Annotated in this window: 110 protein-coding genes and 9 pseudogenes (1 of these 119 running past the window's edge); 52 read left to right on the top strand and 67 right to left on the bottom strand. The window is 62.3% G+C overall.

Features of this window, described 5'->3' with window-relative positions; translation table 11 throughout:
* The 14 genes and pseudogenes from NLY44_RS32875 to NLY44_RS32825 all read left to right on the top strand — a co-directional run.
* Positions 1 to 250: hypothetical protein (locus tag NLY44_RS32875; protein ID WP_286456376.1), on the top strand; the 250-nt coding region annotated here is incomplete at its 5' end.
* A gap of 61 nt (positions 251 to 311) precedes the next feature.
* Positions 312 to 434, top strand: coding sequence for a hypothetical protein (locus NLY44_RS32870; protein ID WP_286456374.1), 123 nt, complete (start codon positions 312 to 314; stop codon positions 432 to 434).
* The gene (locus tag NLY44_RS33160) at positions 431 to 736 is read left to right on the top strand and encodes an Ig-like domain-containing protein (RefSeq protein WP_353654474.1); all 306 of its coding nucleotides are present in this window, start codon (positions 431 to 433) and stop codon (positions 734 to 736) included. The genes NLY44_RS32870 and NLY44_RS33160 overlap by 4 nt, the downstream gene beginning before the upstream one ends.
* On the top strand, positions 727 to 1,008 hold the full coding sequence (locus tag NLY44_RS32865; RefSeq protein ID WP_286456373.1) for a hypothetical protein: 282 nt from the start codon (positions 727 to 729) through the stop codon (positions 1,006 to 1,008). The genes NLY44_RS33160 and NLY44_RS32865 overlap by 10 nt, the downstream gene beginning before the upstream one ends.
* The gene (locus NLY44_RS32860; RefSeq protein WP_286456371.1) at positions 975 to 1,193 is read left to right on the top strand and encodes a hypothetical protein; all 219 of its coding nucleotides are present in this window, start codon (positions 975 to 977) and stop codon (positions 1,191 to 1,193) included. Before NLY44_RS32865 ends, NLY44_RS32860 begins: the two co-directional genes overlap by 34 nt.
* A gap of 35 nt (positions 1,194 to 1,228) precedes the next feature.
* On the top strand, positions 1,229 to 1,492 hold the full coding sequence (locus NLY44_RS32855; protein ID WP_286456369.1) for a hypothetical protein: 264 nt from the start codon (positions 1,229 to 1,231) through the stop codon (positions 1,490 to 1,492).
* Positions 1,493 to 1,974: 482 nt separating this feature from the next.
* Complete coding sequence (locus NLY44_RS32850) at positions 1,975 to 2,520, top strand: hypothetical protein (RefSeq protein WP_286456368.1); 546 nt, start codon at positions 1,975 to 1,977, stop codon at positions 2,518 to 2,520.
* 32 nt (positions 2,521 to 2,552) lie between these two features.
* A complete protein-coding gene (locus NLY44_RS32845) occupies positions 2,553 to 3,473 on the top strand; it encodes a cadherin-like domain-containing protein (protein ID WP_286456365.1) in 921 nt (306 codons plus the stop codon).
* A 285-nt stretch (positions 3,474 to 3,758) separates the two neighbouring features.
* Positions 3,759 to 4,226, top strand: coding sequence for a hypothetical protein (locus tag NLY44_RS32840; RefSeq protein ID WP_286456363.1), 468 nt, complete (start codon positions 3,759 to 3,761; stop codon positions 4,224 to 4,226).
* Positions 4,223 to 4,297: pseudogene (locus NLY44_RS33290) on the top strand (hypothetical protein); the annotation flags it as partial. The gene NLY44_RS32840 and the pseudogene NLY44_RS33290, both read left to right, overlap by 4 nt.
* Positions 4,298 to 4,519: 222 nt before the next feature.
* Positions 4,520 to 6,511: a beta strand repeat-containing protein gene (locus NLY44_RS32835; protein ID WP_286456361.1), complete on the top strand. Its 1,992-nt coding sequence runs from the start codon at positions 4,520 to 4,522 to the stop codon at positions 6,509 to 6,511.
* Positions 6,508 to 6,582 (top strand): annotated as a pseudogene (locus NLY44_RS33285) (hypothetical protein); the annotation flags it as partial. The gene NLY44_RS32835 and the pseudogene NLY44_RS33285, both read left to right, overlap by 4 nt.
* A gap of 222 nt (positions 6,583 to 6,804) precedes the next feature.
* Positions 6,805 to 10,569 (top strand): beta strand repeat-containing protein, encoded by a 3,765-nt coding sequence (locus NLY44_RS32830; protein WP_286456360.1) that lies wholly within the window; start codon positions 6,805 to 6,807, stop codon positions 10,567 to 10,569.
* Positions 10,570 to 10,595: 26 nt separating this feature from the next.
* Positions 10,596 to 10,964 carry a hypothetical protein gene (locus NLY44_RS32825; RefSeq protein WP_023673611.1) on the top strand — a complete coding sequence of 123 codons (369 nt, stop codon included), beginning with the start codon at positions 10,596 to 10,598 and terminating at the stop codon, positions 10,962 to 10,964.
* A 509-nt stretch (positions 10,965 to 11,473) separates the two neighbouring features.
* Here the strand turns inward: NLY44_RS32825 and NLY44_RS32820 are convergent.
* On the bottom strand, positions 11,474 to 11,905 hold the full coding sequence (locus tag NLY44_RS32820; protein WP_023673610.1) for a L,D-transpeptidase: 432 nt from the start codon (positions 11,903 to 11,905) through the stop codon (positions 11,474 to 11,476).
* A gap of 243 nt (positions 11,906 to 12,148) precedes the next feature.
* Positions 12,149 to 12,363 (bottom strand): annotated as a pseudogene (locus tag NLY44_RS32815) (ParB N-terminal domain-containing protein); the annotation flags it as partial.
* Between the two features lie 178 nt (positions 12,364 to 12,541).
* On the opposite strand from NLY44_RS32815, the gene NLY44_RS32810 reads away from it, so the two are divergent.
* Positions 12,542 to 12,694 carry a twin-arginine translocase TatA/TatE family subunit gene (locus NLY44_RS32810; RefSeq protein ID WP_023673608.1) on the top strand — a complete coding sequence of 51 codons (153 nt, stop codon included), beginning with the start codon at positions 12,542 to 12,544 and terminating at the stop codon, positions 12,692 to 12,694.
* Positions 12,695 to 12,874: 180 nt separating this feature from the next.
* Here the strand turns inward: NLY44_RS32810 and NLY44_RS32805 are convergent, their stop codons facing one another.
* Together NLY44_RS32805 and NLY44_RS32800 are read right to left on the bottom strand one after the other, a co-directional pair.
* Positions 12,875 to 13,096, bottom strand: a complete 222-nt coding sequence (locus NLY44_RS32805) for a hypothetical protein (protein WP_023673607.1) — start codon at positions 13,094 to 13,096, stop codon at positions 12,875 to 12,877.
* 79 nt (positions 13,097 to 13,175) lie between these two features.
* Positions 13,176 to 13,769, bottom strand: coding sequence for a CatB-related O-acetyltransferase (locus NLY44_RS32800; protein WP_023706702.1), 594 nt, complete (start codon positions 13,767 to 13,769; stop codon positions 13,176 to 13,178).
* An 82-nt stretch (positions 13,770 to 13,851) separates the two neighbouring features.
* Between NLY44_RS32800 and NLY44_RS32795 the strand changes: the two genes are divergently transcribed.
* The gene (locus NLY44_RS32795) at positions 13,852 to 14,214 is read left to right on the top strand and encodes a glycosyl hydrolase 108 family protein (RefSeq protein WP_245263832.1); all 363 of its coding nucleotides are present in this window, start codon (positions 13,852 to 13,854) and stop codon (positions 14,212 to 14,214) included.
* Here NLY44_RS32795 and NLY44_RS32790 read toward each other — a convergent pair.
* The 7 genes from NLY44_RS32790 to NLY44_RS32760 all read right to left on the bottom strand — a co-directional run bounded on the left by NLY44_RS32790 (position 14,169) and on the right by NLY44_RS32760 (position 21,497).
* Positions 14,169 to 15,230 (bottom strand): ABC transporter ATP-binding protein, encoded by a 1,062-nt coding sequence (locus NLY44_RS32790; protein WP_023706701.1) that lies wholly within the window; start codon positions 15,228 to 15,230, stop codon positions 14,169 to 14,171. The genes NLY44_RS32795 and NLY44_RS32790 overlap by 46 nt on opposite strands.
* Positions 15,223 to 16,893, bottom strand: a complete 1,671-nt coding sequence (locus NLY44_RS32785) for an ABC transporter permease (RefSeq protein WP_031202992.1) — start codon at positions 16,891 to 16,893, stop codon at positions 15,223 to 15,225. The genes NLY44_RS32790 and NLY44_RS32785 overlap by 8 nt, the downstream gene beginning before the upstream one ends.
* 120 nt (positions 16,894 to 17,013) lie before the next feature.
* Positions 17,014 to 18,117, bottom strand: coding sequence for an ABC transporter substrate-binding protein (locus NLY44_RS32780; protein ID WP_023805763.1), 1,104 nt, complete (start codon positions 18,115 to 18,117; stop codon positions 17,014 to 17,016).
* A gap of 213 nt (positions 18,118 to 18,330) precedes the next feature.
* Positions 18,331 to 18,798, bottom strand: a complete 468-nt coding sequence (locus tag NLY44_RS32775; protein ID WP_286456358.1) for an ABC transporter substrate-binding protein — start codon at positions 18,796 to 18,798, stop codon at positions 18,331 to 18,333.
* The gene (locus NLY44_RS32770) at positions 18,795 to 19,433 is read right to left on the bottom strand and encodes a hypothetical protein (RefSeq protein WP_286456357.1); all 639 of its coding nucleotides are present in this window, start codon (positions 19,431 to 19,433) and stop codon (positions 18,795 to 18,797) included. The genes NLY44_RS32775 and NLY44_RS32770 overlap by 4 nt, the downstream gene beginning before the upstream one ends.
* Positions 19,430 to 20,836 (bottom strand): sensor histidine kinase, encoded by a 1,407-nt coding sequence (locus NLY44_RS32765; protein ID WP_023706698.1) that lies wholly within the window; start codon positions 20,834 to 20,836, stop codon positions 19,430 to 19,432. Before NLY44_RS32765 ends, NLY44_RS32770 begins: the two co-directional genes overlap by 4 nt.
* A complete protein-coding gene (locus tag NLY44_RS32760; RefSeq protein WP_023673600.1) occupies positions 20,823 to 21,497 on the bottom strand; it encodes a response regulator transcription factor in 675 nt (224 codons plus the stop codon). Before NLY44_RS32760 ends, NLY44_RS32765 begins: the two co-directional genes overlap by 14 nt.
* 569 nt (positions 21,498 to 22,066) lie before the next feature.
* Here NLY44_RS32760 and NLY44_RS32755 point away from each other — a divergent pair.
* A complete protein-coding gene (locus tag NLY44_RS32755; protein WP_245263833.1) occupies positions 22,067 to 22,513 on the top strand; it encodes a hypothetical protein in 447 nt (148 codons plus the stop codon).
* Positions 22,510 to 22,782 (top strand): hypothetical protein, encoded by a 273-nt coding sequence (locus NLY44_RS32750; protein ID WP_023672590.1) that lies wholly within the window; start codon positions 22,510 to 22,512, stop codon positions 22,780 to 22,782. The genes NLY44_RS32755 and NLY44_RS32750 overlap by 4 nt, the downstream gene beginning before the upstream one ends.
* 110 nt (positions 22,783 to 22,892) lie before the next feature.
* On the opposite strand, the gene NLY44_RS32745 is transcribed toward NLY44_RS32750, so the two are convergent.
* The 3 genes and pseudogenes from NLY44_RS32745 to NLY44_RS33150 all read right to left on the bottom strand — a co-directional run.
* Positions 22,893 to 23,717, bottom strand: coding sequence for a tetratricopeptide repeat protein (locus NLY44_RS32745; protein ID WP_245263834.1), 825 nt, complete (start codon positions 23,715 to 23,717; stop codon positions 22,893 to 22,895).
* 46 nt (positions 23,718 to 23,763) lie between these two features.
* A complete protein-coding gene (locus NLY44_RS32740) occupies positions 23,764 to 24,297 on the bottom strand; it encodes an IclR family transcriptional regulator (RefSeq protein ID WP_286456356.1) in 534 nt (177 codons plus the stop codon).
* Positions 24,298 to 24,309: 12 nt separating this feature from the next.
* Positions 24,310 to 24,435 (bottom strand): annotated as a pseudogene (locus NLY44_RS33150) (helix-turn-helix domain-containing protein); the annotation flags it as partial.
* Positions 24,436 to 25,128: 693 nt separating this feature from the next.
* Between NLY44_RS33150 and NLY44_RS32735 the strand changes: the two are divergent.
* The 4 genes and pseudogenes from NLY44_RS32735 (at position 25,129) to NLY44_RS32720 (ending at position 29,229) form a co-directional block, all read left to right on the top strand.
* Positions 25,129 to 25,959 carry a universal stress protein gene (locus NLY44_RS32735; protein ID WP_023682867.1) on the top strand — a complete coding sequence of 277 codons (831 nt, stop codon included), beginning with the start codon at positions 25,129 to 25,131 and terminating at the stop codon, positions 25,957 to 25,959.
* Positions 25,960 to 26,661: 702 nt separating this feature from the next.
* Entirely contained in the window at positions 26,662 to 27,786 is a 1,125-nt protein-coding gene (locus NLY44_RS32730) for a DUF2333 family protein (protein WP_023807925.1), read from the top strand.
* Positions 27,787 to 28,014: 228 nt separating this feature from the next.
* Positions 28,015 to 28,272: pseudogene (locus tag NLY44_RS32725) on the top strand (CDP-diacylglycerol diphosphatase); the annotation flags it as partial.
* Positions 28,273 to 28,380: 108 nt separating this feature from the next.
* Positions 28,381 to 29,229 carry an undecaprenyl-diphosphate phosphatase gene (locus tag NLY44_RS32720; protein WP_023706691.1) on the top strand — a complete coding sequence of 283 codons (849 nt, stop codon included), beginning with the start codon at positions 28,381 to 28,383 and terminating at the stop codon, positions 29,227 to 29,229.
* A gap of 23 nt (positions 29,230 to 29,252) precedes the next feature.
* Here NLY44_RS32720 and tnpC read toward each other — a convergent pair.
* The 4 genes and pseudogenes from tnpC to NLY44_RS32700 all read right to left on the bottom strand — a co-directional run.
* Positions 29,253 to 30,124, bottom strand: a pseudogene (gene tnpC / locus NLY44_RS32715) (IS66 family transposase); the annotation flags it as partial.
* Between the two features lie 135 nt (positions 30,125 to 30,259).
* A pseudogene (gene tnpB / locus NLY44_RS32710) lies at positions 30,260 to 30,579 on the bottom strand (IS66 family insertion sequence element accessory protein TnpB).
* Between the two features lie 717 nt (positions 30,580 to 31,296).
* Positions 31,297 to 32,310, bottom strand: a complete 1,014-nt coding sequence (locus NLY44_RS32705) for an AI-2E family transporter (RefSeq protein ID WP_286456350.1) — start codon at positions 32,308 to 32,310, stop codon at positions 31,297 to 31,299.
* 277 nt (positions 32,311 to 32,587) lie between these two features.
* Positions 32,588 to 33,898, bottom strand: coding sequence for a hemolysin family protein (locus NLY44_RS32700; protein WP_023807118.1), 1,311 nt, complete (start codon positions 33,896 to 33,898; stop codon positions 32,588 to 32,590).
* A gap of 488 nt (positions 33,899 to 34,386) precedes the next feature.
* On the opposite strand from NLY44_RS32700, the gene NLY44_RS32695 reads away from it, so the two are divergent.
* Positions 34,387 to 35,343 carry a DUF1402 family protein gene (locus NLY44_RS32695; RefSeq protein ID WP_023672572.1) on the top strand — a complete coding sequence of 319 codons (957 nt, stop codon included), beginning with the start codon at positions 34,387 to 34,389 and terminating at the stop codon, positions 35,341 to 35,343.
* A 212-nt stretch (positions 35,344 to 35,555) separates the two neighbouring features.
* Here NLY44_RS32695 and NLY44_RS32690 read toward each other — a convergent pair whose 3' ends face one another.
* Positions 35,556 to 36,080 (bottom strand): OmpA family protein, encoded by a 525-nt coding sequence (locus tag NLY44_RS32690; protein ID WP_023682876.1) that lies wholly within the window; start codon positions 36,078 to 36,080, stop codon positions 35,556 to 35,558.
* 393 nt (positions 36,081 to 36,473) lie between these two features.
* On the opposite strand from NLY44_RS32690, the gene NLY44_RS32685 reads away from it, so the two are divergent.
* The 5 genes from NLY44_RS32685 (at position 36,474) to NLY44_RS32665 (ending at position 39,764) form a co-directional block, all read left to right on the top strand.
* Positions 36,474 to 36,989 carry a CorA family divalent cation transporter gene (locus NLY44_RS32685; protein ID WP_023807116.1) on the top strand — a complete coding sequence of 172 codons (516 nt, stop codon included), beginning with the start codon at positions 36,474 to 36,476 and terminating at the stop codon, positions 36,987 to 36,989.
* Between the two features lie 22 nt (positions 36,990 to 37,011).
* Entirely contained in the window at positions 37,012 to 37,539 is a 528-nt protein-coding gene (locus NLY44_RS32680; protein ID WP_023672568.1) for a DedA family protein, read from the top strand.
* 260 nt (positions 37,540 to 37,799) lie between these two features.
* A complete protein-coding gene (locus NLY44_RS32675) occupies positions 37,800 to 38,201 on the top strand; it encodes a hypothetical protein (protein WP_286456346.1) in 402 nt (133 codons plus the stop codon).
* A gap of 535 nt (positions 38,202 to 38,736) precedes the next feature.
* The gene (locus tag NLY44_RS32670) at positions 38,737 to 38,913 is read left to right on the top strand and encodes a hypothetical protein (protein WP_023706681.1); all 177 of its coding nucleotides are present in this window, start codon (positions 38,737 to 38,739) and stop codon (positions 38,911 to 38,913) included.
* 500 nt (positions 38,914 to 39,413) lie between these two features.
* Complete coding sequence (locus tag NLY44_RS32665) at positions 39,414 to 39,764, top strand: hypothetical protein (RefSeq protein ID WP_156941093.1); 351 nt, start codon at positions 39,414 to 39,416, stop codon at positions 39,762 to 39,764.
* Between the two features lie 184 nt (positions 39,765 to 39,948).
* Here the strand turns inward: NLY44_RS32665 and NLY44_RS32660 are convergent, their stop codons facing one another.
* The 4 genes from NLY44_RS32660 to NLY44_RS32645 form a co-directional block, all read right to left on the bottom strand.
* On the bottom strand, positions 39,949 to 40,257 hold the full coding sequence (locus NLY44_RS32660) for a hypothetical protein (protein WP_023807113.1): 309 nt from the start codon (positions 40,255 to 40,257) through the stop codon (positions 39,949 to 39,951).
* A gap of 1,231 nt (positions 40,258 to 41,488) precedes the next feature.
* Complete coding sequence (gene smc / locus NLY44_RS32655) at positions 41,489 to 44,947, bottom strand: chromosome segregation protein SMC (RefSeq protein WP_286456344.1); 3,459 nt, start codon at positions 44,945 to 44,947, stop codon at positions 41,489 to 41,491.
* 69 nt (positions 44,948 to 45,016) lie between these two features.
* Complete coding sequence (locus NLY44_RS32650; RefSeq protein WP_023692056.1) at positions 45,017 to 45,745, bottom strand: DsbA family protein; 729 nt, start codon at positions 45,743 to 45,745, stop codon at positions 45,017 to 45,019.
* Between the two features lie 167 nt (positions 45,746 to 45,912).
* Positions 45,913 to 46,419, bottom strand: coding sequence for a DUF721 domain-containing protein (locus NLY44_RS32645; protein ID WP_023687168.1), 507 nt, complete (start codon positions 46,417 to 46,419; stop codon positions 45,913 to 45,915).
* 50 nt (positions 46,420 to 46,469) lie between these two features.
* On the opposite strand from NLY44_RS32645, the gene mutY reads away from it, so the two are divergent.
* Both mutY and NLY44_RS32635 read left to right on the top strand, forming a co-directional pair.
* Positions 46,470 to 47,591: an A/G-specific adenine glycosylase gene (gene mutY, locus NLY44_RS32640; protein WP_023692057.1), complete on the top strand. Its 1,122-nt coding sequence runs from the start codon at positions 46,470 to 46,472 to the stop codon at positions 47,589 to 47,591.
* Positions 47,592 to 47,613: 22 nt separating this feature from the next.
* On the top strand, positions 47,614 to 48,225 hold the full coding sequence (locus tag NLY44_RS32635; RefSeq protein ID WP_023806722.1) for an HAD family hydrolase: 612 nt from the start codon (positions 47,614 to 47,616) through the stop codon (positions 48,223 to 48,225).
* Positions 48,226 to 48,273: 48 nt separating this feature from the next.
* Here the strand turns inward: NLY44_RS32635 and NLY44_RS32630 are convergent, their stop codons facing one another.
* Complete coding sequence (locus NLY44_RS32630) at positions 48,274 to 49,407, bottom strand: site-specific DNA-methyltransferase (protein WP_023716124.1); 1,134 nt, start codon at positions 49,405 to 49,407, stop codon at positions 48,274 to 48,276.
* 131 nt (positions 49,408 to 49,538) lie between these two features.
* Between NLY44_RS32630 and NLY44_RS32625 the strand changes: the two genes are divergently transcribed.
* Positions 49,539 to 50,144 (top strand): HAD hydrolase-like protein, encoded by a 606-nt coding sequence (locus NLY44_RS32625; protein ID WP_502882059.1) that lies wholly within the window; start codon positions 49,539 to 49,541, stop codon positions 50,142 to 50,144.
* A complete protein-coding gene (locus tag NLY44_RS32620) occupies positions 50,042 to 50,281 on the top strand; it encodes an HAD family hydrolase (RefSeq protein WP_286457898.1) in 240 nt (79 codons plus the stop codon). The genes NLY44_RS32625 and NLY44_RS32620 overlap by 103 nt, the downstream gene beginning before the upstream one ends.
* A 5-nt stretch (positions 50,282 to 50,286) precedes the next feature.
* Here the strand turns inward: NLY44_RS32620 and NLY44_RS32615 are convergent, their stop codons facing one another.
* The 7 genes and pseudogenes from NLY44_RS32615 to NLY44_RS32585 form a co-directional block, all read right to left on the bottom strand.
* Positions 50,287 to 50,718 (bottom strand): DUF1801 domain-containing protein, encoded by a 432-nt coding sequence (locus NLY44_RS32615; RefSeq protein WP_023806724.1) that lies wholly within the window; start codon positions 50,716 to 50,718, stop codon positions 50,287 to 50,289.
* A gap of 13 nt (positions 50,719 to 50,731) precedes the next feature.
* Positions 50,732 to 51,190, bottom strand: coding sequence for a DUF1801 domain-containing protein (locus NLY44_RS32610; protein ID WP_023806725.1), 459 nt, complete (start codon positions 51,188 to 51,190; stop codon positions 50,732 to 50,734).
* Positions 51,191 to 51,193: 3 nt separating this feature from the next.
* The gene (locus NLY44_RS32605) at positions 51,194 to 51,415 is read right to left on the bottom strand and encodes a hypothetical protein (protein WP_023668396.1); all 222 of its coding nucleotides are present in this window, start codon (positions 51,413 to 51,415) and stop codon (positions 51,194 to 51,196) included.
* A gap of 25 nt (positions 51,416 to 51,440) precedes the next feature.
* Positions 51,441 to 51,833 (bottom strand): VOC family protein, encoded by a 393-nt coding sequence (locus tag NLY44_RS32600; RefSeq protein WP_023806726.1) that lies wholly within the window; start codon positions 51,831 to 51,833, stop codon positions 51,441 to 51,443.
* A gap of 57 nt (positions 51,834 to 51,890) precedes the next feature.
* Positions 51,891 to 52,316 (bottom strand): SRPBCC family protein, encoded by a 426-nt coding sequence (locus tag NLY44_RS32595; RefSeq protein ID WP_023806727.1) that lies wholly within the window; start codon positions 52,314 to 52,316, stop codon positions 51,891 to 51,893.
* A pseudogene (locus tag NLY44_RS32590) lies at positions 52,313 to 52,635 on the bottom strand (ArsR/SmtB family transcription factor). Before NLY44_RS32590 ends, NLY44_RS32595 begins: the two are co-directional and overlap by 4 nt.
* A 199-nt stretch (positions 52,636 to 52,834) precedes the next feature.
* A complete protein-coding gene (locus NLY44_RS32585) occupies positions 52,835 to 53,566 on the bottom strand; it encodes a hypothetical protein (protein WP_023702000.1) in 732 nt (243 codons plus the stop codon).
* 128 nt (positions 53,567 to 53,694) lie between these two features.
* On the opposite strand from NLY44_RS32585, the gene thrC reads away from it, so the two are divergent.
* Genes thrC through NLY44_RS32565 form a run of 4 tightly spaced genes read left to right on the top strand, consistent with a single transcriptional unit; the run spans position 53,695 to position 59,902 of the window.
* A complete protein-coding gene (gene thrC / locus NLY44_RS32580) occupies positions 53,695 to 55,092 on the top strand; it encodes a threonine synthase (RefSeq protein WP_031356241.1) in 1,398 nt (465 codons plus the stop codon).
* Between the two features lie 14 nt (positions 55,093 to 55,106).
* Positions 55,107 to 56,399: a M16 family metallopeptidase gene (locus tag NLY44_RS32575; RefSeq protein ID WP_023668402.1), complete on the top strand. Its 1,293-nt coding sequence runs from the start codon at positions 55,107 to 55,109 to the stop codon at positions 56,397 to 56,399.
* Between the two features lie 14 nt (positions 56,400 to 56,413).
* Positions 56,414 to 57,010, top strand: a complete 597-nt coding sequence (locus NLY44_RS32570; protein ID WP_023668403.1) for a GNAT family N-acetyltransferase — start codon at positions 56,414 to 56,416, stop codon at positions 57,008 to 57,010.
* A gap of 3 nt (positions 57,011 to 57,013) precedes the next feature.
* Positions 57,014 to 59,902 (top strand): EAL domain-containing protein, encoded by a 2,889-nt coding sequence (locus NLY44_RS32565; RefSeq protein ID WP_023727477.1) that lies wholly within the window; start codon positions 57,014 to 57,016, stop codon positions 59,900 to 59,902.
* A 196-nt stretch (positions 59,903 to 60,098) separates the two neighbouring features.
* Here NLY44_RS32565 and NLY44_RS32560 read toward each other — a convergent pair whose 3' ends face one another.
* Positions 60,099 to 60,707 carry a YqgE/AlgH family protein gene (locus NLY44_RS32560; RefSeq protein ID WP_023668405.1) on the bottom strand — a complete coding sequence of 203 codons (609 nt, stop codon included), beginning with the start codon at positions 60,705 to 60,707 and terminating at the stop codon, positions 60,099 to 60,101.
* 215 nt (positions 60,708 to 60,922) lie between these two features.
* On the opposite strand from NLY44_RS32560, the gene NLY44_RS32555 reads away from it, so the two are divergent.
* From NLY44_RS32555 to NLY44_RS32545, 3 genes are all read left to right on the top strand, one after another.
* Positions 60,923 to 61,729, top strand: coding sequence for a protein-disulfide reductase DsbD domain-containing protein (locus NLY44_RS32555; protein ID WP_023706670.1), 807 nt, complete (start codon positions 60,923 to 60,925; stop codon positions 61,727 to 61,729).
* A gap of 111 nt (positions 61,730 to 61,840) precedes the next feature.
* Entirely contained in the window at positions 61,841 to 62,323 is a 483-nt protein-coding gene (locus NLY44_RS32550; RefSeq protein ID WP_023806731.1) for a peroxiredoxin, read from the top strand.
* Between the two features lie 87 nt (positions 62,324 to 62,410).
* Complete coding sequence (locus NLY44_RS32545; protein ID WP_023806732.1) at positions 62,411 to 62,890, top strand: DUF2938 domain-containing protein; 480 nt, start codon at positions 62,411 to 62,413, stop codon at positions 62,888 to 62,890.
* A gap of 72 nt (positions 62,891 to 62,962) precedes the next feature.
* On the opposite strand, the gene NLY44_RS32540 is transcribed toward NLY44_RS32545, so the two are convergent.
* From NLY44_RS32540 to coxB, 13 genes and pseudogenes are all read right to left on the bottom strand, one after another.
* Complete coding sequence (locus tag NLY44_RS32540) at positions 62,963 to 63,547, bottom strand: histidine phosphatase family protein (protein ID WP_023806733.1); 585 nt, start codon at positions 63,545 to 63,547, stop codon at positions 62,963 to 62,965.
* A 30-nt stretch (positions 63,548 to 63,577) separates the two neighbouring features.
* A complete protein-coding gene (rnhA, locus tag NLY44_RS32535) occupies positions 63,578 to 64,114 on the bottom strand; it encodes a ribonuclease HI (protein WP_023692070.1) in 537 nt (178 codons plus the stop codon).
* Entirely contained in the window at positions 64,111 to 65,073 is a 963-nt protein-coding gene (locus NLY44_RS32530) for a homoserine kinase (RefSeq protein WP_023806734.1), read from the bottom strand. Before NLY44_RS32530 ends, rnhA begins: the two co-directional genes overlap by 4 nt.
* A gap of 7 nt (positions 65,074 to 65,080) precedes the next feature.
* Positions 65,081 to 66,091, bottom strand: a complete 1,011-nt coding sequence (gene ispH / locus NLY44_RS32525; RefSeq protein WP_023806735.1) for a 4-hydroxy-3-methylbut-2-enyl diphosphate reductase — start codon at positions 66,089 to 66,091, stop codon at positions 65,081 to 65,083.
* A 162-nt stretch (positions 66,092 to 66,253) separates the two neighbouring features.
* Positions 66,254 to 67,009 (bottom strand): SURF1 family protein, encoded by a 756-nt coding sequence (locus NLY44_RS32520; RefSeq protein ID WP_023806736.1) that lies wholly within the window; start codon positions 67,007 to 67,009, stop codon positions 66,254 to 66,256.
* Positions 67,006 to 67,392: a DUF983 domain-containing protein gene (locus tag NLY44_RS32515; RefSeq protein WP_023806737.1), complete on the bottom strand. Its 387-nt coding sequence runs from the start codon at positions 67,390 to 67,392 to the stop codon at positions 67,006 to 67,008. The genes NLY44_RS32520 and NLY44_RS32515 overlap by 4 nt, the downstream gene beginning before the upstream one ends.
* Positions 67,393 to 67,405: 13 nt before the next feature.
* Positions 67,406 to 67,546: a L,D-transpeptidase family protein gene (locus NLY44_RS32510; protein WP_023806738.1), complete on the bottom strand. Its 141-nt coding sequence runs from the start codon at positions 67,544 to 67,546 to the stop codon at positions 67,406 to 67,408.
* A 76-nt stretch (positions 67,547 to 67,622) separates the two neighbouring features.
* Positions 67,623 to 68,504 carry a cytochrome c oxidase subunit 3 gene (locus NLY44_RS32505; RefSeq protein ID WP_023668416.1) on the bottom strand — a complete coding sequence of 294 codons (882 nt, stop codon included), beginning with the start codon at positions 68,502 to 68,504 and terminating at the stop codon, positions 67,623 to 67,625.
* 63 nt (positions 68,505 to 68,567) lie between these two features.
* Positions 68,568 to 69,131 (bottom strand): annotated as a pseudogene (locus NLY44_RS32500) (cytochrome c oxidase assembly protein); the annotation flags it as partial.
* A gap of 8 nt (positions 69,132 to 69,139) precedes the next feature.
* On the bottom strand, positions 69,140 to 69,295 hold the full coding sequence (locus NLY44_RS32495) for a cytochrome c oxidase system small membrane protein (RefSeq protein WP_023668418.1): 156 nt from the start codon (positions 69,293 to 69,295) through the stop codon (positions 69,140 to 69,142).
* Positions 69,292 to 70,236: a heme o synthase gene (locus NLY44_RS32490; protein ID WP_023668419.1), complete on the bottom strand. Its 945-nt coding sequence runs from the start codon at positions 70,234 to 70,236 to the stop codon at positions 69,292 to 69,294. Before NLY44_RS32490 ends, NLY44_RS32495 begins: the two co-directional genes overlap by 4 nt.
* A 71-nt stretch (positions 70,237 to 70,307) precedes the next feature.
* A complete protein-coding gene (gene ctaD, locus NLY44_RS32485) occupies positions 70,308 to 71,960 on the bottom strand; it encodes a cytochrome c oxidase subunit I (protein WP_023668420.1) in 1,653 nt (550 codons plus the stop codon).
* A gap of 38 nt (positions 71,961 to 71,998) precedes the next feature.
* Positions 71,999 to 72,895, bottom strand: coding sequence for a cytochrome c oxidase subunit II (gene coxB / locus NLY44_RS32480; protein ID WP_050485823.1), 897 nt, complete (start codon positions 72,893 to 72,895; stop codon positions 71,999 to 72,001).
* Between the two features lie 363 nt (positions 72,896 to 73,258).
* Between coxB and NLY44_RS32475 the strand changes: the two genes are divergently transcribed.
* The 5 genes from NLY44_RS32475 (at position 73,259) to NLY44_RS32455 (ending at position 76,541) form a co-directional block, all read left to right on the top strand.
* Positions 73,259 to 73,843: an invasion associated locus B family protein gene (locus NLY44_RS32475; protein ID WP_023668422.1), complete on the top strand. Its 585-nt coding sequence runs from the start codon at positions 73,259 to 73,261 to the stop codon at positions 73,841 to 73,843.
* A gap of 69 nt (positions 73,844 to 73,912) precedes the next feature.
* A complete protein-coding gene (locus tag NLY44_RS32470) occupies positions 73,913 to 74,110 on the top strand; it encodes a hypothetical protein (RefSeq protein WP_155923284.1) in 198 nt (65 codons plus the stop codon).
* Positions 74,107 to 75,810, top strand: coding sequence for a metalloprotease TldD (gene tldD / locus NLY44_RS32465; RefSeq protein WP_245263883.1), 1,704 nt, complete (start codon positions 74,107 to 74,109; stop codon positions 75,808 to 75,810). Before NLY44_RS32470 ends, tldD begins: the two co-directional genes overlap by 4 nt.
* 79 nt (positions 75,811 to 75,889) lie before the next feature.
* Positions 75,890 to 76,165, top strand: a complete 276-nt coding sequence (locus NLY44_RS32460; protein ID WP_081725433.1) for an AbrB/MazE/SpoVT family DNA-binding domain-containing protein — start codon at positions 75,890 to 75,892, stop codon at positions 76,163 to 76,165.
* Positions 76,152 to 76,541 (top strand): type II toxin-antitoxin system VapC family toxin, encoded by a 390-nt coding sequence (locus NLY44_RS32455; RefSeq protein WP_023687145.1) that lies wholly within the window; start codon positions 76,152 to 76,154, stop codon positions 76,539 to 76,541. Before NLY44_RS32460 ends, NLY44_RS32455 begins: the two co-directional genes overlap by 14 nt.
* Before the next feature lie 66 nt (positions 76,542 to 76,607).
* Here the strand turns inward: NLY44_RS32455 and NLY44_RS32450 are convergent, their stop codons facing one another.
* Together NLY44_RS32450 and NLY44_RS32445 are read right to left on the bottom strand one after the other, a co-directional pair.
* On the bottom strand, positions 76,608 to 77,843 hold the full coding sequence (locus tag NLY44_RS32450; protein WP_023668426.1) for a class I SAM-dependent RNA methyltransferase: 1,236 nt from the start codon (positions 77,841 to 77,843) through the stop codon (positions 76,608 to 76,610).
* Entirely contained in the window at positions 77,840 to 78,634 is a 795-nt protein-coding gene (locus NLY44_RS32445; RefSeq protein WP_023687144.1) for a TlyA family RNA methyltransferase, read from the bottom strand. Before NLY44_RS32445 ends, NLY44_RS32450 begins: the two co-directional genes overlap by 4 nt.
* A 146-nt stretch (positions 78,635 to 78,780) precedes the next feature.
* On the opposite strand from NLY44_RS32445, the gene NLY44_RS32440 reads away from it, so the two are divergent.
* Positions 78,781 to 79,182 carry a GFA family protein gene (locus NLY44_RS32440; protein WP_023687142.1) on the top strand — a complete coding sequence of 134 codons (402 nt, stop codon included), beginning with the start codon at positions 78,781 to 78,783 and terminating at the stop codon, positions 79,180 to 79,182.
* On the opposite strand, the gene NLY44_RS32435 is transcribed toward NLY44_RS32440, so the two are convergent.
* From NLY44_RS32435 to NLY44_RS32400, 8 genes are all read right to left on the bottom strand, one after another.
* Positions 79,179 to 79,463: a hypothetical protein gene (locus tag NLY44_RS32435; RefSeq protein ID WP_023668429.1), complete on the bottom strand. Its 285-nt coding sequence runs from the start codon at positions 79,461 to 79,463 to the stop codon at positions 79,179 to 79,181. The two genes, NLY44_RS32440 and NLY44_RS32435, sit on opposite strands and share 4 nt — an antisense overlap.
* A gap of 141 nt (positions 79,464 to 79,604) precedes the next feature.
* Positions 79,605 to 81,518 (bottom strand): 1-deoxy-D-xylulose-5-phosphate synthase, encoded by a 1,914-nt coding sequence (dxs, locus tag NLY44_RS32430; protein WP_023685414.1) that lies wholly within the window; start codon positions 81,516 to 81,518, stop codon positions 79,605 to 79,607.
* A gap of 100 nt (positions 81,519 to 81,618) precedes the next feature.
* Complete coding sequence (locus NLY44_RS32425; RefSeq protein ID WP_023687141.1) at positions 81,619 to 82,539, bottom strand: pirin family protein; 921 nt, start codon at positions 82,537 to 82,539, stop codon at positions 81,619 to 81,621.
* A 9-nt stretch (positions 82,540 to 82,548) separates the two neighbouring features.
* The gene (locus NLY44_RS32420) at positions 82,549 to 82,815 is read right to left on the bottom strand and encodes a DUF2277 domain-containing protein (protein WP_023668432.1); all 267 of its coding nucleotides are present in this window, start codon (positions 82,813 to 82,815) and stop codon (positions 82,549 to 82,551) included.
* 38 nt (positions 82,816 to 82,853) lie between these two features.
* Entirely contained in the window at positions 82,854 to 83,105 is a 252-nt protein-coding gene (locus tag NLY44_RS32415) for an exodeoxyribonuclease VII small subunit (protein WP_023668433.1), read from the bottom strand.
* A 3-nt stretch (positions 83,106 to 83,108) separates the two neighbouring features.
* Complete coding sequence (locus NLY44_RS32410; protein WP_023806741.1) at positions 83,109 to 84,035, bottom strand: histone deacetylase family protein; 927 nt, start codon at positions 84,033 to 84,035, stop codon at positions 83,109 to 83,111.
* A gap of 71 nt (positions 84,036 to 84,106) precedes the next feature.
* Positions 84,107 to 85,090 carry a hypothetical protein gene (locus tag NLY44_RS32405; protein WP_023687139.1) on the bottom strand — a complete coding sequence of 328 codons (984 nt, stop codon included), beginning with the start codon at positions 85,088 to 85,090 and terminating at the stop codon, positions 84,107 to 84,109.
* Positions 85,091 to 85,184: 94 nt separating this feature from the next.
* The gene (locus tag NLY44_RS32400; RefSeq protein WP_023687138.1) at positions 85,185 to 85,793 is read right to left on the bottom strand and encodes a TetR/AcrR family transcriptional regulator; all 609 of its coding nucleotides are present in this window, start codon (positions 85,791 to 85,793) and stop codon (positions 85,185 to 85,187) included.
* Between the two features lie 118 nt (positions 85,794 to 85,911).
* On the opposite strand from NLY44_RS32400, the gene NLY44_RS32395 reads away from it, so the two are divergent.
* On the top strand, positions 85,912 to 87,135 hold the full coding sequence (locus tag NLY44_RS32395; RefSeq protein ID WP_023687137.1) for an MFS transporter: 1,224 nt from the start codon (positions 85,912 to 85,914) through the stop codon (positions 87,133 to 87,135).
* Between the two features lie 329 nt (positions 87,136 to 87,464).
* Here NLY44_RS32395 and ribB read toward each other — a convergent pair whose 3' ends face one another.
* Positions 87,465 to 88,565 (bottom strand): 3,4-dihydroxy-2-butanone-4-phosphate synthase, encoded by a 1,101-nt coding sequence (gene ribB / locus NLY44_RS32390; protein WP_023732101.1) that lies wholly within the window; start codon positions 88,563 to 88,565, stop codon positions 87,465 to 87,467.
* A 74-nt stretch (positions 88,566 to 88,639) separates the two neighbouring features.
* Entirely contained in the window at positions 88,640 to 89,755 is a 1,116-nt protein-coding gene (gene aroC / locus NLY44_RS32385; RefSeq protein WP_023706652.1) for a chorismate synthase, read from the bottom strand.
* A gap of 183 nt (positions 89,756 to 89,938) precedes the next feature.
* Between aroC and NLY44_RS32380 the strand changes: the two genes are divergently transcribed.
* Positions 89,939 to 90,193 carry a DUF1344 domain-containing protein gene (locus NLY44_RS32380; protein WP_023685405.1) on the top strand — a complete coding sequence of 85 codons (255 nt, stop codon included), beginning with the start codon at positions 89,939 to 89,941 and terminating at the stop codon, positions 90,191 to 90,193.
* 84 nt (positions 90,194 to 90,277) lie between these two features.
* Here the strand turns inward: NLY44_RS32380 and NLY44_RS32375 are convergent, their stop codons facing one another.
* The 3 genes from NLY44_RS32375 to mddA all read right to left on the bottom strand — a co-directional run bounded on the left by NLY44_RS32375 (position 90,278) and on the right by mddA (position 92,687).
* Positions 90,278 to 90,865 (bottom strand): histidine phosphatase family protein, encoded by a 588-nt coding sequence (locus NLY44_RS32375; RefSeq protein ID WP_023685404.1) that lies wholly within the window; start codon positions 90,863 to 90,865, stop codon positions 90,278 to 90,280.
* Positions 90,866 to 90,911: 46 nt separating this feature from the next.
* Positions 90,912 to 91,733: an enoyl-ACP reductase FabI gene (gene fabI / locus NLY44_RS32370; protein ID WP_023687133.1), complete on the bottom strand. Its 822-nt coding sequence runs from the start codon at positions 91,731 to 91,733 to the stop codon at positions 90,912 to 90,914.
* A 219-nt stretch (positions 91,734 to 91,952) separates the two neighbouring features.
* Positions 91,953 to 92,687 carry a methanethiol S-methyltransferase gene (mddA, locus tag NLY44_RS32365; protein ID WP_023806743.1) on the bottom strand — a complete coding sequence of 245 codons (735 nt, stop codon included), beginning with the start codon at positions 92,685 to 92,687 and terminating at the stop codon, positions 91,953 to 91,955.
* A gap of 187 nt (positions 92,688 to 92,874) precedes the next feature.
* Here mddA and NLY44_RS32360 point away from each other — a divergent pair, with 187 nt between their 5' ends.
* Positions 92,875 to 93,510, top strand: coding sequence for a TetR/AcrR family transcriptional regulator (locus NLY44_RS32360; RefSeq protein ID WP_023806744.1), 636 nt, complete (start codon positions 92,875 to 92,877; stop codon positions 93,508 to 93,510).
* 19 nt (positions 93,511 to 93,529) lie between these two features.
* Here the strand turns inward: NLY44_RS32360 and NLY44_RS32355 are convergent, their stop codons facing one another.
* Complete coding sequence (locus NLY44_RS32355) at positions 93,530 to 94,459, bottom strand: DnaJ C-terminal domain-containing protein (RefSeq protein WP_023692090.1); 930 nt, start codon at positions 94,457 to 94,459, stop codon at positions 93,530 to 93,532.
* Between the two features lie 124 nt (positions 94,460 to 94,583).
* On the bottom strand, positions 94,584 to 95,045 hold the full coding sequence (locus tag NLY44_RS32350; RefSeq protein ID WP_023687129.1) for an RT0821/Lpp0805 family surface protein: 462 nt from the start codon (positions 95,043 to 95,045) through the stop codon (positions 94,584 to 94,586).
* Between the two features lie 28 nt (positions 95,046 to 95,073).
* Between NLY44_RS32350 and pdxH the strand changes: the two genes are divergently transcribed.
* Positions 95,074 to 95,703, top strand: a complete 630-nt coding sequence (gene pdxH, locus NLY44_RS32345; protein ID WP_084013080.1) for a pyridoxamine 5'-phosphate oxidase — start codon at positions 95,074 to 95,076, stop codon at positions 95,701 to 95,703.
* An 8-nt stretch (positions 95,704 to 95,711) separates the two neighbouring features.
* Here the strand turns inward: pdxH and NLY44_RS32340 are convergent, their stop codons facing one another.
* Both NLY44_RS32340 and NLY44_RS32335 read right to left on the bottom strand, forming a co-directional pair.
* A complete protein-coding gene (locus NLY44_RS32340) occupies positions 95,712 to 96,464 on the bottom strand; it encodes a crotonase/enoyl-CoA hydratase family protein (protein WP_023709883.1) in 753 nt (250 codons plus the stop codon).
* A gap of 31 nt (positions 96,465 to 96,495) precedes the next feature.
* Positions 96,496 to 98,265 (bottom strand): acyl-CoA dehydrogenase family protein, encoded by a 1,770-nt coding sequence (locus NLY44_RS32335; RefSeq protein WP_286456335.1) that lies wholly within the window; start codon positions 98,263 to 98,265, stop codon positions 96,496 to 96,498.
* A 448-nt stretch (positions 98,266 to 98,713) separates the two neighbouring features.
* On the opposite strand from NLY44_RS32335, the gene NLY44_RS32330 reads away from it, so the two are divergent.
* A complete protein-coding gene (locus tag NLY44_RS32330; protein ID WP_023806746.1) occupies positions 98,714 to 99,826 on the top strand; it encodes a glycoside hydrolase family 25 protein in 1,113 nt (370 codons plus the stop codon).
* Positions 99,827 to 99,829: 3 nt separating this feature from the next.
* Here the strand turns inward: NLY44_RS32330 and purD are convergent, their stop codons facing one another.
* Together purD and NLY44_RS32320 are read right to left on the bottom strand one after the other, a co-directional pair.
* Positions 99,830 to 101,116, bottom strand: coding sequence for a phosphoribosylamine--glycine ligase (gene purD, locus NLY44_RS32325; protein WP_023806747.1), 1,287 nt, complete (start codon positions 101,114 to 101,116; stop codon positions 99,830 to 99,832).
* A gap of 133 nt (positions 101,117 to 101,249) precedes the next feature.
* Positions 101,250 to 102,044, bottom strand: a complete 795-nt coding sequence (locus NLY44_RS32320; protein ID WP_023706642.1) for a phytanoyl-CoA dioxygenase family protein — start codon at positions 102,042 to 102,044, stop codon at positions 101,250 to 101,252.
* Positions 102,045 to 102,135: 91 nt separating this feature from the next.
* Here NLY44_RS32320 and NLY44_RS32315 point away from each other — a divergent pair, with 91 nt between their 5' ends.
* Together NLY44_RS32315 and ubiA are read left to right on the top strand one after the other, a co-directional pair.
* Complete coding sequence (locus NLY44_RS32315; protein ID WP_023702041.1) at positions 102,136 to 103,047, top strand: LysR family transcriptional regulator; 912 nt, start codon at positions 102,136 to 102,138, stop codon at positions 103,045 to 103,047.
* A 51-nt stretch (positions 103,048 to 103,098) separates the two neighbouring features.
* Positions 103,099 to 104,082: a 4-hydroxybenzoate octaprenyltransferase gene (gene ubiA, locus NLY44_RS32310; protein WP_031356244.1), complete on the top strand. Its 984-nt coding sequence runs from the start codon at positions 103,099 to 103,101 to the stop codon at positions 104,080 to 104,082.
* 262 nt (positions 104,083 to 104,344) lie between these two features.
* On the opposite strand, the gene NLY44_RS32305 is transcribed toward ubiA, so the two are convergent.
* Positions 104,345 to 104,363 carry the final stretch of a DUF6101 family protein gene (locus tag NLY44_RS32305; protein ID WP_023668457.1) on the bottom strand. The gene runs 548 nt beyond the window's last position, so 19 of the gene's 567 nt are visible here — the last part of the coding sequence; its start codon lies beyond the right edge, outside the window; it ends in the stop codon at positions 104,345 to 104,347.

Here is a 104,363-nt window from a genome sequence, read left to right as displayed (position 1 = left end):
GACCGGCGCCGCGCAGACCTTCACCGACGCCACCGGCTCGCTGACGGCAAGCTATGTCTACAATCCGGCCACCGGCGCCGGCACGATCAGCTATTCCTACACGCTCGTCGACAACACCACCGGCGACAACACCACCGCCAGCTCGCAGTCGTCGTCACCGACACTGACGGCGACAGCGCACCGGCCGGCAACCTGGTCATCAACATCATCGACGACGTGCCGACGGCGCATGCCGATACCGACAGTGTAGCCTCCAACCAGTTCACGGCCGAGGCCGGCAACGTGCTGACGGCGGTGGGCACACCTCGCCGGTGACCGGCATCGATGTCCTGGGTGCAGACGGCGCAGCGGTGGTTGGCGTCCAGGCCGGCGACACCAATGCCGACTTCACCGGCTCGCTCGGCGTGCAGATCCAGGGACCTACGGCAAGCTGACGCTTAACGCCGACGGCTCCTACTCCTATGTACGCGATGCCGGCTCGCAGGGCGGCCACGACGACGTCTTCACCTACACCATCAAGGATGGCGACGGCGACACCTCGCACACCACGCTGACCATCTCGATCGGCGACTCGACGCCGACCGACAGCATTCCGGCGCCGGGCCTTGCCTCGACCACCGTCTATGAGGCCGGCCTTCCGGCACGCGGCGGCGAGTCCGCGGGCTCGAACGCTGCCGCCAACTCGGAGACCACCTCGGGCACCATCGCTTCACTTCGCCGGACGGCGTGTCGGTAGTCTCGCTCGGCGGCCATGTGCTGACCGGCGCCGCGCAGACCTTCACCGACGCCACCGGCTCGCTGACGGCAAGCTATGTCTACAATCCGGCCACCGGCGCCGGCACGATCAGCTATTCCTACACGCTCGTCGACAACACACCGGCGACAACACCACCGCCAGCTTCGCAGTCGTCGTCACCGACACTGACGGCGACAGCGCACCGGCCGGCAACCTGGTCATCAACATCATCGACGACGTGCCGACGGCGCATGCCGATACCGACAGTGTAGCCTCCAACCAGTTCACGGCCGAGGCCGGCAACGTGCTGACGGCGGTGGGCACCACCTCGCCGGTGACCGGCATCGATGTCCTGGGTGCAGACGGCGCAGCGGTGGTTGGCGTCCAGGCCGGCGACACCAATGCCGACTTCACCGGCTCGCTCGGCGTGCAGATCCAGGGACCTACGGCAAGCTGACGCTTAACGCCGACGCTCCTACTCCTATGTACGCGATGCCGGCTCGCAGGGCGCCACGACGACGTCTTCACCTACACATCAAGGATGGCGACGGCGACACCTCGCACACCACGCTGACCATCTCGATCGGCGACTCGACGCCGACCGACAGCATTCCCGGCGCCGGCCTTGCCTCGACCACCGTCTATGAGGCCGGCCTTCCGGCACGCGGCGGCGAGTCCGCGGGCTCGAACGCTGCCGCCAACTCGGAGACCACCTCGGCACCATCGGCTTCACTTCGCCGGACGGCGTGTCGGTAGTCTCGCTCGGCGGCCATGTGCTGACCGCGCCGCGCAGACCTTCACCGACGCCACCGGCTCGCTGACGGCAAGCTATGTCTACAATCCGGCCACCGGCGCCGGCACGATCAGCTATTCCTACACGCTCGTCGACAACACCACCGGCGACAACACCACCGCCAGCTTCGCAGTCGTCGTCACCGACACTGACGCGACAGCGCACCGGCCGGCAACCTGGTCATCAACATCATCGACGACGTGCCGACGGCGCATGCCGATACCGACAGTGTAGCCTCCAACCAGTTCACGGCCGAGGCCGGCAACGTGCTGACGGCGGGGGCACCACCTCGCCGGTGACCGGCATCGATGTCCTGGGTGCAGACGGCGCAGCGTGGTTGGCGTCCAGGCCGGCGACACCAATGCCGACTTCACCGGCTCGCTCGGCGTGCAGATCCAGGGACCTACGGCAAGCTGACGCTTAACGGCCGACGGCTCCTACTCCTATGTACGCGATGCCGGCTCGCAGGGCGCCACGACGACGTCTTCACCTACACCATCAAGGATGGCGACGGCGACACCTCGCACACCACGCTGACATCTCGATCGGCGACTCGACGCCGACCGACAGCATTCCGGCGCCGGGCCTTGCCTCGACCACCGTCTATGAGGCCGGCCTTCCGGCACGCGGCGGCGAGTCCGCGGGCTCGAACGCTGCCGCCAACTCGGAGACCACCTCGGGCACCATCGGCTTCACTTCGCCGGACGGCGTGTCGGTAGTCTCGCTCGGCGGCCATGTGCTGACCGGCGCCGCGCAGACCTTCACCGACGCCACCGGCTCGCTGACGGCAAGCTATGTCTACAATCCGGCCACCGGCGCCGGCACGATCAGCTATTCCTACACGCTCGTCGACAACACCACCGGCGACAACACCACCGCCAGCTTCGCAGTCGTCGTCACCGACACTGACGGCGACAGCGCACCGGCCGGCAACCTGGTCATCAACATCATCGACGACGTGCCGACGCGCATGCCGATACCGACAGTGTAGCCTCCAACCAGTTCACGGCCGAGGCCGGCAACGTGCTGACGGCGGTGGGCACCACCTCGCCGGTGACCGGCATCGATGTCCTGGGTGCAGACGGCGCAGCGGTGGTTGGCGTCCAGGCCGGCGACACCAATGCCGACTTCACCGGCTCGCTCGGCGTGCAGATCCAGGGGACCTACGGCAAGCTGACGCTTAACGCCGACGGCTCCTACTCCTATGTACGCGATGCCGGCTCGCAGGGCGGCCACGACGACGTCTTCACCTACACCATCAAGGATGGCGACGGCGACACCTCGCACACCACGCTGACCATCTCGATCGGCGACTCGACGCCGACCGACAGCATTCCGGCGCCGGGCCTTGCCTCGACCACCGTCTATGAGGCCGGCCTTCCGGCACGCGGCGGCGAGTCCGCGGGCTCGAACGCTGCCGCCAACTCGGAGACCACCTCGGGCACCATCGGCTTCACTTCGCCGGACGGCGTGTCGGTAGTCTCGCTCGGCGGCCATGTGCTGACCGGCGCCGCGCAGACCTTCACCGACGCCACCGGCTCGCTGACGGCAAGCTATGTCTACAATCCGGCCACCGGCGCCGGCACGATCAGCTATTCCTACACGCTCGTCGACAACACCACCGGCGACAACACCACCGCCAGCTTCGCAGTCGTCGTCACCGACACTGACGGCGACAGCGCACCGGCCGGCAACCTGGTCATCAACATCATCGACGACGTGCCGACGGCGCATGCCGATACCGACAGTGTAGCCTCCAACCAGTTCACGGCCGAGGCCGGCAACGTGCTGACGGCGGTGGGCACCACCTCGCCGGTGACCGCATCGATGTCCTGGGTGCAGACGGCGCAGCGGTGGTTGGCGTCCAGGCCGGCGACACCAATGCCGACTTCACCGGCTCGCTCGGCGTGCAGATCCAGGGACCTACGGCAAGCTGACGCTTAACGCCGACGCTCCTACTCCTATGTACGCGATGCCGGCTCGCAGGGCGGCCACGACGACGTCTTCACCTACACCATCAAGGATGGCGACGGCGACACCTCGCACACCACGCTGACCATCTCGATCGGCGACTCGACGCCGACCGACAGCATTCCGGCGCCGGGCCTTGCCTCGACCACCGTCTATGAGGCCGGCCTTCCGGCACGCGGCGGCGAGTCCGCGGGCTCGAACGCTGCCGCCAACTCGGAGACCACCTCGGGCACCATCGGCTTCACTTCGCCGGACGGCGTGTCGGTAGTCTCGCTCGGCGGCCATGTGCTGACCGGCGCCGCGCAGACCTTCACCGACGCCACCGGCTCGCTGACGGCAAGCTATGTCTACAATCCGGCCACCGGCGCCGGCACGATCAGCTATTCCTACACGCTCGTCGACAACACCACCGGCGACAACACCACCGCCAGCTTCGCAGTCGTCGTCACCGACACTGACGGCGACAGCGCACCGGCCGGCAACCTGGTCATCAACATCATCGACGACGTGCCGACGGCGCATGCCGATACCGACAGTGTAGCCTCCAACCAGTTCACGGCCGAGGCCGGCAACGTGCTGACGGCGGTGGGCACCACCTCGCCGGTGACCGGCATCGATGTCCTGGGTGCAGACGGCGCAGCGGTGGTTGGCGTCCAGGCCGGCGACACCAATGCCGACTTCACCGGCTCGCTCGGCGTGCAGATCCAGGGACCTACGGCAAGCTGACGCTTAACGCCGACGGCTCCTACTCCTATGTACGCGATGCCGGCTCGCAGGGCGGCCACGACGACGTCTTCACCTACACCATCAAGGATGGCGACGGCGACACCTCGCACACCACGCTGACCATCTCGATCGGCGACTCGACGCCGACCGACAGCATTCCGGCGCCGGGCCTTGCCTCGACCACCGTCTATGAGGCCGGCCTTCCGGCACGCGGCGGCGAGTCCGCGGGCTCGAACGCTGCCGCCAACTCGGAGACCACCTCGGGCACCATCGGCTTCACTTCGCCGGACGGCGTGTCGGTAGTCTCGCTCGGCGGCCATGTGCTGACCGGCGCCGCGCAGACCTTCACCGACGCCACCGGCTCGCTGACGGCAAGCTATGTCTACAATCCGGCCACCGGCGCCGGCACGATCAGCTATTCCTACACGCTCGTCGACAACACCACCGGCGACAACACCACCGCCAGCTTCGCAGTCGTCGTCACCGACACTGACGGCGACAGCGCACCGGCCGGCAACCTGGTCATCAACATCATCGACGACGTGCCGACGGCGCATGCCGATACCGACAGTGTAGCCTCCAACCAGTTCACGGCCGAGGCCGGCAACGTGCTGACGGCGGTGGGCACCACCTCGCCGGTGACCGGCATCGATGTCCTGGGTGCAGACGGCGCAGCGGTGGTTGGCGTCCAGGCCGGCGACACCAATGCCGACTTCACCGGCTCGCTCGGCGTGCAGATCCAGGGGACCTACGGCAAGCTGACGCTTAACGCCGACGGCTCCTACTCCTATGTACGCGATGCCGGCTCGCAGGGCGGCCACGACGACGTCTTCACCTACACCATCAAGGATGGCGACGGCGACACCTCGCACACCACGCTGACCATCTCGATCGGCGACTCGACGCCGACCGACAGCATTCCGGCGCCGGGCCTTGCCTCGACCACCGTCTATGAGGCCGGCCTTCCGGCACGCGGCGGCGAGTCCGCGGGCTCGAACGCTGCCGCCAACTCGGAGACCACCTCGGGCACCATCGGCTTCACTTCGCCGGACGGCGTGTCGGTAGTCTCGCTCGGCGGCCATGTGCTGACCGGCGCCGCGCAGACCTTCACCGACGCCACCGGCTCGCTGACGGCAAGCTATGTCTACAATCCGGCCACCGGCGCCGGCACGATCAGCTATTCCTACACGCTCGTCGACAACACCACCGGCGACAACACCACCGCCAGCTTCGCAGTCGTCGTCACCGACACTGACGGCGACAGCGCACCGGCCGGCAACCTGGTCATCAACATCATCGACGACGTGCCGACGGCGCATGCCGATACCGACAGTGTAGCCTCCAACCAGTTCACGGCCGAGGCCGGCAACGTGCTGACGGCGGTGGGCACCACCTCGCCGGTGACCGGCATCGATGTCCTGGGTGCAGACGGCGCAGCGGTGGTTGGCGTCCAGGCCGGCGACACCAATGCCGACTTCACCGGCTCGCTCGGCGTGCAGATCCAGGGGACCTACGGCAAGCTGACGCTTAACGCCGACGGCTCCTACTCCTATGTACGCGATGCCGGCTCGCAGGGCGGCCACGACGACGTCTTCACCTACACCATCAAGGATGGCGACGGCGACACCTCGCACACCACGCTGACCATCTCGATCGGCGACTCGACGCCGACCGACAGCATTCCGGCGCCGGGCCTTGCCTCGACCACCGTCTATGAGGCCGGCCTTCCGGCACGCGGCGGCGAGTCCGCGGGCTCGAACGCTGCCGCCAACTCGGAGACCACCTCGGGCACCATCGGCTTCACTTCGCCGGACGGCGTGTCGGTAGTCTCGCTCGGCGGCCATGTGCTGACCGGCGCCGCGCAGACCTTCACCGACGCCACCGGCTCGCTGACGGCAAGCTATGTCTACAATCCGGCCACCGGCGCCGGCACGATCAGCTATTCCTACACGCTCGTCGACAACACCACCGGCGACAACACCACCGCCAGCTTCGCAGTCGTCGTCACCGACACTGACGGCGACAGCGCACCGGCCGGCAACCTGGTCATCAACATCATCGACGACGTGCCGACGGCGCATGCCGATACCGACAGTGTAGCCTCCAACCAGTTCACGGCCGAGGCCGGCAACGTGCTGACGGCGGTGGGCACCACCTCGCCGGTGACCGGCATCGATGTCCTGGGTGCAGACGGCGCAGCGGTGGTTGGCGTCCAGGCCGGCGACACCAATGCCGACTTCACCGGCTCGCTCGGCGTGCAGATCCAGGGACCTACGGCAAGCTGACGCTTAACGCCGACGGCTCCTACTCCTATGTACGCGATGCCGGCTCGCAGGGCGGCCACGACGACGTCTTCACCTACACCATCAAGGATGGCGACGGCGACACCTCGCACACCACGCTGACCATCTCGATCGGCGACTCGACGCCGACCGACAGCATTCCGGCGCCGGGCCTTGCCTCGACCACCGTCTATGAGGCCGGCCTTCCGGCACGCGGCGGCGAGTCCGCGGGCTCGAACGCTGCCGCCAACTCGGAGACCACCTCGGGCACCATCGGCTTCACTTCGCCGGACGGCGTGTCGGTAGTCTCGCTCGGCGGCCATGTGCTGACCGGCGCCGCGCAGACCTTCACCGACGCCACCGGCTCGCTGACGGCAAGCTATGTCTACAATCCGGCCACCGGCGCCGGCACGATCAGCTATTCCTACACGCTCGTCGACAACACCACCGGCGACAACACCACCGCCAGCTTCGCAGTCGTCGTCACCGACACTGACGGCGACAGCGCACCGGCCGGCAACCTGGTCATCAACATCATCGACGACGTGCCGACGGCGCATGCCGATACCGACAGTGTAGCCTCCAACCAGTTCACGGCCGAGGCCGGCAACGTGCTGACGGCGGTGGGCACCACCTCGCCGGTGACCGGCATCGATGTCCTGGGTGCAGACGGCGCAGCGGTGGTTGGCGTCCAGGCCGGCGACACCAATGCCGACTTCACCGGCTCGCTCGGCGTGCAGATCCAGGGGACCTACGGCAAGCTGACGCTTAACGCCGACGGCTCCTACTCCTATGTACGCGATGCCGGCTCGCAGGGCGGCCACGACGACGTCTTCACCTACACCATCAAGGATGGCGACGGCGACACCTCGCACACCACGCTGACCATCTCGATCGGCGACTCGACGCCGACCGACAGCATTCCGGCGCCGGGCCTTGCCTCGACCACCGTCTATGAGGCCGGCCTTCCGGCACGCGGCGGCGAGTCCGCGGGCTCGAACGCTGCCGCCAACTCGGAGACCACCTCGGGCACCATCGGCTTCACTTCGCCGGACGGCGTGTCGGTAGTCTCGCTCGGCGGCCATGTGCTGACCGGCGCCGCGCAGACCTTCACCGACGCCACCGGCTCGCTGACGGCAAGCTATGTCTACAATCCGGCCACCGGCGCCGGCACGATCAGCTATTCCTACACGCTCGTCGACAACACCACCGGCGACAACACCACCGCCAGCTTCGCAGTCGTCGTCACCGACACTGACGGCGACAGCGCACCGGCCGGCAACCTGGTCATCAACATCATCGACGACGTGCCGACGGCGCATGCCGATACCGGCAATGTCAACGAGGGCGCTTTGCTCACCGTATTGGCGGCGGCAGGCGTGCTCGTCAATGACGTCGCCGGCGCCGACGGGGCCACGATCGATGGCGTACGGGCGGCGGGCGGCAACACCACGACAGCAGTATCAGGTGGCGTCAACACCGACATTGTGGGCCTGCACGGCACGCTTCACCTCAACGTCGACGGCTCCTACACCTACCAGTCGACGGCTCACAGCATTAACGCGAACACCACGGACGTGTTCGTCTACACAATCAAGGACGGCGACGGCGACTTCTCGACGACGACATTGACCATCAACCTGACGGACGTCAACGATGCACCGGTTGTTGCCAGCACCCAGAACTGGATGTCGAGCGACCCGGGGCAGCAGACCCTTGGCACGCCGACTTATCCCAATGGATATCCGCTGCTGGTCTCGATCCCGACGGATGCGGATGGCGACAACCTGATCGTCACCGCAACAGGGACGATCCCGACTGGGGTGTTCTACTACAACGGCGTGACCTATGTCGCCCTGACAACCGGCACCGTGCTCTACAATCCGTCCGGTGGCATCAACCTGCTGGGTAACCTGGTCTACACACCAACCGCCACGGTAACCGATACTGTCAACACCAACCTTACGCTGAATGTCTTCGATGGCACCGCCACGACTGTCCAGACTGTCGGCATCCACGAAGTGCCCCCGACCAGTCTGCCCAGCGACACTGCTCAGGTGGGCAATGGCAGCAGCCCTCTTACCTCGGGAAATGATCAGGTCACGACCCTGGCCCTGTCACAAGCCACGGTAAATGCTATAATCGCCGATCCTCATAGCGCGACTCTAGTAGTCTATACCGACTTTCAAGAGTCGCCCTTCGTAACGCCGATACCTGTAGCGGAGCGAAATCCCGGCGTGTTCGGAGACAGCAGTGCGGGATCGCATCGCGAACAGGAAGTCCAGGTCGAGATAGTCATAGGCACCAACCATTTCGCAGTTGTCGAAGACGATCTGACCGCCGGAACATTCGAACAGAGCTGGTTCTACGATCCGGCCACCGGCCTGATGAAGGCAACTGTCGACTACGACCATATCTTCCTTCTGGACGGCAGCGGCAACGCCACCTCCACGACGCTTGCCAGCTATTTGATCGCACACCCACCTACAGCCGGCGACTCATGGACGCTGTCTTACTTCGACAATAGTGGTGGCAATTACCAGGCGCGCTCGGTCAGCTTCTCCTTCTTCTCGCATGATCCGGGCGATCCCGGCATCACGGTGAATGGCGACGCCACATTGGCCGACCAGATCTATGGTACGTCCGGTGTCGATCATCTGTCCGGTGGCGGTGGAAACGACATCATTATCGGACGGGGCGGCAACGATTTCCTGACGGGCGGCGCCGGCGCCGACACCTTCCTGATCGGGACTGGGGATTCGACACCCGTTATAGGCGGAACCGGCAATGCCGGGACGATCACCGGCTATGACATCATCACTGACTTCGTCGCCGGGACCGACAAGTTGGCCCTGCCAGGGACTCTGGTGGCCGCCACCGCCGGCCTTGTCGACGGAGCAGGAGACTCCGTATTGACGATCGGCGGAGATACAGTGGAATCTCATTCGGTCACCAACGGCATCGCCAGTTTCTTCGGAACAGATGCCGGCGGCTCGCCGTTGGCTATCACCTCAACCGCAGCTCTCGCGGCGGCTGTCCAATATCTCATGGGCACAGACATCGGAAACGCCGGGGCGACGCTCGCATTCACGGCAACCATCTCGGGCGTAAATCATACGTTCGTCTATACCCAGACAACCACCAATGCCGGCGTAGGAGCACTGGTCGATCTCCAGAACGTCACGGTAGCGAACCTGAACACCCTGATCGGCGGATCGGTCGATCCGATTATCCTGGATCTGAACCATGATGGCTTCGCCTTCTCCGACGTCAGCCATGGCGTCCAGTTTGACATCAATGGTGACGGAACCAAAGACCAAATTGCCTGGAACACCTCGAACGACGGCATGCTGGCGATCGACCTCAACCATAACGGCAAGATCGATGATGGCACCGAGCTGTTTACGCCGAGTTTCGGCGGCGGCCATTTCGCCAGCGGCGCGGCGGCACTTGCATCGCTCGACAGCAATCATGACGGCGTCATCGATCAATACGACGATGCCTTCAGCAGCCTGCTGATCTGGAAGGACGCCAACGCCAACGGCATCAGTGACTCTGGGGAATTGTCACACCTTGCTGATAACGGTATTATTTCGATCAGCACGACAACGACCTCCGCTGTCGGCGAAATCGATGGGCAGGCCGTGGCAAGCAACGGCACCTTCCAGATGGCCGACGGCACGACCGGCAACTATATCGAGGTCGAACTCAACACCTCACTTGTTGCGCCCGTGGAAACGTCCGTTGCCTCCGATGGCACAAGGACCTTCACCATCGGCTCGCTCGAGGTAGCCGACCTGATCGCAGACTTCCACGATGGCGACCAGCTTGATCTTTCCTCGTTGCTCAAAGGCTTGGCTGGCGTCACCGATCTCGTAGGCGGCGGCTTCGTGGAGATCGCGCAGTCCTCGGCCAATGCCGAGGTCAAGGTCGATACCGACGGCGGCGGCGACAACTATCATACGGTCGCCGTGCTGGAGAACTACACATTCCACAGCGCCGCCGATGCGGTCAAAATACTCTACGATGACAGCCACGGCACCAAGACGGACGTGGTCTAAGGGGCGAAAGGGACGGGGTGAGGAGCATGAACAGAGTTTTGCGAGTGGCTTTCGGAGCCGGGCTGCTGTCGATATGCGCGACAGGACTTCAGGCCGCCGACATTATCGAAGGGCCGGTGGCCGACTATTGCCGGACCGTCGGCACGTCGAATTTGGTGTTGAACGACAACATCGTCGATCTCAAGACCGAGGTGGTGAAGCTGATGGACGAGTCGGTGGCCGTCGCCAACAGCTCGGAATGGATCAATTCGTCCCGCCCCGCCTTCATCTGGGCGTCGGAAGCCAAGGTCGCCTGCGGCATGGCCTATGGTTATCTCAAGACGAACTACAAGGACGAAGACACCCTCAACAAGTGCGAGTGCTTCCACGACCGCATGGTCGAGTACATGAACTGACCGGAAGGGATCAAGTCGCGCCGACAGGCTGACGATGACAGCCGACGGGAGATTGTCGAGAGCGATTGCTGGAGCGATCGTACTGGCCATTTCTGCCCCTGAAGCCCGTGTCAATTGGCTGGAACGACCTGCCCTTGAGCCACACGCTTTATCCGGGTCAACGCGGCCGGTTCGCTGTCATGCAGTTCGGGAACTTTTCGCACGGGCAATTGTTCGAAAACGGATGACTACTAGCTGATCTTGGCCCACCGCAACCGGTGGATTCCAACGCCGTCGGCTTAGTCCGGACGCCTGACCCAACCCATTCGTGCCCCGACTGCGGGTAAGCCGTCGAGCGGATTGAGCGCGCCTGGTGCGCGGAAGCCGCAATATGGCCGACGAACTGCAGCACGCATCATCAACGGCCCCGGCGTGATCTCCGTGAAGTCGTTGACCATCTCGCCGGGCGAGAGCCAGCCAAAGGCGGGCACGGCCGCTTGCCGTGGGTGTCTTTTCGTCGGCGCCGAGCCTCAGTCGGTGACGACGATCCGCGTGTTGCCGAAGCCAACTTCCCGCACCATTGAATAGAAGGTCGCGGCATTGGCGGTGTGCAAGCGGACACAGCCATGCGACGCCGGGCGTCCAAGGTATCTCACCGCGCCGGTGCCATGAATGGCATAGCCGCCACGGAAGAATACCGAATAAGGCATAGGCGACATGTCGTATTTGCGCGAATACCACATCCGCGCTGTCCGTTGCGGCCGATAGGCGCCGCGCGGGGTGATGTAACCCTTGCGGGCGGTGGATACGCTCCATCGGTAAAGCACTTGACCATAGCGGCTGACAGTCATGGTCTGCGAAGATACATCAATGGTGGCGACCAGGCCCGCGGCCTTGCCTTCGACAGACGTGCCGAACAGCATCGCAGCAAGTGCTACCGCCATGAGAACAACTCTGTTCATGAGATCACCCTTTTATGCCCTTTGCCTGACTGCCATCGCGCGGTTTCTTCATCTTTAGCGGCAGGTGAGTGGCGTAACACACAGTCTTTGACGAAATCGCCAATCTAAAGCAGCGGATTTGAACGATTTCCCGTCATAGCTGCCGCGACGACACGCACAATCGATGTAGGCGGCAGGCTTGCACAACCACCCCGTCCACTGCTCAAATCGTCGGATGAACGAACAACACCTGAAGCTGGTTACCTCGCGCGTGATATTCTCATCGAGGCTGATTTCGTGCGGATCGTTCACGGTGTCGATGACACAGCGGATCGGTTCGGTCATCTTGATCTGCTTGCGTTTTTACGCGAAGCAACTGCTCGACCCTGCGGCCTTCGCCAGATGCTGACTAAATGGAAGCCGGTTTCCGCACTTTCGCCGTCAAGCTCCGGCTTCACCACAAGGTTTTGCAGGGGTTGACGGGCGTTCCACATGGCCCGAAATATGAACGGCAATCGCGCGGCCTCATGGTGGAATGGCCCATACGAGCGGTTTGATGACCGGGCTTGGCGGTGTCGATCGAGGCGTTCAACCGGATCGGTCGCAAAACCGCGGAGAGATTGTCGCTACCGGCGATGTGCGCGAGAGTCCGAACCGATGTTCGGATTTGGCATCACCCACCTGGTGGTCATCTTTGTGGTGGCGCTGGTTGTTTTCGGGCCAGAGGAGCTTCCAAAAGTCATGCGATCGCCAGGGGCGATGATGAAGACATTCAATCGGATCGCTGGTGATTTCGGAAGTTTACAGTGACGATGCGGATGCCCTCAGCCTGGTCCGAGCGCTCCATCCTGCAATCATCTTCGCGCCTACGCCGCGGTGGTATAATTCCTTGTCGCCGTAGGCGATGTACCCGACCAAGTCCTTTCGGCCGCCCAGCAATACCTAATTTTGCTCCACAACCCATTTGATGTAGGGGCTTGGGCCTGATGATTATCTGGTCCTGCTGTTTTGCCGGTCGCGGTAATTATCGAATGACCAGAGAAAATATTGGTCAACCGCTATGGCGACGAACAGGAAAATAGCCAGCGCGGCAATGCCTGAGAGCCAGTATCCGGCACCCAATCTGTAGGCAGATAGGCCGGTCGCCGCTGCAGCCAGCCCCGCGAAATAGGCATCATACTGGTAGAGCAATTTCAGCGTAAAATTTCTCATCGGTCGTTTCTACACCAATCCCTTGTTCCCAGGAAGGTTCAGGCGTGACGACATCGCATCGCGCCGATGGCCCAGATCGCTAGACCTTCCGGCTCGACACCGACTTGGTTCTGGTCGCGTGCTTAGCAATGAAAGTCTCGATCGGACCGGTGAGAATAGCTGCCTCGCTCTTGATCTTATCTTCTTCCCATAGCCACCACTTTATTTCCAGCAACTGTGCAATGACATCAGTAGGGAACCGACTGCGGATGACTCGTGCACGATTGCCGGCGACTATTGAATACGGCTCGACAGACTTGGTGACCACGGAGCCGGCACCCACAACGGCGCCATCGCCAACGGTCACGCCTGGCAATATGATGGCGCCGTGGCCAATCCAAACATCGTTGCCAATCGTAATGCCTCCAGGCTTTCCGGCGTTGGGTATCGGCTCAGGCTGCTTCAGGAGGCGGCTATAAATCGGGAATGAAGTGGCACTCTTTGTCTGGTGTTGACCAGTACACATGAAGAGGACTTGGCCAGCAACTGAGCAGAAGCTCCCCACGTCTAGGGGAGATTCATTAGTTGGGAAAAGCACCTTCCGCCAAGTGACGCCATAGGTGTGGCGGCCGACAGAAACATGCTCGGGCAATTTCGCACGTGCGTCCCGAATCCACTTCGAAATAGCCGACATTCTTCGATCCGCCTCTGCCGAATGGCATAGCCGGAAAACACGCATCAACACAACCCAAGAGGAATTGTAATGGCAGTTTCCCGTGAGAAGGAATCGCTTGCCAAGGTGCTCGCGCACGAAGGCGACTATTCAAAACAATAAGAATGATCCTGGTGGCCCAACATTGAAGGGCGTCACCCAGCGCGTCTATGACGCTTGCTGGGTCGGCAAGGGCCATACAAAGCGCTCGGTCAAAAGCGTCACGACCGACGAGCTGAACGAGATTTACGACCGGCTCGTTGCCGCGAACGGCTTCTTCTTCCCGGCGGAATTTTTGTGGTCGCCGTTCGCGGTAGCGGGTGGTCGAACTTCAATGCCCGCATCAAATTACTTGGTCGTGCCCAGCGTTCGGCTCCCGCGTTACGCCGCGAAAACCATCAGGTCCTCGACGGGGAATTCAACGTAGTACTGGCCGGACGGAAGGGCATCGCGGGAATAAGTCCGGACCGTCAGGTCATTGCCTTCGAAAATCACCTCGTGCCGGTCGCCGAGGAAAAGGCTCTCGACGCAGGTCATGGCAATACGCCCCGGGCCGTCCTTCCCGGACCACGTCACCCGCTCAAGCCGGACGAGTGCGGTGACTTTGGTGCCGACGGTCAGCTCCTCCTGAGCACTGCCCACGAGATGGATGCCGTTCGCGACAATTTCCGCACGGTTGCCCTTGATGGCGGCGACCACGCCGTCAAGGCGATTGCTGGCGCCCATAAACTCTGCTGCAAACAGACTCTTCGGCCTGTTGTAGATTTGTTTGGGCGTTCCGTCCTGTTCGATCTGGCCGCCATTGAGCAGCAGGATGCGGTCGGCGAGCGCCATCGCTTCGACCTGGTCATGGGTGACGCACAGTGCCGATAGGCCGAGATTGGTGATGAGGCGACGCAACCAGATCCGCGCTTCCTCGCGCAGCTTGGCGTCCAAATTGGACAGCGGCTCGTCGAGCAAGATCACGTTCGGCTCGTAGACCAGCGCGCGGGCCAACGCGACGCGCTGTTGCTGCCCGCCGGAGAGCTGGTGCGGATAGCGCTCACCTAGTTTGCCGAGGCCTATGCTGTCCAAAGCCTTCTGGACGCGGCTGGCAAGATCCGCCCGAGACACTTTGCGCAGCTTCAGCGGATAACCCACATTCTCCGACACCGTCCGGTGCGGCCACAGCGCATAGGACTGGAATACCAGCCCGAGACCGCGCGTTTCCGGCGCCAGATTGATGTTCTGCTCCGCGTCGAAAAGCGGCCTGTCACCGAGCAGTATCTTGCCGCGGTTGGGTGTTTCCAGACCGGCGACCGCTCGCAAGAGCGTCGTCTTGCCGGACCCGGAGGCGCCGAGCAAGGCGACAATCTGGCCTGGTTCGACCGAGAAGGACACACCTTTCAGGATCTCGAGGGTGCCGTAACTGAGGCGCAGGCCGTCTATGATGATGTCAGTCATTGAGGCGGACTCCAAAGCGCATCGCTACGGCGAGACCGGTCACGATGATGACGGTGTTGATGACGGCGAGAGCGGAGACCAGATCGATCGCGCCGGTGCCCCACAGGGAAACCATGAGCGAGCCGATCACTTCGGTTCCCGGCCCGAGCAGATAAACGCCGGTCGAATATTCACGCGCGAAGATCAGGAAGATCAGCAGCCAGGCCGAGAACATCCCGCCACGGATGAGCGGCAGCGTGATGTCCCTGGCGACCCGGCCTTCGCTGGCGCCAACTGACCGGCCGGCTTCCTCGAGTTCCTTGCCGATCTGCAGGAGCGTTCCGGAAATCAGTCGCATGCCATAGGCGAACCAGACAATGGTATAGGCAAGCCACACCGAGATCATCGTGGCACGCAGGGGCGCGATCGGCTTGAAGAACAGAAAGATCCACAGCATGGCGAGGCCAGCCACAATACCCGGCATCGCCCGCGGTATCATGGCCACGTAGTCGACGACTTTGGTCAGGGGTGCGTTCGAGCGGTGACCGGCGAGTGCCACGGCGGTATAGGCCGCGATCGAAGCCGCACCGCCGATGACCGCAACACCGACCGTGTTGACGATGGCGCTGACGACATTCGGATAGTCAGCGAGATCGCGATAGTGATCTAACGTCAGCACCTCGAAGATGTTCACCCCGACGCCCCAGCTTGTCACCAGCGAGCGAATTGCGACGCCGCCCACCGGTATGATCACCGTGGCCGCGAACCATGCCACTACGAGCGCGAAGGCCGGCCAGCGAAGCGCGCCCAGCCGAATGGGGTTGTGCCGGCTGCCCTTGCCCTTGACAGACACATAGCGGCTGGCATTGCGCAGCATGTAGCGCTGCAGCACCACCAGCGGAAGCGCGATCATGATGATCGCCACCACCACTACGGCCATCAACTGGTAGGAAGGAACCCCGAGCTTGTTGGTGAGCTTGTAGAGATAGGTGGCGAGAACCAACACCCCTTCCGGATCGCCAAGCACCAGTGGCAGGCCGAAAAGTTCGAAACCAAGGAAGAACACTAGAACCGCCGCATAAAGCACCACCGGCATCACCATGGGCAGCGACACGCTGGCGGCGACGCGCCAGGGGCCGGCGCCGACGATGCGTGCCGCCTCTTCCAGGTCGGCGCCGACATTGCGCAGCGCCGCCGACGCATAGAGATAGACATGCGGGACATGGGTGAGCCCGGCGATAATCGCGATCGATGTCACCGAATAGACATTCCAAGGCACGTAGCCAATCACCGACTTGACCGCCAGCGAGACGAAGCCGACTGGTCCCAACGTCATCACATAGCCGAAGGCCAGCACTACCGCCGACATGAACACCGGGATGAGGATGATCGGCTCCAGCCAGCGCTTGCCCGGCACGTCGGTACGCACGATGATGAACGCCAGCAGGATTCCCACCGGAACGGCGATCAATGTCATCCCCACCGCGAGCTTGAGCGAAGTCGTCAGCGCCAGCCAGAAATCCGCATCTGCAAGGATGAAGCTATAAGCCTTCAGCGACAGATGCGCGGTCTTCTGGAAGAACGGGCCGGACAGAAAACTCTGGTAGATGATCAGCGTTACCGGCGCCAACACCACCAGGATGGCGAGGAGATTGGTGCTGACACGAAAGACGCGGAAGGGCATGATCGCCTCGAACAAAGCCGGGGGCCGTCCGCTAGCAAGAGCGCAAGCGCGCCGTTCCGATGGTTCTTAACAGCAAGAAAGGCGGAAGAGCCGATTGTGGCGGCACTCCCGATCAGGCGATTACTCGCCCTTCATGGCTTTCTGCCACTCGTTGAGGAACGCCAGCCGTGTCGTCTCGTCCAGGCCTTCGAGCAGTTTGTCGTCGAGCGCGATCGGATGAACATTTTCGCCGGCAGCGGCCTTTATGGACGCCAGCGTGGTTGCCCCCTCAACGTCATCACGAACGGCATAGAGCTTGATGTCGTTGGCGATCAGCTTCTGCGCGCGCGCCGACAGCAGATAGTCGACGAACAACTTCGCCGCATTGGGATCCTTGGCTTCCGCTGGAATGACCGTGGCGCGGGTGGTCACTAAAACATAATCCTTGGGGATTATCACACCAAGGTTCTCGTCCTTGGCCTGTTTGGCGAGGCCATACGAGCCGAAGATGCCGTAGGCGATGGAATGTTCGCCAGACGTGACCTTCTCAATCATCGAGCCGGCGGAGCTGTAGAGCTTGATATGGGCCTTGCCAAAAGCCTTGTTGAGCGCCCAGGAATCGGTCCAGGTCTTGGCGTCCTGGCTGTAGAAATAGAAGCCGACCCCGGACTTTTCCGGATCGTAGGACGCGATCTTGCCGTCGTAATCGGCGGTCTTGCCGGTCATCAGCTTGAGCAGATCGGCGTGGCTTGCGGGAACATCGCCTTCAGGCACGAGACGCTTGTTGTAGACGAAAGTCACCGGGTCGGCTGTGGCACCATAGATCATGCCCTTGTACGACGCCCAGGCCGGAACGTGAGCCGCCTCGACGGATTTGTACTCCTGCGCATAACCGTCTGCGGCAAGTTTGATCTGCAGATCCGGAGCCGAAGACCAGGCGACATCCGCCGTGCCTTGGCCCGAAGCGGTTTCGGCAATGACGCGATTGTAGAGTTCGGTCGAATTGAGGTCGGAATATTCTACGGCAATCCCGGGGAACGCTGCTTCGAAATCCTTGAGCAAGGGCTGGACCAGCGCCGCATCGGTCGTCGAATAGATGCTGAGGTGTCCTTCCGCGGTGGCGGCGGCCACCAGATCCTTGTAGTTGTCCGGATACCCGGCGGGAATTTCGGCAGCGGGGGCAAGCGTCGCGAAAGCGGCTGACAGCGAAAGCACGGCCGTCATCGTCGCAAGACGATTTTTCATTGAGGTCTCCTCCAAGTTCGCCTAAATCGTACCTCCTCCAGGCACAAAAGGCGAGTATCATCCTGACCTGTCACCAACCTGTCACGGCAATGTAGAGGTTTGCTCAGCCGACTTGGGCCCGATGGGTCGTGCTCAGTTTCTCGACGACAGCCGGATCGGCCACATCGACATATCGCTGAGATTGTTGAAATTTTGGAGCGGCATCCTGCGGGGTCACGGTCGCTGGCCCTGGGCACCGATCATCGACTTGCTCCAATCTTCGATGAAGCGGCGGCGCAGCGCCTCGTCCTGTACGGCAAGTAACGCAGGGCCGATGCGAATGGCGCGCGCGATACCAGACTCGCCAAGTGTTTCCGGGCCGTCCGCTCCGTCAGGCAATTGCCCATTCTCGGCGAAGAAAAAGGAACTTTCCCTCGCGACTTTCTGTCCCCGGGCTGACAGAAGGTAGTCGAGAAATCGTTTGGCAAGGGCCATACTCGGTGCCGTCTTCGGAATGAGCGCGCCACGACTGAGTATCAGCGCATAGTCCCGCGGGACAACGACCCTTAAGTCGGAATTGTCCCTGGCCGCCGCATAGGCGTATGACCCGATCATATTGTAGCCAATATACAGGGTCCCGTTTGCAACGTCCTGAAGGGTCTCCGCGGTGCAACAACGAACCACGGTTTCCGCTCGGCTCATGCTTTCCAGAAGCCGACCGTAGACCGCGGTCGTCTGCCGCGCATCACTGAACGCCAATAGGTAGCCGATGCCCGAAAGCCGGATGTCGAACGTTCCGACCCGCCCACGATAAAATCGATCCGCCGCCTAAGAAGATCGGCGAGTTCGATGTGGGTGCGCGGTACGTCGCCGGACGGCACGAGGCGGGCGTTGTAGACGAAGACGGCCGGTTCGTAGGTAAAGCCGAATACTTCGTCGCGCCAGTTTGCCCAGTCGGCGACATGCGCGGTTTCCGCCGACACGTGCGGCGCCGCGCAGCCGTCGTTGGCGAGCTTCACGAGTTGGTCGACCGACGGCGACAACAAGATGTCGCCCAGCACCGCGCCCGTCCGACAGGCTTCGCTGGCACTATTTTGCAAGTCGTTGGTGACATATTCAACATAGTCGACTGCAACGTTGGGGAAAACGGACTGAAAGTCCCGGATCAGGGGTTCCATCGCCACCAGATCGGTCGCGGCGTGGATCGACAGTCGATCCTTCTCCGGCTGTGGCGAAGGGAAAAATGCGCTGCTTCCTTCAGCAGCTCTTGCCGCCTGATCGACGCACAAAAGGATTGCAGCCAGTAAAGTGAATGCCCGCAATGCTCTCGCTATCATCCTGCCTTCTCTCTGGCGATGGGCAACGTCAAGGTGACGGTGAACCCTTGCGTGCGCTTCCCGCCATCCTCGCTTTTCTCGCGAAAGGTCAGCGCGCCACCGTGAGCCGCCGCCACCTCCGACGCGATGGCGAAACCCAGACCTGCGCTGCCGTCGTGAGATTTGGACGTTTCGAAGCGCTGCGTGACTCGCTCCCACTCGCTCGGCGGAATGCCCTGTCCGTCATCCTCGACCTCGACATGGGCAAGCGTACCGTCGCTGCGTACCCTGACCTCAAGGCGCGACATCACTCCGTGGCGCAGGGCATTGTCGATGATATTGACGATCGCTTCACGCAGGCTGACGGCGTCCGCAAGCACGACAGGTTCATCGTCAGGCGCCTCGAAGGAGACGATGATGTCCGGATCGATAGTTATCGGAACCGCCGCACGGAAAGCGCGCCGTGCGACGTCTGCCAGGTGGTGCGGCTGAAGCTGCACGGAATCGGCACGATGGATGACCATGGCGTGGCTGAGCAACTGGTTGGTCAGGCGCGCAAGTTCGCCGGCGCGCTGCTGTACGCGATCGAGATGCTGGCGGCTCGACTTGTCCAGCTTGGCTTGACTCAACAGATCGAGCTGCGCGGTAAGTGCCGTCAGCGGCGTTCTGATCTGGTGCGCCGCGTCGGCGATGAAGCGCTGCAGGAGTTTCACGCGCTCGTCGAGCCGACTCATGAAATAATTGATGGAAGTAACGAAAGGCCGCAATTCTCGCGGGACGACGACTGTCACGGGCATAAGGTCTTGTGGATCACGACGGCGAAGCGTCGCTCCCAGATGCTTGACCGGTTGCAGAGAATAGCGAATGGCCACCATCGCCCCAGCCAATGCCAATATGCTCATGATTACCAGGAGGACGGTCGCTCTGAGCGTCAACTCCCCCGCGAGCGCACTGCGCGCTTCCGTGGTCTGCCCAACGATGACATGCGCCCAACCGGATACGGCGGGATCGGATAGAGCGCGAGCCACCACCGCTATGCGGACCGGTTCGCCGCGATAACGCGCCGATTCCAATACCGGGACATCGTGTATTGCTGCCAGATCAACTTCTGTTTGCAGATCGGCATAACCTGTTAGCGTCGCGCCGGAAGGATCGATCACGCGATAGAAGATGCGGTCGCGGCTGGCGAGGCCCAGGAGCTCAAAAGCCGATACCGGCAAGTTGACGATGAGTGAACCGGATTCAACCGTAAGGCTGTCCGCCATCTGGATCGCCGCACCTAGCAGAAGCCGGTCATAGGCGTCATCGGCGGCGGTTCGCGCGTAGTACCACGCCGCACTCACCAGAAGAGCCGCGCCCAGGCCCAGCACCAGCGAGATGCGGACCGCCAGGCGCGTGAAAAGGGAAGGCTCAGCCGGTATCATCGGAAGCCAGCTGATATCCCATGCCCCGCACGGTGACGATCTGCGCCTTGGCGCCTTCCAGCTTCTTGCGCAGCCGGCCGACATAAAGTTCGATCGCGTTCTGATTGACCGGCTCGTCAAACCCAAAAAGCTGATCGATAAGTTCATCCTTGCTGAAGACGCGACCTGGCCGCGACGCCAGTATCTCAAGCAACGTCATTTCGCGTCGTTTCAATTGCACCTCGCGCCTGCCTACCCGGACCGAGCGGCTGGCGCGGTCGAGCACGACATCGCCGCACTGAACGATGTTGGTCGCCTCGCCGCTTTTCCGCCGCAGCAGAACACGGGCGCGCGCTTCCAATTCGCGGAAATCGAACGGTTTGACCAGATAGTCGTCGGCGCCGATATCGAGCGCGCCAACGCGGTCCTCTATCTCCGAACGGGCCGTCAACATCAGAACTGGGGTCGTCTTTCTTGCCTGCCGGAGCCTTCGAACGATTTCGAACCCGTCGAGGCCGGGCAACATGACATCGAGTATGACGAGATCGTAGCTGGTGAAACCGAGGATTTCTGCGGCAGCACGACCGTCCGTCTCCCAATCGACCGCATGGCCGATCGTTTCGAAGCGGCGGCTGATTGCCTCGCCAACGTCGTGCGTGTCTTCGACGAGGAGAATTCGCATGACGGAGCATTTGCACGGAAGCAGTAGCCTATCAAGCGTCGCGCTCGACAGCACCTGCGGATATCAGCTGTTCAGCTTCCAATCATCCGAACGACTGGCTGCGCCATGCCGTCTGCCTTCATTTTGATCTGCGCATACACTGTCGGCCGACGAGGGCGCATCAGGCGAGACAGGATGCCCGGATTGTCGTGACGACAAAATGCAAGCTACGATGTCGACTGTCGTTCTCGCAAAGACACGGTGAACTTTTCGCCTGCATCTTGTTGTCGTTGGCGTCGTCATTTTCATCTTTTGCCTGGTTGCTTGGCAGCGCCCTCCGTTTATCCTCGCAAACGCGGCAGTCTTGGTGGCGATTGTGCCGTTGGTCATGTGTGACGCGGCGGTTTGTTGACTGCGTTGCGCCCTTCCGGATAGCCTTTGGAACAGCTTGGCCTAGCAAATGGCTGGGTCTCGCCTGAATTGAAGAAAAACTCGCCAATTTGTCCAAGGTGTTAGTGCAGCATTGCCTTACCTTATCGCCGCTTGGAGTGTGATCGGCAATCGTGGTACCGCAACGCCGGGAGGCGACGATGCGTGTCATTTTCCGATGTGATCCGATGTTGATCGAGCATTTGCCACGCCCGATCCTCGCGCGCGGTGCTCTACCGGATTGGCTGCGCGCAATGCCCGCCACTGCCTATTCGGCGATCCACGGCCGCGACATTCGCACGCTCAAGCAGTGCCCGCCCGTTATCGATGCGATGACCTATGGCTTCATGATCCTCCTGCCGTGCGACGTCGTCGTCGACAAAGGGACCTTTTCCTGGGACTGGCAGATTCCAGACCCGGTCACTGAGAACCACCCCCGAGCGCCTTTGAGCTTCCACACGCCGGGGCAGCTCGCCGGCAGCCCGTTTGCCACTCCCGGTCAAGCCGCTATCAAATTCAACAGCTTCTGGACCATACAGATCGAGACGGCTGGTCGCTCTTCGCGAGGCATCCGGTCAATCGCGAGGATCTTCCCTTCAGGCTGGTGACTGGCCTGGTGGATTCCGACCGGTTCAGCGATGGGGGCATCAATTTCCCGGCGATCTGGACGGAGCCCGGATTCTCTGGCGTGCTCAGGAAAGGAACTCCAGTCGCGCAGTGCTTTGCGGTTCCGCGGGCCGCGCCGCAGCTCGAATACGAAGTGTTCGACGAAAAGCGACAGGCATCCTATGCGCAGACGGTCGCCGATGTCCTGTCAACGCCCGGCGTCTACCGCAAGCGGTTTCGCGCCAGGCGGGGACGCTCCGCCAGCGAGTGAGCGACGCAGCGCTTTCTCATCAAGCCACAGCCGGCCCCTTGGCGCCGACGTCAGCGCCATGGCGATGACGCTGAAGGTGGATGAGCTGAGACCATAGGCTAATGAATACGCTACCATGGCCTCGTCGAGGTCGCCGGTTTCCTGCAGGACGACACCCAGATTGACAGCCGCTTCCGGGGCGCCGGGCTCATCTCAAGCACGCGTCGATAGGCCTGTGCAGCGCTGCCGAACTTGCGCATGTCCTGACGTACCAGCCCGAGGTCGAACCAGGCCGACGGATGCCCGCCGCCAGCGACTGCGCGTTCGAGCAGACCTTCCGCCTCGACAGCCGCTCGGCGCTGCCATGCAAGGCGCCCGAGGCGCGCCGCTGCCTCCCCGGATTTCGGATCCCGTTGCAAGACAAGTGTCCAGGACGCGCTCGCCGCAGGGGCATCGCCTGCTTGATCGAAGGTGCGTGCCCGTTCGACGAGCATTTCCGCCTGAGATGACAGTCTTGCCGCGCGGTCCAGGAACTGAAACGCCGCTTCAAACCTGCCTTCGGCCCGGGCAATCCGGCATGCCAGTATCAAGGCGGGCGCATTGTCGGGTCGAGTGGCAAGGCTTGCTTCGATGTGCGCACGAGCCTCCGGCAGATCTGCCTTGGCGAACAATACAGCCGCCAGAAGATGGCAAAGCGCCGGGTCGCCTGGGTGCTGCTTCAGGCCCAATTCGCACACATCGATCGCTTGGCGATGATTGCCGGAATTGAACGCGGCCAAAGCGCGGCGGATCAGATCGTCACTATCGTTTTGATTGGTGCGCATTATGCTTGGACGCTCACTGGCAGTCATGTCCGCAAGGGGCCGATGTCGATTCCAGTCATGTTTGGCGGGACCACTTGCCACAGAGCAGAGAGTAACCGACTTGGAGCCTCGCTTGCCACCAATCCGCCCCAACTGCTACTCCCTTCCCTTAAGCAGACACGTGCTGGTCACGACCATTCTATGAGCGCGCTTGTGCATATTGTTTGCTCGCAAGGGATATCGATAGACGTTCGCCAAAACCCAGCAAAAGCGGTCTGATGCTGACCAACTTTTCCGGCGTAAATCTGGTCAGCGGCCCAGAAACAGCCAGCGCTCCGATCAAGCCCTCGCTGCCTGAAAAAACCGGTACGGCCATCGCAGCTGTTTCGGAATCTCCCTTCCCGAGCGATATAAACGGAATCTTCGCCATAAGAGCTGTTCGCGTCCTAGGCTTAGCGGTACTGAATCGTGCAAGCACTTGGCCAGCTGCGTGACCGTCAAGCGAAAGCACATCACCCTCTCGGATTTGATCACGGATCAAATGACGACAGTCTGCGCGAAATAGGCAAATTCCGTCATTTCCCTCCTTTCGAAAAAACGATGCGCTTTCACCCGCCTGTTCGACAAGGCTCAAAAGGAGAGGCCGAACGAATGCCTCTATCTTAAAACGACGACGGTAGAATGAGGCCAATATCATCGGCGTAGGGCCGACAGCAAAGCGCTTGTCCGCCATGCGAACAATGTAGCCACTGCGGACAAGGGATTCCGTTAACCGAAGGATCGTGCTTTTGTATAGGCCCGTTCTAGAAGATATCTCAGCCAGGCTTAAACCCTCGTCATGCTCTGTGAAGCACCCGAGGATCGAAAGCGCGCGATCGACAGCTTCAACCCTCCCGCTCTTGTGTCAGCTTGCTCCACCGCCTGATGGTTCACGCGTTTGGTTCCTTTGAACGCCAAAGCTCAGTTGCGAATGTCGGGTCCTGATCACGTCCCCACGTGCTCAGCTTTGGAGTACCTCGCTCGCGAAAAGCAAAGTGCCATTTCATCATTCAGCATATTATCCTGTCGGTAACTGAAAATCCTACACGATCGTGGAAAAAGAGGACCTACTGCATCTTTAAATGTCGCGTCCTGTCGGACATGATGTGGGGGACACAATACTGGCGCGTCGGGTGCTCCAAGTTGTGTCGCAGCCTCCCAGCATCCAAGTTGGCCGGTATCCTGATTTAGCAGGATGGTCGCGGAACGTTGTTTCCCCGGCGCGGATCGTGAACCGCTGGGTTGCGGCCACATCATCGGCTACCGCTACTGTTCAAACAATGCTTGCGAGCGGCACTGCGCTCATGGCAACAAGCAGGCCAATCGTCATTTGCCATCTCTGTTCCTGGATGCCTGCCATTATAGCCACAGTCGTTCAGGACGGAATCGGCGCGGCGCAAGATCGCCTTGGATAGGCAGTAACAACCCTCGGTCGTCTGAGTTTTGTAGGCTGAAATGGCTGGCTTGAGTGTGACACGCATTGGGCCAATGGTCGGCGGCGGTCGAAATAACGGGGTGAGGTCTGATGAGCAAAATTGCCTTACTTCCTCTGGCGACGTATCCGGAAGCGAATTCCACCAAAATCGCATCAAACGCAATCGCGGTGGTCAAGCACGTTGGTGCCGCACTTCATGCATTGACGATCAATGTCGATATTCCGGGTATTTCCAATCCGGTTTCGCGATACTTGATCGATCTTCCCGAAATGATCCGGGAGACAGAAGCGACCAGCCGCAAGCATGGGCTCGATTTGCTGGAGGCATTGAAAGCTGAAGCGGCACGCGTCGGATCGCTCCTCACAACCGAGGAGATTGCTGTTCAGCCAGCATCTATCGGCGATGTTGCGGCAACTCAGTCACGCTATTTCGATTTTGCTTTGATTGGGTTGGAGCCAAATAACCAGACTGCGCGCATGACCGTTAATGCGGTCCTGTTTGGTTCGGGTCGCCCAACCATAATTCTGCCGGAAGACGCAAACGTTGGTGCGATCGATCATGTCATCATCGCTTGGGATGGTAGCCGCGTTGCGGCCCGGGCCGTTGCCGATGCGCACGCGTTTCTGCAATGTGCCTCAAAGATAACGGTACTGACAGTGACAGACGAAAAGTCGCTGCGCGATATTGGCGAACGCCTCGCCCTGAGCCTGAGAAAGCGTGGCTTTCCCGCTGAGGGGATCTCAATCGACCTCGAAGATCGCCCCATTGGCGTTACGCTTCAGGCGCGCGCTGTCAGCATGGGCGCCGATCTGCTTGTTATGGGTGCATACGGCCATTCCCGGATGAGAGATTTTGTCGTGGGTGGAGCAACCAAAAGCGTTCTTGGCGATCTGCGCCTGCCTGTCCTTTTGTCGCACTAGAAATCTGCCCGAGAGTTGTCGGCGGCGGGTTGGCTACTACGATTGTGCCAGCGGCGCACTGTATCAGGTTCTAAACTAGCCCAAGACGAAACTGCCGGATTGCTCGTGAGTTGCCGATTGTTTTGCCTTCGATATCGAACTCGACCTGAACCGGGAGCATAGCCGTTCGCGGCACCTACGATTGATTCCTGCCCCTGCCAGAGGCCGACAATGACGGTCCGCCTTTGGTGCCCATCACGTCCGCGCCTGCAACCACTTGAGGCCGAACTCGCACAGAGCCAGAAGTCTGGGGCTGAGCGAACACTAGATGATATTGGCAGTCTCAAACGTCAAGACGGGCATCTCGCAGAGGCACACTGCTTGCATTTGGCGAACGTCTATCGATATCAGAACGAAGTAAACTGGCACGAAGGCGCGCTCATAAAAAGCGCCGAAATTGCCTGTCGTGTGCGAATGGCTAGGCGAGGTATGGTGTGTGCCGATAACCATGCGGTTTGAAAACCGGGACGGATGGTCTATGCAGCGCGTCGTTCTGCAAACCACATATTTGAAGGACAAGGTGGCGTTTCGCACGCGCCTTTACGGCTTGACTGACTAGAACGAAATGAGCCGTCATTTCGTTCTAACCTATTGTTTGGCGCATGATGTTATCCAAAAAGTCTGCAACTTTTTGGCATCATGCTGAAGGGGTGAACGAGAGCCATGCTTGATCCGATCGTGAATTTCTTCACCCGCATCTTCCAGTGGATCGGCCGCGGCATCGGCCTCGCCATCGGCGTGATCCTTTGGCCGTTCCTGTGGGCCGGGCGCTGGTACACACAGCGCGGCTGGATCCTGAAGGCTGTGGTCGGCCTCGCGCTTCTGGTTCTGATCGGCCTCTACGCCAATTTCTTCTACGCCACCCAGTGGTGGAACAAATTCGATCCCAACTACGTCGACAAATACACCTTCGAGAACCGCAACATTTCCGCCGGCGAACAGGTCGCGGCCGGCGCTGGCACCGAAACCGCCAAGACCTGCGGCAATTCAGGTATCGCCCAGGTCGCGGCCGACCTCACCGATTTCAACGTCAACCAGAATGCCTGGATCTCGTCGATGATCCTCTACAAACTCGGCCTGTTCGGCATCGACTGGGACCACACGCCGTTCATGGACAACAAGGCCTCGTTCCAGCGGGGCATCAACCAGGCGGTGCGGCGCACCTCCACCGAGCTTGCCGACAATCTCGGCCGCGTGCGCACCACATCGCAGATCGACACCGACCTACAGGATGCGCGCGGCAATCTGCAGTTCGATGAGGAAACCTGGTATTTCGGCCTCAACCCGTTCGGACCCAAGACGCCGACGCCGAGCTATTATCGCGGCGCGGTTCGCAAATTGCGCTCCTTCAATGCTCGGCTGGCCACCTGCCAGGCGACATTCGATGCCCGCGCCGACAATCTGAAACAGTATATCGACCGCATCTCCTCCGACATCGGCTCAACCTCGGCGATCCTCAAGGAACGCGCCGAGAACCACAACAATGGCTGGTTCGACTTCCGCGCCGATGACCGCTTCTGGTTCTCCTATGGTCAGCTCTATGCCTATTACGGGCTGATGAAGGGCGCCCAGGCCGATTTCGAGGACGTGATCAAGGAAAAGCACCTGCAGAACCTGTGGGACACCATGGATGCGCAGTTCGTCTCGGCGCTGCGCATCCGGCCCTTAATCATCGCCAACGGCCGCGAGGACGGCTGGCTGCTGCCGAATCACCTAACGACAATTGGCTTCTACATGTTGCGCGTGCGCTCAAACATGATCGAGATTAGCAACGTTATTGCGCAGTAACTCGCTGCCACCGACCCAGTTTTGTGAACGGTGAAATTCGCCCAGAACCGAATTTTCAGCACGCCTCCTGGGTGGGTGTCTTGACGAGTAATGGCCTTCATCCGGGAAACTGGTTGTGCTCGCAGGCCTGACCAAGTCCGCACCATCGCTACACGGATCGACCTTGCCTTTGCGGAACAGGAGGCGGTCGTGAGGTCCGGCTAAACTGCCGGGCCGAAGACCGAAGGCCCATGGCAGCTGTTCCCCCTGGCGCTGATGGGAAAACGCTACTGGATCAAGGCGGTCGATCGGCCGGATTTGGCAGCCACCAACGTGGCCGGCATTGTTGCTGCCGGGTTGCCGCAGGCTCGGCGCGCCATGCATCGGGTAAATATCGTCGTTGTTGGGGCCGAACTGGCCCATGCCAGGCCAGGGTTTTACATTCTGGCCAACTGGGAGCACTCCGCCGCCGAGCGCCTTTTAGATCACGACTGCACTTCGCGATGAGCGCCACGAGGTATTTGGAGAGGCCAATGGCCGCACCTGATACCGTCACCCCTTGAAAGCTGGTATCGACGTTATTTTGGGGAACCAAGATTCCGGGATTACGGACCTATGATCACTTATTTCCAGGCGATCGTTTTGGGGCTTTTGCAGGGTTTCGCCGAACTCTTTCCGATTTCGAGCTTGGGACACACCGTTCTGATCCCTGCCCTGCTTGGCTGGCCCGTCGACCGATCGAGCGATGCATTTGTCGCCTTTTTGGTGCTGACGCACCTGGCGACGGCTCTCGTGTTGCTGGGCTTTTTCTGGCGCGATTGGCTAGGCATCATCGGTGGTGTTCTCCGCTCCCTCAAACAACACGAGATCCGCGCCGATGACACCTATGCCAAGCTGGGATGGCTTCTCATCGTCAGCACCATTCCGGCCGGACTCCTTGGGCTTCTGTTCGAAGAGCGACTGAAGCAGCTCTTTGCAGCCGCGACACTCGTCGCGGCTGTGCTCGTACTGAATGGCGCAATGCTCTATGTCGTCGAAGTGTTGCGTTCGCGCGGCGCGACTGAAGGTGCCCACGATGACGGGAAGCTTGCTGCCCTTTCATGGATCCAAGCCGTCATCATCGGCATCACGCAATGTTTCGCATTGATACCGGGATTTTCTCGCACCGGACTGACCATGAGCGGTGGGCTCGCCTGTGGGCTTTCTCACGAGAACGCCGTCCGCTATTCATTCCTGCTGGCCACCCCAATCATCCTGGCGGCTGCCGTGCTCAAGGTCCCCGATCTTTTCACAAATGGCGGCGCAGGATTGGGTCAGGCGGTTGTTGGCGCCTGGTGTGCTGGCGGAACCGCATTTCTTTCAATTCGCTTTCTGCTCAAATACTTTGAAACGGACACGCTCAAGCCATTCGCGTACTATTGCATCGGCGCTGGAGCCGCAGCCTTGCTCTATCTGGCGCTTTAAGCTTTCTTGGGGTCGCTCCGAAACCATGCGAACGCGAACAGCGCAAGATGTTCGCCACGGCGGTCGCGCGAATAGTGGAACAGCGCGGCGGGCGTATCGGCGCCGCCGAAGGGCCGGTCGTCGCGGACATAGACTCACAGCCTGCCGATATCGGTCTTGCCCTTGGCGAGGACCGGCACGTTGTGTCGTCGCCGTGCAATCGGTCGGCGGCGAGAACATGAGCCTCGATCCGGCGATAGAGGGGCATGAGCGCGAAAGTGGCCGCGCCAACTTGGTCGGCGAGCGTCGACAGGCTCAGTGGCACGCCCTCGCGAGCGAAACGTTCAGCCTGGCGGGTTAAGCGTTGATGCTGGCCGTACTTGTCGAACAGCAGCATGGCGAGCAAGCCAGGACCTGCCCAGCCACGCGGCACGACATGGAACGGCGCACGCGGCTGGGTGATCGTCACAGTTCCGGCACGAGAACTTCTCGCGCACCGTCTGGATGACCTTCCACTGACGCGGGATCACCTCCAGTGTCTCGGTCACGTCCTCGCCGAGCTTCGAAAGCCGCGTCCCGCCGCAAGTCGGACACGAACATGGCGCGGGGGATGACGATGCGCTCACGTGTCAGATGCTCGGGAAACGGCTTCTTCACTGGCCGTTTGCGCTCGAAGCTCGAAGGCGGTGACACTGGTCGTCCTGGTCGCCGCCGCTTCGGCGGCAAGGTCAACTTCGCTGGCTGTGGCCTCGAGTTCCTCGAGTTGCAATTCAAGTTGGTCCAGGAGCCGGCGGCTGCGCTCGGCGCTGGGGCCATACTGCTCGCGCCTGAGCTTGGCGATCTGCAGCTTGAGGTGCCCGATCAGAGCTTCCCTGGCCGACGCCTTAGCCCTCGCGGCGGCAAGTTCGGCGCCCATCGAAACAACCAGGGCCTTAAGCGCTTCGACATCGTCCGGCAGGGGCTAAATGGCGGCTTCCATGACCGAAATGAATCAGCACACTGTCTCTCGGTGCAACCGAAAAATGCCGCTTTGGCTGAGGAAATCCGTGTCCTATCCCGCGCTCACCGGACGCCAGCTGTACTGCGGGTTGCGCCAGTCAATCCCGTCGAGCAAACACGCCAGCTGAGCGCTCGTCAGCGACACTGCACCGTCTTTCACCTGGGGCCAAATGAAGCGGCCCTTCTCGAGCCGCTTGGCATAAAGCGACATACCGATCCCGTCATGCCAGATGTCTTTACCAGCGATCCGGCGCGTCCGCGGAAAACGTAGAGATCACCACCGTGGGGATCGCGCTTCAGGTGCTGCTGCACCAGCAAAGCCAGGCCCTGCATGCCCTTCCTCATATCGGTGTGACCCATCGACAGCCACACCCGCGCGCCCGGCGGGATCACCGCAGTGCCTTTACCACTGCCGTAACCAGCGTGGGCGTCGCTCCCGCGAAGATGCTCACCCGGCCGCCCTTTACCACCTCCACGACAATAGCCGGCCGGTGCTCCAGTGGATGGCCGACGTCGTCATCGACAACCACCGCCTCTGTAAGGCACGGGTCCGGGACGTGCTCGCACAGCTTGCGCGCCACGTGTAGATCAGCGGCGTCGAAACGTCATGCCGCTGCGCCACCTGCGTCACACAGGTCTCGGCGAAAACGCCTCCTCCAAAATCTGGCGCCGTTCCGCCTCGTTCCACCGCCGCCGACGTTCGGGGCCTGTGAGCAACGTGATCTGACCCATCAACTGCTCCTAAGTGCGCTCATAAGAGCACGCTTAAGACCACTCGTTCATCACCCGAACAAGGCGCGACACGCCGGATGGATACTCAAAATGCACCCCACCGGTCAAAAGCGGAAACAAGCCGATCGACGACGACAACACCCTATGCCGCCAACGTCACAACATCGAGAACATGTTCGCCAAGCTGAAGGACTAGCGGCGCATCGCGCCCAATTTGACCGCTACGCACACACCGTCTTCTCGGCAATCTGCATCGCAGCCGCCGTCGCCTTCCGTCTTAATCAATGAGCCTGATGCTAGCTGGCCTGTTAACCATCGACGTGACCCGATTTCGTTCGATCGGGCATTGCTCCAATCCTAGATTAGCCCGCGCATCGTGAGTTCAGCCTTCAAATAGGCATAATAGATCGGCGCGGCGACAAGACCCGGCATACCGAACCAGGCCTCCATGAAAACCATCGCCAGAAGAAGCTCCCAGGCACGCGCGTTGATCCGCGTTCCAATAATCTTGGCGTTCACGAAGTATTCGAGCTTGTGAATGACGATGAGAAAGGTAAGCGAGCCGAGCGCTGCAAGGAAGGAGATGCTGAGGCTGACAACGACGATCACGGTGTTGGAGATCAGATTGCCGATGACCGGCAGAAGGCCGGCGACGAAAGTCAGCGCTATCATCGTCCTGATGAATGGCAGATCGATTCCGAAGGACGGCAAAACAGCGACGAGATAGATCGCCGTTAGAAATGTATTCAACGCCGAAATCCGAATTTGCGAGAACACGATGTTGCGAAAAGCCTTGCTCAGAATTTTGACACGATCCGCCAGCGCGATCGCCAGTGGGCCGGGCTCGCCCGATGGCGCCGCCGAGTTCACCGCGATCAAGCCGCCGATCACCATGCCGACGATAATGTGGACCACCAGGACGCCGACATCTCGCCCGACGAGTTGAAGCTGGCCGGCATGTTCGCGGAGCCACCGGGCCGCGAAGACTTCCAGTTCCTCGATATTCGACGGAAAATAGGCCATCGCCCAGGTCGGGAGATGGACACGCGCGGTATCGATGATCTCGGCCATCTTCTTGAGGAGCGTCACGACGTTCTCCGAACCGCCAGTCAATTGCGACACGCCGCTAAAGATAGCGGCGGCTATCAGGAGCGTGAAAATCAATGCCACCAAGGTCAACGCAAGGCTTTCGTCAGGCTGTTGGAGACGCCGATTCGATGGAGCATCGGTGCGGCGAAATGAACGAGGTTGAACACGAGAAGGCCCGAAAGCAGTGCCGGAAGTAGGCCGAGCTCGAGAACGGCGACCAGCGCTATAATTGCGAGCAGGCACGACGCGACATAGAACCGTGAGAAAGGCAGCACTTTTCACCTGCTGAAGCAGCCAAGTCCTCTCCGGGTTTCCATTAGCTTTGATACCCGGTGATGCGCAAGCGAACACGCACCCAATACGTGTGTGAGGCTAGCCGCCTACATTTCTTGCCGGTTTGCAGCTAGATGGTTGTCGTTCATATTTTGATCCGTGCGGCACGGTCCATGGTCGAATTGGCATGTGCGCCTTCGAACCGCTCGTCTTCTGCCGACAAGGCGTGAATCAATCGTCGCGAACGGCAGCAAGAGACATGCGGCCATCCTGCGCGATCATTGATTTAATGCCGAGCGAGCCGGCGTCCGCTGGGTAATTTGCTGGCCATGACCTTGTCGATGCGTCTGCCGTCAAGATCGACGACTTCAAACCGCCAGCCGTCCGCTTCGACCGTTTCGCCTGTCGCCGGCAAATGGTGCATGTGCGACAGGATGAAACCGGCAACTGTTTCATAATCGCGATTTTCTGGGAGCTCGATGGCAAGGTGATCACACATCTCGTCAACGGGCATATACCCGGCAAGCAGCCATGACCCATCCTCGCGCTGCACGGCGGCCGTTTCTTCCTCGGCTTCCAGATCGGCACGGAACACGCCTGTGATCGCCTCAAGGATGTCGGCCGGCGTCACAATGCCCTCGAAATGACCGTACTCGTCGTGGACCAGGGCCACAGGCACCTGTGCTCCTTTCAGTGTTGTCAGCACATCAAGCGCGTCCGCCTGGTCGTGCACGATCGGCGCATTCTGCAGGTGACGCCTGAGATCGACCTTCTGCCCATTGAGCATGCCCGCCAGTACCTTGCGGATCTGCACGACGCCGATCATTGCATCGACCGTACCTTCGGCAATCGGCAGCAGAGAATGCTCCGTCTCGATGATCGCCTTGCGCACTCTCGTTTCTTCCCAGGTAATGTCGATCCAGTCCACATCGGTGCGTGGTGTCATAACGGCGCGCACCGCCCGGTCTCCCAGACGCATGACGCCCGCGATCATCCGGCGTTCGTCTGCCTCGATGGTCCCGTGATGCTCGGCTTCGGCAACCAACATTTTGATCTCCTCATCGGTGACTTTTTCCTGGGACTCGCCTTTCTGACCTAAGAGCCACAGCAAACCACGACCGGAGAAATCCAGTAAGAACACCAGCGGTGCGCCAATTTTCGCAACGATGGTCATCGCCGGAGCTACACGCATTGCTATGCCCTCCGGATTGCGAAGTGCAATCTGCTTGGGAACAAGTTCTCCCACGATCAGAGAGGCATAGGTGATGACTGCCACTACGATACCGACACCCAAGGCGTCTGCAATGTTGCCGGGCACGCCGCTAGCGGCCAAGACAAATGACAGGCGCTCGCCCAGCGTAGCGCCTGAGAAGGCCCCGGAAAGCACGCCCACCAATGTAATCCCTATTTGGACAGACGATAGGAATTTTCCGGGATCGGCACCAAGCGCCAGCGCACGATTGGCACCCTTCAGGCCTCGTTCGGCCATACCTTTGAGCCTAGCCGGTCGCGCCGAGACAACGGCTAGTTCCGACATTGCAAGCAGGCCGTTGATGCAGATCAGGACGACGACGGTCGCGAGTTCAATGTAAAGCATAGCGAACGTTTAGCATCTGGGAAGCGGGAACGAAAAGGTGCATTCGACCACTATGTTGCAGCGATCCGTAGCAAGGACCGACGGCAGATACACCAATGCGACTGCTTGAGCGGAAGGTCGGACAAGCTCGTACTACTGAACTTGGTGCGCTAAGCCTGGACGGACGGGACCGATCATAACGTTTAGGGTGAAAAGCAACCTTCCAAGGGCGGTACGCTCGATCAACGCGAGACTCGTGTTCGAAGATTCGCAAGGCAACAGGTTGGCCGAGATGCCGGTCCCGCGAACGATTTGCTGGCGTCAGCACCAGCATAGTGACCGATACGTCACACCCAGGGCGCGATCATGCCCGGCGATCGCGGTCATGCGTTGACAACCGGCGTGCCACGCTGATCGAGCTTGATTGGTTCATACGGGAACGGGCGGCGAGCGTGGGTGTATCCCCTGCTCATCGGGGGGCGACACATGAAAATACTAGGCACGCGCTCATGGCGCTGACCGCCCTTGTCCTGGTGTTTGCCAACGGATTGGGCCTCGAAGCCCTCGCGAAGGGCCTCACCGTCGTTCCTCCCGGAAACCGGTTCGAGCAGCAGCCGCCGATTCCCGCAGCGTCAGCGAATAGGACGCGCGCCTTCAAGACAACTTACGACGCCAAGTACCACAAGATTCTGGCGTTGCTGAGTAACGATAAAAAGCTCGTGCAACAGATCAAGGATACGGCCGCTGCCTATGGTATCGATCCGATCCACGTTGTCGGCGCGCTTGTCGGCGAACATACCTACAACGTCAGCAGCGTTGATGCGGCGCAAACCTACTACGTCAAGGCCCTGGCATACGCCAACGCGGATTTCGAATTCCGCTACAAAGGCATTTCGCTGCAGTCGTTTGTCAATCGCCCGGAATTTTCCGGCTGCACCCCTGCCAAAGGGAGTTCGGCACTGTGGAGCTGCCGAACCGACGTCTGGAACACACAGTTCCTCGGAAAAACTGTCGGCAATGTCGCCTATGAGAACGTGACCTTTCAAAGGGCGTTCTTTCAACCGTTCTTCGCCGGCCAGACGTTCGGGCTTGGCCAGATCAGCCCTCTGGCGGCGCTGGAAGTGACCGACCTGGTCAATCGGGTGAGCGGCTTTGAAAAGCTCTCACCCGATCGGCCGCAGGCAATCTACCGCGACATCATGGATCCGAAGCGCAGCGTGATCTACACGACCGCCATCCTGCGGGAGGCGATCGACGCGTATGCCGAGGAGGGGTTCGATATTTCCGGGAATCCGGGCATTACAGCAACGCTCTACAATGTCGGCCAGCCGCAACGTCGCGCAGCCGAACTTCGCGAAGCTGCGGCAAAGGGATCCGGACGAAAGCTGCCGGTGGAGAATTACTACGGCTGGTTCGTAAACACCAAACTCGATGAATTGCGAGCCCTTCTTGACGGTCAAGGGTGAGCAATCAACGCTGGCCGCCGCGCGGTTAAGCGCGTTGGCAGACCATCACCCGCAGGTCAGGCGCCGCGCAGACGGAGCAGAGCCCGACATTGGTGGCGAAATTCGGAAGGCGGCATTTTCTAGAGTTGGCCTAAGTGCCATTCGAGCACCATTGAACTCAGAACGTCCCGCGAGAATGTCAACGCGACGAACCCCCCGGCAGTCCAATATGACTATGGCAAGTTTATCCGCATCTCGACCCGCCGGTTGACCGGGTCGTAGGGATCGGCGACTCTCGGATGGCTTTTGCCCTCGCCAATTGCCCTGATGCGTGACGGTTCGATTCCGTTCGATAGGAGGAATGCCGTCACTGATTGCGCCCGTCGTTCCGAAAGTCCTTGATTGTAGATAGCCGAGCCCGAGGCGTCGGTGTGGCCTTCGACGATGAAGTTATGCGCCCTTAGACGGTTGTCTTTCAGCGCCTTGGCAAATTCGCCGAGTTTTGTTCGCGCCTCCGGCTGCAACTCAGCAGAATCGAGGCTGAAATTGATCAACATGTCGAGGCCGGTTGGCACTGACGCGTCCGCTTTGCTCTTGCATTCGTCTTCAGTGCCGATGCATATTCCACGCGACGGGCCCAGATCAGTCGCATTGCCGAAAAACTTGACGATGTCTTCTGACGTTTGGACAGGGTCGGCAAACGAATTTGAAGACGCCAGCACAGTCGCCAGCACCAAGAAAGAAGTGCCTATCCGCATAGCGGCCTCCAGCATGGAAATCGACGTCACGATTGGATAATTCCCAAAATAAATCCGGAGCGCGTGCCGGGTCAACCACACTATGGTTGCGACAAGCCGAGATAAGTTACTCATTCAGCTGTTTCAGGGTGACAATCAGGGTCTTTGTGACTGCTGCCACTCCGCTGCCGGCGCGGTCAAGGATGCGAGAGACCAGCCGGCGCCACGTTTTCCTAGTGCTGCTGGGCTTTCACAGCTCGCGACCGCTTCCGTCGGAGGACGCCAGCCTCGAATTCGAGATCAGGCGCCAAGGCAGCGAGACGCTGGAGCCGCTGCAGGTCTCGACGGTGCCGCGCGCCTCGCCGGGCGACGAAGTCGACGGACCTGCGCACCCTTTCTGCCGCCGCCTTCCATGTGCCGGACAGCCAGGGCCGTAAGGCGATCCGCTCAAACAAGGTTATTCGCGCCCAGTTGCGCCATGTCGGCCGGCTGGGTGACTATCTCTCGGAAAAGCGCGATGCCTTGCTTGCCCTGGGGCGCGCCATCGATTTCGCGTCCGCGATGGCCGGGGACTGGGGCGACGAGAAGGTAGCGTCGCGAATGAACGGCCTGAAGCAAGACGTGGCTTCGCTGGACGATTATGAGGTCCATCTCTCCGATAAGGTGCAGTTCCTGCTCGATGCCATGGTCGGGCTGATCGGCATCTCCCAGAACGACATCTTCAAAATCCTCACCATCGTCTCGATCGTTGGCATTCCGCCGACCCTAATCGCGGGCATCTACGGCATGAACTTCAAGACCATGCCCGAATACGACTGGGCCTTCGGCTACCCCTATGGACTGGCCATGATCGCTTTCAGCGCTATCATTCCGTTGGTTGGTTCAAGTGGCGGGGTTGGTTCTAAATATCGGGATTTGTCGCCTTGGTAGGGGTGAAGCAGGAAACCAACGTATGAGGCTCGACGAGATCACGCAAGCGACCATCGCTTTTATGCGGGCGCATGAGGCATGGGGCATTCCGCTCGTGACCATGCTGGCCTTCGGCGAATCGCTGGCCTTCATCTCGCTCTTACTTCCCGCGACCGTGATCCTCGTTGGCATCGGTTTTCTGATCGGCGAAAGTGGGATCGCGTTCTGGCCGTTGTGGCTCGCCGCTATCGTCGGCGCGGCACTTGGCGATTGGCTGTCTTTCTGGGTTGGCACGCGGCTGGGAGACCGGGTTTCGCACTATTGGCCGCTGAAGCGTTACCCAGATCTGCTTCCGCGTGGCCATAGATTCTTCGAACGCTGGGGTGGGCTTGGGGTGTTTATCGGCCGCTTCTCCGGTCCGTTGCGGGCATCCGTTCCGCTGGTTGCAGGTATCTGCGAAATGCGCGTCCTGACATTCCAGATCGCCAACGTCTCCTCGGCGATCCTCTGGGCGACAGGGATACTCGCGCCCGGTGCGTTCGGCCTCAAATGGCTGCAGGCTTGGATGTAGGCGACTCACGCCGGGCGAGCAGCTTGTCGATCCGCCTTCCAAGCAGTTACCCTTGAAGGCGCGGTAAGCCGCTCGCCCCGATCAGTGCACAGTGTCGGCCTTAGCGATTGCCCCTGGCCACCCGCCGGAGGGCCGGGTGGCACCCACATGGCCGAACCTCGACAAACCGTCGCTAGAAAATGGCGATTTCGCCGAACTTTTCGACCCATAAGCCCGACCAGAGACGTGTATGCTGCATGCTTGGTCCTTGAGGATTGCTAATGGACAAGCCAGCCAAAGCGCTACTGTTCTCATATTTGGTCAAGCCGCACTTTCGGTTAAAATCGCCGGATCGCCTTCTCTCTGAAGCGGAGTTTGATCTTGCCCGGATAACTGTGGAGGATTTTCGGTTCGTGACCAGGGAGATGACCACAAATGTGGCGGAACTGCCCGCTGAAATCCGCGGTCGCAGTACCATTCTGCGGCGTTTGCTATCGGAGAGAGACTTGTTCAACGCGGGACGCCTCTTGATCCCGAGTTCGGGCCTGAGAGTTCTCGCGCGGATGCTGGATTTCGACCCTATTCACCCCGCCGTGCTTTTGACGTGCGGTAACTACCGTTGGGCCGGGGATCGGCTCCCGAATATCGCTGCTGTGTTCTCGCTAAAGGGCAACCTCCTTTGACTGGGACCCCTTGGCGATTTCGGGACGACGCCGACGTCTCCCTCTCGGAACATCTGAAAGGTCTCGCGATCGCGGTACATGGAACACCGGTGCGGCGGAGGGAGGTCATTAAATACGTCGCGGATAAGAAGGCCGCGCATGTTTCGGATCATCGGAAACACTTGAGCGAAAAAGCAATCGACAGAGCGTGGCCTCACATGTCGATCACAATTGAAAACCAAGGAAAGGAAAAATTCAACTTAACATGGTATATCTTGAGCTTCTTGCCGTTATTCAGGCGTTGAAATCGAGCGAGAGCATCACCCACTGCATCACTAGAATGGATAAGTGGCTGAGATCAGCCGAGATTGTCTATCCGGAAGGAGCCCGACACGAGAATGTCAACCTGCCCATTGAACCGCTTTAGCGACGGAAAATCGGCGCTGCGCCCAACAGGCATCGCCGGAACAATCTTCATTGCCGCCCAAGTCGGTAACGTCGCGCGACATGGCCAACCGCGGCCGGCCAACGTGTTTGGGGATGCAGCGGCGCGGACATGGAGAGGCTGCTAGTCTCGTTCCCCACGCCTCTGGACCAAGCCTTGGAGATGCCGACCTTTGAGGCGAAGGCGAAGCCGACAGCCGCGCGCATAACCGGCGTGGGGTTCTTCGACCGCATCCATGGCGCCACCGGCACCTCATCGCTGAACGGCTTGAACTGCACCAGATCCTGAAGATCGAGTGGCTGTAGCGACGAAGACTCTGGCGCGGGATGCCAAGGCGCCGCGGGGGCAGACGTTGCCCAGGCTTAGAGCGGCGACGCTTGGCTAACATGCCGGCGTCCAAGTCTCGCAGCTCGGAAGTTTCACCCTGACGGCTCTCCCAAAGAGTCTCGAAGGGGCGATGAAGCGGGGCCAGTTCATCCCCGGGACGAAATCCGACATACGTCGATCAAGCCTGCCCCAGAGCAAATACATGCGCCCCGACGTCCTTCACAAGTGCCAGCAATTCGGGCTGAGGCGTGACCCAGAAAGTTCGAAAAGCTTCCAGGAACCCCAGCCATCCCTGTTCGTCGGTGTTCAAGCACTTAGAAATTACGAATTCTAAGTGTTACACCCAAGCGGATAATCGACATTCGGCCTGTGGGAATCGTTCTACCCGCGCCGTGTATGGGTTGCGGTTGGCCGACATTTGGGGAAACTTTAAAAGCATCAAAGTTAAGAGGAAAAGACGAATGCGCGCTGTTGCGGTTGTGCCGTTCCTGGCCGTAGTGGCTTCCTTGGTGGGCTGCACAACAGACCAGGGGAATGCCGGTCAACGGTCAGAAAACAAGCGCCAATGTGCCGGGTTTGGTTTTCAGGAAGGCACCGATGCCTTTGCCAACTGCATGATGCAGCTTTCCCTGAAGCAGAAAGATCAACAGCCGCCCGACCACGATGCGCAGTTGCGCCAATACAAGTCCCTTAGCATGCGCCGCCAGGGTGATGATCGTTATCCGGTATGTAGCGCCGCCGACATGGGAAATGAACTCGACACCTCGATGAACAAATGGGTCGGCCCGAACTGCCAGATTGCGCCAGACTAGCAGACTTAACCTGCAACTTGATGAGCGGGCGCAATTCGGCTGGACGAAATTTCGAAAGCTCCAGGAGCCCCAGCCAATTTACATGAAATAGAATTTACCGAGGCCGTGGATGGCTGCCGTCATGAGTATCTAAATCCCACGCGACCCCGACTCCGTCGACAGAGCCGGGGCCGTGCGGAGAGGATCAGTAATCGTTGTCGTCCTGGATGACGACGGGATGGTGCCGATGATGTCGATAATAGCGATGATGGCTACGCTCGATCGAGCCGGTCACGATAACAGTATCCCGGCGATGATGTCTGCGGCCGTGGTCGTAGAAGGCAACCGTGCCGTGTCTGCGGTGATGAAGGCGTTGACCCTGGTCATTGATGATTCTGACGTTCCTGTGATGATGACGATGGTGGGTCGTGATGACCACGTCAGCTTCGGCTGCCGGAGCTATCGTCGGCATGGCAAGGAACAGCGCCAAGGCGCTCACGATCATTGTTTTCATTGTAATATCTCCACCTGCTAATTATCCCTTCGCGGGGATAACCGCGTCCCATCCCTTTGGTTCCGAGTAGCGTCGTCGGTCCACGGGCGCGATCAGTGACGGCTGCTCCCGTGCAACACGGCGTATCGAAAGAAGAAGTTGTGACAGCAGCTCCTGTTGGCAACTTCTGGTAAAGGCGCTCTTTCAAGCCGACCACCAGGGTTACGCCACTCGACAAAGGAGCGCTGCACAGGACCCTTCTATGTCGTCGCGTTCGATCTACTGATCTGTGACGGGAAACACCCGTCTTGCGAGGAAGACCGTCGGCACAATTTGTGAGATTTACGAGACCAATCAGGCCATCTTAGATCGCCTAAGTCGGGCCGTCTCAGATCCCGTAAGAAAGTGCAAGGTAAACCACCGGCGCCAAGATCAGCAGAACCGCGATTCCGATAACCACTGCGATTGCCAGGCGCTCTGTTCGCCTGACAAGCTCAGCGACCTTGTCGTCGTCAGCCGATGGTATGAGGTCAAGAACGGAAGAAACCTCCGCAGGACTGTCGTTGTCGTTTGCGGGTCGGGTTGCGCCGTCACGCACAGATCTCTGGACAAAGGTCACTGTTAGCCTCGCTATTGAAACGCACGCCGTTGGCGGTGTCACGACAATCGGGTGCCCGCTAACCTCTCAGGAATGGCGGGCACCCGATTGACCACCGATGAAGGGACTCATGCTCGGCAGCCCGGTTCCAATGTATCGGGAGGGCATAGGTTGCCCGCCTTCAGGCCTATGGCTCCGACGTCAGGACTTCAGTCATACCCTGTTCGGACCTTGGTCTGGCAATCGACGAAGCGATGGCCGCCATTTTGTTTCGACGCCGAAAATGCGGGAACATTAGTAGGCTCTTACGAGTTCACTCCCAGCAACTAGTTCGGGAGAGATACGGTGAACAACATAATCTGGCTCATCGGGGCAGTCGTTATCGTGATTGCGATACTGAGCTTCCTGGGCTTCCGATAAACGTGGCAGCTGAATTGCGGTCGGAGCCTATTGCCATCTGCGCCTTGTAGGCATCGCTTTCGCGTTGGCCGGGCGCTTTGCATGTGGGCTTTGGCGTTCGCTCTCAGGTGGCGCTTAAATTCCTTCTCTTCGAACCTTACAGAATGCGCGTCGCAAGCAGGTCGCAAGGCCGACGGTCCTGTTGCAACAGTCGGATCGACGCCATCGCCGACGAAATCAACAAAGCATGCTGCGTCAGCTCGCCTCGCGCATCGCCTCGGCAGCCTGCAGATCGACCGACACCAGCTGGCTGACGCCCTGCTCGGCCATGGTAACGCCGAACAGGCGGTTCATGCGCGCCATCGTGATCGGGTTGTGGGTGATGATGACGAAGCGCGTCTCGGTGGTCGCGGCCATTTCGTCCATAAGGTTGCAGAAGCGTTCGACATTGTGATCGTCGAGCGGCGCGTCGACTTCGTCGAGCACGCAGATCGGCGCCGGATTGGTCAGGAACACGGCAAAGATCAGCGACATCGCCGTCAGTGCCTGCTCGCCGCCGGACAGCAGCGTCATGGTCTGCGGCTTCTTGCCGGGCGGACGGGCAAGGATTTCGAGACCGGCTTCCAGCGGGTCGTCGGATTCGATCAGCTGCAGTTCGGCCGTGCCGCCACCGAACAGATGCGAGAACAGCCGCTGGAAATGGCCGTTGACCACCTCGAAAGCGGCAAGCAGCCGTTCGCGGCCTTCGCGGTTCAGGCTCTGGATCGCTTGCCTGAGCTTGCGGATCGCCTCGATGATGTCCTCGCGCTCGGAAACGATGGCCTCCAGCCGGTCCGACAATTCCTTCTGCTCTTCCTCGGCGCGCAAATTGACGGCGCCGAGCCGCTCGCGCTCAACCTTCAGCCGGTCGAGCTGGCGCTCGATGTCGCCCATTTCGGGCATCGGGCTGCCGGCTTCCAGGCCAGTATGGCGAATGACCAGATGCGGCGGCGTGTTCAGCGTTTCCTGGATGCGCGCCTCGACCTCGAGCCGGCGCTCATCGGCGGCGGTCAAACGCTCTTCGGCGCGGACGCGGGTTTCGCGGGAATCGGCCAGCGACTGGATCGCCGCGGTGGCGGCCTTGTCCAGCTCGGCCTGCTTGTTCTCGGCCTCCTGCAAGCGGTCGGCGGCCGCCTTGCGCAAGGTCTCTGCCTCGGTCAGCTGCGACAGCAGCGCGCGGCGCCTGGCGTCGATCTCGTCGGGGGCGTCGGCCAGCGTTTCGCGCTCGGCCTCGGCCTCGGCCCTGCGCTCGCCGAGCGAGGCAATCTGCGTCGAGGCGTTTTCGGCCCGCTGCAACCAGTTGCTGCGCTCGGCGCCGATGGCGTCGAGCCGGCGCGTGCGCGCCTCGGCTTCGCGGCGCAGGCCTTCATGGACGGCGCGCGCGTCGGCCAAGGTTGCGCGGTCCCTGCCGACATTGGCGGCGGATTGTTCAAGCTGCAATTGCAGGTCGCCGAGATCGGGGGCGTCCTGCAGCAGCATTTCGGCCTCGGCGAAGGCGGCGGCCGTTTCTTCATGGCTGTCGACGATTCGTGCGCGCGCCTCGTCCAGGGCGGCGCGGCGGCTTGCCAGCTCGCCACCGGCCTTTTCGGCCTCGGCCAGCGCGCTGCGGGCGGCGTCCAGGCCGTGCTGGGCATCGCGCCCGGCCTGGCGGGCATTGCGTTCGGCCTCACTCGCCTGGCGGAGTGCATGTTCGGCCTGGGCAAGGGCAGCCTCTGCCTCGCGCATGATCTGCGTCGCCTGCACCGCCTCGGCATCGAGCTCGGCCAGCCGGTTCTTCTGCGCCAGCCTTTGCGCGGCCGCGGTCGGTGCATCGGCGCTGGCGGTCAGCCCGTCCCAGCGCCACAGCGCGCCGTCACGGCTGACCAGCCGCTGGCCGGGGGCAAGCAGCGTCTGCAGGCGTTTGCCGTCGGCGGCATCGACGATGCCGATCTGCGCCAACCGGCGGGCAAGCTGCGAAGGCGCGCGCACCACGCTGGCGAGGCTCTTGAGGCCTTCCGGCAAGGCCGCATCGCCTGGTTGAACCTGGCTTTCGCCCCAGTGCACCGGCGCGCTGCGGTCGAGCGGCACGTCGAGATCCTCGCCAAGCGCAGCACCAAGGGCCGTCTCATAGCCGCGTTCGACGCTGAGTTGCTCCAGCACCGACGGGAAAAGATCGCCGCTGGCGGCATTGAGGATCTTGGCCAGCGTGCGGGCTTCGGTCTCGATGCCGGCGAGTTCGGCCCTGGCATCCTGCAGCGGCGGACGGGCGGCACTCTCGGTGGCGCGCGCCTCGGCGACCGCCTGTTCGGCAGCAATGGCGCCGGCCTCGGCCTCCTCCAACCGGGCGAGCGCGTCCTCGACCAGAGCGCGCTTCTCGGCGGGATCGGGCAAGCCCGCAACCTTCGACATAATCTCGGACAATTCGCGGTCGACATCGGCCAGATGGCGGGCAAAACGGTCGCGGCGTTCGGCGTTTTCGCGCAGCGTGCGCTCGATCTGATTGCGCGAGGCGGCAGCCTCGGCGCGTTCGGCGGTTAGCGTGGCGAGCTTTGCTTCGCTTGTGACAAGCGTTGCGCCGGCCTGCTCGAAAGCGGCGCGCGTGGTGGCTTCGCGTTCGGCGGCACCGGCATTTTCGGAGTTGAGTGTCGCTTCTTCCTCGCGCAGGCGCTCGAGGATGTCCGCATTGTCGCGCACCATGCGCTCTTCGCGGGCGATGTCGCCGTCGAGCTGCTGCAGCCGGCGCTCGAGTTCGGCCTGGCGGGCGCGGATGCGGCCTGCCTCCTCCTCGATCTGCGCCTTGGCGATCGACAGCCGCTGAAAGGCGGCGGCAGCCGCGGCCTCGGCGTCACGCAGATCCGGCAGCCGGTGGGCGCCGATGCCTTGCTCCCGGGCGGCAGCCATCTGGGCGGCGGCGCGGTCGCCGACCAGAGCTGTGGCAACCGCCAGCGCCGACCGCGCATCGCCCTCCTGGGTTTTGGCCAAAGTCCAGCGCAGATGCAAGAGCGTGGCTTCCGCCTTGCGGATATCGGCCGACAGGTTCTTGAAGCGCGATGCCTGGCGCGACTGGCGCTTAAGGCTTTCGATCTGGCTCTCCAGTTCGCCGACGACATCGTCCAGCCGTTCCAGATTTTGTTCGGCCGCCTTCAGCCGAAGCTCGGCCTCGTGACGGCGCGTGTGCAGGCCGGAAATGCCGGCGGCCTCTTCGAGCAGCGCGCGGCGCGCCTGCGGCTTGGCCTGGATCAGTTCGCCGATGCGGCCCTGTCCGACCATGGAAGGCGAGCGCGCGCCGGTCGACTGGTCGGCGAACAGAAGCTGCACGTCCTTGGCGCGGGCTTCCTTGCCGTTGATGCGGTAGAGCGAGCCGGCTTCGCGCTCGATGCGGCGCGACACTTGCAATTCATCGGCGTCGTTGAAGGCGGCGGGCGCGGTCCGGTCGCTATTGTCGAGGAACAGCGTGACTTCGGCGGTGTTGCGGGCCGGGCGCGTTCCCGAGCCGGAAAAGATCACGTCGTCCATGCCGGACGCGCGCATGTTCTTGTACGAGCTTTCGCCCATCACCCAGCGCATCGCCTCGACAAGGTTCGACTTGCCGCAGCCATTCGGCCCGACAATGCCGGTCAGGCCGCGTTCGATGACGAACTCGCCGGGTTCGACGAAGGATTTGAAGCCGAGCAGGCGAAGGCGCGAAAACTTCATTCGCGCCTGCCTGGAAGGCACAAAGGTGCGCTGACGCCGAAGCGCAGTTGCTCCGGCGCCGCCTGGACGTCAGAGCAGAGGGTCGATGATGGCCGATATTTCCTCAATCGACATCGCACCTTTGTAGGTTTTCCCGTTGATGAAGAAGGTCGGTGTCGAGTCGACCTTGAATTCATCGGCGCCGCGCTTCTGGACCGATCTCACATCGTCCAGAAGTTTCTGGTCCGTCAAGCAGGCCTCGAAGGACTCCTGTGTAAAACCGGCGAGCTTGGAGATCTGCAGCAGCGCATCCTTGGTATTGTTGACGCCGACCCAGTTGGCCTGCTGCTTGAACAGCACGTCGACCATTGGGAAATAATTGTCCTTCGAACAGCGCGCCAGCATGAAACCGGCTTCGGCGCTCGGATCGAACGGGAATTCGCGCAGGATGTAACGCGCCTTGCCGGTGTCGATGTATTTGGTCTTCAACTCAGGGAAGGTGGTCGCGGCGAAATGCGCACAATGCGGGCAGGTCATCGAGGCATATTCGACGATGGTGACCTTGGCGTCATCCTTGCCGAGTTGCTTGTCGGGCAAAGCGCCGGGCTTCAGCAGTTCGGCCATGTCGACATTGCCGGAAGACTCCGGGACCTTGACGGCGGCCGGAGTGGCAGGCGTCGAAGCAGGCGCGGGAGCCGCAGGCTTCACATCCGCTGCTTTGGCATCCTCGCCTGAATCGCTGCATGCGGCGAGCATAGCCACTGCCGGAATGACGGCCAGCGAAGACAGGAGGTTTCTGCGGGACAAGCTACGGTTCATGCGAATCACCTGACTGTGGTTTGATTTTGCAACGCAAAGGCTAGAAAAGGCGAGAGTTGGCGGGAATTAAGGCATCGCCGTCCCCATTCCAATCGCCAAACTCTACATGCAGGATCACGAATGCGCGAGATAGATGACGCGTTCATGAGCGACTGATTACCGGTTGATTACCTTGGCCGCTTCCTTTGGCCAAGAATTGTGGCGCCAAGACGCTCCAGCGAGGCGCGCAAGCCTTCATCCTCGATCTTGCCGACGGTATCGGACAATTTGGCCTTTTCGACAGAAGTCAGTGCTCTCGGCGTCGGTTTCGGCCGGGCTTTGTCCCTCAGCACCGGCTTTTGCACGATCCGGATCCTGCCGATCGCGTTGAAGCCGAGAAACGCATTGACGCGGTTGATGATCTCGCCGGTCTCGTGCTGTAGGTGCAGCGCGGCCATGCCCTCGCAGGCGATGACCAGCACCGCCGGCTCGAACGGATCGTCCTCATGCATGCGGCGCGGCCACTGGATTTTTTCGGGGCGCGAATGGCCGGCGAGCCTGGGGCCGGCGATCTCTTCCCATGACTGCACCAGCCCGATCGAAATGCCGGCCCGCTTGCGCAGCACGGGGTCGAGGATCGCGGTCGCGAGATCGCTCACCGGAACGGGATTGCCGTAAGGCGTTCTCCCTGCCATGTACGTTCTCCAGCCACGCTCCTCACCAGCCTAGAGCCAGCCCGCGATCAATGGCACTGCACGAACAGACCCGCAAGGCCGCATCCGGACCAACTCTATCGGGAGAGATCGCCGCGCGTCTGCTTGCCTGGTACGACGCGCACCATCGCGAACTGCCGTGGCGGATCACGCCGCACGCCGCGGCCGGCGGTGCACGGCCGGACCCCTATCGCATCTGGCTTTCGGAAGTGATGCTGCAGCAGACCACGGTCGAAGCGGTAAAATCCTATTTTCGCGCCTTTGTCGAGAAATGGCCTGATGTGAAGGCGCTGGCGGCTGCGCCGGCCGAGGATGTGATGAAGGCCTGGGCCGGGCTCGGCTATTATTCACGGGCGCGCAACCTCAAGGCCTGCGCCGATCTGGTTGCGAGCCAGGGCGGCCGTTTTCCCGACAACGAAACGGGATTGAGGGAATTGCCGGGGATCGGCGCCTATACGGCGGCGGCGATCGCGGCGATCGCCTTCGACCGTCCGGCGGCGGTCGTCGACGGCAATGTCGAACGTGTCATCTCGCGGCTCTATTCGATCGCAACGCCGCTCAGCGAGGCAAAGCCTGAAATCCGCGCGCTCGTCGAAAGACTGGTTCCGCAGACAAGGCCGGGCGACTTCGCCCAGGCAATGATGGACCTTGGCGCCACGATCTGCACGCCAAGACGGCCGCGCTGCATGCTGTGCCCGGTGCGCGAGGATTGCAGCGCCATCCTGTCCGGCGACCCCGAGCGCTTTCCGGTCCGCCTGCCCAAGGTCGACAAACCACTCAGGCGGGGTGCCGCCTTCGTCGCCGAGCGCGGCGACGGCGCCATCCTGTTGCGCAAGCGGCCTGACAAGGGCCTGCTCGGCGGCATGACCGAGGTGCCGACCACAGGTTGGACAGCGCGGATCGACGGTGCAACCACTTCGGAGGCAGCGCCCTTCCCTGCCGACTGGCGGCGCGCTGGAGAGATCGCGCATGTCTTCACCCATTTCGCGCTCGAGCTCGAAGTCTTTCACGCTCAAGTGAAAAGTGATGCGCCGGAAGGGCATTTCTGGTCGCTGGCCCATGACATTTCCGGAGAAGCGCTGCCGACGGTCATGAAAAAGGTCATCGAAGCAGCGATACCGGGCGCAACCAAAAAACACCGCCCGATTGACTAGCATTCGCTTTGAAAGGCCAGAAATGACTGAAATCCGCCATATCGTGTTCGACATCGGCCGCGTCTTGCTCCACTACGATCCGAACATTCCGTTCAGCCGCCTCATTCCCGATGCCGAAGAGCGCAAGTGGTTCTTCGACAATGTCTGCACGCATGACTGGAACATCGAGCAGGACCGTGGCCGGACGTGGGAAGAGGCGGAAGCGCTGCTGATCGCGGATTACCCGGATCATGCTGAAAACATTCGCAATTTCCGACGCTATTGGAACGACATGGTGCCGCATGCCTATGAGGACAGCGTCGCCATCATGCTCGGCCTGATCGAGAGCGGCCACGACGTGACCATGCTGACGAACTTCGCCGCCGACACACTTGCCGAGGCACGACTGCGCTTCGATTTCCTTAGCCGCCCGCGCGGCGTGACCGTGTCGGCCGATATCCGTGAGATCAAGCCCGACCGCGCCATCTACGACCATCACGTCGCCGCGTTCGGTCTCGAACCGTCAGCCACGCTGTTCATCGACGACAGCCCCAGAAATGTCGATGGCGCCAGGGTGGCCGGCTGGAATGCTGTGCTGTTCACAGATGCAAAAACGCTCAAGGCGGACCTTGAGCGGTATGGCATCGCGGTATGAGCCGCGCAGAGGCCGGAAGGTAGCGCTCTACGACTTTACACCCTGAGATCAAGCCCCTGCCCGCTCCATGCCGAGCCTGGCGATGCGGCGCAGTTCGTCGATCGGGGTCAGGCCGCCCGAGCGCTCATAGTGCCAGAAGGTCCAGCCGTTGCAGGCGTCCAGGCCCTGCACTTCGGCGCCGATCTTGTGGATCGAGCCGGCGCTGTCGCCGATCGCGACCGTGCCGTCGGCGCGTACCTTGGCCGACCAGCGCTTCTTGGCGTCATAGAGCGTGGCGCCGGGCTGCATCAGACCGGTATCGATCAGGCTGACGAAGGCGACGCGCGGCTCGGCGCGCTTGCCGGTGAGCACGGTGAGATCGGCGCTTTCCAGCGGCCGCACGGCATCGATGCGCTCGTTGGCGGCGTCGATATAGACCTGTTCGCGCTCGATGCCGACGAAGTGACGGCCGAGCCGCTTGGCCACGGCGCCGGTGGTGCCGGAGCCGAAGAATGGGTCGAGCACGATGTCGCCCGGCTTGGTCGAAGCCATCATGATGCGGGCGAGCAGCGCTTCCGGCTTCTGCGTCGGATGCAGCTTGTCGCCATTGTCGTTCTTCAGCCGCTCGCCACCGGTGCAGATCGGGAACAGCCAGTCGGAGCGCATCTGGATGTCGTCGTTCGACGCCTTCATGGCTTCGTAATTGAAGGTATAGCCCTTGCCCTTCTGGTCGCGCGAGGCCCAGATCATGGTCTCATGCGCGTTCTGGAAGCGGCGGCCGCGGAAGTTCGGCATCGGATTGGTCTTGCGCCAGACGACATCGTTGAGGATCCAGAAGCCGAGATCCTGCATCTTGGCGCCGACGCGGAAGATGTTGTGATAGGAGCCGATGACCCAGATGGTGCCATTCGGCTTCAGCACGCGGCGTGCCGCCAGGAGCCAGGCGCGGGTGAAGGCGTCATAGGCCTCGAAACTCTCGAACTGGTCCCAGTCATCGTCGACGGCGTCGACCTTGGACTGGTCGGGCCGGTGCAAATCGCCGTCGAGCTGCAGATTGTAAGGCGGATCGGCGAAGATGACGTCGATGGATTTTTCCGGCAGCCGGTCAAGTGCTGCGACGCAGTCGCCCTTGAGGATCGTGTCCAGCCACTCTGATTGCTGAGGGGCGTGGGAGAGGTCGGCGAGAAGACGCACGGCAGACATTTTTACACCCAAGGCATGCGTTACTGTTTACTTCCCGTTATGGTTACCGATCAGCGTAAATATTCGGTGAAGGACGCAACGGTCCAGGCAGCCCTGACGTCGTCAATTTGCGCAGCCCGGCCCGTTGGTGTATGTCGCGCCGCTTGAGCCTTGCCGGGCCTCCATCACCCTCCCTCGTTCGGATTGCCATGCCCCAGCCAGACCTTGTCATCTTCGATTGCGACGGCGTGCTCGTCGATTCCGAAATCATCGCAGCCCGCGTCGAGGCCGAATTGCTGACCTTGGCCGGATATGAAATCTCGGCTGAGGAATACGCCGAAACCTATGCCGGACTGACCTTCAAGGACATCATGATGCGGGTCGAGCAAAAATCCGCCATCCCGTTCCAGGCCTCGATGATCGACCGGGCCGAAGAGCTGGTCGACCGCAAACTGCGCAGCGACGTGCGCGCCATTGACGGCGTGCGCGAGGCAGTCGCGGCGGTGACCACGCCGCGCTGCATCTGCTCGAACTCACGCTCCGAGCGGATCGAATTCATGCTGGAGAAGGTTGGCCTGTTGCCGTTCTTCGCCGGTCGGATTTTTCAGCGCTGGAGACACCAAGCAAGAAAACCAAGCCCGCCCCTGACGTTTTCCTGCTCGCAGCGGAGAAACTCAACGCCGATCCGGCAAACACATTCGTCATCGAGGATTCGGTGCACGGCGTTTCCGGAGCCAGGGCCGCCGGCATGCGCGTGATCGGCTTCACCGGCGCCGCGCACAGCTATCCCGGCCATGCCGATGTGCTGACTGAAGCCGGCGCCGAAACCGTCATCCGCCGCTGGGCCGAACTGAAAAGTGTGATTGCCGCTCTGTCGGAGTGGTCGGACGCCTGAACCGATCAGTCCTTGGCTTTGGCCGATTTGGCCGGTTTCTTCTTTGCCCTGTTGTAGGCAATCGCGGCACGGACGAGCGCTTTCAGCGCATCCGCATCGATCTCGTCGCCCTCCGACACATCGATGGCGCGCCACACCTTGCCGTTGAGCCCGTTGTTGAACAGCCTGTTGGGATCCGGCAGGCTGGCGCCGTGAGAAAAGGTCAGCTTCACCTTGTCCTTGTGAGCGTTGCCGACGGCGATCATGCCGTCGCGTGACCATACCGGGCTGCCCATCCACTTCCACTCCTCGATGATTTCCGGGTCGGCGTCGAGGATGGTCTTGCGCAGGCTGGCCAACGTCTTGCCCCGCCAATCGTCCAGCTCCCGGATTCGGGCATCTATCCGCTCGGAGGCAGAGGCGCCTCCCTCGTCCTTGCTCGACATGCTGATCTTCATGGTCTGCCTCCGTTCACATCTTCTCGCCGGGCAATCGGCTGGCCTGCTTCACCCAGGAGGCGAAGCGGGCTTCGTCGATCTCTTCGCCTTCATGGATGTCGAGATAGCGCACTTCGTTTTGCCTGGAACAGCCGGGAGGCACAGGATCGAGCGACGTGCCGCGAAAGAAGGCGACTTTGACGTATCTGGTGAAGCAATGCAGGCTGAGGAACCAACCCTCGCCCTCGATGCCATAGAACGGTGAGTTCCACTTCACCGCCTTGTAGACGCCGGGGACGGCACTGACGATAAGTGCGTCGATCCGGCGCCCGACATCGCTTTTCCAGCCCGGCATGGCAGCAATATATGCCTGCACCGGAGCGTCCCCATAGGCCTTCGGGATCTGCGGGTTGCCGCCCGAAAGCAGGACCGGCTTTTCCGGCTTGTCTGGGGCCGGTTTTGCGACCTTCGATTTTCCCGGCGCCTTGGCCATGTCCTACCCTTGCGCGCCCTGCTCGCCACGCGATCTCGCGACGTAAGGCAGCACGAACATATAGAGGCCGCTGAACAGCAGCAGGAATAGCGGCAGCAGCGGCGAATAGACCACCCAGGCCGGAGGTTGCCCGAACGCCATGGTGATGAAATTGGCTGCCACGGTCAGCGTGAAGATGATCGACAGCCAACGATGGGTTTGACGTATCCATTTGCTCAAGTTCATTGCAACTTCCTCTTGAAACCAGCGCCTACCAACGCGCCAGTTGGGTGATCTGGATGAGATTGCCGCAGCTGTCGTTGAGCTGGGCGATGGTCGAGCCGGTCACTTCTGTCGGCGCCATGGCGAACGCACCGCCGCGTCCCTTGATGCGCTCGTAATCACTCTTGACGTCGTCGGTGAACAGCATGAGCGCGGGCTGCCCCTGCTTGAAGATGGCCTGCTGGTAGGCCTTGGCGGCCGGGTTGTCGTTGAGCGCCAGCTGTAGCTCGGCTCCCTCGGGCTCATCGGGTGAGATGACGGTCAGCCAACGAAAAGGCCCATTGCTGAAGTCGGCCTTCACGGCAAAGCCCAGCACGTCGGTGTAGAAGCGCAGTGCGTTGTCCTGGTTGTCCACATAGACGCTGGTCAGCTTGATCTTCATCGATTTCCTCCTTTTTGCATTCGGTGCCCCGCGATCAGGACATGGTACCGGCAGGCTTCAATCCGGCTTCGCCAGGACCTGCTCCAGCTTGGTGAGGAATTGCTGCCACCCGGCCCTGGCGCCGCCATAGGCCTGCTTCTGGCTCGGATGGAAGCCCGACTGCTCGACGCGCAGATGGGTTCCCGAGCTCGTGGGTGTGAGCGTGAACGTCACCACGCTGTTCAGATTGTAGGCGGCATCCTCATGCGCAAAATCCCAGCTGTAGGACAGCGTCCTGTTTTGCTCGATGGCCAGCACCTCGCAATCGAGCACGCCGCCCCACTCGCCGCGAAGATTGAAGCTGTGGCCGACGACAGGCTTGAAATCGTTCTTCATGAGCCATTCCTCCATCAGATGCGGCTGCGTCAACGCGCGCCAGATCTTCTCCGCCGGCCAGGATATTTCACGTTCGACGACGACGGTGCGCAGCTCGGGATTGCTCACTGGTCCATCCTTTTCAGCAGGTTCTCGAGGTCATCGAAGCGGCCCTCCCAGAATCCTGTCATTTGAACTGTCCAGTCGGTCAGCGGACCAAGTGCCGCGGGCTGGGCGCTGTAGTGGGTCTGGCGTCCGGCGTGGCGATCACGCACCAGCCCGGCCAGCTTCAGGACGCCGAGATGCTTCGACACCGCCGGTTGCGAAACCCCGGACTCCGCCGTCAGGGCCCCACGGTCTGCTCACCCTGGCGGCAAAGGCGCTCGAAGATGGACCGCCGGGTCGGGTCGGCAAGCGTTCTGAACAAAGTATCGTGGGCGTCTGGCATAGGATCGATAACCTGCGAGCTATTGATCGACGTATAACTGCCGAGATATGAATGAGTCAAGTGCGCTGGTGGAATGGATCGAGATTAAAGCGCAGACGCGACCTGCCCGCAGGCGCACACCTGCAGGATTACGATGGGGTCGTTTGGATCTTTCAAAGAGTTAACCGGCACCGTCGCAGCAGCGACGGCGCCCAGGCGCTTAGTTGGTCGCGGGAGCGCGCTTCTTTTTCTTGCCGGACTTCTTGTCCGCCGCCGCCGGCGCGGTGTCGTCATAGCCGGCATAGACAGTGTAATCCCGGGCGGAGGGTTCGGGCACGACGACGTTGGAATCGGTGAACACGAACTGGGTGGCTGTCGAGGGATCGCTGACCTGGATCTGATAGGGGTGAATTTGCGAATAAAGCACGTCGGGGCCGTGCATGACGGCAATGCGGATCGGCATGGTGATGGTGCCGGGGGCGAACAGCGGTCCCGGCACGATCTTGCCGGCAACCCCAACCTTCATCGTCAACTGGCCGTTGGCACGGCTGCAATCGCGGCTCACATCGCTGATCGAGGCCTGGTAGATGATCTTGGCCGGATCCTTGTTCGGATCGACGATGGAGCCGTCAGGCGCCGTCTGCGCGGCGGCAGCGGCCTCGGCATCCTGTGCCGCATCAGCCTTTTTCTTTTTCGGCTGCGGCGCGCCCTTGGCGTAGGTATTGAAGTATGCGGTGCCGTCACGCACCGTCACTTTCGGGCAGTAGGCCTGCAACTGGCTGGCGAGAACCTTGGGATCCTGAGGCGGTATTGGCGCATTCGGGTCGGTCTTCTTGCCGAAACCGAGATTGAGGATGCCATTGTCGCTCGATTGGCAACCGGCGGCGGCAAGCATAAAGCCGGTTAGCGCCAGACCCGCGACAAAGCGACGGTTGAACTTATGAAACGCCATGAAACTGCACTTCCCTCTCGCAAAGTTGGTGACGTATAGCAACGCCACGGCAAAAATGCGACTGAGGCGGCTCGGAAAATTAACCAATTGCCGTGGATGAAACCGGCGGCAGCAATGGACCTTTGACGATGCGCTATGTGAGTACCCGCGGGGATGCGCCCGTGCTTGGATTTGCCGATGCGGTGCTGGCGGGGCTGGCGCGCGACGGCGGGCTTTATGTGCCGCAGACATGGCCGCAGTTTTCGGCAGCCGAGGTCCGCGCCATGCGCGGCCTGCCCTATGCGGACCTCGCCATCCGCGTGCTGACGCCCTTCCTCGGCGGCGAGATCGCCGCACCCGTCTTCGACCGCCTGGTGCGAGAAGCCTATGCCACCTTCCGCCACCGGGCCGTCTGCCCGCTGGTGCAGACCGACGCCAACACGTTCATCCTCGAGCTCTTCCACGGTCCGACGCTGGCCTTCAAGGACGTTGCCATGCAGCTGCTTGCCCGGCTGATGGACCATGTACTGACTGAGCGCGGCCAGCGCGCCACCATCGTCGGCGCGACCTCGGGTGACACTGGCGGCGCGGCCATCGATGCCTTCGCCGGCCGCGACCGAACTGACATTTTCGTGATGTTCCCGCATGGCCGCGTCTCGCCGGTGCAGCAGCGGCAGATGACGACATCGACTGCCGCCAACGTCCAGGCGCTGGCGATCGAAGGCAATTTCGACGATTGCCAGGGCCTGCTGAAGGATATGTTCAACGATCATCGTTTTCGTGATCGCGTGTCGCTGTCGGGCGTCAATTCGATCAACTGGGCCCGCATCATGGCCCAGATCGTCTATTATTTTTCCTCGGCGCTTTCGCTCGGCGCGCCGGACAGGCCGGTCTCCTTTACCGTGCCGACCGGCAATTTCGGCGATATTTTCGCCGGTTACGCCGCCAAGAAGATGGGCCTGCCGATCGAGCGGCTGATCGTCGCCACCAACGACAACGACATATTGGCGCGCACTTTCGCGACCGGTGAATACCGCACCAAGGGTGTGTTTGCGACGACGTCGCCATCGATGGACATCCAGGTATCGTCGAACTTCGAGCGACTGCTGTTCGAGGCCTGCGACCGTAACGCAGAGACGGTGCGGCGTTACATGGCCGGCCTCAAGCAATCCGGCGCCTTCACCATCGAAACCGCAGAAATCGACCGGATGCGGTCCGAATTCGACGCCGGACGCGCTGATATGGACGAGGTTGCCGCCACCATCCGTTCAACGCTCGAATCCAGCAATTATCTGCTCGATCCGCACACGGCCGCGGCCGTGCATGTCGCCGCCGGCAAGGCTGACGGTGCAGTGCCGATGGTGGTGCTGGGCACGGCGCACCCGGCCAAGTTCCCGGCCGCGGTCGAAGCCGCCTGCGGCGTGTCACCGGCCCTGCCCGCATGGCTGGGGTCCTTGATGTCAGCCGACGAAAAGTACACGGTACTTCCATCCGACCTGAAAATGGTGGAAGATTACGTGAGCCGCCACTCAAGGGCAGCGCGTTAGGGAGTACTTGCCATATGGGTGTTGAGGTAAGCCGTCTGTCGAACGGCCTGACAGTCGCCACCGAAACCCTTCCAAGCCTCGAATCCGTTGCCCTTGGCGCCTGGGTCAAGTCCGGCGCCCGCAATGAGCGTGACGACGAGCACGGAATGGCCCATCTGCTCGAGCATATGGCCTTCAAGGGTACGAAAAGGCGGACGGCCTTCGAGATCGCCTCGGAAATCGAGGATGTCGGCGGCGAGATCAATGCCGCCACATCAGTCGAGACGACGTCCTATTACGCCAGGGTGCTGTCCGACGATGTGCCGCTGGCGGTGGATATCCTTGCCGATATCCTGCAGGAGTCCGAATTCGACCCAGAGGAACTGGAGCGCGAGCAGCATGTGATCCTGCAGGAGATCGGCGCCGCGCACGACACACCCGACGACATCGTCTTCGACCGTTTCACCGAGACCGCCTTCCGCCACCAGACGATCGGCCGCTCGATCCTCGGCACGCCGGAAACCGTCAAATCCTTCACCTCCAAACAGCTGCATGATTTCATCGAGCGCCAATATGGCGCCGAGAAGATGGTGATCGTCGCGGCCGGCGACATCAAGCATGACAATTTCGTGCGCGAGGTCGAAAAGCAGCTCGGCGGTTTCCGCAGCAAGTCCGACAGCACGATGCCGCAATATGCGCAGTATGTCGGCGGCGATTTCCGCGAGGATCGCGACCTGATGGACGCGCAGATCGTGCTCGGCTTCGAAGGCCGAGCCTATCATGTGCGCGATTTCTACGCTTCGCAGGTGCTGTCGATGATCCTCGGCGGCGGCATGTCGTCCCGGCTGTTCCAGGAGGTCCGCGAAAAGCGTGGCCTGTGCTATTCGGTCTATGCCTTCCACTGGGGTTTTTCCGATACCGGCATCTTCGGCGTTCATGCCGCGACCGGGCAGAGCGACATTGCCGAACTGGTGCCGGTCATTATCGACGAGCTGCAGAAGGCCGGCGAGAATATCCTTCAGGAAGAGCTCGACCGCGCCCGCGCGCAATACCGCGCCGGCCTGATCATGTCGGCTGAAAGCCCGGCCAGCCGCGCCTCGCAGATCGCCAGGCAGTTGCTTCTGTTCGGCCGGCCGATCGCCAAGGAGGAGTTGATGGAACGGCTGTCGGCGCTGACCGTCGAGCGGCTGACCGACCTTTCGTCCCGGCTGTTTTCGACCAAGCCGACGCTGACCGCGGTTGGACCGGTGGGTACGCTCGCGCCCTATGAGGCGATTCTCGATTCGCTTGCGGGCACGCACACCACGGCCCGCAAGCTCGCCGTCTAAGCCTTCAAGCGCCGGTGTTCGCGCTCCCTTTCTTTCGCCGTGACCTGCCGGCACTGAAAGGTGACCGGGTCATGCTGCGCGTGCCCTACACCAACGACTATCGCGAATGGTCGGCGGTGCGCGGCGAAAGCCGTGCCTTCCTCGAACCGTGGGAGCCGCGCTGGACTCCCGATGAACTCGACCGCACCGCCTGGCGGCTGCGCATCGGCCGCTACCGCGAAGACTATGCGCAGGGAACAGCCATCGCCTTCTTCATCTTCGAGAAGGCGAGCGGCAAGCTTGCCGGCGGCATTACGCTCGGCAATATCCGCCACGGCGTCTCGCAAAGCGGCCATGTCGGGTACTGGATCGGGGAGCGGTTTGGCGGCCGCGGCCTGATGACCGACGCGGTCAAGGTGGTCTGCCGCTTCGCCTTCGATACGCTGAGGTTGCACCGGATCGAAGCTGCCTGTATTCCCGACAATGTCCGGTCGATCCGCGTGCTTGAAAAAGCCGGATTCCGGCGCGAAGGACTTCTGCGATCCTACCTCAGGATCAACGGCATCTGGCAGGACCACTACCTCTACGCTCGGATCGCGGACGATCCACCGGGCGCTGGAACGAAGGACTGATTTTTGACGAATTTCCTGCGAAACGGGTCGCTGTTGGCCTTTGTTCTGGCGGCTGTCGTCACGCTTTGCGCGGCGCTACCGGCCTTCGCCGTCGAACCGATCAAGATTGCCCGCGACGATGTCGCGCTCGACCTGTCGCGCGCCGTCCAGATCTACGTCAATCAGGGCGAAAACTTCCAGGTGTCGACCGCGCCCGGTCCCGACGGCATCGTGCGGCGCATCGAGGTCGAGGCCAATGACGCGCGCTCGAGCGGCGACTGGGCGGTGTTCGCGCTCGCCAACACCACCGACCAGCAGCTCGACCGGCTGATCGTGGCGCCGCATTTCCGGCTGGTGAATTCCGGCATCTTCTGGCCCGATCTCGGCGCCACCCGCATCGCCGCGATCACCCCCAGCGAGGGATTCGCGCTCGACCGCCAGTCAAGCTCCGACGCCGACGTGTTCCGGGTGACGCTGAACCCGGGAACGGTGATCACCTTCATCGCCGAACTCGCCTCGCCGAAGCTGCCGCAGGTCTATCTATGGGAGCCGGAAGCCTACAAGGACTCGGTCAATTCCTATACGCTGTTCCGCGGCATCGTCATCGGCATCGCCGGGCTGCTGGCGCTCTTCCTGACCATCCTTTTCGTCGTCAAGGGAACCTCGATGTTTCCGGCGACAGCCGCACTTGCGTGGGCGGTACTTGCCTATATCTGCGTCGATTTCGGCTTTCTAAACAAGATCATAGAGATATCGCCCGGCAACGAGCAGATGTGGCGAGCGGGAACCGAGGTGGCGCTTGCGGCGACCTTCGTGGTGTTCCTGTTCGCCTATCTCAACCTCAACCGATGGCACGGCCATTTCAGCTATGGCGCGCTGGTCTGGATTCTCGGCCTGGTGCTGATCGCGGGTGTGGCCATCATCGATCCGGCCGTCGCCGCCGGTATTGCCCGGCTGTCCTTCGCCGCCACCGCGCTGACCGGGCTCGGCCTGATCATCCTGCTGGGTCTTCGTGGTTACGACCGTGCGATCATGCTGGTGCCCAGTTGGGTGATGGTGCTGCTATGGCTGTGCGGGTCGTGGATGGCGATCACCGGCATGCTCGACAACGACATCGCCCAGCCGGCATTGGGCGGCGGGCTGATCCTGATCATCCTTTTGATCGGCTTCACCGTCATGCAGCATGCCTTTGCCGGCGGCGCGCTGCATCAGGGCCTGTTCTCCGATCTCGAGCGCCAGGCGCTGGCCGTGGCCGGCTCCGGCGACACGGTGTGGGACTGGGACGTGCTGCGCGACCGCGTCGTCACCAAGCCCGACGTCAGCATCCAGCTTGGCCTGGCGCCCAACAGCCTGGGGGGTGCGGCCCGCAACTGGCTGCCGGTGCTGCATGCCGACGACCGCGACACGTTCCGCACCACCCTCGACGTGGTGCTCGAACATCGGCGCGGCCGGGTCTCGCAGAATTTCCGCCTGCGCGGCGCCGACGGGCACTACCACTGGTTCTTGCTTCGGGCGCGGCCGGTGATCGGCTCGGATGGCGAAGTGATTCGCTGCGTCGGCACCATGGTCGACGTTACCGAGCAGAAAAAGTCCGAGGAAAGGCTGCTGCACGATGCCGTTCACGACAATCTGACCGGCCTGCCCAACCGCGAACTTCTGATGAACCGGCTGGAAGCCATCATCTCGATCGCGCGCACCGAAGAGAAGGTGCGCCCCACCGTCTTCGTCATCGACATCGACCGTTTCAAGCAGGTCAATGACGGGCTTGGCATCTCGGCCGGCGACACCATCCTGCTCACCATTGCGCGCCGCTTGCACCGGCTGTTGAAACCTAAGGATTCGCTGTCGCGCTTTGCCGGTGACCAGTTCGCCCTGATGCTGCTCTCCGAACAGGAACCCTCCCGCATCGCGGCGGTGGCAGACGCCATCAAGCACGCCATCAACAACCCGATCACCTTCGCCAAGCGCGAGATCGTGCTGACTGCCTCGATCGGCCTGATCACCTGGACCTCGGCGCAGACTTCGGCAGAAGACATGGTCAAGGACGCCGAGCTTGCCATGCACCAGGCCAAGCGCTTCGGCGGCGACAGGATCGAGCCGTTCCGGCCGGCCTTCCGCACCGTCGGCACCGACCGGCTGCAATTCGAATCCGATCTGCGCCGCGCCATCGAGCGGCGTGAGTTCACCCTTGCCTACCAGCCGATCGTACGGCTGGAGGACGGCAGCATTGCCGGCTTCGAGGCGCTGCTGCGTTGGGACCATCCGCGCCGCGGCATGATCCCGCCGGGCGATTTCATCCCGGTCGCCGAAAGCTGTGGCCTGATCGTGCAGCTTGGGCTGTTTGCCATGCAGCAGGCGGCCGAAGACCTCGCCGGTTGGCAAAAGCAGATCGGCGACACGCCGCTGTCGGTGTCGGTCAATCTGTCCAGTCGCCAGCTGATCCGCCGCGACCTGGTCAGCGATGTCCGCTCGGTCATCGCCCGCGCCAATCTGAAGCCGCGCTGCTTCCGGCTCGAACTTACCGAATCGCTGGTCATGGACAATCCAGAGCAGACCTCGCATGTGCTGACCAAGCTCAAGCAGCTCGGCATCGGCCTGTCGCTGGACGATTTCGGCACCGGCTATTCCTCGCTCGCCTATCTGACCCGCTTCCCCTTCGACACCATCAAGATCGACAAGAGCTTCGTCGACGACGCGACGCCGAAGCGGGCGGTGCTGCTCAAATCCATGGTCAACATGGCGCATGAACTCGGCCTGTCGGTGGTGGCCGAGGGCATTTCCGACGAAAGCGATGCGCTGGAATTGCGCCAGATGGGCTGCGAATATGTGCAAAGCTTCATGTTCGGCGCGCCGATGCCAGGCGACCAGGTGCTGAAGGCGTTGAAAGAACAGTACCCGATGACGCAGGCGTGATGGGTGAGGCATGCGTCGTGCAGGCGCGTGGTTACATTGGAATGAACCCCGAAAATTAGCTGAAGCGACCTCGCCTTCGTCATCCTAGGGCGAAGCAAGGAGCGCAGCGACGCGGCGCAGACCCTAGGATGACGAAAGTGGCGGGCGGCTTCGGCTAGTCGCGAAGGTTCGGCGGAACGTCGGCGAAGGCGAGGCTTCAGGCGTGCCCCGCGGCCAGGCTCAAATGCGCCAGATCAATCCCGATCGATGCCAGGATGCGGTCGTACTTCCGCTCGATGTCGGCGTCGAACAGCAGCTCCGGCGTGGCCGGACAGGTCAGCCAGCCATTCTCGGCGATCTCGGTTTCCAGCTGGCCCGCGCCCCAGCCGGAATAGCCGAGCGCCATCAATGCGCGCCGCGGGCCGCGGCCGGACGAGATGGCGCGCAATATGTCGACCGTCGCGGTCAGGCAGATATCGTCGGAGACGGTGAGCGAGGATTCCACCCGGTAGTCGCCCGAGTGAAGGACGAAGCCGCGGCTGCGGTCCACTGGGCCGCCATTGCGCACCACGAAGTCGCGGGCCTGCGCAGGCAGCCTGATCGCCTCCTGTTCGTTCATGATGCCGAGCTGCACCAGAAGATCGGGAAACAGCATCTGCTGCGTCTGGTTGATGATCAGGCCCATGGCGCCTTCATCGCTGTGCGCGCAGATGTAGATGACCGAGCGCGTGAAGCGATCGTCCTTCATGCCGGGCATGGCAATCAGGAACTGGTCGTCAAGAAAGCCGCGTCCACCGGCTGTCTTTTTGTGGCGCAACAAGTCCATGGACTGGAGCGTAACGCGTTTCCGGGACGCCGAAAAGATGCGCCGCGTGCGATTCGGCCAAAGCCCAACGGTTGGAACAACGGAATCTTGACTGCGAACTTCACTCGGCCGATTGCTTGAAGCCAACTGTTCCTTGCCCGAAGGTCACGCAAATATGATACGCAGAGCGCCATGAAAACATTGCGCGGCCATGAACTGACGATCAAATCAACGCCATGCAAAGCTTGAAAATCCTGCTGCTCGGTATTGCTATCGGATGCGGAGCAGTCCTGCCCGCCGCCGCCTCCTCGTCGGAATGGTACAACAGCGAAGGCGGCAAGGTGCGGCTGGTGACAACAGGCAAGGCCGACGAGGCCGGTCGCATACAGGGCGTGCTCGACATCGCGCTCAAGCCCGGCTGGAAAACTTATTGGCGCGATCCGGGCGACGCCGGCGTGCCGCCGCAGATCGACGTTTCGGCCAGCACCAACATCACCGATGCGGCGTTTTCCTTCCCGCCGCCGCAGCGCCATGACGACGGCTACGGCAAATGGGCCGGCTACAACCATCCGGTCTCGCTGCCGGTGACATTCACTTTGTCGTCGCCTGGGGATGCGGCCGTCATCGATGCCGACATCTTTCTTGGCATCTGCGAGACGATCTGTATTCCGGTGCAGACGCGGCTGAGCGTCGATCCCGCCGCCGATCCCGACAATGCCGAGGATGCGGCGCTGGTGAAGGCTGCACTCGCCACCTTGCCCGCGCCTGCCAAGCCCGATTTCGGGATCAAGGTGCTGCCGGGCGACCATGAGACGCTGATGGTCGAGGCGACTTTTCCCGGAGATCCGGAGGCGGCGGATTTATTCGTCGCCGGGGGACGCGATTATATGTTCGGGGCGCCTGCACGCAGCGAAAAGGACGGCCGGCTGGTATTTACCATTCCGATCCTCGACCGGCCGTCGACGACACCGACCGATGGCGGGTTGTATTACACCCTGACAAGTGCCGAAGGCGCGGTCGAGGGCGTTCTGCCGTTCCCCTGATACCGAACCCGATCCGGGCTTTCCCTTGATCCAGGCCTTGTCGGCGGTTGCGGGAGATGCCCGATTTCGCTATCGCAAGAAACCTTCCCTGCTTTTCACACGAGGACCATCATGACGATTGCCGTTGGCGACAAACTGCCCGATGCGACCTTCAAGGAAATGACCGCCGACGGCGCCAAGGTGATCACCTCGGCCGAGATTTTCGCGGGCAAGAAGGTCGTGCTGTTCGGTGTTCCAGGCGCCTTCACGCCGACCTGCAGCAACAATCATCTGCCGGGCTATCTCGAGAACCACGATGCCATCCTGGCCCGCGGCGTCGACACCATCGCCGTCGTGTCCGTCAACGATGTCCATGTCATGGGCGCCTGGGCCAATTTCACCGGCGGTCAAGGCAAGATCCTCTATCTCGCCGACGGCAATGGCGACTTCGCCAGGTCGATCGGCCTCGACTCCGACTATTCCAGCGGCGGCATGGGATTGCGCTCGAAGCGCTTCTCGATGATCGTCGACAACGGCAAGGTTACTGCGCTCAATGTCGAGACCAACCCAGGAGTCGACACATCGGGTGCCGCTCACATTCTGAGCCAGCTCTAAACCGCGGCGGCCGCCTCGGCTCATGAGCGCCATGGCCTGACGACCACGCGCTTCCAGCCGGATTGCCTGCTTTGGGGGACATCGACGATGTTTGACATCATCTGGCGCAGCATTGCGATTGGCATCGGCGCCACGGTGCTGATGGATCTTTGGGCGCTGTTCCTGCATCTGGCGCTCAGCCAGCCGCGGCCGAACTGGGGGCCGCCCGGCCGCTGGGTCTGGCACCTTAGGGAAGGCAAGGTTTTCCACGACGATATCGCCCAAGCCGCACCCTATGCGCATGAGCAGGCGCTGGGCTGGGCTTTCCACTATGTCACCGGCATCGTCTACGGCTTCATCCTGGTGGCGCTGGCGGGCACGGCATGGCTGGACGCGCCGACCTTCCTGCCGGCCTTCATCCTCGGCATGGTCACCATCGGCGCCGGCTGGTTCCTGCTGGCGCCCGGCATGGGCGCCGGCTGGGCTGCGTCAAAGCGCTCCAACGCGATGCAGATCCGCGCCTTCAACGTGATCTCGCACACGGTGTTCGCGCTCGGCCTCTACGGCACGGCCCTGCTGATCCGCTGAGGACAGGTTCTATCCGCTGGTCGCGCGCGGCTTCATCGCCGCTACGGTGTCGATGATCTCCTGACATCCGCTTTAGCGCGGCGCCAGACTGTCTATCGGCCGCCAGCCGTGGACGACGCGGCGCGTCCCGACATCATAGGCGAAGTAATTGCCGCCACCGGCCGGCTGGTCCGCCGCGCGGCTGATTGCGCGGCCGCTGAGCGCGAGCAGCAGCAATGTTCCGACGCCGCCATGGCCGACGAAGGCAATGTCGCCGCCATCGGCAGCACCCAGCACCGTTTCGACCTCGCTGACAATGCGTTGCTGGGCATCGATGGCCCGCTCCCAGCCGCGGATGCTTTTGTGCGGGTTGGCGAAGAACTGGTCGGCGACCACCTCGAACTCCGGCGGCGGCAGGAAGCCGGTTGCCGACCGATCGTTCTCATGCATGCGCTCCCTCACCTCGACCGCGAGGCCGAGGTGTTTGCCAAGAATCTCGGCGGTTTCGATCGCCTTGCGCTCGGCCGACGAGACGACACGGCGAATCGACCCGACCCATGGCTGATCGAGCATGGCTGATGCTGTCGCTCGTCCGATCTCGGACAGCCCCCATTCCGGCACGGGAACGTTGGGATCGATCTGAACCTGGGGATGGGTGATGTAGTATACGATCGGCATGAGTGAGATCCCCTTGCCGATAGCTTGAGCTCAATAGCTTTGGGTCGAGCGCCGTGCCCGTGGCGCCGGCTGCTTCTCGGATGCCGCCGGCTTCAGCGCCACTTTCGGCGCCGCAGGTTTGGCTGAGCCCCTCTTGAACGGCGCCATACCTTCCCTTGCGAGTTCGTCGGCGCGTTCGTTCTCGGTGTGGCCGGCATGGCCCTTGACCCAGTTCCAGGTCACCTTGTGGCGCCGATTGGCCTCATCCAGCGCCTGCCACAGTTCACCGTTCTTGACCGGCTTCTTGTCAGCGGTCTTCCAGCCGTTTTTCTTCCAGCCGTGGATCCATTTGGAGATACCGTCCATGACATATTTGCTGTCGGTGTGAAGCTCGACGGCGCACGGCTCCTTCAGCGCATTCAGCGCCGAGATGGCGGCCAGCAGCTCCATACGGTTATTGGTCGTCTCGGCCTCGCCGCCCGACAATTCCCTGGTCTTGCCGTTGAAGCGCAGGATGGCGCCCCAGCCGCCGGGACCGGGATTGCCCGAGCAGGCACCGTCGGTGAAGATTTCAACCTGCTTGGTCATGTCAGTCCGTATTCCGAAGGCGACTTGATCGCGCGGTGGAAGCGCATGCGGCGGATATATTCGGTCGGATCGCGCTTCATGACCAGCCCGCCGTCGGGAACGGTCAGCCAGTCATAGAGCCGGGTCAGCATAAAGCGCAGCGCCGAGCCGCGCGAAAGCATCGGCAGCGCTGCTTTCTCGCCCTCGCTCAAAGGCCGCACGCTCTGATAGCCGGCCAGCAGCGCCGTGCCTTTGGTCAGGTTGAAGGAGAAATCCTTCTCGAAACACCAGGCATTGAGGCAGGTGGCGACGTCATAGGCGTAGAGGTCGTTGCAGGCGAAATAGAAGTCGATGAGGCCGGACAGTTTCTCGCCGAGGAAGAAGACATTGTCGGGAAACAGATCGGCATGGATGATGCCTGCCGGCAGGCCTTGCGGCCAATGGCGTCCGAAGTCGGCGAAATCCGCGTCGACCTCGGCCGCCAGTCCCGGCTCGACCTCGTCGGCTCGGTCGCGCGAGGCATTCCAGAGTTTGCGCCAGCCCTCGATGGCGAGCGCGTTGTCACGCGTCATCGCAAAATCCTGGCCGGCGAGATGCAGGGCGGCGAGCGCCTTGCCGACCTCGGCGCAATGCGCCGCTGTCGGCCGCCGCAGCGACAGGCCTTCGAGGAAGGTGATGATGACCGCGGGGCGGCCGGCCAGCGTGCCGATGACGGTGCCGTCATGCGCGGTCACCGGCAGCGGGCAGGAAATGCCTTTCCTGGCGAGATGGCCCATCAGGCCGAGGAAGAACGGCAGGTCGGCCTTGTCGACGCGCTTCTCGTAGAGCGTCAGTATGTAAGAGCCGCTTGAGGTGTGCAGCAGGAAATTCGAATTCTCCGTGCCTTCGGCGATACCCTTGTAGGACAAGAGTTCGCCGACCGGATATGCCCTCAGGAACGCGCCGAGTTCGCCCTCATTGACGTCGGTGTAGACCGCCATGGGCTGTTCACGCGGCTCCGTTGACGAAGGCCATGTCGGCCCGCGTCAGTTCGACATCGCGCAGAACCCGCATGACTGGAAAATCCTCCGTTTCGGTGGCCGTGATCGCCAGGTCGATGGTCACCTCGAAGCGCTGGCGGAAGGCATCGATGATCTCGTCGACGATGATCTCCGGCGCCGACGCGCCGGCAGACAGGCCGAGCGTCGAGATATTCGTGATGTCATTCCACGGAATTTCGGCGGCGCGCTGTACGAGAAGCGACATGGTGGCGCCGGCGCGCTCCGCCACTTCGACAAGACGGCGCGAATTGGAGGAATTGGGCGCACCGACGATCAGATAGAGATCGGCGCCGGCGGCGGTTTCCTTGACCGCTTCCTGGCGGTTGGTGGTGGCGTAGCAGATCGATTCGGCGGCCGGTGCATGCAGTTGCGGGAAGCGCTCCTGCAGCACCCGCAATATGCCGGCAGTGTCTTCGACCGACAACGTTGTCTGGCTTACGAAGCCGAGCGCTTCCGGGTCGGCGGGGGCAAAGGTCCCAGCGTCGGCTTCGGTCTCGATCAGCGTGACGGCGCCTTCAGCCAGTTGGCCCATGGTGCCGATCACTTCGGGATGGCCGGCATGGCCGATCAGAAGCACATGACGGCCGAGCCGCTGATGGCGCATCGCCTGCTTGTGCACCTTGGACACCAGCGGGCAGGTGGCGTCGAGATAGAAGAGCTCGCGTGCCTTGGCGTCGGCCGGCACCGATTTCGGCACGCCGTGGGCCGAGAAGACAACCGGCGACTTGCGGTGCTCGGCCGGGATTTCCGAGAGTTCCTCGATGAAAACCGCGCCAAGGCTTTGCAGGCCCTCGACGACATAGCGGTTGTGCACGATCTCGTGGCGGACATAGACCGGCGCGCCGTATTTCTTCAACGCCAGCACGACGATCTGGATGGCGCGGTCGACACCGGCGCAAAAGCCGCGCGGCTGGCAGAGCCGGATCGTCAGCGGTGGTTTTGTGGCGGCCTGCAGCATGATTCCAGATCGGTTGATCGTATCGTGACGCGAAATGAGGTGTGCACCCCTGCCCTGTCAAGGGCAGTTGAGATCAGGTTGAATGGTCAACCTGATCTAACTCTTTGTTGGAGCATGATCTTGTCCGAAACCGGTTCCCACTTTTCGGGGTGATGCTCTGGATCATTCAGTCTTTGCCGGACGGCGCAGCCTGACGATCAGAACCGCGGCAAGAGCCGCCGCCAGGCCATACCAGGTGAAGGCATATTGCAGATGAGAATTCGGCAGGTCGATGATGGTGACGCCGCCGACCGGCAGCCCGCCCGGGTTCGGCGTCTTGTCGGCGTCGATGAAGATCGGCACCAGCACGGCACCGGCCGGCAGGCCGGCACTCGCCGCCATGACGTCACGATCCTTCCAATAGAAGATGTTCTTGGCCACGTCATTGTCGGGCAGCATCATCGACGGCTTGGCCGGCAGCGGGTTGCGCGCCAGGCCGGTGACCGTGACCTTGCCGGTCACCTGCCCTTGCGGGCGCTTGGCGGCATCCTTGACATCATAGGGAACGAAGCCGCGGTTGATCAGGACATAGCGGCCATCGTCGAGGGCCAGCGGGGTATAGACGTTGAAGCCGGCGTCGCCCTCCCATGTGGCGTAGAAATGCCGCTCGCCGGAGTGCAGGAACGTCCCGCTGACGGTGACCGGCGTGTAATCGACATCACCGGTGGCGGCGAATTCCTTCTCGACGTCCGCCAGCGGCTGCGGCGCTGAATGGGTGCGCTGGTCGATGGTCTGCAGAAGGGCTTCCTTCCAGTACAGGCGCTGCACCTGCCATGTGCCAAGCCCGAGCAGGATGACGAACACCACCAGCCCGAGGCCGAGCAGCAATGCCGTCTTCGGCCGCGAGCGGCCGGCGGGCTTGGTCAGCGCCTCGCTCATTGCCCCTGGTCCAGGCGGCCTTCGGCCGCCTTGTTGGCGTATTGAACCGTCAGCAGCACCCCCTTGATCAACCTCAGCGCCGTCAGGCACAGTCCCACGGTCAGCGGTATCCAGATGATGAAATGCAGCCAGAGCGGCGGGCTCAGCGTCACCTCCACCCACAGCGCCAGCCCCACGACGATGAAGCCGATGATCAGGATGACGAACACCGCCGGGCCGTCGCCGGCATCGGCGTAGGAATAGTCGAGGCCGCAATTGTTGCAGCGCTTGCCGACGGTGAGGAAGCCGGAAAACAGCCGTCCTTCGCCGCAGCGCGGGCAGCGTCCGTGCAGGCCGGCCGAGATCGGCTCAATGGGTGGCCAGATCGCCCTATCTTCACTCATGGATAGTCATGCTTTACGGCTCGATTTCGATCAGCGTTCCATCCGGCACCATAGTCCAGATTTCGTCCATGTCGCTGTCGGTAACCCCAATGCAGCCATCGGTCCAGTCGACCAATTGAAGCAGCCAGCCCGACCAGCCGAATCCGTTGACCATTGGTAGGCGCCGAAAAGAAGAAAGGCGACCGCGTTGCCGCGACCGCCCTTCTGATTTGTCGGTTCGGTGAAAGCCGTCAGTGGCCTTCGATCACCGCGCCGACCGATCCCCAGACGTAGATCGATGCGAACAGGAACAGCCAGACCACGTCGACGAAGTGCCAGTACCAGGCAGCCGCCTCGAAGCCGAAATGCTGCTTGGGCGTGAAGTCGCCTTTCCAGGCGCGGATCAGGCAGACCAGCAGGAAGATGGTGCCGATGATGACGTGGAAGCCATGGAAGCCGGTCGCCATGAAGAAGGTGGCGCCGTAGATGGAATCCTTGAAGCCGAACGGAGCGTGCATGTACTCGTAGGCCTGCACCATGGTGAACAGCATGCCGAGGCCGACGGTCAGCACCAGGCCGTTGATCAGGCCCTTGCGGTCGCCATGGATGAGCGAATGGTGCGCCCATGTCACCGTGGTGCCCGACAGAAGCAGGATGATGGTGTTGTAGAGCGGCAGATGGAAGGGATCGAGGACTTCGAGACCCTTCGGCGGCCAGACGCCGCCAGTGAAAGCGGTGCGGGCGTAATTCTGCACTTCGCTGGGAAACAGGCTGGCATCGAAATAGGCCCAGAACCAGGCAACGAAGAACATCACTTCCGAAGCGATGAACATGATCATGCCGTAGCGCAGATGCAGCGACACGACGCGCGTATGGTGGCCCTCATGCGCTTCCTTGATGGTGTCCGACCACCAGGCAAACATCGTGTAGAGGACGATGACCAGGCCGATGAAGAACAGCCATGGATTGGCGATGTTGTGGCCGAAAATCGGAAAATCGCCGTTCTTGAGATACTGCATCAGGGCGACGCCGCCGACTGCAGTCACCAGCGCGCCGATCGACCCCAGGAAGGGCCACGGGCTCGGGTTGACGAGATGGTAGTCGTGTTGTGGTTTTGCGTGCGCGTCTGCCATATCAACCCCGAGATTTGCTTCGGTATCTGAAACTTTGCTGCTGCTGTCCGGCGTCGATGACGCCACCGGCTTGTTCTTTTGGACCGGGAACATGGTGTAGGACAGGGTGATCGTCTTCAAGTCCTTCAGTTCCAGCACGTTGACGATATCGGGATCCACATAGAACACGACCGGCATGTCCAGCGTCTCGCCGGGCTTCAGCGTCGTGTCGGTGAAGCAGAAACACTCGACCTTGTTGAAGTAGGGGCCCGCCAGTTCCGGCTGCACGTTGAAGGTGGCGCGGCCGGTAACGGCGCGGTCGAACTTGTTGGTGGCGCTGTAATGCGCCTGCGTGGTCTCGCCGATCTTGATGGTGACCGAGCGGGCGACCGGCTGGAACTGCCAGGGAATGCCGTTGGTGTTGGCGTCGAAGCGCACGGTGATGTCGCGGTCGAGGATGCGGCCGGCATATTGCTTTTCGGCGCGCTGCGTCGTGCCGCCATAGCCGGTGGCCTGGCAGAACATCTTGTAGAGCGGCACCGCGGCGTAGGCCATCCCGATCATGCCGCCGAAGAAGGCGACGCAGACGGCGGCGACGACGCGGTTGGTGTTCTTCTTCCTGGGATCGGTCACGGTCTGGCGGGTCATCATCGGCCTCATCCGGTATGGCCGAATTTCACGATGGTCGCGACGTAGAAGATGACGACCAGAATCGCCAGCGCGACGCCGATCGCCGCCGAACGGTTGCGCCGCGCCTTCTTCTGGCTTTCGGTCAGCGTGACCAGTTCAAGCTTCTTGTCGATCATGGTCATGCTCCACCGATGGCCAAAGCGCGACCGACGACACAGTCGGCAAGATAGATGGCGAAGATGGCGAAGAGGTAGAGCAGCGAATAGGCGAACAGAGCCTTGGCCGGCTTCATGACGCGGTCGCTATCGGTCATGCACAGCACTTTCCAGGCATACCAGACGAAGCCGGCGCCGAGAGCCACTGATGCGACGCCATAGAAGGCGGTAGTGAAACCGAGCACCCAGGGCAGCACGCCGATCGGCGCCAGGATCAGGGCGTAGGCAAAGATCTGGCGGCGGGTCGAGGCCTGGCCGGCAACGTTCGGCATCATCGGGATGCCGGCCTTGGCGTAGTCGTCGGACTTGAACAGCGCCAGCGCCCAGAAGTGCGGCGGCGTCCACAGGAAGATGATCAGGAACAGGACGAGGCTTTCCAGGCTCACCGTTCCGGTCACCGCGGCCCAGCCGATGACCGGCGGGATGGCGCCGGCGGCGCCGCCGATGACGATGTTCTGCGGCGTCGAGCGCTTCAGCCACATCGTGTAGACGACGGCGTAGAAGAAGATGGTGAAGGCAAGCAGCGCCGCCGACAGCCAGTTGACCAGCACGCCCAGCGTCATCACCGACAGCACCGAAAGCACAAGGCCGAAGCTCAGGGCTTCGCCGGGCAGGATGCGGCCGGACGGTACCGGGCGGCCGGCGGTCCGGCTCATCACCGCATCGATGTCGGCGTCGTACCACATGTTGAGCGCACCCGAGGCGCCGGCGCCGATGGCAATGGCCAGGATGGCGATCACCGCCAGCAGCGGGTTGATGGTCACGGGCGCAGCGACCATGCCGACAAAGGCCGTGAACACCACCAGCGACATGACGCGCGGCTTCAGCAGGGCGAAGAAATCGCCCGACGTGGCTTCCGACATGCGAAAGCCCGCTTCGTCAATCATTGGGTCGTCGACAAGGGCCATGCGTACATAAGTCCAATCATTCCGTTGGCCGAAAACCGCCGGCGGGCCGGCGGTTTCGTATTCGGGCTGCCTTACTTGATCTTCGGCAGCTGTTCCCACTGGTGGAAGGGCGGCGGCGAAGGCAGCTGCCATTCGAGCGTCGTTGCACCCTCGCCCCACGGGTTGGCCCCGGCGACGCGCTTCTTCTGGAAGGCCTCGAACACGCCATAGAGGAAGATCACCACGCCGACGGCCGATATATAGGAGCCGTAGGACGACACCATGTTCCAGCCGGCGAACGCGTCGGGATAGTCGATGGTGCGGCGCGGCATGCCGGCCAGGCCGAGGAAATGCTGCGGGAAGAAGATCAAATTGACGCCGACGAAGGTGACCCAGAAGTGGGTGTTGGCGATCACCGGCGAGTACATGTAGCCGGTCATCTTGGGGAACCAGTAGTACCAGCCGGCGAAGATGGCGAAGACCGCACCCAGCGACAGCACATAGTGGAAGTGGGCAATGACGAAATAGGTGTCATGCAGCGAGCGGTCGAGGCCGGCATTGGCGAGCTGGACGCCGGTGACGCCGCCGACCGTGAACAGGAAGATGAAGCCCAGCGCCCACAGCATCGGCGTCTTGAACGAGATCGAGCCGCCCCACATCGTCGCGATCCAGGAGAAGATCTTCACGCCTGTCGGTACGGCGATGACCATGGTGGCGAAGACGAAGTAGCGCTGCGTGTCGAGCGACAGGCCGGTCGTGTACATGTGGTGCGCCCAGACGATGAAGCCGACGGCGCCGATCGCGACCATGGCGTAGGCCATGCCGAGATAGCCGAACACCGGCTTCTTCGAGAAGGTCGAGACGATGTGGCTGATGATGCCGAAGCCCGGCAGGATCAGGATGTACACTTCGGGGTGACCAAAGAACCAGAACAGATGCTGGAACAGGATCGGATCGCCGCCGCCATCCGGGGCGAAGAAGGTGGTGCCGAAATTGCGGTCGGTAAGCAGCATGGTGATGCCACCGGCCAGAACCGGAAGCGACAAGAGCAGCAGGAAGGCGGTGATCAGAACCGACCAGGCAAATAGCGGCATTTTGTGCAGCGTCATGCCCGGCGCGCGCATGTTGAAAATGGTGGTGATGAAGTTGATGGCGCCGAGGATCGAGGACGCGCCGGCAATGTGGATCGACAGGATCGCCAGATCCATGGCCGGCCCGGGCTGGCCGGAGGTCGACAGCGGCGGATAGAGCGTCCAGCCGCCGCCAACGCCATAGGCGCCGGGCGCGCTCGGCATGAAAGCCGAAGCGATGAGCAGCAGGAAGGCCGGCGGCAGCAGCCAGAACGAGATGTTGTTCATGCGCGGGAAGGCCATGTCAGGCGCGCCGATCATGATCGGCACCATCCAGTTGGCGAAGCCGCCGATCAGCGCCGGCATGACCATGAAAAAGATCATGATCAGCGCGTGCGCGGTGCCGAAGGCGTTGTACATGCTCTTGCCGCCGTCGATGGCGGCATCGCCGTTCATGCCATAGACCATCTGCGCCAGACCGGTGAAGATCTGGATGCCCGGCTCCTGCAGCTCCATGCGGATGACGACCGAAAGCGCGCCGCCGACGATGCCCGCGAAGATCGCGAAGATCAGGTAGAGCGTGCCGATGTCCTTGTGGTTGGTGGAGTACACCCACCGGACCCAGCCATGATAGGGCTTGTGGTCGTGGTCGTCGTGAGCTGCAGCTTCTGCCATGGTCGGCTCCGTTCCCTAATTCTTGCTAACCCGCGGCATCAATTGCCGGCGGCCGCTACCTTGTTGGTACCGTCGACCTCGGCCATCAGCGCCTTGTTGGCGCCGGGGAGGTCGGTCTTGGCTGCTGCCAGCCAGGTCTTGTACTGCGCATCGGATACGACGCGGACGGCGATCGGCATGAAGGCATGGTCCTTGCCGCAGAGCTGCGAGCACTGGCCGTAATAGATGCCTTCCTTTTCCGCCTTGAACCAGGTCTCGTTGGTACGGCCGGGAACCGCGTCCATCTTGATGCCGAAGGCCGGCACGGCAAAGGAATGGATCACGTCGGCTGCGGTAACCAGGACGCGCGTCATGGTGTTGACCGGCACGACCAGCTCGTTGTCGACCGCCAGCAGGCGCGGATAGACCTTGCGGTCTTCCTTGCCGATCGCGGCGCGGTCGGCGTCCTGCAGGATGGCCGAGTTGAAGGAGAGCGTGTTCTCGGTCTGGTACTCATAGTCCCAGTTCCACTGATTGCCCGTTACCTTGACGGTCAGCTTGGCCTCTTCCGGCGGCGTGTACTGCGCCGTCAGCAGCTGGAACGAGGGAATGGCGATGAACAGCAGGACGACGACCGGCCCGACTGTCCAGATGATCTCGATCAGCGTGTTGTGGCTGGTCTTGGACGGAACCGGGTTTTTGCTGGCGCGGAACCTGAAGATGCACCAGGCGAGAAGCGCCAGAACCAAAGCAGTGATCGGGACGACGAACCACATCGTGTAGTTCCCGAACCACTCGATCTGCCGCATCATGTCTGTCGCCGGCGGCTGAAAAGTCATCTCCCACGGCTGCGGCTGGGCCGCATGGGCGGAGGCACCGGCGAAAAATGCGGCGGCGGCGCCTGCCGTTGCCATCAATTTGGCGCTTGCTGGGAATTTTCTCATCGCCCTCTTCATCTCCCGGTTCCTCGCGATCGCGACGCAAGAATATCGAACAATGCCGGGATGGGAATCCCGGACAGTCCCAAGGGTGGTTCAAACCATACTCTATTTCCCTCCGCAAGAAAGGAGCGGGCGAAACCGTGCGGCATTTTTGCGCGCAAGTGCTGCCGCGCTGTTTCGACGGCCTCGTGGCCCGCGCGGGTCGTCGACAGACAGGCTATGCGGGCTTGTGTCCGGAATGCGCCTGACGGTCGCAATTCGGGCGAATTTGCTAGGGAAAAGCGCATTATTGCGCCTGCCGGGGCTGACCGGCGGTCGCCCTATCCTTTACTTGGCCTTGGCGCGGCTTAAAGTGCCGTGATTCGCAATGGAGCCGTCATGACCTCTTGGCTTTCGAGAAACGCCTGGCATTCGAAGAGCGCCTGGCATTCGAAAAGCGCTTGGCTTTCGAGAAGCGGGGCGAAGGTCGTTTTTCTCGCCGCCCTGATCGGTATCGGCTCGTCCGCAACCGGCGTCGCCAATGCAGCGCAGCCCAGCGGCACGGTCAAGTCAACGCATGGCGCGTGGTCGATCATCTGCGACACGCCGGCCGGCGCCACCTCGGAACAATGCGTGATGATGCAGAACGTCGTTGCCGAGGATCGCCCGGAAATGGGACTGTCCGTCGTCGTCCTGCGCACCGCCGACAACAAGGCCGAGATCCTGCGCGTGCTGGCCCCGCTCGGCGTTCTGCTGCCCAATGGCCTGGGCCTCAATGTCGACGGCAAGGATATTGGCCGCGCCTATTTCGTGCGCTGCTTCCAGGACGGCTGCTATGCCGAGGTCATTCTCGAAAAGCCGCTGCTCGATACGCTGAAGACCGGGACGTCGGCCACCTTCATCGTCTTCCAGACGCCGGAAGAAGGCATCGGCATCCCCGTCGACCTCAAGGGCTTCGCCGACGGTTTTGCCGCCCTGCCCTGAGCTTGATGCTTGCGAAACCGTCTTTCCTCACAATTCCCACGGGTTTGATCTTTGGCTGTGGGGGTCATCATGCGTGCTTGTTCTTTGCTTTTGTCGACCGGTCTGATCCTGACCGGCGCCGTTTCCGTCGCCTTTGCCGAGGATTCCGAAATCATCACGGCGCCCGATCCGGCCGTCATTTTCGAGCTTGCGAAAGGCTATGGCTCGGCCAAGATGGACAAGGACGACGGGGCGATCCGATGGTCTCGGGCCGGCTTCAGGGCATGAAATATGTCATCTACTTCTATGGCTGCGAAAACCATGAGAAGTGCAAGTCGATCCAGTTCTCCTCGGGCTATACCGACCCCTTCACGGCCGACCAGGCCAATGAATGGAACAAGAAATATCGCTGGGTGAAGGCCTTTTCGGGTGACGGGTCGAGCTTCAAGATGGATGTCATGTTCAGGGGCGGGGTTACCCGCTCCTACCTGCTGCGGATCGTCATTGCGGATTGTGCAGGCGCGTCTTCGCGCCTACATCGTGGCAACACCATTCCTCTTGTGAGCGGACCTGCCATGAACAGCCTGACCGGCCAATTCGACATTTCAGACGATCGCATCAAGCGGATCGTCGCCGACACACTGAACGGCGCCGATGATGGCGAACTGTTCCTCGAATACAGCGAGAGCGAAGCGCTGATGTTCGACAATGGCAGGCTGAAGACCGCCAATTTCAACACCGACCAGGGTTTTGGCCTGCGCGCCGTGGCCGGCGAGGCCAGCGGCTACGCCCATTCCAGCGATCTTTCGGAGGCGTCGCTGCTGCGCGCCGCCGACGCGGTCTCGACCGTCAAGGGCGGCTATTCCGGCACGCTTGCCGCGGCACCCGCGCGCACCAACCGCCATCTCTATGGCGAGGAGAACCCGATCCCCTCGCCTTCCTTCGAGGTCAAGGCCAAGCTGTTGCAGGAGATCGACGCATGGCTGCGTGCCGAGGACCCGCGCGTGCGCCAGGTGACGGCCTCGCTCGCGGCGTCCTGGCAGCATGTCGAGATCGTGCGCGCCGACGGCCAGATCGTGCGCGACATCCGCCCGCTGGTCCGCATCAACGTTTCCGTCGTCGTCGGCGACGGCGACCGCCAGGAAAGCGGCTCCTATGGCATGGGCGGGCGCAAGGCGTTCGGCGAGTTCCTGGTCGAGGACGCCTGGAAGCATGCTGCCAGGGAGGCCCTCAGGCAGGCGCTGGTCAATCTCGAAGCCATTCCCGCGCCGGCCGGAACGTTCGACATCGTTTTGTCCAGCGGCTGGCCGGGCGTGATGCTGCACGAAGCCGTCGGCCACGGGCTGGAGGGCGACTTCAACCGCAAGAAGACCTCCGCCTTTGCCGGCCTGCTCGGCCAGCAGGTCGCCGCCAAGGGCGTTACCGTGGTCGATGACGGCACCATGCCGGAGCGGCGGGGTTCGCTGACCGTCGACGATGAAGGCACGCCTTCGGCCCGCAATGTGCTGATCGACGACGGCAAGCTTGTCGGCTACATGCAGGACCGCCAGAACGCCCGGCTGATGGGCATGAAAGCCACGGGAAACGGCCGGCGCGAAGGCTATGCGCACCAGCCGATGCCGCGCATGACCAACACCTATATGACGGCGGGCGACATGGAGCCGGACGAGATCATCGCCTCGGTCAAGAACGGCATCTATGCCGTATCCTTCGGCGGCGGCCAGGTCGACATCACCTCAGGCAAGTTCGTGTTCGGCTGCACCGAGGCCTACATGATCGAAAACGGCAAGGTGACGCAGCCGATCAAGGGCGCCATGCTGATCGGCAACGGACCGGACGCCATGCACCGTGTGTCGATGATCGGCAACGACATGAAACTCGACACCGGCATCGGCATGTGCGGCAAGGCCGGACAAGGCGTGCCGGTCGGCGTCGGCCAGCCGCATCTCAGGATGAACCAGATGACCGTCGGCGGCACCAGGGTTTGAGCGAGGAGACGCCAATGGGCTTGAATAGTTCCCCTCACAGGGATATCTTACCTTTGTCTTACACAAGGGTAATACCGCAATGGGTGCAATAGAAAAGCTTATAACGACCGTCTCTACCAAGGGACAGGTAATCCTGCCCAGCGCGATCCGCAAACGGAGGGACTGGGGCGCGGGCACGCGCCTGCAGGTCGAAGACACACCAGACGGTGTACTTTTGAGACCGGCGCCTGCCTTTGCCCCGACACGACCAGAAGATGTCTTTGGTGTCCTGCCGCACAGTGGCAGACCGAAGACCTTGGAGGAGATGGACGCGGCCGTCCTTGCTGAAGCACGGCGGCGCCATGCTCGCGATTGATACCAACGTTGTCGTCAGGTATCTGACGAACGACGATCCCGAGCAGTCCCCGCGAGCCCGGCGGCTGATCGACGGTCAGCCCGTTTTCGTCGCCGTCACGGTGATCCTGGAGGCTGAGTGGGTGCTGCGCAGCGGCTATGGTTATGATCAGGCCTCGATCGTCAATGCACTGCGGGTGTTCGGCGGGCTTCCCACTGTCGAGATAGAGGATGCTGCGATGGTCTCTTCCGCGGTCGATCTAGCCGAGACGGGAATGGATTTCGCCGATGCGCTCCATCTGGGCAAGTCCTCGCACTGCTCAGCATTTGTGTCCTTCGACCGTAAGTTCATCAAGGCCGCACAAGCGGCCGGGTACGAAAGCGTTCGCGAAGGCTAGTTTGCCAGCCGGCTACGTCTTGCGGGGGGCGGCAAACTCAAGCACGGCCTTGTGAAAATCGGCGGATTAACGTCGCCGTTTCGGCTTCTCCAGCAGCGCCACGGCCTCGACATGCGGCGACCACAGGAACTGGTCGATGGGCGTGACGCTCTTCAAGATGTAGCCGCCGTCAATCAGGATGCGCAGGTCTCGTGCCAGCGTCACCGGATTGCAGGAGACGGCGGCGACGAACGGCACATCCGAGCGGGCGATCTGCTTCGACTGGTCCTCGGCGCCGGCGCGCGGCGGGTCGAAGACGACGCCATCGAAAGCATTCAGCTCCTTGAACGTCAGCGGCCGCCGGAACAGGTCGCGGCGTTCGCCGGTTACCCGCTTCAGGCCGGTGGCGAAGCGCGATCCGCGGTCGAGCGCCGAAAGGGCTGCCGCGTCGCCTTCGACCGCGTGGACTTCGGATTTGGCCGCCAGCCGAAGCGCAAAGCTGCCGCAGCCGGCGAAAAGATCCGCGACTTTCCTGGCACGCTTCAGATGTCCGCCAACGAGATCGGCCATCGTCTGTTCGGCGGCTTGCGTTGCCTGCAGGAAGGCGCCAGGCGGTATGGCGACAGCGACGGTGCCGAACATGACCACCGGCTTTTTCGGCTCGATGACAATCTCGTCGTCGATCGAAAGCCGGGCAAAGCCATTGGCCATGATGAAGTTGGAGGCGACCCGGCGCTGGTTCTCGCCCAGCTTGCCCGACTCATAGACAGCGACGTCAAGCCCCGAGCCCGTCACAGTGACCGCCATCCGGAACGATTTGGTGGTGGCGCAAACCAGGTCGGCGACCGACCTCAAGCGATCGAGCGCGGCAACGATCTCCGGCAGCGAGATCGGACATTCCTCGATGGGGATGATTTCCGGCGACAGATGGCGATGGAAGCCAAGCAGCATGCCTGTGTCGGCGCGCCTGGCGGCAAGCACGACGCGGCGGCGTGTGTGTGGCGCACACGGCACCAGGGCGCCGATGTCGCCGGCAATGCCTTTCAAGGCATGCACGACCTTGTCGCGTTTCCATTGCTGGTAAGCGTCGGCTTGCAGATGCTGGACGGCGCAGCCGCCACATTCGGTGAAATGCCGGCAGGCCGGATCGATACGCAGCGGCGACGTCTCCAATACCGCCATCAGCATGGCGCGATCCCTCTCGCGCGCGGCGGTGACGGTCTCGCCGGGCAGGGTGAAGGGAATGAACAGCTCGCCGGTTTCCGTCTCGGCGACGCCGTCGCCCTGCGAACCCAGTCTCTTGATGGTGAAGCCCGTGCTCATCGGTCCTTGGTCCCGGCATCCTTGATCCCGGCATCCTTGATCCCGGCAAGCAGGAATTCGCGGTTGCCGTCGCCGCCTTCGATCGGCGACATGTGCAGGCCCAATGTACGCCAGCCAGGGACGCCTTCGAGCCATTCCTGCAGCAAGCCGGCCACACGGGCGGCGTCATAAGGGTCTTTCAACAGACCGCCCTTGCCGATTGCCTCGCGGCCGGCCTCGAATTGCGGCTTGACCAGAAACACCGCACGAGCGCCGTCCCGAGCCAATGCCAACGCCGGTGGCGTCGCCAGTTTCAACGAGATGAAGCTGACGTCGGAGACGATGAAATCCGGGATGCGGCCGCCGAGATCGGCAGCCGTGAGCTCGCGAGCGTTGAGGCCCTCGATGACCGTCACGCGCGGGTCGCCCGCAATGTCGGGATGCATCTGGCCGTGGCCGACATCGATGGCCGTGACATGGGCCGCGCCGCGTTCGAGCAGCACCTGGGTGAAGCCGCCGGTCGAGGCGCCGATATCGAGAGCTTCACTACCCGCAGGATCGAGACTGAAATGGTCGAGCCCGGCGATCAGCTTCAGCGCCGCGCGTGAGACATAACCCTGCGCCGGATCGTCGATGACGATGAGACAGTGCGGCAGAACCGTCTGGCCGGGCTTGCGGGCGACCACGCCGTCGACCGTCACGGTGCCGCGCTCGACCGCGTCGCGGGCGCGCGAGCGGCTCGCAAACAGGCCGCGCTGGACGAGCAATTCGTCAAGCCGCTGGCGTGTGCTGGCTGGCAGAGGGGAGTTCATCGGCCTTCATGGCGAAAGCCGGCCGCGAAGGCAAGGACATTGGCATGGGAGGACGTCGAGACCCGGGCCGCAAGCCAGTCCGCCCGGTTGAATATCGCAGCCAGTCCGGCAAGATGTAGAGGCTCAGGCAATGCGGAGGAAGACGAATGCTGACGGGAACCTGCCATTGCGGCGCCGCCCACTGGACCCTGGAAGGCGATCCCGGCCCGATCACGGCCTGCAATTGCACGCTTTGCCGCCGCTATGGCACGCTCTGGGCCTATGACTTTGTCGACGAGCGTATCCGGCTTGCGGGGCCTGTGCAGTCCTACACCCGCGCCGGCAAGGAGACGCCGTCGCTGGAAATCCTGTTTTGCCCGACATGTGCCTGTGTGCTTGCCTGGCGCGGTTTGCGCCGCAGCGACAGCGGCCGCACGCGTATCGCCGTCAATGTCAGGCTGGCACCGCCTGAGGCGGTCGCCGACCTGCCGATCGACCATTTCGACGGGCTGGACACTTATGACGACCTGCCGCGCGATGGGCGCTGCGTGCGCGATATGTGGTTTTAGAAGATCGTCCGTGAGACCTGCCGTTCAACGGCCGGCATCAGGCCGTCGCTTCCGTCATCTGAAGCCTGCTTGCGCGGGCGCTCGACAGCAACGACTGGTGCGTCCGGCACGACGACAAGCTGCGGCACCTGCTTGTAGGAAAAAGCGCCCCTGATATCGCCCATCTTGCGGGCGACGATGCCTGCCACCGCCTGTTCGAGCTTGCGGTCATAGCGCGTCTCGGCCATGGCCGGCGCGGCGATGACGGCCAAAAGGGCCGCGCCGCACAGAAGCGTTCGCATTGTTTTTAACTCCCTGCCTGGCTCTCGTTCTAGCAGGGGGGCGTTGAAAAACGGCCAAAAGACACGGTAAGCAAAACGCCAAAAGGAAGCGTTAACATAGGGTTGCAGCCGACAACCGCTTCAGAGGCGTGAGGTTTTGATTCAGGCCCGTTGCGCGCGCGCGGAATGGCCGAGCGCGACGAACACGGTGCGCACGATGCCGGCCGCGTCGAGCCCGGCATCGGCATACATTTTTTCCGGCTTGGCGTGGTCGGTGAACTCGTCCGGCAGCACCAGCGGCCGAACTTTCAGACCGCTTTCCAGCAAGCCTTCATGGGCGAGGAACTGCAGCACGTGGCTGGCGAAACCGCCGACAGCGCCCTCTTCCACCGTCACCAGCACTTCGTGCGAGCGGGCGAGACGGCGGATCAAATCCTCGTCGAGCGGCTTGGCGAAACGGGCATCCGCAACCGTTGTCGAAAGCCCTGCCGCGCCGAGTTCCTCGGCCGCCAGCAGGCAATCCTGCAGTCTTGTGCCGAAGGACAGAAGCGCCACCTTGGTGCCTTCCCTGACGATGCGGCCCTTGCCGATTTCGAGCACCGAGCCGCGCTCCGGCATATCGACGCCTACGCCGTTGCCGCGCGGATAGCGGAAGGCGATCGGGCCTTCGTCATAATAGGCGGCGGTGCGCACCATGTGGCGAAGCTCCGCCTCGTCGGCAGCCGCCATCACCACGAAGCCCGGCAGCGTCGCCAGGAAGGTGGTGTCGAAGGCGCCGCAATGGGTGGCGCCGTCAGCGCCGACGAAACCGGCGCGGTCGATCGGGAAACGCACGGGCAGTTTCTGGATCGCCACGTCGTGGACGACCTGATCGTAGGCGCGCTGCAGGAAGGTCGAATAGATGGCGGCGAAGGGCTTGTAGCCCTCGCTGGCGAGGCCGGCGGCGAAGGTCACGGCATGTTGCTCGGCAATGCCCACATCGAAGGTCCGGGTCGGGAAGGCTTCGCCGAACAAATCGAGGCCGGTGCCGTTCGGCATGGCGGCGGTGACGGCGACGATACGTTCGTCCAGGCGGGCTTCCTGGACCAGGCTTTCGGCAAACACCTTGGTGTAGGCCGGCGCATTGGCCGGGGCCTTGGTCTGCGCGCCGGTGATGACGTCGAACTTGTTCACGCCATGATATTTGTCGGCCGCGGCCTCAGCCGGCGCGTAGCCCTTGCCCTTCTGGGTCACGACATGGATCAGCACCGGGCCGTCGGCATGGTCGCGGACGTTCTTCAGCACCGGGATCAGATGCTCGAGATTGTGGCCGTCGATGGGGCCGATGTGGTAGAAGCCGAGCTCCTCGAACAGCGTGCCGCCGGTGACGTAGCCGCGCGCATGCTCGACCGCCCGCTTGATGGCGCGATCGGCGCGTTTGCCGAGATAGGAGGTCAGCTTCTTGCCGAAATCGCGCAGCCCAAGATAGGTCTTGCCCGACGCGAGCCGGGCCAGATAGGCGCTCATGGCGCCGGTCGGCGGCGCGATCGACATGTCGTTGTCGTTCAGGATGACGATCAGGCGAGCATCAAGCGCGCCGGCATTGTTCATGGCTTCATAGGCCATGCCGGCAGACATGGCGCCGTCGCCGATGACGGCAATGACATTGTTGTGGCCGCCGGAGAGGTCGCGCGCCATGGCCATGCCGAGGCCGGCGGAAATGGAGGTCGAGGAGTGCGCGGCGCCGAACGGGTCGTATTCGCTCTCGGCGCGACGGGTGAAGCCGGATAGGCCGCCTTCTTGCCTGAGCGTGCGGATGCGGTCGCGGCGGCCGGTCAGGATCTTGTGCGGATAGGCCTGGTGGCCGACATCCCAGATCACGCGGTCTTCCGGCGTGTTGAAGACATAGTGAAGCGCCACCGTCAGTTCGACGACACCGAGGCCGGCGCCGAGATGCCCGCCCGTATGCGAGACGGCATCGATCAGCTCGGCGCGCAGCTCCGAGGCCAGCTGCGGCAGCTCGCTTTCGTCAAGCTTCTTCAGGTCGGCTGGAATGCGGACCTTGTCGAGAAGCGGCGTATGCAGCGTTGCGTTCACTGTTAAGGGCCTGCTCAGCTATGATGCGCGTCGATCATGGCGAAATATGCCTGCGTCGCCCGAATGTAAATGCGTGTCAGTGACGCGGGTGATGCTGACGTTAATTGTCCGGTAGCGGAATGAACTCTTCCTCATCTCCAGGAACGATATCGAAGCGGCCCGTCTTCCATTCCTGCTTGGCCTGTTCGATGCGTTCCTTCGACGACGAGACGAAGTTCCACCAGATGTGGCGCGGAGAGCCGAGCGAAGCGCCCCCGAAGAGCATGAAATGGGCGCCGCGCTCGGACGACACGACGATCTCGTCACCAGGCCGGAACACCAGCAGCCGTTCGGCCGGAAAACGGTCGCCCGAAACCGAGACATCGCCGTCCAGCGTGTAGATGGCGCGTTCCTCGGCGTCGGCGGGAATTTTGACGCTGGCGCCGGGCGCCAGCCTCAGATCGGCGTAGAGCGTCTCGGTGTCGGCTCTTACCGGCGAGCGCAGTCCCTGGAAATCGCCGATCACCACGCGGCCGGAAACACCTTCGGCGTCGATCTCGGGCAGAAGGAGCGCGGCCGTGTTCTCGAACACCGGCGCCACTTCCTCCTTGCCGTCGGGCAAAGCCAGCCATGTCTGCAGGCCGGAGACCGACATTGGCGCGCCGCGCAGTTCTTCGGGCGTGCGCTCGGAATGGACGATACCGCGGCCGGCGGTCATCAAATTCACGTCGCCCGGCTGGATGACCATCTCGGTGCCGAGCGAATCGCGGTGCCTGATATTGCCGTCGAACAGATAGGTGACGGTGGAAAGCCCGATATGCGGGTGCGGGCGCACATCCATCGCCTGCCCGGCGCGCAAGATGGCCGGCCCCATGCGGTCGAAGAAGATGAAGGGACCAACCAGCCGCCGCTTTGCCGTCGGCAGAGCGCGGCGAACCTGGAAGCCGCCAATATCCTTGGCATTCGGAATGACCATCAACTCGATCTGGTCGCTGGCGAAGGCGTCGCCAGGCTCAGGGTCCTTGCCGGGAAAGAAACTCATTGGATTTCCTTATGCGAAGCGCAGCGCCGATTTGGCTTTCGCCTTGGCCGCCACCTCTTCGCGATTGCGCGGATGGTGTGTGGTTTCGAGCGAATGCAGCAATTCATGCGCCGATTCGGCGATCGCCTCGACGGCGCGGTCGAAGGCTGCCTGGTTGCGCTGCGAGGGGCGCGTCGTTCCGCTCAGTTTGCGCACGAATTGAAGGGCGGCGTCGCGGATCTCGTCATGGGTCGCCGGCGGCTCGAAATTGAACAGGGTCTTGATGTTTCTGCACATGCTTGAACTCCTATCTGCTTTATGCCCGCCCCATTCCACTACTCCGCGTCGAGCGGCTCCGTTCCCACCGGTTTGCCATCACGCGACAGCCTGATCTTCTCGACCTTGTCTTCGGCCGCCTTCAGCAGCCGGTCGCAATGGGCCTTCAGCGCCTCGCCGCGCTCATAGATCTTGATCGACTGGTCGAGCGGCACGTCGCCGCGTTCGAGATCATCGACGATCTTCTCCAGCGCGTCGAGTGCCTGCTCGAAGCTCATCGCCTTGACGTCTTCATTTGCTTCGCCAGCCATACTTTACCCCTTCATCAGCCGCCCGACATGGGCGGCCACCGAAAATGCCAGTCCTTGCAGATCGTAGCCGCCCTCGAGCAGGCTGACGAGCCGGTTGCCGCTGTGGCGCCCGGCGCGTTCCAGCAACTGGCCTGTCGCCCAGTCGAAATCGTCCTCGCTGAGGTTGATCTCGGCCAGCGGGTCGCGATGGTGAGCGTCGAAGCCTGCGGAAATTATGATCAGATCGGGCGCGAAATTATCGAGCGCCGGCAGGACGCGCGACAGCAAGGCATCGCGAAACATGTCCGAGCCGGTCTGCGGCGCCAGAGGGGCGTTGACGATGTTGCCGGCGCCGGTTTCGGTCTTGGCGCCAGTGCCGGGATAGAGCGGCATCTGGTGCGTCGAACAATAGAGCACCGAGGGATCGTCCCAGAAAATGTCCTGCGTGCCATTGCCGTGATGCACGTCCCAGTCGACGATGGCGACACGCTCGGCGCCGTGTTTCTTCTGCGCGTAGCGGGCCGCGATCGCCGCGGTGTTGAACAGGCAAAAGCCCATGGCCGCGGTCTTTTCGGCATGATGGCCGGGCGGACGCGCGGCGACGAAGGCATTGGCAACGCTGCCCTCGAAAACATCGTCGACGGCAGCGTTGGCCGCACCGATGGCAGTGACCACTGCCTGCCAGCTTTTCGGGCTGGCGCTGGTGTCGGCGTCGATCGAGGCAATGCCGCTTTCAGGGATCGCGGCGCGGACGCGGGCGACGAAATCCTCGGGGTGGGCGTAGAGGATTGTGGCCTCGTCGCCTTGCGGCGCCGTTACCCGATCGAGTGCGGTGAAGGCCTCGTCGTCGAGCACGCGCTCGATAGCGCGCAAGCGGTCCGGCCGCTCCGGATGACCGGGGGGCGTCAGATGTTCGAGGAAGATCGGATGGGTGTAGAGCCGGGTGACCATGACCCGATATAGGCGCGCCCGGCCGCTTTGACCATGGTTTGACGCCTCACCGCCCCGACGTTCAACAGGGATTACACCCCGGGCGCGGGCTGCGTCCAGCGCGAGCCGCCGAAGGAAGCCACCGCCTTGTCCCTGAGTTCCCTGAACTTGGACGACGCCTCGGCCAGCCGCTGGTCCCATTCGGCGTTCGGCACCTGGCCTTCGATAGTCCTAAAATAGACCTGCATCAGGCAGGCGATGGCGAAGGGTTCGATGAAGGCCGCCTTGAAGGCCCAGGCAAGGAGGATGGCGAGCACGAAGGCCCAGCCGCCGAGCTGCCCCGGTATGAACCACATGATGGCGGCGGCCGGCGCCAGCATCAAAAGGAAGATGACGAAGGACACGGCCCACATGATGACAGCCAGCCAGACCGCGTTCTTGACCATGGTCTTGCCGTTCTGGGCATAGAGCACGACGCCTTGCCGGGCGGTTTCGAAGGGCGACGACGAGTTGATGCGGATGTTGTAGCCGAGGATGATCTCGTCGACATAGGTCAGCGACAGGCGGATGACCGTATTGATGAACGCGACCAGGCCGCCGAGACCCGGAATGGGCAGGAAGGCGGCGATGCCGCCGATCAGGCCGGTGATGGCGCGGATGGCGCCCTTGACCAGCTGGTCGACCACGAAAAGGATGTTGGCCTCGGCGAAACGCTCCTTCACCACGTCCTTGGCGTAGGCGATCTGGTCCTGCCCATTGGGAACGTCCCGGCCATCGATCAAATGGACCATGACGGCGATATGGCCGGCCTTGACGACGTAGAGAATGTATTCGCGGATCCAGTAGAGCGCGATCGAAACGATGCCGATGCCGACGATGCCGCCCCACAGTGCAAAGGAAAGCGGCCCGTCGGGATCGGTGGAGATATGGCCGACGCCATAGCCGACGGAGGCGCCGCTGCCGGTCGCCACGATATAGGCGAGCGTGATGCCGAAATAGACGATCATGCGAAAGACGATGAATGGCCATGTCCTGATCATGATGGACACCGACCTGCCGATTTCGAAATCCCACATGCGCCCGAATCTCCCCTCAGAGATGGACGGCGAGGATGAACCCGGGCCGGGAATTGTCAATCTCGGCAAATGCCGGGTCTCGGCCGACCAGATTTCAGGCCGGCTGCGAGTCCTGCTTTTTAAGCAAGCCTTCAAGCAACTGCTGGAAGGCCGCCACCACGGTCTTCGACGTGGCTTCGGGGTCGTTCGAATTGGCGATGCGCTGTGCCGCCTGGCTGCTGGCGCCGTTGATTAGTCTTGCGGCGGTTTCCGGGTCGACGCCGGGGACGACCACCCCCTCCTGCTGCAGCCTGGTCAGATGATCGGTCATTGAACCGACGCAGGCATTGGCATTCGGCCATTGCGCCGGATCGCCGAGCACAGCCGGACCGTCGCGAAACATGATGCGCTGGATTTCCGGCTCCAGCGCCATCTCGATATAGGTCGTGCATTCGTCGACAAAACGCTGCCAACGGCTTGGCGCCCGCGACGCAATCTCATGGATGCGGACGGCCATCTCGCCATCGATTTCGGCGATGACGGCCTGCAGCAGGCCCTTCTTGTCGCCGAAATGATGGTAGAGCGCGCCGCGCGTCAGCCCGGCCAAGGCGGTGAAGTCGTCCATCGACGCGTCGGCATAGCCGATTGTGCCGAAAGCGTGGCGGGCCGCCGTGATCAGCTTGGCGCGCGTTTCGGCAATCATCTCCTTGCGGGGTCTGTGCATGGTTCTGGCCTTATTCACATACGCTTCGTATGCCAATTGACATACGCGGCGTATCGACTACCTATATTCATACGCATCGTATGTAATTGTCGAATTGGCCTTTGTCGAGGAACCAGCCATGCAAAACCCATACTCGGAAATCTTTCGTGCCCCTGGAGCCAAGGGGTTTGCCGCCGCGGGCTTCCTCGCGCGGCTGCCGATCGCCATGGCGCCGATCGGCATCGTGGCCATGCTCTCGCAGACGCGTGGCGAATACTGGCTGGCGGGAGCTGTCTCGGCGACGTTCGCGCTGAGCAACGCTTTCGTGGCGCCGCATATATCACGGCTGGTCGATCGCCTCGGCCAGACGCGGATCGTGATTCCGACCACCATCCTCACCGTGCTCGCCTTCGCGGTGCTGATTGCCGCAGCCAATCAGGACTGGCCGGTGTGGACGCTGTTTGTGTCGGCACTGGCGGCCGCCGCCATGCCCAGCATGCCGGCGATGGTGCGCGCGCGCTGGACCGAGATTTTTCGCGGCCGGCCGCAGATGAACACCGCATTCGCCTTCGAATCGGCGGCGGACGAACTCGTCTACATTGCAGGCGCATCGCTGTCGGTGGGCTTGAGTGCCGCTCTGTTCCCGGAAGCCGGTGTCCTGGTCAGCACGCTATTCCTCGCCCTTGGCTCGGCAGCCTTCATCCTGCAGCGTTCGACCGAACCACAAGTGCGGCCGGTGAATCATGTCTCGAGCGGCTCGGCAATCCGGCTCAGGCCGGTGCAGATCATCACCTTCGCCCTGATCTTCGTCGGCGCCACCTTCGCGACGACGGAAGTGAGCACGGTGGCGATCACCAAGGAACTCGGCCAGCCGGGCGCCGCCAGCCTCGTCATCGGCGTCTATGCGCTGGGATCGTTCGTGCTCGGCCTTATCGTCGGCGCGCTCAACCTGAAAGCGCCGCTGCAGCGCCAGTTGGCCCTCGCGGTCGCCCTCGTTGCGCTCGGCACGCTGCTGCCGCTCACCGCCGACACGGTGCCGCTGCTGGCGCTGACCGTTTTCATCAGCGGCGTGGCGATCTCGCCAACCTTCATCACCGCCTTCGGCCTGATCGAACGCCACGTGCCGGAAGCGATGCTGACCGAAGGCATCACCTGGGTGATGACAGGCATCGGCATCGGCATGGCGCTCGGTTCGTTTGCCGCCGGTGCGGTGGTGGATGAATTCGGCGCCCGCAACGGGTTCTGGGTCTCGGTGGCGGCCGGCGTCATCGCATTGGTGACGGTGTTGCTGGGCCAGCGCAGCCTGGCCACCCACACATGCGAGCTGGACGGATGCGACGCGGCCGCCGTTCCCGCGGAGTGAGGATATGGCCTGACGTTGGCTTTGGAGACGATCGCAAACGTTCGGAATTAGGTGAGGCCTCTGGTGTCGTCATCCACGCGCGAGCGGGAGCGAAGCGGCCGCGCAGACCCGAGGACCCATTCCGTTACCTTGACCGAAGGGTGCAGCGGAGCAGACTTCTGCACCGTTGCAACGCGTCGAAGTCGCGGCATGGATCCTATGGTCTGCGCCGCGTCGCTTCGCTCCTTGCTTCGCCATAGGATGACGAACGCGTGGAGGCTTCAGCAAATCGCAGAAGCAGGCGACCTGCCCGCGCAATTTTTTCGGCAGCGTCGCTCTTGCGCGACGAACTAGATAATCTCAGTTTTCGCGATGTGAATCCCAAAGCCTTCAAGCCCGACATAGTGGCGCTCGCGCGAGGCGATCAGGTTGATCGAGGAAATGCCGAGATCCTTCAGGATCTGGGCGCCGAGGCCGATTTCTCGCCACTCGTTCTCACGGCGGCGGGCCTCTTCGTGGTCCTCACGGTCGGCACTCATCGGCCGGTTGCGCTCCTGATGGGCGACGCCGACCGAACCCTCCCGGAGATAGACGATGACGCCGCGCTTGCGTTCGCCCATCGCCTTCATAATGGCGTCGAGCCGGTGGCTGGTGCCGAACACGTCGGTCACCACATCCTCCGAATGCAGCCGCACCGGCACGTCCTCGCCGTCACGGATGTCGCCGAAAACGACCGCGACATGGTGCATGGAATCCCAGGGCAGCGTGTAGGTAAAGACCTGTGCCTTGCCGCCGAGTGTGTCGATTTCGGAGCAGGCGACGCGTTCGACCAGCGTTTCCTTGCGCTGCCGGTAGGCGATGAGGTCGGCGACCGAGACCTGCTTGAGGCCGTGTTCCTCGGCAAAGCTCGCAACCTGCGGGCCGCGCTTGACGGTGCCGTCGTCATTGACCAGCTCCGAGATCACGCCAACCGGCGGCAGGCCGGCAAGTCTGCACAGGTCGACGGCGGCTTCGGTATGGCCCGAACGCATCAGCACGCCGCCTTCCCTCGCGATCAGTGGAAAAATGTGGCCGGGCCGCACGAAATCCGAACCGCCGACATTGCCGTTGGCCAGGTTGCGCACGGTCAGCGTGCGGTCCTCGGCCGAAATGCCGGTGGTGGTGCCATGCTTGAAATCGACGCTGACGGTAAAGGCCGTGGTGTGGGCGGAATCATTGTCGGCGACCATCGGCTGCAGATTGAGCCGCTTGGCCTCCTCGCGCGGCATCGGCGTGCAGACGATGCCGGAGGTGTGACGGATGATGAAGGCCATTTTCTCCGGGCTGCAATGCACGGCGGCAACGATCAGGTCGCCCTCGTTCTCACGCCCGTCATCGTCCATGACGACGACGATCTCGCCGCGCTCGAAGGCGCGGATCGCTTCGACGATTTTCTTCTGATCGTATGGCATTGGCTCGCTTCGCTCGCAGGGAATAGGGGTTGGGCAGTAGGAGTTAGGGAAGGAAGGATGGGCTGGCCTATTGCCTAATCCCTACTGCCTAATCCCTGGCCTGTCTGTCCCCGGTGCCGGAGATAATGGTCGGCGACGGCACAGGCAACCATGGCTTCGCCGATCGGCACGGCACGGATGCCGACGCAGGGATCGTGGCGGCCCTTGGTCATGACGTCGACGTCGTTGCCGTCCTTGTCGATGGATTTGCGCGGCGTCAGGATCGACGAGGTCGGCTTGACGGCGAAGCGGGCGACGATCGCCTGGCCGGTCGAGATGCCGCCCAGAATGCCGCCGGCATTGTTGGACAGGAAGACCGGCTTGCCGTCATTGCCGATGCGCATCTCGTCGGCATTCTGTTCGCCGGTAATGCGGGCGGCTTCAAAACCGTTGCCGATCTCGACGCCCTTGACGGCGTTGATCGACATCAGGCCGGACGCGATGTCCTGGTCGAGCTTGGCGTAGATCGGCGCGCCAAGGCCGGCGGGCACGCCGTCGGCGACGATCTCGATCACCGCGCCGACCGAGGAGCCGGACTTGCGGATGCCGTCGAGATAGCTGGTGAAGACCGGAACGGAGGCCGGATCGGGGGTGAAGAACGGGTTTTCGACGTCACCGATGAAATTCCAGTTCCAGTTGGCGCGGTCGATCGATTTTTCGCCCATCGAGACCAGCGCGCCGCGCACCACCATTCCGGGCACCACCTTACGGGCGAGCGCGCCGGCGGCCACACGCGCGGCCGTCTCGCGCGCCGAGGAACGACCGCCGCCGCGATGGTCGCGCAGGCCGTATTTGACTTCATAGGTGTAGTCGGCGTGGCCGGGACGGTACTGGCGGGCAATCTCGCCATAGTCCTTGGAGCGCTGGTCGACATTCTCGATCAGCATCGAGACCGGCGTGCCGGTGGTGATCATCGTCTCGCCGTCCTCGTCGAGGATGAAGCCGGACAGCACCTTCACCTCGTCCGGCTCGCGGCGCTGGGTCACAAAACGTGACTGGCCGGGACGGCGCTTGTCGAGTTCGGCCTGGATTTCGGCCCGTGTGAAGCGGATCCCGGGCGGGCAGCCGTCGACGACACAGCCGAGCGACGGGCCATGGCTTTCGCCCCAGGTGGTGACGCGGAACAGATGGCCGAACGTGTTGTGAGACATGAATTTTAGCCCTGCCCGGCAGCGGACCGGATCAAAGGTGCGTTCTATTGGCGTTTTCCACAGCGGTCAAACTGTGATCCGGCGGTTTTAGTTTTGACACATTCGGTTGGTTTCTGCTCTCTTCCATCCGCCCGTTGAAAGCTCGCCGCCATCCGTGCAGGCGCAATGACAAAGAGGACGACGATGCGTACCCTGATTGGCGCTGCTGCCGCCATGTTGCTGATTTCCACCGCCGCCTATGCCGGCCAGACCGAAGGCCTGATCAAGAAGGTCGACAAGGACGCGCTGACGCTGACGCTGGAGGACGGCAAGTCCTTCAAGCTCAACGCCGAGACCGATCTCGATTCGCTGAAGCCGGGCATGGATATCGTCATTGCCTATGACGTGACGAATGGCGAGAACGTCGTCACCGACATGGAACTGCCCGACACCGAGTAACACCGACGCCGAACAGGGTCTTGCCGCTCGGCGGAGCCCTGCCCGGATAAACAGGACGGTCGTCCTGTTTTTATCTGCTCGAACCTAAAGCCAATCCAGACGCCCGTCCTGCAGCCTGAGCACCCGGTCCTGCCGCACTTCCAGGTTTGCCGCTTCATGTTCGGAAACACCTTCGACCATCCGAAACAGAGTCCGCACGACGCCACCATGCGTGACGCAGACCGTCTGGCGGTCGAGCGCCTCGAACCACGGCTTCACCCGTTCGAGCAGCATCTGGTAGCTTTCGGCGCCCTCGCCCGGCGGCTGGAAATTCCATTTGTTGCGTCGTCGCGCCTTCGCCGAGCCCGGCATTCGCGCATCGAGTTCGGCATAGGTAAAGCCCTGCCAGTCGCCAAAGTGCACCTCGACCAGACGCGGGTCGGTGCGGTAGGCATCGGGATCGAGTTGCATCGCCAAGCGTAGCCGCTGCATCGTCTCGCGCGTCCGCTTCATCGGGCTGGCGACAAAGTCGAAATCCTCAGGGTTCTGGATCAGTTCGGCCAGCCGCCGTCCATTGCGGGTCGCCTGCTCGCGGCCGAGCGCGTTGAGATCGGTATCGGCCTGGCCCTGCAGCCGCGACTCGGCATTCCACTGCGTCTGGCCATGGCGCACGATGTAGACGAGCGGAACCATCGGGTCTTCCGGAAATCAGGACAGGCAGGCGGAAACCGCGGCAGAACTATTCCTTGACGGTCGAAATATCCGGCGCGTCGACCGCCTTCATGCCGACGACGTGATAGCCGGAATCGACATGGTGCACCTCGCCGGTGACGCCACGCGACAGGTCCGACAGGAAATACACGGCGGAATCGCCGACTTCTTCCTGGGTGACGGTCTGCTTCAGCGGCGAATTGTATTCGTTCCACTTGAGGATGTAGCGGAAGTCGCCGATGCCCGAAGCAGCCAAGGTCTTGATCGGCCCGGCCGAGATGGCGTTGACGCGGATCTTCTTGCCGCCGAGGTCGACGGCGAGATAGCGCACGCTGGCTTCCAGCGCGGCCTTGGCGACACCCATGACGTTGTAATGCGGCATGACCTTTTCAGCGCCATAATAGGTCAGCGTCAGCAGCGAGCCGCCATCGGTCATCAGCGCTTCGGCGCGCTTGGCGATGGTGGTGAAGGAATAGACCGAAATGTCCATGGTGCGCAGGAAATTGTCGCGCGTCGTCTCGACATAGCGTCCGGTCAACTCGTCCTTGTCGGAAAAGGCGATGGCATGGACGAGGAAGTCGAGCTTGCCGTCCCAATGCCTGGCGACATTGGCAAACACGTCGTCGAGGCTCGCCGGATCAGTGACATCGCAATGACCGGCGACAAAGGCGCCCAATTCCGCAGCCAGCGGCTCGACGCGCTTCTTGAACGCCTCGCCCTGATAGGTCAGCGCGATCTCGGCGCCATGGTCGACGCAGGCCTTGGCGATGCCGTAGGCAATCGATCTGTTGTTGGCGACGCCCAGTATAAGCCCGCGCTTGCCGGCCATTAGGCCCTGTCCACCCGCCATGTCAGCGCTCTCCGAAAGGTTTTCTGCTTTGGAGTGCCTATCGCACACGCAGAAAGGCGCATCAAGCACAGACGGGGCGCGCGTTCAATTCAGACACTCGGCGTGACAACGAATGGGGGATAATAACGTTGTTGTGAGATTCGAACGCCTCACTGCGGCCAGCGCGCCTTGACGGCCCAGGCCGGGCAGCCGAATCGGCTGGCCGGCACCGCATCGGCCCTATCCAGCCATTTTGCGCCAGGGAATGAGCATTCCCACCTGCTTGCGGTAGAGGCGGTACTGATCGCCAAACATCGCGACGAGATCGCGTTCCTCGAGGAAGATGCCGAGCAGGATGTAGCCGGTGCTGCCCGCCGCGAACAGAAGATGGCCCCATGTCATCGACGGCGTCGCCCAGAAGGCCAGGAGAAAGCCGACATAGAGCGGGTGCCGGACGCATTTGTAGAACAGCGGCGTCCTGAACACGGGCGGCGCCGGTTCGCTCTTGCGCAAAGCGGCGAGAACCTGGCGCAAGCCGAACAGTTCGAAATGGTTGATCAGAAAGGTGCTGGTCAACAATACCGCCCAGCCGAGCCAGAACACGCCATGGATGACGGCGACCCAGACCGGGTTCTCGACCGTCCAGACGAGACCGGGGATCGGCCGCCATTGCCAGTAGAGCAGCAGCAGGATGAGGCTGGCCAAAAGCACATAGGTGCTGCGTTCGGCCGCGTGCGGGACAATCTGTGTCCACCAGCGCTTGAAAACCGGCCGCGCCATGATGCTGTGCTGGGCGGCGAAAAGGCCGAGCAGCAGCGCATTGACGATGACGGCTTCGACCGGACTTCCAGCGACTCCGGAATCGATGGATTTCGGCACGACCATGTTGCCGACGAAACCGACCGCATAGAGAAACGAACCGAGAAAAATCAGGTATGCGGCAACGCCGTAGATAAGGGTGATTACGCCCGCCATGACTGCCCCTCCATGCAAGCATCAGGATTCGGTCGGTCGACCGAATTCAGTGTCAAAAACCATAAATTCTCTGACGAGTCAACTTGATCGGTCGCTCGACCGAGATAGAGTGGAGGGACGTCCAGCCCCGGACAGGAGAAGCTATGATCCGCCCAGATTGCACCGCTAACAGCGGCAGCCACGCCGCATGACGGACGCTGCCGAAGCCGTTACCCCGCCGCAGAACAAGCAAAAGCGCGACACGCGCGCCGAACTGATTTCGGCCGCCGAGTTATGCCTCCATCAAGGCGGTTATGCCGATCTGTCGACGCGCCGCGTTGCCGAGATCGCCGGCGTTCCGCTCAGCCAGATCCATTACCATTTCGGCTCCAAGGAACGGCTGTTCCTGGCCCTGCTGGACCATCTGAACGAGGGCCTGCTGAAGCGCCAGGCGGAGACCTTTGCGGCACCGATGCCGCTGTGGCAACGCTGGGAGCGCGCTTGCGATTTCCTCGACGATGATCTGGCGTCCGGCTATGTCCGGATCCTGCACGAGATGATCGCGGCAAGCCTGTCGAGCCCCGAAATCGCCAAGGCGGTGCGCCGCGACCTGCGCGGCTGGTTCGAACTGCTGGACGGACTGGCGCAAGAGGCGGAGCAGCGGTTCGGCGGCCTCGGGCCATTCTCCGCCGCCGAAGTAACCAGTCTGGTCAGCGCCGCCTTCCTCGGCAGCGAGACGATGATGCTGCTGGAGATCGAGGGCCCGCATGTCCCGGTGCGGCAGGCGCTGCGCCGCTTCGGCGAAACCATCCGGCGGATGGAGGAAGCGGCGCCCGGCAGCTAGCCAGACAAGTCCAGCCGCGTCAGCCTTTGCGGCTGCGCATCAGCGCTTCGAGTTCGCTGTCGCCGCCTTCCGGCAGCATGATGCGAACATGGGCGTAGAGATCGCCATGGCCGCCGGCCTTTTCCGGCAAGCCCCTGCCCTTCAGGCGCAGCACCTTATCGGAACTCGACCAGGCCGGAATGTTGACCGCCAGCCTGCCGGTCGGCGTGTCGACCGGCACCTTGGCGCCCAGCACCGCGTCGGCCAACGCTACCTCCAGATCGGCATGCAGGTCACGGCCTTCGATGCGGTAGCGCGGGTGCCTGCGGATACGGATCTTGACCAGCGCATCGCCCGGCTGTCCCGGCCCCTGCTCGCCCTGGCCCTTCAGCCGGATGGTCTGGCCATCCTCGACATAGACCGGCAGCTTGACCGCGATCTTGCGGCCGTCGGGGAACATCGCCGTCACCTTTTCGGCGGTCGCTATCTCCTCGATGGTGACGTCGAGCGTGACGTTCAGATCGGCGGCGGTCGCCTGCTGGCGGCGGTCGCCTGTTCCGGCGCCGCGCGCGCCGGAAAAGGCGTCGCCGAAGATCTGGCTGAAAATGTCGCTGTTGCCGTCGAACGGATCGCCGCCCGGACGCCCCGATCGGAATTCGAAGCGCGAGCCGCCGGCGCCCTGCTGGCGGCGGAAGCCACCGAACGGATCGCCGCCGCCGGCTGCGCCCTCGAAGCCCTGGAATTTCGGCTTGCCGTCGGCGTCGATCTCGCCGCGGTCGAAGGCCGCACGGTTCTTCTCGTCGCCGACGACCTCATAGGCCTGATTGGCGGCGGCAAAACGGTCCTTGGCCTTGGGATCATTCGGATTCTGGTCCGGATGATACTTCTTGGCGAGCTTGCGGTAAGCCGATTTTATGTCCTTGGCCGATGCGTTCTTGGCAACGCCCAGCACCTCATAGGGGTCGCGCATGCGTCCTGCCCTGGAAAATGAGTTAAATCCACGTTGGCCCTTATATGCGCTCCCATAGGAAGAAATTCCAGTGGCGCGCAGGCTTATCGAGGGTTGAAATTGCGATGCCCGCAAACCTCGAAAATCAGAGCGGTTTGAAGTCCTGCATGTGCCAGCCGCCGGCCGCGGCGATGCACAATTGCCCCTTGAACAAAGCGACGCCGTCGAAGCTTTCGCGCGAGGCGGTAAAGCTGCGGCAGGCCTGGCCGTTGTCCTGCACTTCGGCGAGTTCGGTGATGGAGCCCCGCGAGCCGGTGTCGGCATTCGCCCACGGCACGGCCTGGCCGCGAAGCTCCTCGATGTCGGCCGAAGACACCGCATTGCCGATCGTGGTCTGGTCGGAAGCGCTGTCGGCGTCCGTCGATGTCACCCTCGCCGGCGCGCTTGAGGTGACGATGGAACGATCGACCTCGGCCTTTTCCAGGCTGAAGCCGCCGGCGCCGCAGGCGGCAAGCGGCAGTGCGATAATCACGATCACGGCTTTCGAACTGGCCGAAGCGATAACGCTCCATTGCCCGCTGTCAAAAGCTTGCGCGATACGCGACAATCGGCAACCTCCTGAAGCTCGAGACAATTTGAGAAAAACTATGAGTGACACTGAGTTAACAAGTAGTGACTTTGCCGAAGCCGCCGAGCCGTTCCGGCTCTTTGCTGAGTGGCTGGAGGACGCCAAGAAAAGCGAAATCAACGACGCCAACGGCGTAGCACTTGCAACCGTCGATGCCGACGGCATGCCGGATGTGCGGATGGTGCTGCTCAAGGGTTTCGATGAAAGCGGCTTTGTCTTCTACACGAATTTCGAGAGCGCCAAGGGCCGCGAGATTCTTGGCAGCATGAAGGCGGCGATGTGCTTCCACTGGAAATCGCTGCGCCGCCAGGTGCGCATACGCGGTCCGGTGGAGATCGTCAGCGACGCTGAAGCCGACGCCTATTACGCGACGCGGCCGCGCGGCAGCCGGATCGGCGCATGGGCTTCGAAACAGTCGCGGCCGCTGGAAAGCCGCTTTGCCCTGGAGAAGGCGGTGGCCGAATACACGGCGCGCTACCCTATCGGCGAAATCCCGCGGCCAAAGCACTGGTCGGGCTTCCGCATCGTGCCGCAGGCGATCGAGTTCTGGCACGACCGGCCATTCCGGCTGCACGATCGGCTGGTCTTTTCGCGCAACGCCGAAGGCGGCTGGGACAAGACACGGCTTTATCCCTGAGGATAAGTTCAGGCCTTCTTGCGCGTCATGAAGGCCGTCAACGCGGCGCGCGCTTCGTCGGACTTCAGCCGCTCGGAGAAATGCTCGCTCTCCACCTTGATGCGGGCGACAAGCTCGTCGCGCGGGGCGCGCATCAGGTCACGCGCAATCTTCAGCGCCTGCGGCGGCTTGGCGGCGATCGCGCCGGCCGCGGCGAGTACCGCGGCTTCTAGCCCGCCCTCCTCGACCACCTCATAGATCAGGCCGGCGGCCTTGGCGCGTTCGGCGGAAAAACCTTCGCCGAGCCCAAGCAGCGCGAAGGCGCCCTGCCTGCCGAGGATGAGCGGCGCCAGCAGGCTGGAGCCCGCCTCCGGCACCAGGCCGAGGTCGACGAATGGTGTGCGGAACACCGTGCGCGGCGTGGCGAAAGTCAGGTCGCAATGCAAATTGAGCGTGGTGCCGATGCCGACGGCAATGCCGTCGACGCCGGAGACCATCGGCTTCTCCGTTTTGGCCAGCGCCATCAGGAAGTCCCAGACCTCGTTGCCGCCTTCACCGCCGGTGGCGATGACCAGGAAATCGGCGAGATCGTTGCCGGAAGAGAAGGCGCCTGAAACACCGAGGAAGACATGGACGCGGACCGCCGGATCGGCATCGCCATCGGCCAGCGCCTTGGACATTGTCGCGTACATGGCGCGCGTCAGTGCGTTCTTCTTGTCGGGACGGTTCATGCGGATGATCTGGATGGCGCCCTGGCGCTCGACGAGAATATGGTCTGTCACGGTCATTCTTCCCTGGTGAGCGCTCTGGTATTCAGGCCGTTATCAGCGCCTTGCCGGCGGTAGCGAGGCTCTCGGCGCCATCGATGACGCGTTCCTTCAAGGCGCTGACTTCGCCGAGCAGGTTTTCGGCGAAAAAGCGGCAAAGGGCGATGCGGCTCTGCTGGGCAAGTCCGCCACGCGCCAGATAAGCGCCGCCGGCAGCAAGCGAGATCAGCCTGAGATAGGGGGTTGCACCGGCTTGCGCTTCGTCCAGACGGCCGTCGGCCAGCAGCTTCTGCAGGAAGCGCGTCGCCTCGGTGAGATCGTCGAACGCCTGGTCAAGCGCTTCGGCGGTGCGGCCGAAGCCCTGCAGGTTCGAGGTCCGCACCTCGTCGGCGATGGCCTTCAGTTCGGCGATATAGCCATGCACATGCTCGCCGCCGCCAAGCGGCAATTTGCGGGCTACAAGGTCGATCGCCTGGATGCCGTTGGTGCCTTCATAGATCGGCGCAATGCGGGCGTCGCGATAGAGCGCGGCCGCGCCCGTCTCCTCGATGAAGCCCATGCCGCCGTGGACCTGGACGCCGAGCGATGCGACATCGACGCCGATATCGGTGGAAAAGGCCTTGGCCAGCGGCGTCAGCAGATTGGCGCGATCGCGCCAATGCGCGGCCTCCTCGCCTGTCGACACACGCGCGAAGTCGATGGCATAGGCGCAGGAATACGAGATGGCGCGGGCGATCTGGGTCAAAGCCTTCATGGTCAAGAGATTGCGCTGCACGTCGGGGTGATGGACGATCGGCGCCATCCCGGCGCCTGAAAAGTCCGATGCCTTGCCCTGGCGGCGCTCATTGGCATAGGCGATCGCCTTCTGCGTCGCGGCTTCGGCCACTGCCACGCCCTGCATGCCGACGCAAAGCCTCGCGTTGTTCATCATGGTGAACATGCAGGCGAGCCCCTTGTTCTCCTCGCCTATCAGCCAACCGATGGCGCCGGGCGCAGCACCCTGGAACCCGTCGCCATAGATCATGGTGCAAGTCGGCGAGGCATGGATGCCGAGCTTGTGCTCGAGGCCGGAACAGAAGACGTCGTTGCGGGCGCCGAGCGAGCCGTCATCATTGACCAGGAATTTCGGCACCAAAAACAGCGAGATGCCGCGCGTGCCGGCCGGTGCGTCGGGCAGCCGCGCCAACACCAGATGGATGATGTTGTCGGTGAAATCATGCTCGCCATAGGTGATGAAGATTTTCTGGCCGAAGATGCGGTAGGTGCCGTCGCCGGCAGGCTCGGCGCGACTGCGCAAGGCGGCGAGATCGGAACCGGCCTGCGACTCGGTCAGGTTCATCGTCCCCATCCACTCGCCGGAGACGAGCTTTGCCAGATACTTTGCCTTCAGCGCTTCGGAAGCATGCTTGTCGAGCGCCTCGACCGCGCCCATGGTCAGCGTCGGGCCGATGCCAAAGGCCATGGCGGCGGAGTTCCACATTTCGAGCGCGGCAACGCCGACCATGGTCGGCAGGCCCTGGCCACCGAATTCTTCCGGTCCCGACAGCGCGTTCCAGCCGCCGTCGATCCAGCTGCGGTAAAGCGCCTTCCAGCCGGGCGGCGTGGTCACGGTCGCATCCTTCAGCACCGCGCCATGCTGGTCGCCGATCTTGTAGAGCGGCGCCACTTCCTCGCTGGCGAAGCGGCCGGCCTCGGACAGGATGGCGTCGACAAGGTCTTCGCCGAGGTCCCCGAACGTGCCGCGGTCGAGCGCCGGCTTGAGCCCGGCGACATGCTTGAGCGTGAACGAAATGTCGCCGACCGGGGCCTTGTACATGCCGCTTTCTCCTCCGCTGCTCCGGCCGCTCGATCCTAGGACCCGGGCCGATGCAAAACCATCCGCCTCTGGGCGGCCTCCGACCTTCTTTTTACGTAAACGTCAAACTTTGTCACGCGGATTTTCATCGAACTTCGTCGTCCACAGGTGGAGCGGGAGCGTAGCGGACGCCGAGTACCATGTCGCGACCTCGCGCTAGGGGCGCAACGGTGCAGAATTCCGCGCCGTGGCAGCGCTTCGAAGTCGCGGAATGCATACTATGGTCCGCGCCGCGTCGCTTCGCTCCTTGCTTCGCCATAGAATGACGAAATCGCGAGAGCGACAGGACTCCTGCCCGAAAGCACTTCCTTAACCATACCGGTCCACCATCGGTGTTTGGTCAGCGGGGATCCCCTGTTTGAAAACGCCGGCGCATCTTCTTCGCCGCTCAGCGATCGCTCTCGCGGCGATGATGGCGCTGACGTCAGCGGCTACAGCCTCGGACTTTTCCGAGCCTTGGCGGGATGGCGACCGCGCGCTGGTGGTCGACGCCTATGAATACAATTCCATCGACTGGGCGCAGCTTGCCACCGACAAGCGCATTGTCGGCTTCATCAACAAGGCCTCCGACGGGCTGCCGCCGCCCTATTTCTGCTACGGCGACGAGCCTACGGTCAAACTCTGCAAGACATTGTGGAAACGCTTTGCGGTGACGCGCGAGCTGTTTCAGACGCGCAAGGTGGTGGCCAAGGCGCTCGGCCTGAGATGGGGCGCGTATCATCTTGCCCGCCCCGGCAATCCGCTCGAGCAGGCCAACAGTTTCATCGATTTCGCCGAGCCAGCCCCTGACGATCTGCTCGCCCTCGATCTCGAAGGCAACGACCCCTCGCAATGGATGTCGCTCGAGGATGCCGAGGAATTCGTGCGCCAGGTGCACCGGCGGCTCGGCCGTTTCCCGATCCTCTACACCAACGGCAAGACCGCCCAGTACATCGCCGACAACCGCTACCAATACCGTCTGCTGTCGCGGCTGCCGCTCTGGTATGCGCGCTACAAGCCCGACATCGACGTGCATTTTCCGATGGGCAACTGGCAGGGCTATGCGCTGTGGCAGTTCTCGGCGCAGGCCAATTGCGGGCGCCTGCGCTGCCCCTACCGCGTCGCCGGCACGCCCAACGACATCGACGTCAACGTCGCGCCGATGGACGCGGCGGCACTGCGCCAGCAATGGCCTTTCGGCGGCCTGATCGACGTGCCGCCCGACTACCTCGCCTCGATACCGGTGCCGGTGTCGCGCGCGGCCGGGCTCGCCGGCAAAGTCACCATCACATACGCCGATGTGGCGACGCCACCGACGGTCGAGGAAATGGTGGCGGTGCTCGGCGCGCGCTGGCAGACATTCCGCGCCGCCTTCCGCATGCCGGTGGTCAAGACGGTGCCGCGCCGCGCGCGCTTCGGCATTGCCGAGTATGTCGCCTGGAAGCGGACCACGTATCGTTCGGAGGCTCTGCTCGAGGCCGCCTTCTCGCAGGCCGCCGACCCGGTCAGCACCGCTTCGACGGAACTGGTTCGCGAGCGCTGAGGCTTATGTGGCGGCGCTGGCCTTTTCCCGCGCCACCGCCTGCCAGCCTATGTCGCGGCGGCAGAAGCCTTGCGGCCAGTCGATACGGTCGAGCGCGGCGTAAGCGCGGCTTTGCGCTTCGCCCACCGTCTTGCCTGATGCCGTGACGTTGAGCACGCGGCCGCCATTGGCGACCAGCGCGCCGCCATTGATGGCAGTGCCGGCATGGAAAATCTCAACGCCTTCGCCAGCGGCTTCGTCGAGACCCCGAATGACCGAGCCTTTTTCCGGCGTCCCGGGATAGCCCTGTGCCGCCATCACCACGGTCAGCGCGGCATCGTCGCGCCAGCGGATCGAACTGTGCGCCAACTGGCCGTCGACGGCGGCGTTGAGCAGCACTAGCAGATCGTCCTTCAGCCGCATCATCAGCACCTGACACTCGGGATCGCCGAAGCGGGTGTTGTATTCGATCAGCTTCGGCCCCTTGTCGGTGATCATCAGCCCGGCAAACAGAATACCGGCGAACGGCGCGCCAAGCTCGGCCATGCCGCGCATGGTCGGCTCGACGATCTCGCGCATGGTGCGCTCGACCATTTCGGGGCTCATCACCGGCGCCGGCGAATAGGCGCCCATGCCGCCGGTGTTGGGGCCGGTATCGCCATCGCCGACGCGCTTGTGGTCCTGCGCGGTGCCAAAGGGAAGTGCGGTCGTGCCGTCGCACAGGCAGAAGAAACTCGCCTCCTCGCCGGTCATGAATTCCTCGACCACGACCTCAGCGCCGGCGTCACCGAATGCGCCGTCGAAACAAGCATCGAGGGCGGCGCGCGCCTCGTCCAGCGTCATGGCGATGGTGACGCCCTTGCCGGCAGCGAGCCCATCGGCCTTGATGACGATCGGCGCTCCCATCTTTTCGACGTAGGCCTTTGCCGCGGTCAGATCGGTGAAGCGGCCATAGGCAGCGGTCGGGATATCGTATTTGGCGCAGAGGTCCTTGGTAAAACCTTTCGAGCCTTCGAGCCTTGCGGCGCGCTTCGACGGTCCGAAGACGCGGATGCCTTCGCCGCGCAGGTCATCGGCAATGCCGGCGACCAGCGGCCCTTCCGGCCCGACGACGACGAGATCGATCGCGTTGTCCTGGCAGAAGCTGGCAACAGCGGCACGGTCGGCGATGTCGAGCTTGACCAGTTCGGCCTCGTGGGCGATGCCCGGATTGCCGGGCGCGGCATAGAGCCTGGTCAAAAGCGGCGAGGCCGCGATCTTCCAGGCCAGGGCATGTTCGCGGCCGCCGGAGCCGATTAACAAAACGCGCATGCCGATGTCCCTTGTCATTTCACGACAGGGACTGCGCTATTGCCCCGGGCGGCGCGGGTCAAGAGTTTTACCTTGCGCCATACCGGTTGCGCACGGGAACGTCGCGCCGAGAGCACGGCGTCCCCGGCCGGTATCAGCTCTGGAAGACGACCGGGAACCAGTCCTCGCGCAGTTTCTGGCCGGGCTTCATGTCATGGCCGGGATAGGGCGGCGAGGTACGGCCGGGGCGCTCGACATAGCGCGCATCGTCGCCGACCCAGCGCAGCGACAGCGCCCGGCGACGCGCCGCGGTCGGATTGCCGCGCGCACCATGCGCGGTGCGGAAGTCGAACAGGATGGCGTCGCCCGGCTCCATCTCCCATTCGAGCACCTTCAGCGACGGGTCCTTGTCTGGATCCGGCACGGGCAGATAATCGCCCTCGCCGGCATAGAAATTGCTGTCATCGAGCCAGCGCACCGGCAGGATCATCTTGTCCCATTTGTGCGAGCCGGCGATCAGCCGCAGCGTCGCTTCCTTGACCGGATCGATCGGAATCCAGAAGCTGACGGTCTGGGTGCCATCGACGAAGTAATACGGGATGTCCTGGTGCCAAGGCGTCGGCTTTTGCGTGCCCGGTTCCTTGACCAGCACATGGTCGTGGAAGAACTGGGCGCTGCGCGACTGCATCGCCGCTGCCGCGAGTTCCGCGGCCGGGGAATTGCGCACCACGTCGACGAATTCGGGAATGCGCTCCCAATTGCAGTAATCGTCGAAGAAGCTGCCCTTGCCGTTGGCGATGTCCGAGGCCGTGGCGCTGCGGTTTTGCATGTTGCGCTCGATGCCGGCGGCGATGGTGCCAACCCAGTCCTTGAAGGCGCCGCGTATGCAGACCGCGCCGTCGCGCTGGTAGTCGGCAATCGCTGCGGCATCGATATGTCTGGCGGCCATGTCATGTCTCTCCTGTTTCGATGACCGACTATCGCGGCCGCCGCACATCGCGTAAAATAATAACTTCTCATCTCCCTTATAGCTTTACTCTATGAACCTGACCCTCACCCAGTTGCGCTACCTCGTCACTGTTGCCCGTCACGGCAGCGTCACCGTGGCCGCCCGGATGCTGAACGTCTCGCAACCCTCGATCTCGGTGGCGATCGACAATGTCGAAGCGACGCTCGGCCAGAAAATATTCGTGCGCCAGCGCGGCAGCGGCATCGCGCTGACCTCGTTCGGCCGCAGCGCGGTGGCGAAGGCAAAGCAGGTGCTGGCCGAAGCGGACGAACTGGTTGGGCTCGGGACGCGCGACGCCGATGTCGGCGGCGAACTTGTGCTCGGCTGTTTCGAGGATCTGGCGCCTTATTTCGCGCCGGCGCTGATCCGCGCTTTTTCGCAACGCTGCCCGGCGGTCACCGTGGTGGTCCGCGACGAGACCTTCGAGACGCTCGGCCGGCGGCTCGGCGATGCGGCAATCGATCTCGGCCTGACCTACGATCTCGGCCTGCCTTCGCACTTCGCCCGCACCCTGCTGCATGAGCTGCGGCCACACGCGCTTCTGCCGCAAGGCCACGCGCTGGCCAGCCAGGCCAGCGTCAGCCTGGCGGAGCTGGCGACCCATCCCTTGATCACCACCGACCAGCCGCATAGCTGGCAGCATATGCTGGACCTGTTCCTCAGCCGCGGCCTGTCGCCGGTCTCGCAATCGACGGCGAGTTCGTTCGAACTGCAGCGCAGCATGGTCGCCAACGGCTTCGGCGTCGCGGTGAGCTACACCAGGCCTTATGGCGACAGGAGTTATGACGGGCTGCCGCTGGTCTGCAAGCCGCTGTCCGATCCGCTGCCGATGCAGTGCATCATCCTCACCCATGACACAAGGCAAAGGCTGTCGAAGGCGGCGCTGGCCTTCACGGAGGTGGCGAAGGAATGGTTTGCCAGCCACGATATTTTCACCGCCTGAGCGACAATGCGGCCGCTTGACGGCGCACGCCGCTGCTGCCACTCCAGCACGATGGAAACCATCCAGTCGAAAGCCGCACAGGGCCGCGTCGCCGACGCGCCGAGCGGCCATTGGGTCTACAAGATATTGCCGCGCTGGCTGTGGCCTTACGCGCAGCTTGCGCGCTGGGACCGGCCGATCGGCTGGCAATTGCTGCTGTGGCCCTGCTGGTGGTCGGCAGCGCTTGCGGCCAGCGCCTATCCGCGCGCAAGCGACCCGTTGCTCACATTGCTGCCGTCGCCGTGGTTCCTGTTCCTGTTCTTTGTCGGCGCCGTCGCCATGCGTGGCGCCGGCTGCACCTATAACGACATTGTCGACCAGGACATCGACAACAAGGTCGAGCGCACGCGCTCACGGCCATTGCCGGCCGGCAAGGTGACGCGCCGCCAGGCCTGGATATTCCTGGTCATCCAGGCGCTGCTGGGGCTGGTCGTGCTGTTGCAGTTCAACGACTTCGCCATTCCGCTCGGCATCGTCTCGCTGGTCATCGTTGCCGTCTATCCCTTCATGAAGCGCTTCACCAACTGGCCGCAATTGGTGCTCGGGCTCGCCTTCTCCTGGGGTGCACTGATGGGCTGGGCGGTCGAGTTCGGCGATCTCGATGGCCCGGGCATCATGCTCTATATCGGCTCGATCCTGTGGGTGATCGGCTACGACACCATCTATGCACATCAGGACAAGGAAGACGACGCAATCGTCGGCGTGCGCTCGACGGCGCGGCTGTTCGGCGACAACACCAAGACCTGGCTGGTCGGGCTTTATGGCGGCACGCTGGTCTGCTTCGCCATCGCCTTCGCCTCGGCGCAGGTGCCGGTGGTGGCGCTGGCCGGGCTGATCGCCGCCGGCGCCCATATGGCGCGGCAGATAGCGGTTCTGGATATCGACGATCCCGATCAATGCCTGCGGCTGTTCAAATCGAACAACCAGGTCGGCTGGCTGATCTTCATCGGCCTGATCGGCGGTGCGCTGTGGGTGGCGCTGAAGCCGCTGGTGTAGTCTCCCTTCTCCCGTCACTATACGGGGAGAAGGTGGCGGCAGCCGGATGAGGGGCAGCGCCAATCTTGGAGATGAAATGCACAGCGGCGATATTGCGAGAAATGCCTCGGTCAGCGCCGCCCCTCATCGCCCTGCCGGGCGTTCGTCACTCGAAAAGCCAAGCAATTGGCTTTTCGTCCGCTACGCGGACCGCTCCTCAACCCCCGTATAGTGCCGGGGAGAAGAAGGCTATCATCGGCGGTTTCGCCAATCGCCGGCCAAGCTACTCCCGCGAAATAATC

It is taken from the genome of Mesorhizobium sp. C089B, assembly GCF_030323125.1.
GTDB lineage: Bacteria > Pseudomonadota > Alphaproteobacteria > Rhizobiales > Rhizobiaceae > Mesorhizobium.
Note: the sequence above shows the minus strand (reverse complement) of the source record. Positions and strands in the feature narration are given on the sequence as shown.

Bases quoted from the DNA above. Each gene is read 5' to 3' on its own strand.
- NLY44_RS32460 (WP_081725433.1), top strand. From the start codon at position 75,890: ATGGGTGCAATAGAAAAGCTTATAACGACCGTCTCTACCAAGGGACAG.
- NLY44_RS32760 (WP_023673600.1), bottom strand. From the start codon at position 21,497: ATGCGAATTCTCCTCGTCGAAGACACGCACGACGTTGGCGAGGCAATC.
- NLY44_RS32435 (WP_023668429.1), bottom strand. From the start codon at position 79,463: ATGCGAACGCTTCTGTGCGGCGCGGCCCTTTTGGCCGTCATCGCCGCG.
- aroC (WP_023706652.1), bottom strand. From the start codon at position 89,755: ATGTCTCACAACACGTTCGGCCATCTGTTCCGCGTCACCACCTGGGGC.
- ispH (WP_023806735.1), bottom strand. From the start codon at position 66,091: ATGCTGCAGGCCGCCACAAAACCACCGCTGACGATCCGGCTCTGCCAG.
- NLY44_RS32330 (WP_023806746.1), top strand. From the start codon at position 98,714: ATGATGGCGCTGACGTCAGCGGCTACAGCCTCGGACTTTTCCGAGCCT.
- NLY44_RS32645 (WP_023687168.1), bottom strand. From the start codon at position 46,419: ATGGCAGGGAGAACGCCTTACGGCAATCCCGTTCCGGTGAGCGATCTC.
- smc (WP_286456344.1), bottom strand. From the start codon at position 44,947: ATGAAGTTTTCGCGCCTTCGCCTGCTCGGCTTCAAATCCTTCGTCGAA.
- tldD (WP_245263883.1), top strand. From the start codon at position 74,107: ATGAAATATGTCATCTACTTCTATGGCTGCGAAAACCATGAGAAGTGC.
- NLY44_RS32470 (WP_155923284.1), top strand. From the start codon at position 73,913: ATGCGTGCTTGTTCTTTGCTTTTGTCGACCGGTCTGATCCTGACCGGC.
- NLY44_RS32415 (WP_023668433.1), bottom strand. From the start codon at position 83,105: ATGGCTGGCGAAGCAAATGAAGACGTCAAGGCGATGAGCTTCGAGCAG.
- NLY44_RS32375 (WP_023685404.1), bottom strand. From the start codon at position 90,865: ATGGTTCCGCTCGTCTACATCGTGCGCCATGGCCAGACGCAGTGGAAT.
- coxB (WP_050485823.1), bottom strand. From the start codon at position 72,895: ATGAAGAGGGCGATGAGAAAATTCCCAGCAAGCGCCAAATTGATGGCA.
- NLY44_RS32400 (WP_023687138.1), bottom strand. From the start codon at position 85,793: ATGCACAGACCCCGCAAGGAGATGATTGCCGAAACGCGCGCCAAGCTG.
- NLY44_RS32585 (WP_023702000.1), bottom strand. From the start codon at position 53,566: ATGGCGTTTCATAAGTTCAACCGTCGCTTTGTCGCGGGTCTGGCGCTA.
- NLY44_RS32530 (WP_023806734.1), bottom strand. From the start codon at position 65,073: ATGGCGGTCTACACCGACGTCAATGAGGGCGAACTCGGCGCGTTCCTG.
- NLY44_RS32695 (WP_023672572.1), top strand. From the start codon at position 34,387: ATGGCGCTGACCGCCCTTGTCCTGGTGTTTGCCAACGGATTGGGCCTC.
- fabI (WP_023687133.1), bottom strand. From the start codon at position 91,733: ATGGCGGGTGGACAGGGCCTAATGGCCGGCAAGCGCGGGCTTATACTG.
- NLY44_RS32670 (WP_023706681.1), top strand. From the start codon at position 38,737: ATGGAGAGGCTGCTAGTCTCGTTCCCCACGCCTCTGGACCAAGCCTTG.
- NLY44_RS32635 (WP_023806722.1), top strand. From the start codon at position 47,614: ATGACTGAAATCCGCCATATCGTGTTCGACATCGGCCGCGTCTTGCTC.
- NLY44_RS32825 (WP_023673611.1), top strand. From the start codon at position 10,596: ATGAACAGAGTTTTGCGAGTGGCTTTCGGAGCCGGGCTGCTGTCGATA.
- NLY44_RS32395 (WP_023687137.1), top strand. From the start codon at position 85,912: ATGCAAAACCCATACTCGGAAATCTTTCGTGCCCCTGGAGCCAAGGGG.
- NLY44_RS32665 (WP_156941093.1), top strand. From the start codon at position 39,414: ATGCGCGCTGTTGCGGTTGTGCCGTTCCTGGCCGTAGTGGCTTCCTTG.
- NLY44_RS32355 (WP_023692090.1), bottom strand. From the start codon at position 94,459: ATGCGCGACCCCTATGAGGTGCTGGGCGTTGCCAAGAACGCATCGGCC.
- NLY44_RS32475 (WP_023668422.1), top strand. From the start codon at position 73,259: ATGACCTCTTGGCTTTCGAGAAACGCCTGGCATTCGAAGAGCGCCTGG.
- NLY44_RS32790 (WP_023706701.1), bottom strand. From the start codon at position 15,230: ATGACTGACATCATCATAGACGGCCTGCGCCTCAGTTACGGCACCCTC.
- NLY44_RS32455 (WP_023687145.1), top strand. From the start codon at position 76,152: ATGCTCGCGATTGATACCAACGTTGTCGTCAGGTATCTGACGAACGAC.
- thrC (WP_031356241.1), top strand. From the start codon at position 53,695: ATGCGCTATGTGAGTACCCGCGGGGATGCGCCCGTGCTTGGATTTGCC.
- NLY44_RS32735 (WP_023682867.1), top strand. From the start codon at position 25,129: ATGAGCAAAATTGCCTTACTTCCTCTGGCGACGTATCCGGAAGCGAAT.
- NLY44_RS32660 (WP_023807113.1), bottom strand. From the start codon at position 40,257: ATGAAAACAATGATCGTGAGCGCCTTGGCGCTGTTCCTTGCCATGCCG.
- NLY44_RS32425 (WP_023687141.1), bottom strand. From the start codon at position 82,539: ATGAGTTTCTTTCCCGGCAAGGACCCTGAGCCTGGCGACGCCTTCGCC.
- NLY44_RS32360 (WP_023806744.1), top strand. From the start codon at position 92,875: ATGACGGACGCTGCCGAAGCCGTTACCCCGCCGCAGAACAAGCAAAAG.
- purD (WP_023806747.1), bottom strand. From the start codon at position 101,116: ATGCGCGTTTTGTTAATCGGCTCCGGCGGCCGCGAACATGCCCTGGCC.
- ctaD (WP_023668420.1), bottom strand. From the start codon at position 71,960: ATGGCAGAAGCTGCAGCTCACGACGACCACGACCACAAGCCCTATCAT.
- NLY44_RS32690 (WP_023682876.1), bottom strand. From the start codon at position 36,080: ATGCGGATAGGCACTTCTTTCTTGGTGCTGGCGACTGTGCTGGCGTCT.
- NLY44_RS32505 (WP_023668416.1), bottom strand. From the start codon at position 68,504: ATGGCAGACGCGCACGCAAAACCACAACACGACTACCATCTCGTCAAC.
- NLY44_RS32520 (WP_023806736.1), bottom strand. From the start codon at position 67,009: ATGAGCGAGGCGCTGACCAAGCCCGCCGGCCGCTCGCGGCCGAAGACG.
- NLY44_RS32680 (WP_023672568.1), top strand. From the start codon at position 37,012: ATGAGGCTCGACGAGATCACGCAAGCGACCATCGCTTTTATGCGGGCG.
- NLY44_RS32610 (WP_023806725.1), bottom strand. From the start codon at position 51,190: ATGGCCAAGGCGCCGGGAAAATCGAAGGTCGCAAAACCGGCCCCAGAC.
- NLY44_RS32380 (WP_023685405.1), top strand. From the start codon at position 89,939: ATGCGTACCCTGATTGGCGCTGCTGCCGCCATGTTGCTGATTTCCACC.
- NLY44_RS32575 (WP_023668402.1), top strand. From the start codon at position 55,107: ATGGGTGTTGAGGTAAGCCGTCTGTCGAACGGCCTGACAGTCGCCACC.
- NLY44_RS32650 (WP_023692056.1), bottom strand. From the start codon at position 45,745: ATGAACCGTAGCTTGTCCCGCAGAAACCTCCTGTCTTCGCTGGCCGTC.
- NLY44_RS32490 (WP_023668419.1), bottom strand. From the start codon at position 70,236: ATGGCCCTTGTCGACGACCCAATGATTGACGAAGCGGGCTTTCGCATG.
- NLY44_RS32600 (WP_023806726.1), bottom strand. From the start codon at position 51,833: ATGAAGATCAAGCTGACCAGCGTCTATGTGGACAACCAGGACAACGCA.
- NLY44_RS32315 (WP_023702041.1), top strand. From the start codon at position 102,136: ATGAACCTGACCCTCACCCAGTTGCGCTACCTCGTCACTGTTGCCCGT.
- NLY44_RS32770 (WP_286456357.1), bottom strand. From the start codon at position 19,433: ATGATAGCGAGAGCATTGCGGGCATTCACTTTACTGGCTGCAATCCTT.
- NLY44_RS32740 (WP_286456356.1), bottom strand. From the start codon at position 24,297: ATGGCGGACAAGCGCTTTGCTGTCGGCCCTACGCCGATGATATTGGCC.
- mddA (WP_023806743.1), bottom strand. From the start codon at position 92,687: ATGGCGGGCGTAATCACCCTTATCTACGGCGTTGCCGCATACCTGATT.
- NLY44_RS32810 (WP_023673608.1), top strand. From the start codon at position 12,542: ATGTTCGGATTTGGCATCACCCACCTGGTGGTCATCTTTGTGGTGGCG.
- NLY44_RS32755 (WP_245263833.1), top strand. From the start codon at position 22,067: ATGCGTGTCATTTTCCGATGTGATCCGATGTTGATCGAGCATTTGCCA.
- rnhA (WP_023692070.1), bottom strand. From the start codon at position 64,114: ATGACCAAGCAGGTTGAAATCTTCACCGACGGTGCCTGCTCGGGCAAT.
- NLY44_RS32335 (WP_286456335.1), bottom strand. From the start codon at position 98,265: ATGTACAAGGCCCCGGTCGGCGACATTTCGTTCACGCTCAAGCATGTC.
- ribB (WP_023732101.1), bottom strand. From the start codon at position 88,565: ATGCCATACGATCAGAAGAAAATCGTCGAAGCGATCCGCGCCTTCGAG.
- NLY44_RS32780 (WP_023805763.1), bottom strand. From the start codon at position 18,117: ATGAAAAATCGTCTTGCGACGATGACGGCCGTGCTTTCGCTGTCAGCC.
- NLY44_RS32720 (WP_023706691.1), top strand. From the start codon at position 28,381: ATGATCACTTATTTCCAGGCGATCGTTTTGGGGCTTTTGCAGGGTTTC.
- ubiA (WP_031356244.1), top strand. From the start codon at position 103,099: ATGGAAACCATCCAGTCGAAAGCCGCACAGGGCCGCGTCGCCGACGCG.
- NLY44_RS32405 (WP_023687139.1), bottom strand. From the start codon at position 85,090: ATGTGGGATTTCGAAATCGGCAGGTCGGTGTCCATCATGATCAGGACA.
- NLY44_RS32765 (WP_023706698.1), bottom strand. From the start codon at position 20,836: ATGATACCGGCTGAGCCTTCCCTTTTCACGCGCCTGGCGGTCCGCATC.
- NLY44_RS32445 (WP_023687144.1), bottom strand. From the start codon at position 78,634: ATGAACTCCCCTCTGCCAGCCAGCACACGCCAGCGGCTTGACGAATTG.
- NLY44_RS32320 (WP_023706642.1), bottom strand. From the start codon at position 102,044: ATGGCCGCCAGACATATCGATGCCGCAGCGATTGCCGACTACCAGCGC.
- NLY44_RS32560 (WP_023668405.1), bottom strand. From the start codon at position 60,707: ATGGACTTGTTGCGCCACAAAAAGACAGCCGGTGGACGCGGCTTTCTT.
- NLY44_RS32540 (WP_023806733.1), bottom strand. From the start codon at position 63,547: ATGCCGATCGTATACTACATCACCCATCCCCAGGTTCAGATCGATCCC.
- NLY44_RS32510 (WP_023806738.1), bottom strand. From the start codon at position 67,546: ATGGTCAACGGATTCGGCTGGTCGGGCTGGCTGCTTCAATTGGTCGAC.
- NLY44_RS32555 (WP_023706670.1), top strand. From the start codon at position 60,923: ATGCAAAGCTTGAAAATCCTGCTGCTCGGTATTGCTATCGGATGCGGA.
- NLY44_RS32515 (WP_023806737.1), bottom strand. From the start codon at position 67,392: ATGAGTGAAGATAGGGCGATCTGGCCACCCATTGAGCCGATCTCGGCC.
- NLY44_RS32730 (WP_023807925.1), top strand. From the start codon at position 26,662: ATGCTTGATCCGATCGTGAATTTCTTCACCCGCATCTTCCAGTGGATC.
- NLY44_RS32495 (WP_023668418.1), bottom strand. From the start codon at position 69,295: ATGACCATGATCGACAAGAAGCTTGAACTGGTCACGCTGACCGAAAGC.
- NLY44_RS32545 (WP_023806732.1), top strand. From the start codon at position 62,411: ATGTTTGACATCATCTGGCGCAGCATTGCGATTGGCATCGGCGCCACG.
- NLY44_RS32450 (WP_023668426.1), bottom strand. From the start codon at position 77,843: ATGAGCACGGGCTTCACCATCAAGAGACTGGGTTCGCAGGGCGACGGC.
- NLY44_RS32850 (WP_286456368.1), top strand. From the start codon at position 1,975: ATGTACGCGATGCCGGCTCGCAGGGCGCCACGACGACGTCTTCACCTA.
- NLY44_RS32805 (WP_023673607.1), bottom strand. From the start codon at position 13,096: ATGAGAAATTTTACGCTGAAATTGCTCTACCAGTATGATGCCTATTTC.
- NLY44_RS32615 (WP_023806724.1), bottom strand. From the start codon at position 50,718: ATGAAGATCAGCATGTCGAGCAAGGACGAGGGAGGCGCCTCTGCCTCC.
- NLY44_RS32440 (WP_023687142.1), top strand. From the start codon at position 78,781: ATGCTGACGGGAACCTGCCATTGCGGCGCCGCCCACTGGACCCTGGAA.
- NLY44_RS32605 (WP_023668396.1), bottom strand. From the start codon at position 51,415: ATGAACTTGAGCAAATGGATACGTCAAACCCATCGTTGGCTGTCGATC.
- mutY (WP_023692057.1), top strand. From the start codon at position 46,470: ATGGCACTGCACGAACAGACCCGCAAGGCCGCATCCGGACCAACTCTA.
- NLY44_RS32700 (WP_023807118.1), bottom strand. From the start codon at position 33,898: ATGCTTTACATTGAACTCGCGACCGTCGTCGTCCTGATCTGCATCAAC.
- NLY44_RS32410 (WP_023806741.1), bottom strand. From the start codon at position 84,035: ATGGTCACCCGGCTCTACACCCATCCGATCTTCCTCGAACATCTGACG.
- NLY44_RS32420 (WP_023668432.1), bottom strand. From the start codon at position 82,815: ATGTGCAGAAACATCAAGACCCTGTTCAATTTCGAGCCGCCGGCGACC.
- NLY44_RS32855 (WP_286456369.1), top strand. From the start codon at position 1,229: ATGCCGGCTCGCAGGGCGCCACGACGACGTCTTCACCTACACATCAAG.
- NLY44_RS32625 (WP_502882059.1), top strand. From the start codon at position 49,539: ATGTCGCGCCGCTTGAGCCTTGCCGGGCCTCCATCACCCTCCCTCGTT.
- NLY44_RS32675 (WP_286456346.1), top strand. From the start codon at position 37,800: ATGGACAAGCCAGCCAAAGCGCTACTGTTCTCATATTTGGTCAAGCCG.
- NLY44_RS32820 (WP_023673610.1), bottom strand. From the start codon at position 11,905: ATGAACAGAGTTGTTCTCATGGCGGTAGCACTTGCTGCGATGCTGTTC.
- NLY44_RS32785 (WP_031202992.1), bottom strand. From the start codon at position 16,893: ATGCCCTTCCGCGTCTTTCGTGTCAGCACCAATCTCCTCGCCATCCTG.
- NLY44_RS32550 (WP_023806731.1), top strand. From the start codon at position 61,841: ATGACGATTGCCGTTGGCGACAAACTGCCCGATGCGACCTTCAAGGAA.
- NLY44_RS32630 (WP_023716124.1), bottom strand. From the start codon at position 49,407: ATGTCTGCCGTGCGTCTTCTCGCCGACCTCTCCCACGCCCCTCAGCAA.
- NLY44_RS32775 (WP_286456358.1), bottom strand. From the start codon at position 18,798: ATGAGCCGAGCGGAAACCGTGGTTCGTTGTTGCACCGCGGAGACCCTT.
- NLY44_RS32800 (WP_023706702.1), bottom strand. From the start codon at position 13,769: ATGTCGGCTATTTCGAAGTGGATTCGGGACGCACGTGCGAAATTGCCC.